At 71.7% G+C, this 110,585-nt stretch carries 111 protein-coding genes, 2 tRNA genes and 2 pseudogenes (2 of these 115 running past the window's edge); 49 read left to right on the forward strand and 66 right to left on the reverse strand.

What is annotated here, in order from left to right:
• The 4 genes from GA0070612_RS02375 to GA0070612_RS02390 all read right to left on the reverse strand — a co-directional run.
• Positions 1-513: the 5' portion of a YihY/virulence factor BrkB family protein gene (locus GA0070612_RS02375; protein WP_088986420.1), read on the reverse strand. 414 nt of this gene lie to the left of the window's left edge; 513 of the gene's 927 nt are visible here — the first part of the coding sequence; its start codon is at positions 511-513; the stop codon falls past the left edge of the window.
• A gap of 82 nt (positions 514-595) precedes the next feature.
• A complete protein-coding gene (locus GA0070612_RS02380) occupies positions 596-1,165 on the reverse strand; it encodes a 2'-5' RNA ligase family protein (RefSeq protein WP_088991218.1) in 570 nt (189 codons plus the stop codon).
• Positions 1,166-1,189: 24 nt separating this feature from the next.
• On the reverse strand, positions 1,190-2,215 hold the full coding sequence (trpS, locus tag GA0070612_RS02385; RefSeq protein WP_088986421.1) for a tryptophan--tRNA ligase: 1,026 nt from the start codon (positions 2,213-2,215) through the stop codon (positions 1,190-1,192).
• A gap of 33 nt (positions 2,216-2,248) precedes the next feature.
• Positions 2,249-3,430, reverse strand: a complete 1,182-nt coding sequence (locus GA0070612_RS02390) for a hemolysin family protein (RefSeq protein ID WP_088986422.1) — start codon at positions 3,428-3,430, stop codon at positions 2,249-2,251.
• 250 nt (positions 3,431-3,680) lie between these two features.
• Between GA0070612_RS02390 and galE the strand changes: the two genes are divergently transcribed.
• Entirely contained in the window at positions 3,681-4,610 is a 930-nt protein-coding gene (gene galE, locus GA0070612_RS02395; RefSeq protein ID WP_231924584.1) for a UDP-glucose 4-epimerase GalE, read from the forward strand.
• On the forward strand, positions 4,607-5,776 hold the full coding sequence (galK, locus tag GA0070612_RS02400) for a galactokinase (protein WP_088986424.1): 1,170 nt from the start codon (positions 4,607-4,609) through the stop codon (positions 5,774-5,776). The genes galE and galK overlap by 4 nt, the downstream gene beginning before the upstream one ends.
• A 154-nt stretch (positions 5,777-5,930) precedes the next feature.
• Here the strand turns inward: galK and GA0070612_RS02405 are convergent, their stop codons facing one another.
• The 8 genes from GA0070612_RS02405 to GA0070612_RS02440 all read right to left on the reverse strand — a co-directional run bounded on the left by GA0070612_RS02405 (position 5,931) and on the right by GA0070612_RS02440 (position 13,748).
• Positions 5,931-7,253, reverse strand: a complete 1,323-nt coding sequence (locus GA0070612_RS02405) for a sulfate adenylyltransferase subunit 1 (protein WP_408630528.1) — start codon at positions 7,251-7,253, stop codon at positions 5,931-5,933.
• Positions 7,253-8,164 carry a sulfate adenylyltransferase subunit CysD gene (gene cysD / locus GA0070612_RS02410; RefSeq protein WP_088986425.1) on the reverse strand — a complete coding sequence of 304 codons (912 nt, stop codon included), beginning with the start codon at positions 8,162-8,164 and terminating at the stop codon, positions 7,253-7,255. The genes GA0070612_RS02405 and cysD overlap by 1 nt, the downstream gene beginning before the upstream one ends.
• A 75-nt stretch (positions 8,165-8,239) precedes the next feature.
• On the reverse strand, positions 8,240-9,070 hold the full coding sequence (locus GA0070612_RS02415; RefSeq protein ID WP_088986426.1) for an inositol monophosphatase family protein: 831 nt from the start codon (positions 9,068-9,070) through the stop codon (positions 8,240-8,242).
• A 180-nt stretch (positions 9,071-9,250) separates the two neighbouring features.
• Positions 9,251-9,841, reverse strand: a complete 591-nt coding sequence (gene pth / locus GA0070612_RS02420; protein WP_088986427.1) for an aminoacyl-tRNA hydrolase — start codon at positions 9,839-9,841, stop codon at positions 9,251-9,253.
• Between the two features lie 93 nt (positions 9,842-9,934).
• Positions 9,935-10,633 (reverse strand): 50S ribosomal protein L25/general stress protein Ctc, encoded by a 699-nt coding sequence (locus tag GA0070612_RS02425; protein WP_088986428.1) that lies wholly within the window; start codon positions 10,631-10,633, stop codon positions 9,935-9,937.
• 334 nt (positions 10,634-10,967) lie between these two features.
• Positions 10,968-11,948 (reverse strand): ribose-phosphate diphosphokinase, encoded by a 981-nt coding sequence (locus GA0070612_RS02430; RefSeq protein ID WP_088986429.1) that lies wholly within the window; start codon positions 11,946-11,948, stop codon positions 10,968-10,970.
• 58 nt (positions 11,949-12,006) lie between these two features.
• A complete protein-coding gene (gene glmU, locus GA0070612_RS02435; RefSeq protein WP_231924585.1) occupies positions 12,007-13,509 on the reverse strand; it encodes a bifunctional UDP-N-acetylglucosamine diphosphorylase/glucosamine-1-phosphate N-acetyltransferase GlmU in 1,503 nt (500 codons plus the stop codon).
• A gap of 167 nt (positions 13,510-13,676) precedes the next feature.
• Positions 13,677-13,748: transfer RNA gene (locus GA0070612_RS02440), tRNA-Gln, on the reverse strand.
• 319 nt (positions 13,749-14,067) lie between these two features.
• Here GA0070612_RS02440 and GA0070612_RS02445 point away from each other — a divergent pair.
• Both GA0070612_RS02445 and GA0070612_RS02450 read left to right on the forward strand, forming a co-directional pair.
• The gene (locus tag GA0070612_RS02445) at positions 14,068-15,033 is read left to right on the forward strand and encodes an acyl-CoA desaturase (protein ID WP_088986431.1); all 966 of its coding nucleotides are present in this window, start codon (positions 14,068-14,070) and stop codon (positions 15,031-15,033) included.
• Positions 15,034-15,254: 221 nt separating this feature from the next.
• Positions 15,255-15,956 carry a TetR/AcrR family transcriptional regulator gene (locus GA0070612_RS02450; RefSeq protein WP_088991220.1) on the forward strand — a complete coding sequence of 234 codons (702 nt, stop codon included), beginning with the start codon at positions 15,255-15,257 and terminating at the stop codon, positions 15,954-15,956.
• Positions 15,957-16,014: 58 nt separating this feature from the next.
• Here the strand turns inward: GA0070612_RS02450 and GA0070612_RS02455 are convergent, their stop codons facing one another.
• The 6 genes from GA0070612_RS02455 to GA0070612_RS02480 form a co-directional block, all read right to left on the reverse strand.
• The gene (locus GA0070612_RS02455; RefSeq protein ID WP_088986432.1) at positions 16,015-16,491 is read right to left on the reverse strand and encodes a DUF4383 domain-containing protein; all 477 of its coding nucleotides are present in this window, start codon (positions 16,489-16,491) and stop codon (positions 16,015-16,017) included.
• A gap of 168 nt (positions 16,492-16,659) precedes the next feature.
• Positions 16,660-17,115, reverse strand: coding sequence for a DUF4383 domain-containing protein (locus GA0070612_RS02460; RefSeq protein WP_088986433.1), 456 nt, complete (start codon positions 17,113-17,115; stop codon positions 16,660-16,662).
• 341 nt (positions 17,116-17,456) lie between these two features.
• Positions 17,457-19,262, reverse strand: coding sequence for an ABC-F family ATP-binding cassette domain-containing protein (locus GA0070612_RS02465; protein ID WP_088986434.1), 1,806 nt, complete (start codon positions 19,260-19,262; stop codon positions 17,457-17,459).
• Positions 19,263-19,382: 120 nt separating this feature from the next.
• Entirely contained in the window at positions 19,383-20,333 is a 951-nt protein-coding gene (locus tag GA0070612_RS02470; RefSeq protein WP_088986435.1) for a 4-(cytidine 5'-diphospho)-2-C-methyl-D-erythritol kinase, read from the reverse strand.
• An 88-nt stretch (positions 20,334-20,421) separates the two neighbouring features.
• Positions 20,422-21,291: a 16S rRNA (adenine(1518)-N(6)/adenine(1519)-N(6))-dimethyltransferase RsmA gene (gene rsmA, locus GA0070612_RS02475; protein WP_088986436.1), complete on the reverse strand. Its 870-nt coding sequence runs from the start codon at positions 21,289-21,291 to the stop codon at positions 20,422-20,424.
• Positions 21,292-21,337: 46 nt separating this feature from the next.
• Positions 21,338-22,237, reverse strand: coding sequence for a TatD family hydrolase (locus GA0070612_RS02480; protein WP_088986437.1), 900 nt, complete (start codon positions 22,235-22,237; stop codon positions 21,338-21,340).
• Positions 22,238-22,368: 131 nt separating this feature from the next.
• Here GA0070612_RS02480 and GA0070612_RS02485 point away from each other — a divergent pair, with 131 nt between their 5' ends.
• A complete protein-coding gene (locus GA0070612_RS02485; RefSeq protein ID WP_088986438.1) occupies positions 22,369-23,616 on the forward strand; it encodes a hypothetical protein in 1,248 nt (415 codons plus the stop codon).
• A gap of 42 nt (positions 23,617-23,658) precedes the next feature.
• Here GA0070612_RS02485 and metG read toward each other — a convergent pair whose 3' ends face one another.
• The gene (metG, locus tag GA0070612_RS02490) at positions 23,659-25,461 is read right to left on the reverse strand and encodes a methionine--tRNA ligase (RefSeq protein ID WP_088991221.1); all 1,803 of its coding nucleotides are present in this window, start codon (positions 25,459-25,461) and stop codon (positions 23,659-23,661) included.
• 158 nt (positions 25,462-25,619) lie between these two features.
• Between metG and GA0070612_RS32780 the strand changes: the two genes are divergently transcribed.
• Positions 25,620-26,732 carry a hypothetical protein gene (locus GA0070612_RS32780; RefSeq protein ID WP_269458278.1) on the forward strand — a complete coding sequence of 371 codons (1,113 nt, stop codon included), beginning with the start codon at positions 25,620-25,622 and terminating at the stop codon, positions 26,730-26,732.
• Positions 26,733-26,801: 69 nt separating this feature from the next.
• Here the strand turns inward: GA0070612_RS32780 and rsmI are convergent, their stop codons facing one another.
• Positions 26,802-27,641: a 16S rRNA (cytidine(1402)-2'-O)-methyltransferase gene (gene rsmI / locus GA0070612_RS02500; RefSeq protein ID WP_408630529.1), complete on the reverse strand. Its 840-nt coding sequence runs from the start codon at positions 27,639-27,641 to the stop codon at positions 26,802-26,804.
• A 141-nt stretch (positions 27,642-27,782) separates the two neighbouring features.
• Between rsmI and GA0070612_RS02505 the strand changes: the two genes are divergently transcribed.
• The 3 genes from GA0070612_RS02505 (at position 27,783) to GA0070612_RS02515 (ending at position 31,876) form a co-directional block, all read left to right on the forward strand.
• Positions 27,783-29,450 (forward strand): dolichyl-phosphate-mannose--protein mannosyltransferase, encoded by a 1,668-nt coding sequence (locus tag GA0070612_RS02505; protein ID WP_197699395.1) that lies wholly within the window; start codon positions 27,783-27,785, stop codon positions 29,448-29,450.
• A 363-nt stretch (positions 29,451-29,813) separates the two neighbouring features.
• Complete coding sequence (locus GA0070612_RS02510; protein ID WP_088986441.1) at positions 29,814-31,097, forward strand: VWA domain-containing protein; 1,284 nt, start codon at positions 29,814-29,816, stop codon at positions 31,095-31,097.
• A complete protein-coding gene (locus tag GA0070612_RS02515; RefSeq protein ID WP_088991223.1) occupies positions 31,097-31,876 on the forward strand; it encodes a peptidase in 780 nt (259 codons plus the stop codon). Before GA0070612_RS02510 ends, GA0070612_RS02515 begins: the two co-directional genes overlap by 1 nt.
• A 49-nt stretch (positions 31,877-31,925) precedes the next feature.
• Here GA0070612_RS02515 and GA0070612_RS02520 read toward each other — a convergent pair whose 3' ends face one another.
• Positions 31,926-32,195: a hypothetical protein gene (locus tag GA0070612_RS02520; protein WP_088986442.1), complete on the reverse strand. Its 270-nt coding sequence runs from the start codon at positions 32,193-32,195 to the stop codon at positions 31,926-31,928.
• Between the two features lie 202 nt (positions 32,196-32,397).
• Between GA0070612_RS02520 and GA0070612_RS02525 the strand changes: the two genes are divergently transcribed.
• Both GA0070612_RS02525 and GA0070612_RS02530 read left to right on the forward strand, forming a co-directional pair.
• A complete protein-coding gene (locus tag GA0070612_RS02525; RefSeq protein WP_088986443.1) occupies positions 32,398-33,054 on the forward strand; it encodes a 4'-phosphopantetheinyl transferase family protein in 657 nt (218 codons plus the stop codon).
• Between the two features lie 171 nt (positions 33,055-33,225).
• On the forward strand, positions 33,226-34,110 hold the full coding sequence (locus GA0070612_RS02530) for a hypothetical protein (protein WP_088986444.1): 885 nt from the start codon (positions 33,226-33,228) through the stop codon (positions 34,108-34,110).
• A 65-nt stretch (positions 34,111-34,175) separates the two neighbouring features.
• Here GA0070612_RS02530 and GA0070612_RS02535 read toward each other — a convergent pair whose 3' ends face one another.
• A complete protein-coding gene (locus GA0070612_RS02535; protein WP_157742403.1) occupies positions 34,176-35,198 on the reverse strand; it encodes a hypothetical protein in 1,023 nt (340 codons plus the stop codon).
• Between the two features lie 107 nt (positions 35,199-35,305).
• Positions 35,306-36,391: a Gfo/Idh/MocA family protein gene (locus GA0070612_RS02540; protein ID WP_088986446.1), complete on the reverse strand. Its 1,086-nt coding sequence runs from the start codon at positions 36,389-36,391 to the stop codon at positions 35,306-35,308.
• Between the two features lie 91 nt (positions 36,392-36,482).
• Here GA0070612_RS02540 and GA0070612_RS31275 point away from each other — a divergent pair, with 91 nt between their 5' ends.
• The 6 genes from GA0070612_RS31275 to GA0070612_RS02565 all read left to right on the forward strand — a co-directional run bounded on the left by GA0070612_RS31275 (position 36,483) and on the right by GA0070612_RS02565 (position 43,567).
• Entirely contained in the window at positions 36,483-36,812 is a 330-nt protein-coding gene (locus tag GA0070612_RS31275; protein ID WP_157742404.1) for a hypothetical protein, read from the forward strand.
• 60 nt (positions 36,813-36,872) lie between these two features.
• Positions 36,873-37,724 (forward strand): LLM class flavin-dependent oxidoreductase, encoded by an 852-nt coding sequence (locus GA0070612_RS02545; RefSeq protein WP_088986447.1) that lies wholly within the window; start codon positions 36,873-36,875, stop codon positions 37,722-37,724.
• Complete coding sequence (locus tag GA0070612_RS02550) at positions 37,721-38,146, forward strand: nucleoside deaminase (protein ID WP_088986448.1); 426 nt, start codon at positions 37,721-37,723, stop codon at positions 38,144-38,146. The genes GA0070612_RS02545 and GA0070612_RS02550 overlap by 4 nt, the downstream gene beginning before the upstream one ends.
• A gap of 136 nt (positions 38,147-38,282) precedes the next feature.
• On the forward strand, positions 38,283-39,170 hold the full coding sequence (locus GA0070612_RS02555) for a hypothetical protein (protein WP_088986449.1): 888 nt from the start codon (positions 38,283-38,285) through the stop codon (positions 39,168-39,170).
• Between the two features lie 279 nt (positions 39,171-39,449).
• The gene (locus GA0070612_RS02560; protein ID WP_088986450.1) at positions 39,450-42,689 is read left to right on the forward strand and encodes an AfsR/SARP family transcriptional regulator; all 3,240 of its coding nucleotides are present in this window, start codon (positions 39,450-39,452) and stop codon (positions 42,687-42,689) included.
• Between the two features lie 122 nt (positions 42,690-42,811).
• Positions 42,812-43,567 carry an AfsR/SARP family transcriptional regulator gene (locus tag GA0070612_RS02565; protein WP_197699293.1) on the forward strand — a complete coding sequence of 252 codons (756 nt, stop codon included), beginning with the start codon at positions 42,812-42,814 and terminating at the stop codon, positions 43,565-43,567.
• 116 nt (positions 43,568-43,683) lie between these two features.
• Here GA0070612_RS02565 and GA0070612_RS02570 read toward each other — a convergent pair whose 3' ends face one another.
• A complete protein-coding gene (locus tag GA0070612_RS02570) occupies positions 43,684-44,991 on the reverse strand; it encodes a YcaO-like family protein (RefSeq protein WP_197699294.1) in 1,308 nt (435 codons plus the stop codon).
• Between the two features lie 163 nt (positions 44,992-45,154).
• On the opposite strand from GA0070612_RS02570, the gene GA0070612_RS31280 reads away from it, so the two are divergent.
• The 8 genes from GA0070612_RS31280 (at position 45,155) to GA0070612_RS02605 (ending at position 53,190) form a co-directional block, all read left to right on the forward strand.
• Positions 45,155-45,292: a hypothetical protein gene (locus GA0070612_RS31280; RefSeq protein WP_157742405.1), complete on the forward strand. Its 138-nt coding sequence runs from the start codon at positions 45,155-45,157 to the stop codon at positions 45,290-45,292.
• 82 nt (positions 45,293-45,374) lie between these two features.
• The gene (locus GA0070612_RS02575; protein WP_197699295.1) at positions 45,375-46,658 is read left to right on the forward strand and encodes a YcaO-like family protein; all 1,284 of its coding nucleotides are present in this window, start codon (positions 45,375-45,377) and stop codon (positions 46,656-46,658) included.
• Positions 46,637-47,296 carry a TOMM precursor leader peptide-binding protein gene (locus GA0070612_RS02580; RefSeq protein WP_088986453.1) on the forward strand — a complete coding sequence of 220 codons (660 nt, stop codon included), beginning with the start codon at positions 46,637-46,639 and terminating at the stop codon, positions 47,294-47,296. Before GA0070612_RS02575 ends, GA0070612_RS02580 begins: the two co-directional genes overlap by 22 nt.
• Positions 47,286-48,959 (forward strand): TOMM precursor leader peptide-binding protein, encoded by a 1,674-nt coding sequence (locus GA0070612_RS02585; protein ID WP_088986454.1) that lies wholly within the window; start codon positions 47,286-47,288, stop codon positions 48,957-48,959. Before GA0070612_RS02580 ends, GA0070612_RS02585 begins: the two co-directional genes overlap by 11 nt.
• Positions 48,950-49,612, forward strand: a complete 663-nt coding sequence (locus GA0070612_RS02590) for a nitroreductase family protein (protein WP_088986455.1) — start codon at positions 48,950-48,952, stop codon at positions 49,610-49,612. The genes GA0070612_RS02585 and GA0070612_RS02590 overlap by 10 nt, the downstream gene beginning before the upstream one ends.
• A gap of 4 nt (positions 49,613-49,616) precedes the next feature.
• On the forward strand, positions 49,617-51,497 hold the full coding sequence (locus tag GA0070612_RS02595) for an ABC transporter ATP-binding protein (RefSeq protein ID WP_088986456.1): 1,881 nt from the start codon (positions 49,617-49,619) through the stop codon (positions 51,495-51,497).
• Between the two features lie 29 nt (positions 51,498-51,526).
• The gene (locus tag GA0070612_RS02600; RefSeq protein ID WP_088986457.1) at positions 51,527-52,381 is read left to right on the forward strand and encodes a DUF692 domain-containing protein; all 855 of its coding nucleotides are present in this window, start codon (positions 51,527-51,529) and stop codon (positions 52,379-52,381) included.
• Complete coding sequence (locus tag GA0070612_RS02605; protein ID WP_088986458.1) at positions 52,378-53,190, forward strand: hypothetical protein; 813 nt, start codon at positions 52,378-52,380, stop codon at positions 53,188-53,190. The genes GA0070612_RS02600 and GA0070612_RS02605 overlap by 4 nt, the downstream gene beginning before the upstream one ends.
• Before the next feature lie 206 nt (positions 53,191-53,396).
• Here GA0070612_RS02605 and GA0070612_RS02610 read toward each other — a convergent pair.
• The 6 genes from GA0070612_RS02610 to GA0070612_RS02635 all read right to left on the reverse strand — a co-directional run bounded on the left by GA0070612_RS02610 (position 53,397) and on the right by GA0070612_RS02635 (position 60,231).
• Positions 53,397-53,470 (reverse strand) — tRNA-Ala (locus tag GA0070612_RS02610).
• A 365-nt stretch (positions 53,471-53,835) separates the two neighbouring features.
• Positions 53,836-54,618 (reverse strand): divisome protein SepX/GlpR, encoded by a 783-nt coding sequence (gene sepX, locus GA0070612_RS02615; RefSeq protein WP_197699296.1) that lies wholly within the window; start codon positions 54,616-54,618, stop codon positions 53,836-53,838.
• 177 nt (positions 54,619-54,795) lie between these two features.
• The gene (locus tag GA0070612_RS02620) at positions 54,796-55,446 is read right to left on the reverse strand and encodes a GNAT family N-acetyltransferase (protein WP_088991225.1); all 651 of its coding nucleotides are present in this window, start codon (positions 55,444-55,446) and stop codon (positions 54,796-54,798) included.
• A 127-nt stretch (positions 55,447-55,573) separates the two neighbouring features.
• The gene (locus GA0070612_RS02625; protein WP_088986460.1) at positions 55,574-56,887 is read right to left on the reverse strand and encodes a molybdopterin molybdotransferase MoeA; all 1,314 of its coding nucleotides are present in this window, start codon (positions 56,885-56,887) and stop codon (positions 55,574-55,576) included.
• A complete protein-coding gene (locus GA0070612_RS02630; protein ID WP_088986461.1) occupies positions 56,884-57,846 on the reverse strand; it encodes a UTP--glucose-1-phosphate uridylyltransferase in 963 nt (320 codons plus the stop codon). Before GA0070612_RS02630 ends, GA0070612_RS02625 begins: the two co-directional genes overlap by 4 nt.
• A gap of 9 nt (positions 57,847-57,855) precedes the next feature.
• On the reverse strand, positions 57,856-60,231 hold the full coding sequence (locus GA0070612_RS02635) for a GGDEF domain-containing protein (RefSeq protein WP_088986462.1): 2,376 nt from the start codon (positions 60,229-60,231) through the stop codon (positions 57,856-57,858).
• A gap of 85 nt (positions 60,232-60,316) precedes the next feature.
• On the opposite strand from GA0070612_RS02635, the gene GA0070612_RS02640 reads away from it, so the two are divergent.
• Complete coding sequence (locus tag GA0070612_RS02640; RefSeq protein ID WP_088986463.1) at positions 60,317-60,994, forward strand: 5-formyltetrahydrofolate cyclo-ligase; 678 nt, start codon at positions 60,317-60,319, stop codon at positions 60,992-60,994.
• A pseudogene (locus GA0070612_RS32355) lies at positions 60,991-61,149 on the forward strand (FmdB family zinc ribbon protein); the annotation flags it as partial. The gene GA0070612_RS02640 and the pseudogene GA0070612_RS32355, both read left to right, overlap by 4 nt.
• 62 nt (positions 61,150-61,211) lie before the next feature.
• Here GA0070612_RS32355 and GA0070612_RS32360 read toward each other — a convergent pair.
• Positions 61,212-61,586 carry a hypothetical protein gene (locus GA0070612_RS32360; RefSeq protein ID WP_231924745.1) on the reverse strand — a complete coding sequence of 125 codons (375 nt, stop codon included), beginning with the start codon at positions 61,584-61,586 and terminating at the stop codon, positions 61,212-61,214.
• Between the two features lie 245 nt (positions 61,587-61,831).
• On the opposite strand from GA0070612_RS32360, the gene GA0070612_RS32050 reads away from it, so the two are divergent.
• A complete protein-coding gene (locus GA0070612_RS32050) occupies positions 61,832-62,482 on the forward strand; it encodes a flagellar biosynthesis protein FlgA (RefSeq protein ID WP_197699297.1) in 651 nt (216 codons plus the stop codon).
• A 25-nt stretch (positions 62,483-62,507) separates the two neighbouring features.
• On the opposite strand, the gene GA0070612_RS02655 is transcribed toward GA0070612_RS32050, so the two are convergent.
• Positions 62,508-62,690 (reverse strand): hypothetical protein, encoded by a 183-nt coding sequence (locus GA0070612_RS02655; RefSeq protein WP_088986465.1) that lies wholly within the window; start codon positions 62,688-62,690, stop codon positions 62,508-62,510.
• Positions 62,691-62,844: 154 nt separating this feature from the next.
• Between GA0070612_RS02655 and GA0070612_RS02660 the strand changes: the two genes are divergently transcribed.
• Entirely contained in the window at positions 62,845-63,168 is a 324-nt protein-coding gene (locus tag GA0070612_RS02660; RefSeq protein ID WP_088986466.1) for a hypothetical protein, read from the forward strand.
• Between the two features lie 17 nt (positions 63,169-63,185).
• Here GA0070612_RS02660 and GA0070612_RS02665 read toward each other — a convergent pair whose 3' ends face one another.
• Positions 63,186-63,668: a DUF2231 domain-containing protein gene (locus tag GA0070612_RS02665; protein WP_088991226.1), complete on the reverse strand. Its 483-nt coding sequence runs from the start codon at positions 63,666-63,668 to the stop codon at positions 63,186-63,188.
• Between the two features lie 203 nt (positions 63,669-63,871).
• Here GA0070612_RS02665 and GA0070612_RS02670 point away from each other — a divergent pair, with 203 nt between their 5' ends.
• Together GA0070612_RS02670 and GA0070612_RS02675 are read left to right on the forward strand one after the other, a co-directional pair.
• A complete protein-coding gene (locus GA0070612_RS02670; protein WP_088986467.1) occupies positions 63,872-64,300 on the forward strand; it encodes a Fur family transcriptional regulator in 429 nt (142 codons plus the stop codon).
• Between the two features lie 59 nt (positions 64,301-64,359).
• The gene (locus GA0070612_RS02675) at positions 64,360-65,223 is read left to right on the forward strand and encodes an oxygenase MpaB family protein (RefSeq protein ID WP_088986468.1); all 864 of its coding nucleotides are present in this window, start codon (positions 64,360-64,362) and stop codon (positions 65,221-65,223) included.
• A 21-nt stretch (positions 65,224-65,244) separates the two neighbouring features.
• On the opposite strand, the gene GA0070612_RS02680 is transcribed toward GA0070612_RS02675, so the two are convergent.
• The 11 genes from GA0070612_RS02680 to GA0070612_RS02725 form a co-directional block, all read right to left on the reverse strand.
• Positions 65,245-66,072: a RecB family exonuclease gene (locus tag GA0070612_RS02680; protein WP_197699396.1), complete on the reverse strand. Its 828-nt coding sequence runs from the start codon at positions 66,070-66,072 to the stop codon at positions 65,245-65,247.
• Positions 66,073-66,208: 136 nt separating this feature from the next.
• Positions 66,209-66,823: a MarC family protein gene (locus GA0070612_RS02685; protein WP_088986470.1), complete on the reverse strand. Its 615-nt coding sequence runs from the start codon at positions 66,821-66,823 to the stop codon at positions 66,209-66,211.
• A 40-nt stretch (positions 66,824-66,863) separates the two neighbouring features.
• Entirely contained in the window at positions 66,864-67,733 is an 870-nt protein-coding gene (locus tag GA0070612_RS02690; protein ID WP_088986471.1) for a PHP domain-containing protein, read from the reverse strand.
• Positions 67,734-67,795: 62 nt separating this feature from the next.
• Entirely contained in the window at positions 67,796-69,058 is a 1,263-nt protein-coding gene (locus tag GA0070612_RS02695) for a hypothetical protein (protein WP_157742406.1), read from the reverse strand.
• Positions 69,055-69,798: a SigE family RNA polymerase sigma factor gene (locus GA0070612_RS02700; protein WP_088986473.1), complete on the reverse strand. Its 744-nt coding sequence runs from the start codon at positions 69,796-69,798 to the stop codon at positions 69,055-69,057. Before GA0070612_RS02700 ends, GA0070612_RS02695 begins: the two co-directional genes overlap by 4 nt.
• A 103-nt stretch (positions 69,799-69,901) precedes the next feature.
• Positions 69,902-70,777, reverse strand: a complete 876-nt coding sequence (locus tag GA0070612_RS02705; RefSeq protein WP_088986474.1) for a PH domain-containing protein — start codon at positions 70,775-70,777, stop codon at positions 69,902-69,904.
• Between the two features lie 6 nt (positions 70,778-70,783).
• Positions 70,784-70,942, reverse strand: a complete 159-nt coding sequence (locus tag GA0070612_RS31765) for a hypothetical protein (RefSeq protein ID WP_007455302.1) — start codon at positions 70,940-70,942, stop codon at positions 70,784-70,786.
• 116 nt (positions 70,943-71,058) lie between these two features.
• Positions 71,059-71,691, reverse strand: a complete 633-nt coding sequence (locus GA0070612_RS02710) for a DUF6758 family protein (RefSeq protein ID WP_088986475.1) — start codon at positions 71,689-71,691, stop codon at positions 71,059-71,061.
• A gap of 125 nt (positions 71,692-71,816) precedes the next feature.
• On the reverse strand, positions 71,817-72,440 hold the full coding sequence (locus GA0070612_RS02715) for a TrmH family RNA methyltransferase (protein WP_088991227.1): 624 nt from the start codon (positions 72,438-72,440) through the stop codon (positions 71,817-71,819).
• Between the two features lie 52 nt (positions 72,441-72,492).
• Positions 72,493-73,008, reverse strand: a complete 516-nt coding sequence (locus GA0070612_RS02720) for a hypothetical protein (protein ID WP_088986476.1) — start codon at positions 73,006-73,008, stop codon at positions 72,493-72,495.
• 104 nt (positions 73,009-73,112) lie between these two features.
• Complete coding sequence (locus tag GA0070612_RS02725) at positions 73,113-73,628, reverse strand: MaoC family dehydratase (protein ID WP_088986477.1); 516 nt, start codon at positions 73,626-73,628, stop codon at positions 73,113-73,115.
• Positions 73,629-74,176: 548 nt separating this feature from the next.
• Here GA0070612_RS02725 and trxA point away from each other — a divergent pair.
• The 3 genes from trxA to GA0070612_RS02740 all read left to right on the forward strand — a co-directional run bounded on the left by trxA (position 74,177) and on the right by GA0070612_RS02740 (position 76,057).
• On the forward strand, positions 74,177-74,539 hold the full coding sequence (trxA, locus tag GA0070612_RS02730) for a thioredoxin (RefSeq protein ID WP_030329190.1): 363 nt from the start codon (positions 74,177-74,179) through the stop codon (positions 74,537-74,539).
• A 151-nt stretch (positions 74,540-74,690) separates the two neighbouring features.
• Positions 74,691-75,131 (forward strand): hypothetical protein, encoded by a 441-nt coding sequence (locus GA0070612_RS02735; RefSeq protein WP_088986478.1) that lies wholly within the window; start codon positions 74,691-74,693, stop codon positions 75,129-75,131.
• The gene (locus GA0070612_RS02740; protein ID WP_088986479.1) at positions 75,128-76,057 is read left to right on the forward strand and encodes an HTTM domain-containing protein; all 930 of its coding nucleotides are present in this window, start codon (positions 75,128-75,130) and stop codon (positions 76,055-76,057) included. The genes GA0070612_RS02735 and GA0070612_RS02740 overlap by 4 nt, the downstream gene beginning before the upstream one ends.
• On the opposite strand, the gene GA0070612_RS02745 is transcribed toward GA0070612_RS02740, so the two are convergent.
• On the reverse strand, positions 76,021-76,440 hold the full coding sequence (locus GA0070612_RS02745; protein ID WP_088986480.1) for a thiol-disulfide oxidoreductase DCC family protein: 420 nt from the start codon (positions 76,438-76,440) through the stop codon (positions 76,021-76,023). The two genes, GA0070612_RS02740 and GA0070612_RS02745, sit on opposite strands and share 37 nt — an antisense overlap.
• A gap of 92 nt (positions 76,441-76,532) precedes the next feature.
• On the opposite strand from GA0070612_RS02745, the gene GA0070612_RS02750 reads away from it, so the two are divergent.
• Positions 76,533-77,579 (forward strand): Rv2578c family radical SAM protein, encoded by a 1,047-nt coding sequence (locus GA0070612_RS02750; protein WP_088986481.1) that lies wholly within the window; start codon positions 76,533-76,535, stop codon positions 77,577-77,579.
• Between the two features lie 261 nt (positions 77,580-77,840).
• Here GA0070612_RS02750 and GA0070612_RS02755 read toward each other — a convergent pair whose 3' ends face one another.
• The 5 genes and pseudogenes from GA0070612_RS02755 to GA0070612_RS32370 form a co-directional block, all read right to left on the reverse strand.
• Positions 77,841-78,110: a hypothetical protein gene (locus tag GA0070612_RS02755; protein ID WP_231924440.1), complete on the reverse strand. Its 270-nt coding sequence runs from the start codon at positions 78,108-78,110 to the stop codon at positions 77,841-77,843.
• A 21-nt stretch (positions 78,111-78,131) separates the two neighbouring features.
• Positions 78,132-82,307 carry a polymorphic toxin-type HINT domain-containing protein gene (locus tag GA0070612_RS02760; RefSeq protein WP_088986482.1) on the reverse strand — a complete coding sequence of 1,392 codons (4,176 nt, stop codon included), beginning with the start codon at positions 82,305-82,307 and terminating at the stop codon, positions 78,132-78,134.
• A gap of 346 nt (positions 82,308-82,653) precedes the next feature.
• Positions 82,654-83,181, reverse strand: a complete 528-nt coding sequence (locus tag GA0070612_RS02765; RefSeq protein ID WP_231924441.1) for a hypothetical protein — start codon at positions 83,179-83,181, stop codon at positions 82,654-82,656.
• A gap of 313 nt (positions 83,182-83,494) precedes the next feature.
• Positions 83,495-83,897 (reverse strand): annotated as a pseudogene (locus tag GA0070612_RS32985) (transposase); the annotation flags it as partial.
• Positions 83,898-83,928: 31 nt separating this feature from the next.
• On the reverse strand, positions 83,929-84,246 hold the full coding sequence (locus GA0070612_RS32370) for a hypothetical protein (RefSeq protein ID WP_231924443.1): 318 nt from the start codon (positions 84,244-84,246) through the stop codon (positions 83,929-83,931).
• Positions 84,247-84,314: 68 nt separating this feature from the next.
• Here GA0070612_RS32370 and GA0070612_RS02775 point away from each other — a divergent pair, with 68 nt between their 5' ends.
• Positions 84,315-84,722: a CoA-binding protein gene (locus GA0070612_RS02775; RefSeq protein WP_088986484.1), complete on the forward strand. Its 408-nt coding sequence runs from the start codon at positions 84,315-84,317 to the stop codon at positions 84,720-84,722.
• 117 nt (positions 84,723-84,839) lie between these two features.
• Here GA0070612_RS02775 and GA0070612_RS02780 read toward each other — a convergent pair whose 3' ends face one another.
• Positions 84,840-86,036 (reverse strand): acyl-CoA dehydrogenase family protein, encoded by a 1,197-nt coding sequence (locus GA0070612_RS02780; RefSeq protein WP_088986485.1) that lies wholly within the window; start codon positions 86,034-86,036, stop codon positions 84,840-84,842.
• Between the two features lie 497 nt (positions 86,037-86,533).
• On the opposite strand from GA0070612_RS02780, the gene GA0070612_RS02785 reads away from it, so the two are divergent.
• On the forward strand, positions 86,534-86,740 hold the full coding sequence (locus GA0070612_RS02785) for a DUF4190 domain-containing protein (RefSeq protein WP_231924444.1): 207 nt from the start codon (positions 86,534-86,536) through the stop codon (positions 86,738-86,740).
• Between the two features lie 16 nt (positions 86,741-86,756).
• On the opposite strand, the gene GA0070612_RS02790 is transcribed toward GA0070612_RS02785, so the two are convergent.
• Positions 86,757-87,662, reverse strand: coding sequence for an SDR family NAD(P)-dependent oxidoreductase (locus GA0070612_RS02790; protein ID WP_088986487.1), 906 nt, complete (start codon positions 87,660-87,662; stop codon positions 86,757-86,759).
• Between the two features lie 116 nt (positions 87,663-87,778).
• Between GA0070612_RS02790 and GA0070612_RS02795 the strand changes: the two genes are divergently transcribed.
• Positions 87,779-88,297, forward strand: coding sequence for a DUF4190 domain-containing protein (locus GA0070612_RS02795; protein WP_088986488.1), 519 nt, complete (start codon positions 87,779-87,781; stop codon positions 88,295-88,297).
• Between the two features lie 73 nt (positions 88,298-88,370).
• Here GA0070612_RS02795 and GA0070612_RS02800 read toward each other — a convergent pair whose 3' ends face one another.
• The gene (locus GA0070612_RS02800) at positions 88,371-89,327 is read right to left on the reverse strand and encodes an HpcH/HpaI aldolase/citrate lyase family protein (RefSeq protein WP_088986489.1); all 957 of its coding nucleotides are present in this window, start codon (positions 89,325-89,327) and stop codon (positions 88,371-88,373) included.
• Between the two features lie 128 nt (positions 89,328-89,455).
• Between GA0070612_RS02800 and GA0070612_RS02805 the strand changes: the two genes are divergently transcribed.
• Together GA0070612_RS02805 and GA0070612_RS02810 are read left to right on the forward strand one after the other, a co-directional pair.
• Positions 89,456-90,280, forward strand: coding sequence for an SDR family NAD(P)-dependent oxidoreductase (locus tag GA0070612_RS02805; protein ID WP_088986490.1), 825 nt, complete (start codon positions 89,456-89,458; stop codon positions 90,278-90,280).
• The gene (locus GA0070612_RS02810; RefSeq protein WP_088986491.1) at positions 90,273-90,605 is read left to right on the forward strand and encodes a DUF1330 domain-containing protein; all 333 of its coding nucleotides are present in this window, start codon (positions 90,273-90,275) and stop codon (positions 90,603-90,605) included. Before GA0070612_RS02805 ends, GA0070612_RS02810 begins: the two co-directional genes overlap by 8 nt.
• Here the strand turns inward: GA0070612_RS02810 and GA0070612_RS02815 are convergent.
• The 3 genes from GA0070612_RS02815 to GA0070612_RS02825 form a co-directional block, all read right to left on the reverse strand.
• The gene (locus tag GA0070612_RS02815) at positions 90,541-91,923 is read right to left on the reverse strand and encodes a WD40 repeat domain-containing protein (RefSeq protein WP_088986492.1); all 1,383 of its coding nucleotides are present in this window, start codon (positions 91,921-91,923) and stop codon (positions 90,541-90,543) included. The genes GA0070612_RS02810 and GA0070612_RS02815 overlap by 65 nt on opposite strands.
• Positions 91,920-92,444, reverse strand: coding sequence for a SigE family RNA polymerase sigma factor (locus tag GA0070612_RS02820; protein WP_088991229.1), 525 nt, complete (start codon positions 92,442-92,444; stop codon positions 91,920-91,922). Before GA0070612_RS02820 ends, GA0070612_RS02815 begins: the two co-directional genes overlap by 4 nt.
• An 82-nt stretch (positions 92,445-92,526) precedes the next feature.
• Positions 92,527-93,471 carry a DMT family transporter gene (locus tag GA0070612_RS02825; protein WP_088986493.1) on the reverse strand — a complete coding sequence of 315 codons (945 nt, stop codon included), beginning with the start codon at positions 93,469-93,471 and terminating at the stop codon, positions 92,527-92,529.
• A gap of 106 nt (positions 93,472-93,577) precedes the next feature.
• Here GA0070612_RS02825 and GA0070612_RS02830 point away from each other — a divergent pair, with 106 nt between their 5' ends.
• Positions 93,578-94,297, forward strand: a complete 720-nt coding sequence (locus GA0070612_RS02830; RefSeq protein ID WP_088986494.1) for an HAD family hydrolase — start codon at positions 93,578-93,580, stop codon at positions 94,295-94,297.
• An 8-nt stretch (positions 94,298-94,305) separates the two neighbouring features.
• Here GA0070612_RS02830 and GA0070612_RS02835 read toward each other — a convergent pair whose 3' ends face one another.
• The gene (locus GA0070612_RS02835; RefSeq protein ID WP_197699299.1) at positions 94,306-94,833 is read right to left on the reverse strand and encodes a hypothetical protein; all 528 of its coding nucleotides are present in this window, start codon (positions 94,831-94,833) and stop codon (positions 94,306-94,308) included.
• A gap of 12 nt (positions 94,834-94,845) precedes the next feature.
• Positions 94,846-95,715 (reverse strand): PhzF family phenazine biosynthesis protein, encoded by an 870-nt coding sequence (locus tag GA0070612_RS02840; protein WP_088986496.1) that lies wholly within the window; start codon positions 95,713-95,715, stop codon positions 94,846-94,848.
• Between the two features lie 33 nt (positions 95,716-95,748).
• On the opposite strand from GA0070612_RS02840, the gene GA0070612_RS02845 reads away from it, so the two are divergent.
• The 3 genes from GA0070612_RS02845 to GA0070612_RS02855 all read left to right on the forward strand — a co-directional run bounded on the left by GA0070612_RS02845 (position 95,749) and on the right by GA0070612_RS02855 (position 98,888).
• Positions 95,749-97,038, forward strand: coding sequence for a magnesium transporter MgtE N-terminal domain-containing protein (locus GA0070612_RS02845; RefSeq protein WP_088986497.1), 1,290 nt, complete (start codon positions 95,749-95,751; stop codon positions 97,036-97,038).
• A complete protein-coding gene (locus GA0070612_RS02850; protein WP_088991230.1) occupies positions 97,031-97,663 on the forward strand; it encodes a DUF1003 domain-containing protein in 633 nt (210 codons plus the stop codon). Before GA0070612_RS02845 ends, GA0070612_RS02850 begins: the two co-directional genes overlap by 8 nt.
• Before the next feature lie 76 nt (positions 97,664-97,739).
• A complete protein-coding gene (locus GA0070612_RS02855) occupies positions 97,740-98,888 on the forward strand; it encodes an Mrp/NBP35 family ATP-binding protein (RefSeq protein ID WP_088986498.1) in 1,149 nt (382 codons plus the stop codon).
• 708 nt (positions 98,889-99,596) lie between these two features.
• Here GA0070612_RS02855 and GA0070612_RS02860 read toward each other — a convergent pair.
• Positions 99,597-100,019 (reverse strand): Sec-independent protein translocase family protein, encoded by a 423-nt coding sequence (locus GA0070612_RS02860; protein WP_088986499.1) that lies wholly within the window; start codon positions 100,017-100,019, stop codon positions 99,597-99,599.
• Positions 100,020-100,095: 76 nt separating this feature from the next.
• The gene (locus GA0070612_RS02865) at positions 100,096-101,421 is read right to left on the reverse strand and encodes a S1C family serine protease (protein WP_088991231.1); all 1,326 of its coding nucleotides are present in this window, start codon (positions 101,419-101,421) and stop codon (positions 100,096-100,098) included.
• A gap of 518 nt (positions 101,422-101,939) precedes the next feature.
• On the opposite strand from GA0070612_RS02865, the gene GA0070612_RS02870 reads away from it, so the two are divergent.
• Entirely contained in the window at positions 101,940-102,509 is a 570-nt protein-coding gene (locus GA0070612_RS02870) for an O-methyltransferase (RefSeq protein ID WP_088991232.1), read from the forward strand.
• 12 nt (positions 102,510-102,521) lie between these two features.
• Here GA0070612_RS02870 and GA0070612_RS02875 read toward each other — a convergent pair whose 3' ends face one another.
• Positions 102,522-103,976, reverse strand: a complete 1,455-nt coding sequence (locus GA0070612_RS02875; RefSeq protein WP_088986500.1) for a leucyl aminopeptidase family protein — start codon at positions 103,974-103,976, stop codon at positions 102,522-102,524.
• A 148-nt stretch (positions 103,977-104,124) separates the two neighbouring features.
• The gene (locus GA0070612_RS02880; protein ID WP_007455245.1) at positions 104,125-104,292 is read right to left on the reverse strand and encodes a DUF3117 domain-containing protein; all 168 of its coding nucleotides are present in this window, start codon (positions 104,290-104,292) and stop codon (positions 104,125-104,127) included.
• Between the two features lie 190 nt (positions 104,293-104,482).
• Between GA0070612_RS02880 and GA0070612_RS02885 the strand changes: the two genes are divergently transcribed.
• Genes GA0070612_RS02885 through GA0070612_RS02900 form a run of 4 tightly spaced genes read left to right on the forward strand, consistent with a single transcriptional unit; the run spans position 104,483 to position 108,711 of the window.
• Positions 104,483-105,301 carry a PaaX family transcriptional regulator gene (locus GA0070612_RS02885; protein ID WP_088986501.1) on the forward strand — a complete coding sequence of 273 codons (819 nt, stop codon included), beginning with the start codon at positions 104,483-104,485 and terminating at the stop codon, positions 105,299-105,301.
• A gap of 4 nt (positions 105,302-105,305) precedes the next feature.
• Positions 105,306-106,097, forward strand: a complete 792-nt coding sequence (locus tag GA0070612_RS02890) for an enoyl-CoA hydratase-related protein (RefSeq protein WP_088986502.1) — start codon at positions 105,306-105,308, stop codon at positions 106,095-106,097.
• 59 nt (positions 106,098-106,156) lie between these two features.
• A complete protein-coding gene (locus GA0070612_RS02895) occupies positions 106,157-107,455 on the forward strand; it encodes a DUF1800 domain-containing protein (protein WP_088986503.1) in 1,299 nt (432 codons plus the stop codon).
• Positions 107,456-107,469: 14 nt separating this feature from the next.
• On the forward strand, positions 107,470-108,711 hold the full coding sequence (locus tag GA0070612_RS02900; protein ID WP_088986504.1) for a DUF1501 domain-containing protein: 1,242 nt from the start codon (positions 107,470-107,472) through the stop codon (positions 108,709-108,711).
• On the opposite strand, the gene GA0070612_RS02905 is transcribed toward GA0070612_RS02900, so the two are convergent.
• The 4 genes from GA0070612_RS02905 to GA0070612_RS02920 all read right to left on the reverse strand — a co-directional run.
• Entirely contained in the window at positions 108,708-109,331 is a 624-nt protein-coding gene (locus GA0070612_RS02905; protein WP_088986505.1) for a hypothetical protein, read from the reverse strand. The two genes, GA0070612_RS02900 and GA0070612_RS02905, sit on opposite strands and share 4 nt — an antisense overlap.
• 13 nt (positions 109,332-109,344) lie before the next feature.
• The gene (locus tag GA0070612_RS02910) at positions 109,345-109,926 is read right to left on the reverse strand and encodes a DNA-3-methyladenine glycosylase I (protein ID WP_088991233.1); all 582 of its coding nucleotides are present in this window, start codon (positions 109,924-109,926) and stop codon (positions 109,345-109,347) included.
• A 75-nt stretch (positions 109,927-110,001) separates the two neighbouring features.
• Positions 110,002-110,499: an SRPBCC family protein gene (locus tag GA0070612_RS02915; RefSeq protein WP_088986506.1), complete on the reverse strand. Its 498-nt coding sequence runs from the start codon at positions 110,497-110,499 to the stop codon at positions 110,002-110,004.
• Positions 110,496-110,585: the 3' portion of a DivIVA domain-containing protein gene (locus GA0070612_RS02920; RefSeq protein WP_088986507.1), read on the reverse strand. The gene runs 531 nt beyond the window's last position; only the last 90 of its 621 coding nucleotides appear in the window; its start codon lies off the right edge, out of view — the gene reads right to left on this strand; it ends in the stop codon at positions 110,496-110,498. Before GA0070612_RS02920 ends, GA0070612_RS02915 begins: the two co-directional genes overlap by 4 nt.

Here is a 110,585-nt window from a genome sequence, read left to right on the forward strand (position 1 = left end):
CAGCAGCGACTCCAACGCGTCCACCGCCGCGACCGATACGCCGAGCAGCACGAAGACGCCGATCATCACACCCAGGTCGACCAGCCGTCGGATCACCAGGTTGCCCGGCTGCTGGTTGAGCTGGTACATCAACCGCTGCGAGGACCGGATCGCCTCCACCCACCCGATGCCGGTGAAGACCAGGATGACCAGACCGACCACGCCGACGGTGTTGCTGGAGTTGGCGATCTGCTGGGCGTCCAGGAACGGCAGGTTGTCCTTGAGGAAATCGGCGGCCGCCGCGCTGACCTCGTCGTTGTCCTCCAGGATCGCGCCGAAGACGGAGTACGCGACCAGGGCGAGAGCGAACACCGCGAAGAACCCGTAGTAGGCGATCGCGGCGGCCAGCCTCCCGGCCAGCACCTCGGCGTACAGCGCGCCGGCCCGCCACACGTGGTCGAAGAGCCCCGACCGGTGGCGCGCGGCGCTCACCCAGCGGTCGATGCCCGCCTCGATCCGGCCGATCACGTTCACGCGATCATCCTCGCCGATCTCCCACTGCTGTGGTGGCAGGGCGGCTCCTGATGCTCGCCGACCGGCGCGTCGCCGACGGGCGTCAGTCGCCGAGGCGGTAGTCCCGACGCGGCTGCCACCGGGCCTGCCCGCTGTGCGAGAACAGGGTGAACGCGTCGACCTCGAACATCGCGGAGAAGTCGGCCAGATCCTCGTACACCTTGTCCAGAGCCTCCGGCGCCACGTCCTGTGCCACTGTGACGTGCGGATGGTACGGGAAGCGCGCCTGGCGATGCAGGCCCGGCGCCGCGGCGATGGCGGCGGCCAGCAACTCGCACTCACTGATGCCGGCGGCCACCGCGACGAACACCACCTGGGTGACCGGGCGGAACGTGCCGGTGCCCCGCAGGTGCAGTGTGAACGGCAGGTGCGCGGCGGCGACGGCGGCCAGGTGCTGCTCGACGGCGGGCAGGTTGGCTGTCTGGATCTCGGTGGGCCCCAGCAACGTCACGTGCGCGGGAACCACGAGCGGGTCGCCGGCCTCGACCCGCCGACGGGTGAGCTGGCCACCCCACGGCTCGGGAATGTCCACCGCGATGCCGATCTGGGTGGTGTCACCGGTCGGCGAGACCCCGCCACTGCGATCCACGCTTCGCGCCGCCCCTCCGGCCACCAACCCGCCCACCTGTACGTGGAGCTACTCGCCGCGGACGGGCGCGAAGAACCCGACCCGCTCGTACGCCGACCGCAGGGTCGTCGCGGCCACCGCGCGGGCCTTCTCCGCACCGCCGGCGAGCAGCTTGTCCAACTGCGCCGGGTCGTCGAGGTAGGTGCGGGTGCGCTCCTGGATCGGTCGGACGAAGTCCGTGACGACCTCGGCCAACTCCTTCTTCAGGTCGCCGTAACCGCGGCCGGCGAACGCGGCCACCAGCTCGTCGATGCCGCGCCCGCTGAGCGCCGAGTGGATGGTGAGCAGGTTGGACACACCGGGCTTGGTCTCGGTGTCGAAGACGATCTCCCGACCGGTGTCGGTGACCGCCGACCGGATCTTCTTCGCGGAGCGGGCCGGGTCGTCCAGGAGGTCGATGATGCCGGCCGGTGAGGACGACGACTTGGACATCTTCGCCGTCGGGTCCTGAAGATCGGTGATCTTCGCAGTGTCCTTGACGATGTGCGGCGCGGGCACCGTGAACGTCGGGCCGAACGTCGCGTTGAACCGCTGGGCCAGGTCCCGGGAGAGTTCGAGGTGCTGGCGCTGGTCCTCGCCGACCGGCACCGCGTTGGCCTGGTAGAGCAGGATGTCGGCGGCCTGCAGGATCGGGTAGGTGAACAGCCCGACACTCGACCGCTCGTTGCCGTGCTTCTGCGACTTGTCCTTGAACTGGGTCATCCGACTGGCCTCGCCGAAGCCGGTGATGCAGCCGAGCACCCAGGCCAGCTGCGGGTGCTCGGGCACCTGCGACTGCACGAACAGGGTGCTGCGTTCCGGGTCGAGCCCGACCGCGAAGAGCTGGGCGGCGGCCACCCGGCTGCGCTGACGCAGCAGCGCCGGGTCGTGCCCCGCGGTGATGGCGTGCAGGTCCACGACGCAGTAGAAAGCGTCGTGGGTCTCCTGGAGAGCCACCCAGTGCCGGACCGCGCCCAGGTAGTTGCCGAGGTGGAACGAGTCGGCCGTCGGCTGGATGCCGGAGAAGACGCGGGGGCGGGCGGGAACGTCGGACATGGCGACAATTCTGTCAGCAAGCGACCGGGTCCGTCATGACGGGCCGGCGGGTCGGCTGCGCCCCGCCGGTGTCGGGCTGCTGACCTCGGGTGCCTCGCCCGCGTCGACGCGCCGCGTCGGTCCGACCACGGACCGGCGCTGTTGCCCCGCCATCGTCTCCCGCACCTGTCCGGGGCCGATTCCCCGAACCGACTCGCGGCGCTGCCCGGCGTCGTCCTCACGGCGCTGCCCGGCGTCGTCCTCACGGCGCTGCTCGGACGACCGGACAGCGGACACCGCGAGCCGGGCCACCCGGCGGCCGTCCAGTGCGAGCACCCGAAGCAGCCAGCCGCCCGGCGGTCCGGCCGGGTCGGACTCGGCGACCTCGTCCGGTTCAGCGGGCACCGGCACCTCGTCGCCGACCACCGGCAACCGGCCCAGCGCGGCCATCACGAACCCCCCGACCGTCTCGTACGGGCCGGCGGGCAGCGCCACCCCGGTCCGTTCGGCGAAGTCGGCGAGGTTGAGGCGGCCGTCCACCACGGCGGGCAGACCGGCGCGTACGGGGTCCGGAGCGGCGTCGTACTCGTCGTGAATCTCGCCGATCAACTCCTCGATGAGGTCCTCAAGGGTGACGATCCCGGCGGTGCCTCCGTACTCGTCCACCACCACGGCGAGGTGCTGGCCCTCCCGACGCATCTCGGTCAGCGCGGGGAGCACCCGCTTGCTGCCGGGTAGCCGCTTCACCTCGCGGGCCAGCTCACCGACGGTGACGCGGTTGTCGGCGTCCGGCCGCAGCAGCACGTCACGGAGGTGCACGAAGCCGACCACGTCGTCGTGGGTGCCGTCGGTGACCGGGTAACGGGTGTGCGTCTCGGCGCGGACCAGCCGGGCGGCCTCGGCGATGGTCAGCCGCGCCGGAAGGAAGACCACCTCGGTGCGCGGCATCATCACCTCGCGGATCAGGCTGGCGCCGGCCACGAGGACCTCGTCGATGATGCGCCGTTCGTCCGGGTCGAGCACGGTGTTCGCCGCGACCAGGTCCCGCAGGTCTGCCTCGGAGATGCGCTCGCGGCCCGCCGCCGGGCCCGCCCCGAGCAGATCGGTGACGAGTCGGGTGGCACCATCGGCGGCGCGGACCAGCACGCGGGCGACGGCTCGGGCGAGCGGACCGGGATCGCGGCGGGGCCGCACCCGCACGCGTCGCCGAAGCCCGGTACGGGCCGCCTCCCGCATGACAGAGATGGTAGACACCGTTCGCCCATCGCACCGGACATCGCACGGGCAGGGCCACGAATGTTCGGCTCTGTTTAATTGTGAAAGATTATGATGAGATGGGGATGGTGGCGGTGTCGGCGACGATGTCGACCACCGCCTTAGGGTGATCACCGAAGGGCCACGTCCCGGGCGGGCCAGGCAGGGAGGCAACGACGTGAAACTGCTCGTCACCGGGGGCGCCGGCTTCATCGGCAGCGTGGTGACCCGGATGCTGCTCGACGCGGGCCACCAGGTGGTCGTCCTGGACGACCTCCGCACGGGGCACCGCGAGGCGCTCGCCCCGGACGCGACCCACGTCGAGGCGCCCATCCACGAGGCCGCCCGCATCGTCACCGCCGACGCCGGCTTCGACGGGGTGCTGCACTTCGCCGCCCTGATCGCCGCCGGCGAGTCGATGGTCAGGCCGGAGCTGTACTGGCAGAACAACACCGTCGGCACGCTCGCCCTGATCGACGCGGTCCGCGCCGCCGGGGTGCCCCGGATGGTCTTCTCCTCCACCGCCGCCGTCTACGGCAACCCGACCGAGCTGCCCATCACCGAAACCGCCGTCAAGGCACCCACCAACACGTACGGCGCCACCAAACTCGCCGCCGACATGGCGCTCACCTCCGAGGCCGTCGCACACGGGCTCGCCGCGGTCTCGCTGCGCTACTTCAACGTCGCCGGCGCCCACCTCGACGGTGACGTCTCGTTGGGCGAACGACACGACCCGGAGACGCACCTGATCCCGATCGCGCTGGAGGTCGCCGCCGGCCGGCGGGAGAAGCTCCAACTGTTCGGCGACGACTACCCGACCGTCGACGGCACCTGCGTCCGCGACTACATCCACGTCGCCGATCTCGCCCGGGCGCACCTGCTGGCGTTGGACGCCGCCACCGCCGGCCAACACCGCATCTACAACCTCGGCAACGGCAACGGCTTCAGCAACCGCCAGGTCGTCGACGTGGTCCGCGAGGTCACCGGGCGACCCGTGCCGGTCGAGGTGGCACCGCGCCGCGAGGGCGACCCGGCCGAGCTGGTCGCCTCCTCCGCCCTGGCCCAGGACGAGCTGGGCTGGACGCCCCGGAAGCCGACCCTGCACGACATGATCGGCGACGCCTGGGCCTTCTACGGCAAGCACATCCTGGGGCAGTCATGACCACCCCGAACGGCGACGTCGTCGCACGGGCCGCCGAGGGTTTCACCAATCGGTACGGCGGCGAAGCGGCCGGCCGCTGGGCGGCTCCGGGCCGGGTCAACCTGATCGGCGAGCACACCGACTACAACGAGGGGTTCGTGCTGCCCTTCGCCCTGCCGCTGCGGACGGTGGTCGCCGCCGACCGGCAGGACGGCGAGCAGTGGACGGTCTGGTCCGAGCTCTCCGACGAGACCATCACCTTCGGCGCTGACGACGTCGCCGATCCAGGTCGGGTGACCGGCTGGGGCGCGTACGTCGCCGGGGTGGTCTGGGCGCTCCGCGAGGCAGGCCACCCGGTGCCGGGCGCCCGGCTGGCCATCGCCTCCGACGTACCACTGGGGTCCGGGCTCTCCTCGTCCGCCGCACTGGAGTCGGCGGTGTTGGCCGCCCTGCTCGACCTCGGTGGGCTGGAGCTGCCTCCGGAGCGGCAGCCCCGGCTGGCACAGCGGGCGGAGAACGTCTACGTCGGTGCGCCGACCGGCATCATGGACCAGTCCGCGGCGATCCGCTGCCGCGCCGGGCACGCCCTGTTCCTGGACTGCCGGGACGAGTCGGTCGAGCACATCCCGTTCGACCTGGACGCCGCCGGGCTGGCGGTCCTGGTCATCGACAGCCGAGCGCCGCACCGGCACGCCGACGGTGAGTACGCTGCCCGTCGCCGCTCCTGCGAGGCCGGGGCGAGCGCCCTCGGTGTCGCCGCGCTACGGGACGTCGGCGTCGACCAGCTCGACGCCGCGCTGGCCCAGCTCGACGACGAGGAGACCCGGCGACGGGTTCGGCACGTGGTCACCGAGGACCAGCGCGTACTGGACACTGTGGCGCTGCTCCGGGCCGCCCGGGTCCGTGACATCGGCCCGCTGCTCACGGCCTCGCACGTCTCGATGCGTGACGACTTCGAGATCACCGTGCCGGAGATCGACACCGCGGTCGAGGCGGCGTTGTCGGCCGGCGCGTTGGGTGCCCGGATGACCGGCGGCGGTTTCGGAGGCTGTGTCCTCGCCCTGGTCGAGGCCGACCACGCCGACAAGGTCGCCGCCGCCGTCACGGCCGCGTACGCCGAACGGGGCTTCACCGCCCCCGGCACCGTGACGGTCCTCCCCTCCCCCGGCGCCACCCGCCTCCCCTGACCCTGACCTGCCGCAGGCGATCAAGAGGTTTGCGTCAGTCCGGGCTCGGATTCTGACGCAAACCTCTTGATCACCGGGGCGGAGCGGGGGCCGGGGGCCGGGTCGGGGGGTTGGGGGGTTGGGGTTGGGTTGGGGTTGGGGTTGGGCTGGGGTTTTAGCCGGCTTCGACGATCATGGCGGCGCCTACCGTGCGGTTGGTGGTCTCGTCGATGATGACGAAGCCTCCGGTGGTGCGGTTGCGCCGGTACTCGTCGGCCAGCAGCGGCACCGTCGTCCGCAGCCGCACCCGACCGATCTCGTTGAGCCGCAGCTCGTCGGCCGACTCGTCGCGGTGGAGCGAGTTGATGTCCAACCGGTAGTGCAGCCCGCGCACGATCGCCCGCGCCGAGCGGGTGGTGTGCTTGATCGCGTACCGGCCACCGACCCGCAGCGGGGTCGTCTCGTCCATCCAGCAGACCATCGCCTCGATGTCCTGGGCGACCGCCGGCGCGTTGTTCGGCCGGCAGATCAGGTCGCCGCGGGAGATGTCGATCTCGTCGGCCAGTCGTACCGTCACGGACATCGGCGGGAACGCCTCCGCGACCGGACCGTCGGCGGTCTCCACGGCGGCGATCCGGCTGGTGAAGCCGGACGGCAGCACCATCACCTCGTCACCCGGCTTGAGCACTCCGGAGGCGACCTGGCCGGCGTAGCCGCGGTAGTCGGTCACCGTCGTCGACTGCGGACGGATCACGTACTGCACCGGGAACCGGACGTCGACCAGGTTGCGGTCGCTGGCGATGTGCACCCGCTCCAGGTGGTGCAGCAGCGACGGGCCCTCGTACCACGGCATGTTCTCCGACCGGGCGACGATGTTGTCACCGCGCAGCGCGGAGATCGGCACCACGGTCAGGTCCGGTACGTCGAGCTTCGCCGCGAACGCGGTGAACTCGTCGGCGATCTGCTCGTAGATCTCCTGCGACCAGTCCACCAGGTCCATCTTGTTGACACAGAGGACCAGGTGCGGCACCCGCAGCAGGGAGCACAGGAACGCGTGCCGGCGGGACTGCTCGACCAGGCCCTTGCGCGCGTCCACCAGGATCAGCGCCAGGTCGGCGGTGGACGCCCCGGTGACCATGTTGCGGGTGTACTGGATGTGCCCCGGGGTGTCGGCGATGATGAACTTCCGCCGTGGGGTGGCGAAGTAGCGGTACGCCACGTCGATGGTGATGCCCTGCTCCCGCTCGGCACGCAGGCCGTCGGTGAGCAGCGCCAGGTTGGTGTATTCGTCACCGCGGGCGGCGCTGACCGCCTCCACGGCGGCCAACTGGTCGGTGAACAGCGACTTGGTGTCGTAGAGCAGCCGGCCGATCAGAGTCGACTTGCCGTCGTCCACGCTGCCGGCGGTGGCGAACCGCAGCAGGTCCATCGCCCGGGCCTCCGGAGCGGCCCCGGTGACGGCCCGGTCCTCCGCATTCGCCATGGTCTCGGTGGTCATCAGAAATAGCCCTCCCGCTTGCGGTCCTCCATGGCGGCCTCGCTGACCCGGTCGTCACCACGGGTCGCGCCGCGCTCGGTGATCCGGGTGGCCGCCACCTCCTCGATGACCTTCTCCACGGTGTCCGCGTCGGAACGGACGGCGGCGGTGCAGGAGGCGTCGCCGACGGTGCGGTAGCGCACCTGCTCCTTGAACCGTTCCTCGCCCGCCCGGGGGCGGAAGAACTCGTTGACCGCGTACAGCATGCCGTCCCGCTCGATCACCTCACGCTCGTGCGCGTAGTAGATCGAGGGCAGCGGGATGTGTTCCCTGGCGATGTAGTGCCAGACGTCCAACTCGGTCCAGTTGGACAGCGGGAAGACCCGGATCGACTCGCCGGGGTGGTGCCGGCCGTTGTACAGCGACCACAGCTCCGGCCGCTGGTTCTTCGGGTCCCACTGGCCGAACTCGTCACGGAAGCTGAAGACCCGCTCCTTCGCGCGGGCCTTCTCCTCGTCTCGGCGAGCCCCACCGAAGAGCGCGTCGAAGCGGTGCCTCTCCACGGCGTCCAACAGCACCGGCGTCTGGATCCGGTTGCGCATGCCGTCGCCGGACTCCCGGACCATCCCGCTCGCCAGGGCTTCCGGCACGCTCGCGATCACGAGCTGCAACCCCAGCTCGGCGACCCGCTGGTCGCGGTATTCCAGGACCTCGGGGAAGTTGTGCCCGGTGTCGACATGCATGACGGGGAAGGGGATGTTGGCCGGGGCGAACGCCTTCTGCGCCAGTCGCAGCATGACGATCGAGTCCTTGCCGCCGGAGAAGAGCAGCACCGGGCGTTCCATTTCGGCGACCACCTCGCGCATCACGAAGATGCTCTCCGCCTCCAGGGCGTCCAGGTGGGAGACCCGGTACGCCGCCGGGGTGGTCATGACACCGACTCGATTCGCTCGATCATCCGATTTCCAGACCTTTCCGGTCGGACATGTCAAGAAAGTGCGCTCAGGTTACCCGGAATGTCTCTGCAACGCTGCAAGCAACCGGGTGGCGAGATCCTTGCGGCAGACCAGAAGGTCCGGCAGACGCGGATCCGCCTCGTTGTATCTCAGCGCAGATCCGTCGATCCGGGAAGCGTGTAGTCCGGTGGCCGTCGCCACAGCGACCGGGGCAGCCGAATCCCACTCGTACTGCCCGCCGGCGTGGATGTACGCGTCGACCTCGCCGGTGACCACGGCGGCGATCTTCGCTCCGGCCGAACCCATCGGCACCAGGTGCGCCCCGACGTCCTCGGCCAGGTCGGTGAGGAAGACCGGCGGCCGGCTCCGGCTCGCCGCCAGGCGGATCTTCCGCTCGCCGGCCGTCGCCGCCTCCACAGTCATCGGCGGGTACGCCGGCGGGTAGTCGGTGCCCAGCACCCGGTGCTGCGCCGGCAGGCCGACCGCCCCGGCGACCAGCCCGTGCGGGCTCGGCGCGTTACGCGCCCAGAGCGCCACGTGCACCGCCCAGTCCGAGCGGCCCTCCTCGGAGAACTCCCGGGTGCCGTCCAACGGGTCGATGATCCACACCCGGTCGGCGGTCAACCGCGACACCGCCCCGGTGTTCACCTCTGCCGCCCAGGCCAACCGCGAGCCCTCGTCCTCCTCGGAGAGCACCGCGTCGCCCGGTCGCCACTTCGCCAACTCCGTGCGGATCAGGTCGTGCGACACCTTGTCCCCGGCCGACTTCAGCGCGCCGGAGTCCGCGAAACCCATCTCCGTACGCAGGTCGAGCAACGCCTGCCCGGCCCGGGACGCCAGCCATCGGGCGAACGCGCCATCGATCATCGGAGGACTGCTCATCTGCCCGCTCCCGTCGCCTCGCCGCGACCCGTGCCCCGCACAGGCCGATTCGCCGCGACCCGCGTCGCCGGTCGCGGCACGCCGAAAGGCGCAGACTACCGGCCCATAGTTTCCGATCCGGTACGCCTCGCCCGGCCAGAACCGGTCAAGAGGTCGCGATTCGGGCCTCTCGCCCCAGCCTCAAATGCCGTGGTAGAGGTTCTGCGTCGGCTCCACGCCCTTGACGATCACCGACTCCACCACGTCGGCGGCCCGGTCCACCAGGAAATCCAGCTCCTTACGCTCCGTCGCGCCAAAATCCGACAGCACGTAATCCGCCGGATCCTGCCGCCCCGGCGGTCGGCCGACGCCGAACCGCACCCGCGCGTAGTCCTTCGTGCCCAACGACTTCGACATCGACCGCAGGCCGTTGTGCCCACCCTCGCCGCCGCCGAACTTCACCCGCACCTGGCCGTAGGAGATGTCCAGTTCGTCGTGCACCGCGATCACCTGCGCCGCCGGCACCTTGTAGAACTGCGCCAGGGCCGCCACCGGGCCACCGGACAGGTTCATGTACGTCAGTGGCTTCACCAGCACCAGCTTCGGCCCACCGAACCCCAGCCGCCCCTCGGCCACCTCGGCCACCGCCCGCTTGTGCCGCCCGAACCGGGCCCCGACCCGGCCGGCCAGCAGGTCGGCCACCATGAAGCCGACGTTGTGCCGGTTCCCGGCGTACTCCCGACCGGGGTTGCCCAGGCCGACCACCAGCCACGGCCCCGCCTCGTCCGTCACGACCTGTCCCTCCCGACGCCCATCCACCGACTCCCGATACGCCGACAGGCGCCCCCGACCATCCGGGGACGCCTGTCGCAGAGTACGAACCGATCAGGCCTCGGTGCGCGCCTCGGAGCTCTCGTCGCCCTCGGCGGCCGGAGCGGCGTCCGCGCCCTCGGAGCCCTCGGTGGCCTCGCCGACCTCGGCCTCGGCCTCGTCGGTGGCAACCTCGACCTCGGGCAGCGTCGCCTCGAGCTGCTCGGCGGTGGGGGCGGCGGTCACCGACGCGACCGTCAGGTCCGAGTCGGCGGCCAGCTCGACGCCGGTCGGCAGCTCGACGTCACCGGCGGTCACCTGGGTGCCCGCCTCCAGGCCCTCGATCGAGGCCTCGAGGTGGTCCGGCACCTTGGTGGCGTCGGCGGTCACCGAGAGGGTGTCGTGGTCGTGCACGATCAGGGTGTCCCGCGCGGCCTCGCCGGTCAGCTGGACCGGAACCTCGACGGTGACCTTCTCGCCCCGACGCACCAGGAGCAGGTCGACGTGCTCGAAGGTGTCGCGGATCGGGTCACGCTGGATCGCCTTCGGCAGGGCCAGCACCTGGGTGCCGTCGGTGATGTCGATCGCGAAGAGCTGGTTGGCACCACCCTTGCGGATCGCGGCGGCGAACTCCCGCGACGGCAGCGCGATGTGCTTGGGCTTCTCGCCGTGGCCGTACAGCACGGCAGGCACCTTGCCGGCCCGGCGGGTACGACGGGCACCACCCTTGCCGAACTCGGTGCGGGGCTCGGCGCTGATCTTTACCTCGGACACGGGGAAACTCCTGATGCTTTTCGCTGCGGCGGCTTGTCGTCTGGCGGTGCTGGGGCGAGGGGCTCGCTGGGGCTCATGCGTCTTGAACGACTGCCCGGAGCACCGCGTCGATGACGGTGCCTCCGTGCGGCGCTTTTCAGCGGCCCGCCGGGCACCCTCGCCGTGGCAACCGCACCAGTCTACCCGAGCTGTTTCCAGGGTTTGCGGCAGTCCCCGTTCACGGCTCCAGACCGGCGCGTGGGTGGTGCTCCCACCAGCGCGCCGGCCCCGTTTCCACCAGTGTGACAGCCCCGCCCCCGTCGGCATGCCGACTGGCGGAAACGGGGCGGGACGGTCAGCTCAGGCCGCCGAAGAGGGTGGTCACCGAACCGTCGTCGAAGACCTCCCGGATCGCCCGCGCGAGCAGCGGCGCGATCGACAGCACAGTCAGCTTGTCCAGCTGCTTCTCCGGCGGGAGCGGCAACGTGTTGGTCACCACGATCTCGCTGATCGAGCTGTTCTTCAGCCGTTCGGTGGCCGGGTCGGACAGCAGCGCGTGGGTGGACGCGACCACGATCTCCGCCGCGCCCTGCTCCTTGAGGATGTCGGCGGCCTTGGCGATCGTGCCACCGGTGTCGATCATGTCGTCGACGATCAGGCAGACCCGACCCTCCACCTCGCCGACCACGCGGTTCGCCACGACCTGATTGGGCTTCAACGGGTCCCGGGTCTTGTGGATGAACGCCAGTGGGCAACCGCCCAGCCGGTCGGTCCACCGCTCGGCCACCCGCACCCGGCCCGAGTCGGGCGCCACCACTGTCATCGGCCGGCCGGCGTACTTGTGTTCCACATACTCGGCCAGGATGTCCATGGCGAAGAGGTGGTCCACCGGACCGTCGAAGAAGCCCTGGATCTGCGCGGTGTGCAGGTCGACGGTGAGGATGCGGTTCGCGCCCGCGGTCTTCAACAGGTCCGCCACCAGGCGGGCCGAGATCGGCTCCCGACCCCGGTGCTTCTTGTCCTGACGCGCGTACGGGTAGAACGGCAGCACCACGGTGATCCGCTTGGCGGACCCCCGCTTCAGCGCGTCCACCATGATCAGGGTCTCCATGACCCAGGTGTTCACCCCGTGCGTGACGGACTGCACCACGAAGGCGTCCGAACCACGTACCGAGTCCTTGAAGCGTACGAAGATCTCGCCGTTGGCGAACTCGTACGCGTCGGCCGGGGTCGGCGCGACGCCGAGCACCTCGCCGATCTCCTTGGCCAACTCCGGAAAGCCACGTCCGGAAAAGAGCATCAGGCTTTTGCGGTTTTCGGCGACGATGCTGCCCATGGGCCCGTCTGCTCCCGTTATGTCGGCGGTACCCAACCCGGTGGTGGTGGGTCAGGGACTATTCGGTTGCAGTATCTCCCGGGCCGGACGCGCCGCCCACCGTCTCGGTCACCCCGTGGATTGCCTCACTGTCGCTTGCGGTGCCGGGTGCCACCGGCGCACCCTTCGCGTCGCCGACTCGATGCGCACCCTTCGCATCGACGGCCCGCTGCGCCGCCTCGGCCGCTGCCGTGCCGGCGCGGCGCTTCACCACCCAGCCCTCGATGTTGCGCTGGCGGGCCCGGGCGACACCCATCGCACCCGCCGGCACGTCGTCGACGATGACCGAGCCGGCCGCCGTGTACGCGCCGTCGCCGACCTCGACCGGCGCCACAAACATGTTGTCCGCCCCGGTGCGGGCGTGGCTGCCGATGACGGTGTGGTGCTTGTTCACCCCGTCGTAGTTCACGAAGACCGACGCCGCGCCGATGTTGGTGTGCTCACCGATCGTCGCGTCACCCACGTACGTCAGGTGCGGCACCTTGGAGCCCGCGCCGATCTGCGTGTTCTTCACCTCGACGAACGTGCCGACCTTCGCCTTCTCGGCGAGCCGTGCGGCCGGCCGCAGGTACGCGTAGGGCCCGACGGTGGCGCCGGCGCCCACCTCGGCGCCGACGGCGTGGCTTCTGACCACCGACGCGGCGGGGCCGACGACCGTGTCGACGAGCGTGACGTCCGGCCCGATCAGCGCGCCCGCGCCGACCACCGTTGCTCCGCGCAGCTGGGTGTTCTGGTCGACCACGGCGTCGCGGTCCAGGGCGACCGTCACGTCGATCCAGGTGGTCGCCGGGTCGAGCAGGCTCACCCCGGTGCGCATCCAGGCCTCGTTGACCCGGTCGCGCAGCAGCCGGCGCAGCGTCGCCAACTCCACCCGGTCGTTGCAGCCCAACGTCTCGACGTGGTCGACGGCCACGTGCACCGCGACCGGCTCGCCGGCCGCGCGGAGCAGGCCGAAGACGTCGGTCAGGTACTCCTCGCCCTGGTCGTTGTCGGTGGAGAGCTTGCCCAGCGCCTCGCGCAGCCGCACCGCGTCGAACGCGTAGATGCCGGCGTTGATCTCCCGGATCGCCCGTTGCGTCGCGTCGGCGTCGCGCTCCTCGACGATCTGCTCCAGGCGGCCGTCCGCGTCCCGGACGATCCGGCCGAGCCCCGTCGGGTCGGGCACCTCGGCGGCGAGCACGGTCGCCGCCGCGGCGGCCTCCTCGTGTGCGGTCACCAGCGCGCCGACCGTCTCGGGTCGCAGCAGCGGCACGTCCCCGTTGATCACCACGACGGTGCCGGCTCCGTCCGGGACGGCGTCCAGCGCGATCCGTACGGCGTGGCCGGTGCCGAGCTGCTCGGCCTGGAGCACGGGCGTGGCGTCCGGTGCGACAGTGGAGAGGTGCGCCCGGACCTGGTCGGCGCCGTGCCCAACGACGACGACGGTGCGGTCCGCGGCGAGCGGCGCGGCGGCGCTCAGCACGTGACCGAGCAGTGTCCGACCGAGCAGCGGGTGCAGCACCTTGGGCAGTGTCGACTTCATCCGCTTGCCCTCACCGGCGGCGAGCACGACGACGGTACGGAGGTGGGGCTGGGGCACGACGTGGCTCCCGTCGGGACGGCGGACACTCTCGCGGCCATGCTAGCTGCGGGGCCTGTCGCGTCTTCCTCTTACCCCCACCGGACCCTAAAACGGGCGCAGATGGACAGCTCGGCCGCCAGGGTTCGAACCTGAAATACGGGTACCAAAGACCCGGGTGTTGCCAGTTACACCACGGCCGATCAACGATGCGAGCGCGTCGCATCCGGGGCGACGAGCACCCCGCCGGCTACACCTTAGCGTCCCGAGCGTCGGACGCCATCGCTCATTCCACCCCGCCCCGCCCAACCCCCGCCCCGGACAGTCACCGGCACCCCCGGTCCGGTACTCCCGACGCCGTGCGACGGCACCACGACCCACCACCGCCCAAACGGCCTTGACCTGCTGGTTCGCCCGAGTATCCGAGGGTCGCTCGAAACTTCCCCGTGCGATCTACGGTGCCGTAAGTTACGGTGACGTAGGCGTAACTTCGTGATCGTCACCATCCCCCTGCGAGGTCCCATGTCCACTGCCCTGCTCGATCCCAACACCGCCGCGCCCGGCCCCAAACCCCTCACCGACGGCAGCCAGTCCCCCGCCATCCTGGCCGCGCTGTGGGCCTTCGTGGTGATCCCCTTCGTCGCCCTGCTGGTCGCCGTGCCCGTCGCCTGGGGCGGCTGGCTCGGCTGGACCGACGTGATCATCGGCCTGGTCTGGTACGTCGTCTCCGGGCTCGGCATCACCGTCGGCTTCCACCGCTACTTCACGCACGGGTCGTTCAAGGCCAAGCGGTGGCTGCGGGTGACGCTGGCGGTCGCGGGCTCGTTGGCGGTGCAGGGCGAAATCATCCAGTGGGTCGCCGACCACCGCCGGCACCACGCCTTCTCCGACCTGGAGGGCGACCCGCACTCGCCGTGGCGCTTCGGCACCAGCTTCTGGGCGTTGACCCGCGGCCTGTTCCACGCGCACGTGGGCTGGCTGTTCCGCCGTGAGCTGTCCAACCGCGAGCGTTTCGCCCCGGACCTCATCGCCGACCGCGACATCAGCCGGGTCGACCGTCTCTTCCCCGCGCTGGTGGCCGTCTCACTGCTCGGCCCGGCGCTGATCGGCGGCCTGGTGACCTGGTCCTGGCAGGGCGCCCTGACCGCGTTCTTCTGGGCCGGGCTGGTCCGGATCGGCCTGCTGCACCACGTGACCTGGGCGATCAACTCGGTCTGCCACGTCTACGGTGAGCGACCCTTCGCGATGCGCCAGGGCGACCGTGCGTCGAACTTCTGGCCACTGGCGATCCTGTCGTTCGGCGAGAGCTGGCACAACCTGCACCACGCCGACCCGACCAGCGCCCGGCACGGCGTCCTGCGCGGCCAGGTGGACATCTCCGCCCGGGTGATCTGGATGTTCGAGAAGGTCGGCGCGGCGACGCAGGTGCGCTGGCCGAAGCCGGAACGCCTCGCCGCGAAGCTGGTGAAGCCGGTCGCACCCCGGTAAAACCGGGCGGTGCGCCGGGAGGCCGCCTGGCAGGATGGCCGGATGACCGAGCCACGCGGGGGGACCGGACGGCTCGACCGACGGGGAGCCGGGCTCGATCCGGATACGGTCGGACGGCGCGGCGGAGTCGGGCCGCCCGACAGTGAGGCGACGACGTGAACGGGCACAGCGGAGGCACCATCCCACGGCAGGGCGTCACCGAGCGCCAGCGAGGCGGCGACATGCCCGAGGTCAGTGACGGTGACAGTGTCGGCGGCCGGCGGGCGGTCCCGCCGGCCCCGGTCGCCCCGCCCAAGGCCAAACCCACCTCCCGGGTGCGCATGTCGGCGGCCCAGCGACGGGAGCAGTTGATCGCGACCGGCCGGCAGCTGTTCGCCGAGCGTGGCTTCGACGCCACCTCGATCGAGGAGGTCGCCGCCCGCGCCAAGGTCTCCAAGCCGGTGGTGTACGAGCACTTCGGCGGCAAGGAAGGGCTGTACGCGGTGGTGGTGGACCGGGAGGTCCGCGCCCTCCTGGACCGGATCACCACGGCGTTGACCGCCGGGCATCCCCGGGAGCTGTTGGAACAGGCCGCGCTCGCCCTGCTGGGCTACATCGAGGAGGAGGCCAGCGGCTTCCGGGTCCTGGTCCGCGAGTCGCCGCTGATGTCCGGCACGGCCAACTTCAGCAGCGTGATGAACGACGTGGCGCACCAGGTCGAGCACATCCTGGGCGCCGAGTTCAAGAGCCGCGGGTACGACCCGAAGCTCGCCGAGTTGTACTCGCAGGCGCTGGTCGGCATGGTGGCGCTGACCGGCCGCTGGTGGTTGGAGGTGCGCAAGCCGCGCAAGGAGACGGTGGCGGCGCACCTCGTCAACCTGGCCTGGAACGGGCTGTCGCACCTGGAGGCGAAGCCGACCCTGATCACTGCGCGCCGACACTGAGCCGGCTGACCGCGAGCCGCGGCCGAGCCGGCTGAGCGTGCACCGCCGCTGAGCCCGCTCAGCGGCGGTGCACGTCGGCGACCGGGTGTTTGCGGCGCTCCAGCTCCGCCTCCGCGTGCTCGGCGGGGCCGACCTTGTCGTACAGGCCGGTGCCGAACAGGATCAGGCCGAACAGCATCGACACGATCACCGTCGACATCGAGAAGTTGAGGAAGTTCGCGTCGGTCTGCAGCACCGACATCATCAGGATGCTGGTCACCAGGAACACGACACCCGCGGTGAGGTTCATGTAGTGACCGAGGTTGCTGCGCCGCGACGCCCCGATGATCAGGACGATTCCGAAGACCACCGAGGCGAGTGAGAAGGCCAGGTTGGTCCGCAGTCCGAGGGCCCAGGTGCTGCTCCGCGCGAAAAGCGGGTCACCGATCGTCTCGGCGACGCCCCAGACGCCGAAGACCAGGATGTAGACGCCGACCAGACCCGAGAGGACCCGGTACAGCGGCCGTGCCGGATGGTTGACCGGAAAGTGCGGCATACCCGAGACCCCCTGATGTGACCGTTTCAGGGGAATTGTCGCCCAAGGAACCGGGCACGTCAGGCAAAACACCGATGGTCGCGCGTCCGCCGAAGGCTGGACCGAGTCAGGTTTTCGCCGGAGCCACCGAGGCTCCGGCGAAACCCCAACAACGACCGAAGAAAACCCTCAGAGCACGAGGCGAGCCTTCTGGAACGCCTCCGCCTCCTCGTCCGTGCCGACCTTGCCGTACATGCCGACCATGAGCAGCACCAGGGACGCCGTCAGCACCACGACCACGGTGGTGACGCTGAAGTTGAAGATGTTGGCGTCGGTGCGGATGAAGGCGAGGCCACCCAGGCCGATCACCATCAGGGCGTACGCCAGCCACTGGTTGATCGCCACGTCGATGTTGCGGCCGAGCGCGGTGCCCACCAGCACGACGATCCCGAGCAGCACGCTGAGCAGCGAGAAGCCGAGGTTGGTGCCCTGACCGAGGACCCGAGTGTCGTCCTGGGCGAGGATCTCGTTGCCGGTGCTGGCGATGATGCCGAGCACACCGAAGACGACCAGGTACAGACCGGTCAGCCCGCCGATCGCCCGGTAGATCGGCCGCGCGGGGTGGTTGACGGGGGTGTGTGCCATGTCTGTGTCTCCAACGCCGTGGGGTAGGTGTCGCCGAGGATTGTCTCGCATGTGGCGATGTGACGCCGCACACGGGGCCCGCGCGGGCGTGGCGGGTGCGCGGGGGGCCGGGGGCCGGGGGTGTGGCACTGCGGTTCGGTCCTTTGGAGCTGAATCGTTTACGACATCGCGCCTGATGCGTTCACGGCACGTGCCCGATTCGTTTGCGGCATCAGCTCCAAAGGGGAGGCAGGCGGCATGAGGCCGGCAGACGGCAAGAGGCCAGCAGACGGCAAGAGGCCAGCAGACGGCAAGAGGCCGGCAGGCGGTGTGGTGCGGGCGGGCCGGCGCGCCCGGACCGTTCAGCTCTCCGGCAGGTCCTCGGCGAGGGTCATCCAGCTCTCCTCGATCCGCTCCCGTTCGGCGCGCAGATCCTTGAGCTGGGCGTCCAACTCGGCGACCCGGGCGTAGTCGGTGGCGTCCGCCGCCAGCTGATCGAGCAGCGCGCTCTCGCGTTGGTCGAGCTTGCCCAGCTGCCGCTCCAGTCGGGTCAGCTCCTTGCGGGCCTGGCGGACCTCGGCGGCGGACATGCCGGCCCCGGACGAGGCGGTGGGCGCGGAGGCCGAGGAGACGCCCGCCCGAGGAGCGCCGGCCCGCTCGGCGGTCCGCGCGAGGTACTCGTCCACACCGCCCGGCAGGTGCACCAGCCGGCCGTCACCGAACATGCCGTACGCCGTGTCGGTGACCCGCTCGATCAGGTAGCGGTCGTGGCTGGCCACGATGATCGTGCCGGGCCACGAGTCGAGCAGGTCCTCCAACGCGGCGAGGGTGTCGGTGTCCAGGTCGTTGGTGGGCTCGTCGAAGAGCAGGACGTTGGGCTCGCCGGCCAGCAGCCGCAGCATCTGCAACCGGCGGCGTTCCCCACCGGAGAGGTCGCTGACCGGGGTCCAGAGGCGGCGGTCGTCGAAGCCGAACACCTCGGCGAGCTGGGACGCGGAGACCTCCCGGTCGCCGAGCTGGACCCGGCGGGCGACCTCCTCGACGGCTTCGAGCACACGCAGGTGCCCGGGCAGCTCGGTGAGCTCCTGGGACAGGAACGCGGGTCGCACCGTCGAGCCGGTGCCGAGACGGCCACCGTCGGGGCGGGTGACGCCGGCGAGCATCCGCAGCAGGGTGGTCTTGCCCGCGCCGTTGGCGCCGAGGATGGCGATCCGGTCGCCGGGGCCGACCAGCCAGCTGACGTCGCGCAGGATCTCCTTGGGGCCGGCGTGCAGCTCGACGTTCTCCAGCTCGTACACCTGCTTGCCGAGCCGGGAGACGGCCATGCGTTGCAGCGACATGGTGTCCCGCGCCGGCGGCACGTCGGCGATCAACGCGTTCGCGGCGTCGATGCGGAACTGGGGCTTGGAGGTCCGGGCCGGCGGACCACGGCGCAGCCAGGCGATCTCCTTACGGAGCAGGTTCTGCCGGCGGGCCTCGGTGGCGGCGGCGACGCGCTCGCGCTCGGCGCGGGCCAGGGTCCAGGCGGCGAAGCCGCCCTCGTAGGAACGAACGGTCTGGTCCGCCACCTCCCAGGTGGTGGTGCAGACCGCGTCGAGGAACCACCGGTCGTGGGTGACCACCACGAGCGCGCCCTTGCGGCCGACCAGGTGCCGGGCCAGCCAGTCGACACCGCCGACGTCGAGGTGGTTGGTGGGCTCGTCGAGGATGAGCAGGTCGGAGTCGCGGACCAGCAGCGCGGCGAGCGCCACCCGGCGTCGTTCGCCTCCGGACATCGGGCCGACCGGCTGGTCGAGGCCCAGGTGCGGCATGCCGAGACCGTCGAGGATGGCACGCACGCCCGCGTCACCGGCCCACTCGTGCTCGGCGCCCATGCCCTCGTCGAGCCAGGCGGTGCCGAGCACCACGTCCCGGACGGTGGCGTCGGCGGCCAGCGTGAGCTGCTGCGGCAGCCACAGCACGCGCAGGTCGCGACGGTGGGTCACCCGGCCGTCGTCAGGGCCCTCCTGCTTGGTGAGCAGGCGCAGCAGGGTGGACTTGCCGGCGCCGTTGAGGCCGACCACGCCGATCCGGTCGGCGTCGTCCAGGCCGAGCGAGACGTCCGTGAGCAGCCGCCCAGCCGCGCCGTACCCCTTGGACACCCGGTCCAGATTGACGATGTTCGCCACGATCCACCCTTCATGATCAAGGCGTCCCGGTGCCGAGGGGCACCTGGACGCCTGCCGCAAGGGTACGCGGACGCCCCGGGCGACCGCGCCGCCCGCCCGCGGGACCGGCGGGACGTACCGTCAGCCGATGCGGGCGCCGGCGACCGGACCGTGGGCGACCCGCGCCTCCCGGCACACGTCCGCGGCGTTCAGCTCGGTGGCGATCCGCTCCGCGTCGGCGGCGTCGGCGGCGAGGAACACGCAGGTCGGGCCGGAGCCGGAGACGATGCCGGTGAGCGCGCCGGCCTCCTCGCCGGCCTTGAGGGTGTCGGCCAGCGCCGGGAGCATGGCCAGCGCGGCGTCCTGGAGGTCGTTGCCGAGCGTCCGGGCGAGCACCCGGGGGTCGCGTTGACGCAGCGCACCCAGCAGGGCGTCGGTGGGGCCCAGCGGGGCACCGGCGGCACCGGAGTCGCGCAGCCGGTCCAGCTCGCGGTACGCGGCGGGAGTGGAGAGGCCCACGTCGGCGATCGCCACCACCCAGTGCCAGGTGGTCGGACGGGCCAGCACCGGGCTGATCGCCTCACCCCGGCCGGTGCCCAGCGCGGTGCCCCCGTAGATCAGGAACGGCACGTCGGAGCCGAGGTCGGCGGCGATCCCGGCCAGCTCGTCGCGGGACAACCCAGTGCCCCACAGCGCGTCGCAGGCCACCAACGCGGCGGCCGCGTCGGCGCTGCCACCGGCCAGCCCGCCGGCGAGCGGAATCTGCTTACGCAGGTGCAGCCGGGCGTGCGGCAGCACCCCCGCGTACCCGGCGAGGGCGTGCGCCGCGCGGATCACCAGGTTGGAGTCGTCCAGGGCCAGCTCGCCGGTGCCCTCGCCCTCCATCGTCAGGGCGAGGGTGTCGCCCCGACGGGCCGTCAGCTCGTCGTAGATCGAGATGGCGTGGTAGACGGTGTTCAGCTCGTGGTAGCCGTCCCGGCGCAGCGGGCCCACCCCGAGGTGCAGATTGACCTTGGCGGGCACCCGGACCTTCACCGGCCCGACGGCCCCGCGTCGCTCGTCCTCGTCGTCCGGACGCCAGGCCTCGGTCACGGGGTGACATCCCGCAAGCGCAGGCGGATGTCGAACGGCTTGGCCACGATCAGCTCCTCGGCGTCCTCGGCGGGCAACGGGCGTCAGCCTACTTCGCGGCCGGCGTACCGACCGGAGCCGACGCGGCGATGGCGGCGAACTGCTCGACGGTCAGGGACTCCCCCCGGGCGCCGGGGTCGACGCCGGCCGCGGTGAGCGCGGCGGCGGCCCGGTCCGCGCTGCCGGCCCAACCGGCCAACGCGGCGCGCAGCGTCTTGCGCCGCTGCGCGAACGCCGCGTCGACGACGGCGAACACCCGTTCCCGGGGTACGTCGGACCGGGGCGGTTCGTGGCAGGTGAAGGCGACCAGGCCGGAGTCGACGTTCGGCACCGGCCAGAACACGTTCGGGGGCACCCGTCCGGCGCTCTTGGCCTGGGCGTACCAGGCGAGTTTGACCGACGGGATTCCGTACACCTTGGAGCCGGGACCGGCGACCAGCCGGTCGGCGACCTCCTTCTGCACCATCACCAGACCGTGCCGCAGGGTGGGCAGGACGGCGAGCAGGTGCAGCACCACCGGCACCGCCACGTTGTAGGGCAGGTTCGCCACCAGCGCGGTCGGCGGCGGGTCGGCCAGCTCGGCGGCGGCGACGCGCAGGGCGTCCGCGCGGTGCACGGTGAGCCGGTCGGCGTGCACCGGGGCGTACCGCGCGGCGGTCTCCGGCAGCGCCCCGGCCAGCACGGGATCGATCTCCACGGCGTGCACGTGCCCGGCGATCGGCAGCAGCCCCAGGGTCAGCGAACCGAGCCCCGGGCCGACCTCCAGGGCCACGTCGTCCGGGGTCAGACCGGCGGCGGTGACGATCCGGCGCACGGTGTTCGGGTCGTGCACGAAGTTCTGGCCCAGCTTCTTGGTGGGCGCGACGCCCAGCCGGGCGGCGAGTTCCCGGATCTCCGCCGGGCCGAGGAGACCGGTCATGCCGGGAAGCGTAGCGACGGGGTCGGGGTCGACCGTCGGGCCGGGCTCACCACGGGCCGAAGACCCGGTCGCCGGTGGCCGAGATGGCCGCGCACAACTCGTCCAGGTCGGTGCCGGTGGTCTGGGCGAGCGCCCGGACGGTGAGCGGGATCAGGTACGAGGCGTTCGGCCGGCCACGGTGCGGCGTCGGGGTGAGGTACGGGGCGTCGGTCTCCACCAGGATCTGGTCGACGGGGGTGAGCGCGGCGGCCTCCCGCAGCGCCGTGGCGCTGCCGAACGTGACGGTGCCGGCGAAGCTGAGCAGGTAACCGCGGCGGACACACTCGCTGGCGAAGTCGGCGTCACCGGAGAAGCAGTGCAGCACCACCCGGTCCGGCGCGCCCTCGTCGTCGAGGATCCGCAGCACGTCCGCGTGGGCGTCCCGGTCGTGGATGACCAACGCCTTGCCGTACCGCTTGGCGATCGCGATGTGTGCCCGGAAGCTCTCCTCCTGCGCGGCGCGCCCCTCGTCGCCGGTCCGGAAGAAGTCCATCCCGGTCTCGCCGATCCCCCGGACCCGCTCGCGGGCGGCCAGCGACTCGATCTGCCGCAGCGCCTCGTCGAGGTCGGTCAGCCGGGGCGCCTCGTTGGGGTGCAGGGCGACGGTGGCCAGCACCGCGGGATACCGCTCGGCGGTGTCCGCGCCCCACTGGGACGAGGCGACGTCGACGCCCACCTGGACCAGCCGGTCCACCCCGACCTCGGTGGCCAGCTCGATGGCCACCGCGACCGGATCGTCGGCCGGTCCGCCGCCGGGCACACCGGCTTCGCTGACCGTGATGTCCAGGTGGGTGTGGCTGTCCAGTACCGCCCGGGGCAGCGGCTCGGGGGCGGGCGGAAATTCTCCGGCCCGCCGGGCGGCGCGCTCTCGGCGCGATTCAGTGGGCTCGCTCATCAGCGACAGCATCACACACCGGGCCTGTCCATCTGCCCGCCACCCGACGTTCACCCCGACTACGCCGCGCGACTCTACCGTCGCCGGGGAGCGAGCGGACCGGGTCGACAGGGCATCTCGTCGAGGGAGAGGGAGACGGCGGCATGAGCGTCATCCCCCAGGCCTGCGGGAGCGCCGGCGAACGTACCGGGCTGCAGGTGGCGTTCGGCGGCGGCGTGTACCCGGCCGAGGAGATCGCCCGGGGCGCCGCGTACGAGCTGTTCAGCGCCGACGAGGTGGCCGGCTTCGAGTGGGCACCCCGGCCGGGCAGCGCGCTGCCGTGGCACCGGTTCGTGCACGTCAGCGAGGTGACCGCGGTGCACGGAGGCACCGAGCCTGCCGACGAGCCGGAGCTGCCGCTGATGATGCCCGCGCACCGCGAGCGGGGTTGGGCGTACCTGCACCAGCTCAGCCAACAACCGTCCGCGGCCGGTGACCCGGTGCTGGCGTCGGCGCGCGCGTCGGCGGTGGTCCGGCGGGGCACCCGGATGGTGAAGGTGCTCTCCGCCCAGCAGCTCGCCGGCTACGTGCGGGGCTGGCTGCCGCACGGCTTCTGCTACCGCGAGTACGACGTGGCACACCTGCGTACGCCGGCGACGACGACGGTGCTGCGCAGCGACGGTGACGTCGGCCGGGAGGGGCCGGAGGTGACGTACGCGCTGCGGTGGCGGGCGTCCGACCCGGGCGACTACGACGTTCCGGTGGGCGAGGCGCACCGCGGCCTGACCGCGCTGGCATCCCGGGACCGGCTCGGCGCCCCGGTGCTGGGCACGGGCTTCGTGCCGAGCAACGGTCAGCTCATCCCGGAGTTCGTCACCCGGGACTTCGCCGACCTGCCGATGCCGGCGAACGCCGCCCTGATCGCGTACCCGCCGGAGGGGGTGGAGGTGGTGCTCTACACCTACCAGGCCGAGCAGCGCGGATGGCTGCGGATGGTGGGCCCGCAGTGGCGACACCTGCTCGCGGGGGTGCCGGGCCTCTCCCCGGACCAGGAGTACGTGCCGAACGGGGACGCGCCGCGCTCCACCCAGCTGGTCGGTCTGCACGGCGACACCGAGTACGAGGCGGTGGCCGACCTGCCCGGCGGGTTCCGGGTGCTGGCGATGACCCGGGCGGCCCGGTACCCGGTGGAGGCGGTGGCCCGCCGACTCCGGTTCGCCCAGTGGCGGGGTGTGCCCTGCCTGGTGCTGCGGGAGGAGGCCGGTTGGTTGCGGGTGCGCCTGCGCTTCCCGAACCCGGAGGCGGTGGCGGCGACCGGTGCGCAGTGCCAGGAACGGGGCGTCTACGAGGCGTGGGCACTGGGCACCGAGGTGACCGACGACCAGGTGATGGACACCCGCTACGCGATATGACGGCGCGCGGCGGCAGAACAGCCGCCGCCGCGCGTCACACCGTCATCCGGCCAGTCGGGCCAGTTCCTCGTCGACGATCGACGGGTCGAGCTTGCGGAACACCGGCTTCGGCGCCGCCAACGGCCGACCCGCCTCGATCGCCACCGACTCCCAGCGCGCGCCGACGGTGTAGTCACCGGTGAGCACCGGGTACGCCGGGCCGCCGTCCAGGTCGTCGACCTGCTCGATGACGGGCATCGGCGCGTGCACGCCGGTGCCGCCGAGCAGTTCGTGCACCTGCTGCGCGGAGTGCGGCAGGAACGGGGTGAGCAGCGTGTTGGCGTCGCTGATCACCTGGAGGGCGACGTGCAGGATGGTGCCCATCCGGGGCTTGTCCGCCTCGTCCTTGAGCTTCCACGGGGCCTGCTCGGACAGGTACCTGTTGGCTTCGGCGACGACCTTCATGGCCTCGCCGATGGCCTGCTTCTGCCGGTGCCGGCCGATCAGGTCGCCGACCGTGTCGAACCCGGCCCGCGCCACCGCCAGCAGCGCCTCGTCGGCCTCGGTGAGCCCGGCCGGGTCGACCGGTGGGATCGCGCCGAAGTTCTTCGCCGCCATCGAGACACACCGGTTGACCAGGTTGCCCCAGCCGGCCACCAGCTCGTCGTTGTTGCGGCGGAGGAACTCGGCCCAGGTGAAGTCGGTGTCGTTGCTCTCCGGGCCGGCGGCGGCGATGAAGTACCGCAACGCGTCCGCGTCGTAGCGCTCCAGGAAGTCACGGACGTAGATGACCACCTTGCGGGACGAGGAGAACTTGCGTCCCTCCATGGTCAGGTATTCGCTGGAGACCACCTCGGTGGGCAGGTTGAGCCGGCCCAGCTCGCCCGGTTCGCCGTCGCGGGAGCCCTCGCCGGAGTAGCCGGACAGCAGCGCCGGCCAGATCACCGAGTGGAAGACGATGTTGTCCTTGCCCATGAAGTAGTAGGACCGGGCGTCCTTACCCTCATCGTCGGCGGACCAGTACTTCCGCCACGCCTCCGGGTCGCCGGAGCGGCGGGCCCACTCGATCGACGCGGACAGGTAGCCGATCACCGCGTCGAACCAGACGTAGATCCGCTTGTCCGATCGGTCCCGCCAGCCGTCCAACGGGATCGGCACGCCCCATTCCAGGTCGCGGGTGATCGCCCGGGGCTGGAGGTCGTCGAGCAGGTTGCGGGAGAACCGCAGCACGTTGGGCCGCCACCCCTCGCGGGTGTCCAGCCACTGCCGCAACACCTCGGCCAGGGCGGGCAGGTCGAGGAAGAAGTGCTCGGTCTCGACGAACTTCGGGGCTTCCCCGTTGATCCGCGACTTCGGGTCGATCAGGTCGATCGGGTCGAGCTGGTTGCCGCAGTTGTCGCACTGGTCGCCGCGCGCGCTGTCGTAGCCGCAGATCGGGCAGGTGCCCTCGATGTAACGGTCGGGCAGGGTGCGCCCGGTGGACGGGGAGATGGCGCCCATGGTGGTCTTCGGCACGATGTAGCCGTTGCGGTACATCCCCTCGAACAGCTCCTGCACCACCGCGTAGTGGTTGCGGGTGGTGGTGCGGGTGAACAGGTCGTAGGAGAGGCCGAGACCGTGCAGGTCCTCGACGATCACCCTGTTGTACCGGTCGGCCAGTTCGCGCGGGGTGACCCCGTCGGCGTCGGCCTGCACCTGGATCGGGGTGCCGTGCTCGTCGGTGCCGGAGACCATGAGCACGTCGTGGCCGGCCATCCGCATGTACCGGGCGAAGACGTCGGAGGGAACGCCGAAACCGGAGACGTGGCCGATGTGGCGGGGGCCGTTGGCGTACGGCCAGGCCACTGCCGCGAGAACGTGACTCATGAGCAGCAAGCCTAGTGACCCGTCCGGGGCGTCCGCGAACCAATGGGGGGTGCCGCGCCAGCGGACCGGGCCGACCACCTCCACCATTGGTCCGATTTGTCGCCGACACGCGGTCGAGCTGCGCGTTCCGCCCCCCGCAGCGGTGTGCAATGAACGTCGTGACTGGCAGACGAGCGGCACGGGACCACGAGGACCCGCCCACCGGGCCGGCGGTCGACGACGACCCCGTTCCCGATCCGGCTCCGCCCCGCAGCGCCGGCGTCGCTCCCCAGCCCCGGCTGGTACCCGGCACCGGCGCCGGGACGCGACAGGGCCCCAGCCCGCGACCGAGTCCGACCACCCGGGCCGGGGCCGACCCGCCGGCGGAGCAGCAGACCAGGCCCGCGGAGTTTGCCGCCACGCCGGCGCGCCCCACGCCGGCCGCGCCGACACCCACCCCGGCCCGGCCGACCCCCGCCGCGCCCGCGCCGAGCCCGGCCCGGCCGAGCCCTCCGGGCCCGACCGCCGGCTCGACGGTCGCCGCCGCGGAGACCGTCGAGGTGGAGCCGACCACCGGCGCTCCGGTGGACGCGGTACCCCGTCGGGTGCCCGTCCGGCAGCAGAGCCGCCGGCACCGGGACCGACGGGCCGACGGCGACGCCCCGGACGGTGACGACGCCTTCTGGGCACCGATCGAGGAGGTGCACTGGGACGGCACCCCGGTCCGGGAGGATCCGACGCCGGACCGGGGCCTGGACTTCCGCCCGACCCGGCGCCGGCCGCCGAGCCGGACGGCACCGCCGCCCGATCCACTGCCCGGCCTCGCCGCGTTGGTGACGCTGAGCCTCGTCGCGGCCTTCTTCGCCTGGGTCAGCGCCGGCCCGTTCTGGATCGCGGTCGGGCACGCCCGGGTGGGCACCGTGGTGCTTGACGGCTGCACGGGCGACGGGCTGACCCAACGGTGCCGGGGCACGTTCACGGCACAGGACGGACGGTTCATCGCGCACGGTGTACGGGTGACCGGCGTGCCCGCCGTCGCGAACGCGAGCGGCACCCGACTGTCGGCGCGGATGACCGGCCCGGACGCCACCACCGCGTACGCGGACACCGGCGTGGGCCGGCACCTGCGCTGGCTGCCCGGTCTGCTGGTGGTGCTGGGCTGCGCCGCCGGCATCGTCCGGTGGACCGGGTCGGCCCGGTTGCCAGGCCGGCGGAGCCGCCGTTGGGCGGTGACCTCCGCCGTCGCGGGCCCCGTGCTGATCACCGTCGGCTTCCTGGTCGCCGCCTGGTAGGTGGGCAGCCGTGGTCCGGGCTCGACGACCGGCTGCGCGAGGCGGTGGTCGCCGCCGGCGCGCAGAGGCTCAGCTGTGCACGATCGTGTAGACGTCCCGGCGGCGCAGCGCGTACTCGGTGGCGACGTCGGTGATGGCGTCCCGGCGGGACCGGCCGGCGGCCTCCCGCTCGGCGACCGCCGCGCGCAGGGTGTCGTCGTCCGGGCGTTCCGGGGCGGTCGTCGGCGCTCCGGCCACCACCAGTGTGATCTCTCCGCGCGGGTTCGCCTCGGCGGCCCACCGGGCCAGCTCGCCGAGCGGGCGGCGGAGCACCTCCTCGTAGGTCTTGGTCAGCTCCCGGCAGAGCGCGGCGGGCCGGTCCGCGCCGAACGTGTCGGCGAGGTCGGTGAGAGCCGCGCCGATCCGGTGCGGGGCCTCGAAGAAGACGAGGGTGCGTTCCTCGGCGGCGAGCGCGTGCAGTCGGGACCGGCGGGCGCCGGGGGTGCGGGGCAGGAAGCCCTCGAAGCAGAACCGGTCGCAGGGCAGCCCGGAGACGGCCAACGCGGTGGTGACCGCGCTCGGCCCCGGGGCGACGGTGACCGGCGCCCCGACGTCCAACGCGGCGCGGACCAGCCGGTAGCCGGGGTCGGAGACGCTCGGCATCCCCCCGTCGGTGACCAGCGCCACCACGTACCCGCCGAGGATGACCTCGACCAGCTCGGGGGTGCGTCGTTCCTCGTTGCCCTCGAAGTACGAGACGATGCGACCGCCGACGGTGATGTCGAGGTCGCGGGCCAGCCGGGTGAGCCGGCGGGTGTCCTCGGCGGCGACCACGTCGGCGCTGGTCAGCACCTCCCGGAAGCGGGTCGAGGCGTCGGCGGGGTTGCCGAGGGGGGCACCGAGCAGGACCAGGCGCCCAGTCTCGGACATTTCACCCACAGATTCGTCTCCTTCATCGACAGTGAATACCGGTATCAGGGACGACGGGCGCCACCGGACACCTTGGCAGCCTACGATCGCCGGGTGACGAGTGCGTCGACAGCGCAGAGCCCGAGCGCCGAGCCTGCCAAGATGGTCGAGGTGACGGGCGAGCCCAGCCGTAACCAGGAGCCGACGGCACCAGATGCCACCGGCGGTGGCGTGTCCGCCGTGGTCAGGCGGAGGTTCGCCACCGTCGACACCAAACTGGACCGGTTCTCCTGGCTGGCCACAGCGGTGGTGGTGGCCATCGCGGCGATCCTGCGGTTCGTCGGGCTGTCCAGCCCAAAGGGCAAGATCTTCGACGAGACGTACTACGCCAAGGACGGCTACGGGTTGATCACCCGCGCCGTCGAGTGGAACTACAAGGACAACGTCCCGTCGTACGTGGTGCACCCGCCGCTGGGCAAGTGGTTGATCGGCCTCGGCGAGTGGGCCTTCGGCTACCAGGACGCCGAGTCGAAGGTCTCCGTGCCCGGCCACCTCATCACCACCGCGCCGGAGTTCGGCTGGCGGTTCTCGGCGGCCGTGATCGGCACGTTGTCGGTGCTGCTGCTGGTCCGCATCGGTCGGCGGATGTTCCACTCGACGGTGCTCGGCTGCGCGGCGGGCCTGCTGCTCGCCCTGGACGGCTTCCACCTGGTGCTGTCCCGCGCGGCGCTGCTCGACATCTTCCTGCTCTTCTTCGTGCTGGCGGCCTTCGGCGCGTTGGTGCTCGACCGGGACGCCCGCCGTCGCCGTTGGGCGCGGGCCCTGGACGACGGGCTCGACCCGAGCCAGCCGGGCCGTGCCGGCCGACCGGCGACCGGTTGGCGCACCTGGCCGTGGTGGCGACTGGCCGCCGGGGTGCTGCTCGGCTGCGCCTGCGCGGTGAAGTGGAGCGCTCTGTACTTCGTCCCGGCGTTCGCGCTGCTGGTGATCCTCTGGGAGGTCGGCGTCCGCCGTTCGGCGGGGGTCCGCCGGCCCTGGCGGGACACAGTGCTCGACGAGCTGCCCTGGGTGGTGCTCGCCGGCGTGCTGATGGTGGGCACCTACCTCGTCACCTGGACGGGCTGGCTGGTCACCGACGACGGCTACTACCGGCTGGCGTCGTCGACGCAGTACGCGACCGACAAGCTGAGCGACCGCCCGGTGATCGGCCCGCTGATCAACCTGTACGAGTACCATCGCGCGGCCTACGGGTTCCACGCCCAACTCGACGACGCGCACAAATACCAGTCCTGGCCCTGGCAGTGGCTGCTGCTCGGCCGTCCGGTGGCGTTCCACTACGCCAGCGACGGCACCTGCGGCGCGCCGACGTGCGCCTCCGAGATCCTGCTGCTCGGCACCCCGCTGCTCTGGTGGTCGTTCCTGCCGGCCCTGGTGGCGCTGGCCTGGCTGGGCCTGGCCCGTCGGGACTGGCGGGCCGGCGCGATCCTGCTGACCGTGGCGGCCGGGCTGCTGCCGTGGTTCTGGCTCGCCCTCGACGGCCGGACGATGTTCTCGTTCTACGCCGCGCCGGTGGTGCCGTTCCTGGTGCTCGCCGTGGTGTACGTGATGGGCGCGCTGATCGCTCCCGCCGGAGGTGACGTGGGCGAGGTGGCGCCACTGCTGCCCGGCGACCCGAGCTACGAACGTCGACTGGTGGGCAGCATCGCGGCCGGGGCGTACGTGTTGCTGGTCGGGCTGTGCTTCGCGTACTTCTATCCGATCTTCGTCGGCACGGTGATTCCGTACTCGGACTGGCTGTCCCGGATGTGGCTCGACGGTCGGTGGATATAAGCGCCGACAGGCGACGCGCCGCACAGCGCGACGAGAAGGGCCCGCACGCCGAAGCGTGCGGGCCCTTCTGACAAAGACGCGCGCCCCGATCGCCTGCCACGGGGGAAGCGGGCGATTGGGGCGCGCATGAAGAGCTTAACCACCGCGCACCACCGGCACAACGGGTCGACTTGGGTCAGATTTCCGACGGATGTCAACCGGATCGACAACGACCCTTCCTCAGTTGACCGAGGGTGACCTGACGTGGACCCAGAGCGCGGAAACGGCCGCTCAGGGGCGGTCGCCGATCCGGCCGGCGGTGGCGGATCCCGATCGCCAGCACCCGAACGATCATCCAAAGTGGATCTCACTACACTGCGGGCCGTGATCAACTTCAGACGATCGACGGCTGTCCTTCTCGGACTGCTGGCGACCACCGCGCTGACCGGGCCCGCCCCGGCGTGGGCCGACGAGGAGCCGGCGCCCGAGCCACCCCGGGTCGAACTGGTGCTGGACGTCAGCGGCTCGATGCGCGCCGCCGACATCGACGGACGCAGCCGGATCTCGGTCGCCCAGCAGGCCTTCAACGAGGTGGTGGACGCGCTGCCGGAGGAGACCCAGCTCGGCATCCGGGTGCTCGGCGCGACCTACCGCGGCAAGGACAAGAAGGTCGGCTGTCAGGACACCCAGCAGATCGTTCCGGTCGGCCCGGTGGACCGCACCGCGGCCAAGGCGGCGGTGGCGACGCTACGGCCGACGGGATTCACACCCGTCGGCCTCGCACTGCGCTCCGCCGCACAGGACCTGGGCAGCGGGGCCACCACCCGCCGGATCGTGCTGATCACCGACGGCGAGGACACCTGCGCCCCGCCGGACCCGTGCGAGGTGGCCCGGGAGCTGGCCGCCCAGGGCACCAGCCTGGTCGTCGACACCCTCGGCCTGGCCCCCGACGAGAAGGTCCGTCGGCAGCTGCTCTGCATCGCCAGCGCGACCGGCGGCACCTACACCGCCGCGCAGAGCGCCGAGGAACTGACCGGCCGGATCAAACAGCTCGTCGAGCGGGCCGGCGACACGCACACCCGCGCCCCGACGGTGGTCGGTGGCACGAACGCCTGCGACAACGCGCCGTTGCTCGCCCCCGGCGTCTACGCCGACCGGGAGGCGTTCTCCGAGCACCGCTACTACCGGGTGCCGGTACGCCCCGGGCAGGAGCTGCGGGCGTCGGTGAGCATCGCGCTGGACCGACCCGTGAACCGGGACTACGGGGTGTTGCTGCGGGCCACCGCCGCCGACGGACGGGAACTGGTCCGGGGCGCGGACGCCGGCAGTGGACGTGCCGACGTGCTCTCCGCCGGGCTGCGCTGGTCGGCCACCGCCGACGACGAGGACGCCGCGGAGACCGCGGAGAGTTCCGCGCCGGTCGTCGAACCCACCACCGTCTGCCTGGTGGTGAGCAACTCGTTCGCCCCCCGCCCCGGCACCGCGGCCACCCCGGGCATGCCGGTGGAGTTGACCATCGACGTGGTCGCCGCCGCGCCCGCCCCGGACGGACCGGACCTCGGTCGGGGCTGGGTGCTGCTCGCCCTGCTCACCGTCGCCGGGCTGATCACCGGCCTGCTCGCCGGACTGCTCACCCGCTGGTGGGTCGCCACCTGGAGGGAGAACTGATGCGTAACGCACTGTTCCGGTCACTGGCGGCGCTGGTCGCCGTCGGTGGGGCCGCCCTGGTCCCCGCCGCCGCCGTCGCCGCCCCGACCCCCTCCCCGGGAGCCACGCCGGTGAACCGGGCCGGCACGTCGTTCCTCACCGCCACCCCGATCTCCGCCGGGCAGCCGGTGCGGGTGGACGCCTCGATCGGCGACCACCTCTACTGGGCGTTCTCGGCGAAGGCCGGTCAGGTGCACGAGATCACCGCGACCGTCACCTTCCCGAAGGGGCGCAGCGGCGCCTCCACCTGGACGGTCGACGTCTTCGACGGGCTGCGCCGCCGTCAGGCGTGCACCGCCGGGGCGCAGACCCCGACCGTGGACGCGAAGGCGTCCAGCGTGACGCTGGGCTGCACGTTGCGCGAGGTGCGGGCGTGGGCGGAGCCCTGGTCGGCCGACCCGCTGCCCGGCTCGTACGTCGTCCGGCTCTCCGTGACCGACCTCCCGGAGCCGGATCTGGGCGCACCTGTCGACGTGGACCTGCTGGTCGGCGAAGTCGCCGACCGGGGCGCGTCGGCCGACGACGGCGAGTTGGCCGCGCCGCTGGTGCCGAACACCAAGGCGGGCACGGTGCTCAACGCCGTACCCGTGGCGGAGCCGGAGGCCGACGACGCCGACTCGCTCACGGACTGGTTGCCGGACCTCGGGTCGCGCTGGGTCTGGACCGGCGTCGGCGGCGTGCTCGCTGCGGTGGCCGGCGTGTTCGGCTTCGCGGTGACCCGGCGGCCCCGACGTCGCTGAACCCGCCGGCCCCGCTGGTGGCCCCGCCCGCAGCGGGGCCACCAGCGGTTCAGGCGCGTCGGGAACCGCGTGGCAGCCAGCCGATGAACCGGTCCTGGAGCGACATCACCGGCGCCGCTCGCAGATCCTCCGTGGCAGCGGCGAGACAGGAGCCCAGGTAGACGCTGAGCATCGCCCGGTCACCCCGGTACTCCGCCAGCAGCCGGCTGCGCTTCGTCGCGCACGGCCACTCGTCACCGCAGGAGACGCAGCTCCAGCAGGGGGTCTTCGGAGCATGATCGTCGACCCGCACCCCCGACCGTTCCGCACCATCGGTCATCGCACGTCCTTCCAGATGTCCACGGGGCTGGGCGACTACCGTGCCCGGCACGTTGTTGATGGTGGTCCCCCCCGGAGCCATAAGAGAGGGCGTTGCACGTCCCTCCGGTGTTACATCTTTGCGGTACCTTCTCCGGTCGTGGGAGTCGGAAATTTGACGCTTGACCGCATGCTCCACCACTACCAATCAGTAGGCCGACACCGTGCGTGACATTTTTCCCTCGACCGTCGCGGTCGCCGTCGCCGGGCCGGACGACTGGCTCGGCGAGCTCCTCCCCGCCGAGCAGGCATGCCTCGGCCAGCGGGCCGTGGAGACCCGTCGGCGGGACTTCGCCGCCGGCCGGTCCTGCGCCCGCCGGGCCATGACCGATCTCGGCCTGCCACCGGCCGCCGTGCCGGCCGCCGCCGACCGCTCGCCCGTCTGGCCCGCCGGGGTGGTCGGCACCATCACCCACACCACCGGCTACTGCGCCGCGGCGACGGCGCTCACCACCGACGTCCGGTCCGTCGGAATGGACGCCGAGCAACACCAGGACATCAATCCGGGGGTACGCAGGATCGTGCTGCTGCCCGAGGAGGAGGCCACCTGCGCGGGGCTGCCCGGCGGCACGTCCTGGCCGGTCGTCATGTTCAGCGCGAAGGAGACCGTCTACAAGGTCTGGTATCCGGTCGTCGGATCGTGGTTGGGCTTCCTCGACGCCCAGCTCGACATCGACCCGGACGCCGGCACGTTCACGGCCCGGATCGCCCCGGCCCGGCTGAACCAGGCGACGGTCGAGGATCCACCGGCCACCATCGCCGGCCGGTTCGTCGTCGCCGACGGGCTGGTCCGCACCGCGGCGGTGCTGCCGCTGCGCTGATCTTCCCCGTCCATCGTGGCCGAAAACGATCGGCTGGCGGCCGTCCAGATTGTCCGGACCGACCGGAAACAGGCCGTGGGACGGGCTCGGCGCGACGGCCGGGCGGTCCACCACGCACGGTAGCGTCGGCGGGTTCCCCGAACCACACGTACCGAGGCGTCAAGGAGCACGGTGACCCACCCCCAGCCCTCCGCCGGGCAGCAGGACTCCCACCAGCCGGACCAGGAACCGCCGACGCAGCCGTCCTCCATCACACCGCCGCAGCCAGCCGGGGACCCGGCGCTCCCACCGACACCGCTCCCACAGACACCGCTGCCGCCGAGCCCGTGGTCGGCCGCGGGGAGCGCGTCGCAGCCGCCGTTCTCGGGTGCCGCGTACCCGGCGACCGGCGAAGGCCACCCGGTCGCCGGTGGGCCCGGCCATCCCCTCGCCACATCCCCGCCGATGCCGGCGCAGGGGTCGAAGAAGACGGTCGTGGCCGTCGCGGTCAGCGCGGCGGTACTCACCCTGCTCGCCTGCGCCGGCGGCATCGTGGCCGTCGTCATGGGCACCAAACGGGCCGCGACCGGCGTGACCGAGGCGGGCCCCACGCCCGGGGTCAGCCGAGAGGTGGTCCAGCCGCCGGCGCGGGTGCCCGCGTCGGCGCCTCCGGCCGGCGACACCCGCAACATGTCGCCCGGCGACACCCTGGTCATCGACGGCGACGAGGGCACCATCGAGATCACCGTGACGAAGTTCAGCACCGCCACCAAGCCCTGCAAGGCCTACGGTCTCAAGCCCGACGAGGGCATGTACGTGATCGCCGACGTGCAGCTCACCGTCACCAAGGGCACCGCCTCCGCGAACCCCCTCTTCTTCAACTGGGTCGCCGCCGACGGCAGCCAGGCCAACGCGGTCGCCGGGGCCTTCTCCGGCTGCGGCAAGCCGATGCCGTCCGCCGACGAGCTGACCGCCGGCACCAGGCGCACCGGCAGCGTCGTGTTCGACGTCCACGACGCGTCGGGAGTGCTGGAGTACCAGCCCATGTTCGAGACCGCGGGCTCCTGGAAGCCGTGATCCGTTGACGCGGTGTGGGGCCGACCCCGACGGGGCGGCCCCACACCGTTGCGCGAGCCGGAGTGTCAGCAGCCCGTCCAGCGCACCGGGGTCACCCGGTCGGCGAGGACGTTGCGGAATCCGACGATGGTCCCCGTGTCGGAGATGGACCGGGCACCGACGGCCACCCCTTCGGCGCCACCGGGCAGGACCCGCGAGGTGGACCCCCTGCCGACGCGGTCACCACCGACCACGACCCCCTTGGCATTGACGTCCGTCAGTGCGGGAATCTCCTGATCGAGCAGGGTGTGCGAGCCGTTGCGGAGGTCCCACCGAACCTTCGACGCACCGGTGTCGTCGAGCCCGACCAGGCCGATCGCCCAGCGGCCCGCCGCCGCGCTGGCCGTGCTCCAGTCGGCGCCGGGGAACGTGAGCGCGTCGATCCGGCCGTTCGGCCGGCGGACCCAGCTGTTCCAGTCCCCGAAGGGCCCGGCGCTACCGACGATGGTCCCGTTGTCGGTGATCCCGCTCGCCTCAGCGTTGGCCGGGGCCTTGAGCACCTCGACAGTTCCCGGACGGGCGGCTGGCCAGCGCAGGGCGGAGTATTCTCCGGGGACGATGTCCGAGCCGTAGCCGACGATGTCGCCCGCGTCGTTGATGGCGCTGACGAAGATGCCGGTGGACGGCAGCACCGGCAACTGCTTGATCGTGCCGTCGCGGTAGACCCACGGTTGACCGATGCCGGTGCCCAGTGCCGAACCGTTGCCGATCACGACGCCGTCGGCGTTGACGTCGACCGGGTCGGCCATGCCCGGCACCTCGACCTCGGTGACCTGCTGCCCGTCCCAGAACAGCAGCAGGTACTGGTTGTCGACCTCGCCGACCCGCAGAGCCGTGCCGGCGATGTAACGACCCGTCGGGTCGATGACGTTCGCGTCGGCGCGGTAGGTGTCGGTCGGGTACGGCAGCGTACTGATCGTGCAGGTACGCGCTGCCGCACCGGCGGGCGCGGCGCTCGCCGGCCCGGAGACGGCCACCCCGAGAGAGGTGACCAGCAGGGCGGTGGTGGCGGCGCCGGCGATCATCCTGCGTCGAGTGCTTCGCTTCATCCTTGCTCCCCGTGTCGGCCCGGGTGCTCCGGGCGTCGGTCGATACGGGAATCACCCGCGAGCCGACCTCACGGTTGCGGTGTGTCGGGGAGGGGACAGCAGCCGGGCTACCCCGCCCAGGCCTCGGCGGTGGTGGTGACCGCCCGGCCGGTGCGGACGGACTCTCCGATGGCGAGGCTGATCAGGTGGTCCTGGCAGGCCTCGGCGAGCGGGTACGGTGCCGGGCCCTCCTCCCGAGCCCACGCACCGGTCCGGACGAGGAGGTCGGCCACCGCGATGTCGTCGTCGGACAGTCCGCTGCCGACGAACGGGTTGCGATAGACCACGTCGCCGTCGAAGCTGACGTGCTTCAGGTCGAGCCCTTCCAGGTTGAGGTCGAGGCCGGTCTGCCGACGCACCAGCGACGACTCGACGGGCGTGGTCGGGTCGACCAGCCGGACGACCCGGTCGTCCACCAGCTCACCGCGCGACCCCCGCACCACCAACCGGCGTCCGCGCAGCGGATTCCACCACTGGTTGTCGGTGAAGTCGTACAGACCCATCCGCCCACCGAAGTCGATGGTCGCCAAGGTGGTGGAGAGCTGCCGTGGGGTGTCGTCACCACTCCAGCCGGCCGGTGACAACGGGTCGGCCAGCGGCGCGGCGAAGGCACGCGCGCTGACCTCGGCGGCGTCGAACCCGACCCCGAGCAGGCCACGGATCAGCGAGACCGCATGGTAGAGGTGCGTCGAGGAGATCTGCACCGAGGTCGGCTCGCCGAGCACCCCGGCGCGGACCAGCGTCAGTCGGGCCGCGTGCCCGGGCATCAGCAGATACTGCTCGGCGACCTGCACCAGACCACTGCCACCGACATCGGCCCAGAGCGCGCGCAACCCCGCCAGGTCCGCGGCGGGCGGCGTCTCCGCGAGCACGGGTACGCCGGCCGCGACCAGTTCCCGGGTCACGTCGGGGGTCACCGGCCAGGGCACCGACACGATGACGACGTCCGGTCGCTCGTGGGCGAGCAGTTCGGCCGTCGTGCGGAAGGTCGGCACGTCCCACGCGGCAGTCACCGCGGCACCACGTGCTGCGGTCCGCGTCACCACGCCGGTCGCTCGCAGCCGCTCCGGCAGGAGTCGTGCCAGACGAAGGAAGAACTCACCCCGCCAGCCACTGCCGACGAGGCCGAACCGGGTCTGCGCGGTGGGATCCATGGGCGCTCCTCACGTCGAGACCCGGATGCTAGCCGCTCCGGGGGCGACGCTCCTCGCTACGGTTGCGACGCTGCTCGCCACGGTTGCGGCCGTGACCGGCGATCCGCTGCGCGGGCTGCCCGTCGAGGTGGCCGCACGGCGTCCGCCTCTGGACTACTACCTGGTCCTGCCCCGGCCGGGCCGCACCGAGTCGACAGGCGTGGTCGCGGAGGGGATCGTCGTGGAGGAGTTCACCCGCCACCACGACTTCTCCACAGCGGGACTGGCTTCGCCGAGCGACGCGTCTACCGTGTCCTGTTCGCCAAGGACCTCCGGGACGACCAGGTGGCAGATCTCCGGACGACCTGTGGACAGCCGACCTCGACACCGCTCCGCGTGCGTCGGGTTCGGTCGCAGCCGGTCACCTGGAGCGGGGCGGTGACCACTTCACCGCCGGCCGCGCCCGTTCCCAAGATGATCGACACTGACTAGCCTCGATCGCGTGCAGATTGGCGTGAACGTACCCAACTTCGCCCCCGGCACCGATCCCCGGGTGCTGCGACAGTGGGCCCAGACAGTTGAAGGTCTCGGCTTCGACCTGCTGATGGTCTCCGACCACATCGTGGTGACCCCGGACGTGGCCGAGCAGTATCCAGCGCCGTTCTACGAGCCGTTCACCACGCTGTCCTGGCTGGCCGGGGTGACCCACCGGGTCCGGCTCGGCACGACGGTGCTCATCGTCCCCTACCGGCATCCGCTGCTCACCGCCCGGATGGCGGCGAACCTCAACCGCCTCAGCGGGGGCCGGCTCGTCCTCGGCGTCGGCGTCGGCTGGGCCCGGCAGGAATTCGAGGCGCTCGGGGTGCCGTACCAGCGGCGGGGCGCCCTCACCGACGAACACCTCCAGGCCATGCGCGACGCCTGGCGCGACACCGACGACTACGACACCGAACCCATCCCCCTCTGGGTCGGCGGCAACAGCGACGCCGGCATGCGTCGCGCCGTACGGCTCGGGGACGCCTGGCACCCGCTCCGACTCACGCCCGACAAGCTCACGGACGCGGCCGGACGCCTCGACGTCATCGCCGACGACCTGGGCCTCCCCAGGCCCGCGTTGGTGCCGCGCATCGCCCTGCAGGAAACCCGCGAACCGGTCACCGACCCGGGCCGGCTCGCCGGCGTCGGCACCATCGAGCAGATCACCGCAGACCTCGACCGGATCCGCCGGCTCGGCGCGGAGACGGTGGTCCTCGACCCGTTCAACGACGACCTGACCGAGATCCGCCAGCCCGAACGTGCCTGGCGAACCCTCGCGGCCGTGGCCGCGTACGCCAAGACCCAGGAGGACCGATGACGCCCGACGACGAACGACTTCTCCGCCGTGCCGTGCAGATCGCCGCCGAGGCCGGCGCATCCGGCGAACGGCCGTTCGGCTCGTTGCTCGCCGCCGCCGACGGCACCGTCCTGATCGAGGACCACAACACTGTGGTCTCCGACTCGGACATCACCGCCCACCCGGAACTGAAGCTGGCCCGGTGGGCCGCCCGGGAACTCGCCCCGGACGTGGCCGCCGGCACGACCATGTACACCAGCTGCCAGCCCTGCCCGATGTGCGCGACCGCGATCGACCGCTCCGGCCTCGGTCGGGTGGTGTACGCCCTGTCCTCCGAGCAGTTCGAGGAGGTCAAGCCGGCCACCCCACCCCTGCCCCCGGTGCGCTACGAGGGGCCGGCTCTCTTCGACGAGGCACGCCGCCCCATCGACGACCACTACTGACCGATCGAGGCCGCAGACTCCACTTTGTACGAACTGTCGCTCCGGCCACTCAAGCGCATCCATACGTGCGCTAATTGACCGACAGCAATCATCGGGCGCCTGCCCGGGCTGTCTCGTCTCCCAGAGAGGAACGGGGATGCAAGGATCCTTGCGGAAGGCTGCGCTCGCAGCCGCTTTGTCCATCGTCGGTGTGGCGGGTGGGTTGACCCTGGCGGCACCCGCGCAGGCGCAGGTCGTGGAGTCCGGATCGGTCTCCTTCAGCGGTGACCCCGGCGACTACATCACCGGCGGTGACTCCTACTCGTACTCCACCGACGGCGGCGACCAACTCACGACAAGCAGCTCGGTCGACAACAGCAGCTTGTTGGTCAGCATCAACGGCTACAACGGCGACTGGTGGTCCGTGGACTTCGACGCGCCCGGCAGCGCGCCACTGACGCCGGGCACCTACGCGGCGGCGACCCGATACCCGTTCAACGGGGCCGGTCCCGGCCTCGACCTGTCCGGCAACGGGCGGGGCTGCAACGAGCTCACCGGCACCTTCACCGTCATCAACGCGGTGTTCGGCCCCAACGGCTACGTGCAGACCTTCGACGCCACCTTCGAGCAGCACTGCGAGGGCGGAGCGCCGGCTGCCCGCGGCGAGGTGCACATCGCCAACCCACCGCCGCCCGCGCAGCTGGAGCTCGAACTCTCCGTGGCGACCGACGGCATCGCCCACCGGGTGAACGGCAACGCGGTCCTGCACGGCACGGTGACCTGCAACGTGCCGGCCTCCGTGACGATGGAAGGCATGGTCACCCAGGTCGTCAAGAAGGTGATCATTCGCGGCAGCTTCTCCACCCACGTCACCTGCACCCCGGGCAGCCCGACCCCCTGGACGGCCGCAGCCGTCCCGGGCGGCACCACCCCGTTCGCCAAGGGTCTAGCCGAGGCCGTCACCCAGGCCCGCGGCTACGACACCGAATACAACGAGTACGTCACCGTGAACAACACCACGACGGTGAAGCTCACCCGGTCCTGACCCGTCAACGCCTGGCGGCCGGCAGGAGTCGGCCGCCAGGCGCCACGGTCACCGGATACCGCGGCGGCGGCCCTCTGAGTCCCCCGCATCGATGGAGCGGTGGTTACCTGCTGCCGGCTGGTGCAGGGGCGGCGAAACACAGTGGTCACGCGCAGCGGACTGAACTGGACGCTGGTTGGACGCGCCCGGCCGGTGCGGCTCCGTCGGCCGGCCCAGACCTCGAGCCGGTCATCCGGTCCGTTCGCGCGATGGGCGGTTTCTGATCTACGGTCCACTTCCATGGTGGTGAGCGGTACGCAGGTCAGTCTGCTGGGCCCGGTCGGACTGACCGTGGCAGGACGGCGGGTCGAGTTGACCGGCAGGCAGCAGGCATTGCTCGGCGCACTGGTGCTGGAGGCCAATCACGTCGTGTCCGCACAACGGATCACCGACCGGATCTGGGGAGATGATCCGCCCATCTCCGCCGCCGCCAGGGTACGAGCCCTGGTGGCGGAGCTCCGTCGGGCCTGCGGGCCGCAGGGTGCGACGTTGATCGAGACCAGAAGCCCGGGTTACCTGCTGCGGGTAGGTGACGGCCAGGTGGACGCGGCGTTGTTCGTCGAACGGGTGGAGTCGGCCCGCCGCGCGGCGTTCGAAGGTCGTCCGGTGGAGGCCATCGCGGACTACGATGCGGCGTTGACCCTGTGGCGGGGTGCGCCGCTGGCCGGACTGCGAGGGCCGCACGTCGAGGCCGAAGCGGTACGGCTCACGGAACACCGGACGGCGGCCCTGGAGGGACGCGCCGAGGCCATGCTGGCACTGGGTCGGCTGCACGAGGCGGTGGCCGAGCTGACCCGGCTAGTCGCGGAGGACCCGCTCCGGGAGAGATCCCAACGGCTGCTGATGCTCGCGTTGCATTCGGGAGGCCGGGCGGCCGAGGCGTTGAAGGTGTACCGCGACTTCCGTACCCGCCTGATCGCGGAGCTCGGGTTGGAGCCCACCGAGGAGCTGCGGAGTCTGCACCAACGCGTGCTGGCGGGCACGCTGGAACCGGCCGGTCCGCTCCCGCCGGAATCGGCGAGGATTCCTCGGCAGTTGCCCGCCGACATCGGACGGTTCGTCGGCCGGGAGGCGGAGCTGAAGCAGCTCGACTGGTTGGCCGCGGGGGCGGAGCGGATCGTGCTGGTGGTCGGTCCCGCCGGCGTAGGGAAGACCGCCCTGGCGGTGCGCTGGGCTCACCGGGCCGCCGACGACTTCCCCGACGGCCAACTGTTCCTCGGCATGCGCGGCTTCGACCCGGGGCAACGGATGTCCCCCAACGAGGCACTGCCACTGCTGCTCCAGGCCCTCGGGCAGGCCCCCCGGGACATCCCGGCGGACCTTCAGGCCCAGGTGGCGCTCTACCGGTCACTGCTCGCGGACCGACGCGTCCTGTTGGTGCTCGACAACGTCGCGACCGCGGAGCAGATCCGGCCGATCCTGCCCGGTGGTGCCGGCTGCCTGGTCGTGGTGACCAGCCGGGACCGCCTCGGCGGCCTGGTGGCGCGAGAGGGAGCGAGCCGGCTCGGCGTGGCGGCGCTCGAGCCGCAGGAGGCGCAGGCACTGCTCGCACACGGGGCCGGCACCGACCGACTGCGGGCGGAGCCGGAGGCCGCGGCGCGGCTGGCAGCACAGTGCGGTCACATGCCGTTGGCCCTATCGATCGCCGGGGCGCGGCTGGCCGAGCAGCGTCACCACACGGTCGGCGACTACGTCGCGGAGCTGGCCGACCGGGGCAGGCTGGCCCGGCTCCGGGTCGACGGCGACGAACACACAGCGGTCCGGTCCACACTGGATCTGTCCTACCGGGCCCTGCCCGCGCCGGCCCGCCGGATGTTCCGGCTGATGTCGCTGGCTCCGAGCGGCGGCCTGTCCAGCGCCTCGGCGGCGGCGCTGGCCGGGGTGGACCGAGGCGAGGCGGAGGAGTTGTTGGACAGCGTCGCCCGGGTGCACCTGGTGACCGAGGTCGGCGTCAACCGGTTCGCCGCCCACGACCTGCTGCTCGAGTACGCCGCGGAGCGGGTCGCCGAGGAGGACTCCCCGACCGAGCGGCGACACGCCGTACGGCGACTGATGGCGTACTACCTCTACTCGGCTGTGGAAACGGCACGAGCGGGCGGCTTCTATCTGATCTCGTCCCCGCCGGACACGATCCCGCCCCACGTCACGCCGGAGTCCTTTCGGGACAGGTCCCATGCGCTGGCCTGGCTCGACGAGACGTGGGAGGAGATCACTGCCGCGGTACACCTCTCGGCCGACCTCGACTCCAGGCCGGTGGCCTGCCTGCTGGTGATCGCGCTTCAGGACTACCTCCACCACTTCCGGCCCCTGGCCGAGTCGGTGCGGATGGCGACCATCGGGTTGGCGGCGGCCCGACGCGCCGGCGACCTGGGCGGCCAGGCCGCGATGAGACTGTCGCTCGGCCACGCCAACTGGCGGATGACCAGGCTGGTCGCGGGCCGGGCGGAGTACGAACGGGCCCTGGCGCTCGCCCGCCGGGCCAACTGGCGGCGAGGCGAGGCCGACGCGCTGCGCGGCATCGGCGTCACCCTGAAGCAGCTGGGCAGGCCACGGCAGGCTCTGGCCCGGTACCGCAGGTCGATCCGGATCGACAATGCGTTGGACAACGCACGAGGTGAGTCGTCGGGGCTGAACAACCTCGCCTCGGCCTATCTCGCCCTCGGCCGACTCGGCCCGGCCCAGCGATGCCTCACCGCCTCCCTTCCGTTGGCCGAACGGATCGGAGACCTGAACATGCAGTCGATCGTCCTGGTGAACCTCGGGCTGGTCCGGCAGGAACGGGGACACCTCGCGGCGGCGTTGCACTGGCTGGAGCGCTCCCTGGCTGTCGCCCGGGGCGCCGGTCTGCCCTACGGCGAGGCGATCAGCTTCGAGGCTGTCGGTCGGGTGCACAACGACGCGGGCCGCTGGTCGCTGGCGGCCGACGCACACGGCGCGGCGCTACGCGGCGCCTGCCAGGCGGAGAACCTCAACTGCCAGGTCGATGCGCTGATCGGACTCGCAGAGTCGGCGACGGGAGAGGGTCGGATCGAGGCCGCGCTGGGGCGGCTGGCGGCCGCCGTCACCATCACCGACCGCACCGGCCACCACGCCGGTCGGGTCGAGTCGCTGCTCGGGCTGGCCCGGGTGACTCTGGCCGGCGGTCAGCCGGGCCAGGCGCGCGAACACGCGACCGAGGCGCTCGGCCTCGCCGCTCAGGGCAGCCCGCTGGTGTTGGGCAAGGCGTACGCGACCCTGGGTGCTGCTCTCGTGGCACTGGGCGAGGGGCCCGCGGCCGTCGCCGCGTGCCGACACGCCCTGCGGGTCTTCCGACGGACCGGGCAGTCGCTCGGGTACGCCAACGCGCTGGTCCCGCTCGGGCGGGCGTACCACCTCACCGGTGCCGAGCGGGCCGCCCGCTCGGCGTGGGGCCGGGCGCACCGACACTTCGTCGAACTCGACATTCCACGTCAGGCGGAGACCGCCGCGCTGCTCGGCTGACACGAGAATCGGGCGTCCTGTCGAGGACTGCTGACAGCGCCATGCGCGATCGGAGCGGAGATCATGCGGCCGGGTGCGACGTTGTGCCCTGGCACGTTCGCATCTCGTCGCGAGGAGCAGAGGTGGATTTCCAGCTGTTGGGCGCGGTCTCAGTTGTCAGCGGGGGCAGGCAGGTCCGTCCGTCCTCCGGTCGGGTCCGGAGCCTGCTCGCCTCCGTGGCCTGGCAGCCGCGCGAGTTCGTGCCCGACGAGCGGCTGATCTCGCGGATCTGGGGCGAGGACATGCCCGTCGACCCGAGAGACGCGCTCTACACCTGCGCCAAGCGGTTGCGGCGTACCCTCGCGGAGGCCGGTGGGGCCGGGCGCGAAGTGGTGCGGTTGCGGGGCGGCTATCTGCTGGACGTGGATCCCGAGCGGATCGACCTGCACCGGTTCCGACAACTGGTCCGGCAGGCGCGGCTGGCCGTCGACGACAACGCCGCCGCCTGCCTCTACGACCGCGCCCTGCGGTTGCCCGCCGGGGCTCCCCTGGCCGACGTGGACTCCCCGTGGGCGGACGGGGCCCGCGCGGCACTGTGTCGGGAGCAGTTGTCGGCCCGGACGGCCGCAGCTGCCGCCTGGCTGGCGGCGGGGCGGCACGCGGAGCTGGTGCCGGACCTGGTACATCTGGCCGAGGAGCATCCGCTGGACGAGGCGATCACGGGATTGCTGATGGAGGCGCTGCACCGGTGCGGTCACCAGGCCGAGGCGCTGGAACGCTATGCCGGCATCCGCGCCCGACTGGTGGAGCAGCTCGGCGACGAGCCGGGACCGGCCCTGCGGCAGACGCACCAGCGACTGCTCCGGCGCAACCCGGGGTTGTCCCGAGCCGTGCCCTGACCCGTTGCTTCGCACCACTTCGTCGCGGTATCCGAGGGAGCCGTCGTTCGGAGATCGTCCGGTCGGGGCACCGGCTGCGGCCGGGCGGACTGAGCCATCGGTTGCGGCCCGGCCAGCTAGGCCATCGGTTGCGGCCACGGGTTCAGTTTCGCCGGGGGCAGGACACGATAGCCCATCCGAGCCGGTGCCTCGTACAGCCTCGGATGTGCGGTGAACCGGATCAGGTGCTCGACGCTCATCGGCTGGAGGTCCGGGACGACGACGTTCACCGCGGTGAGCCCGACGTCGGCCAGTTCCCGGGTGGTGCGGTCGACGACGACCGGCCGCATCCCGGCCCCGGCGAGCCGGCCGACGACGTCGGCCAGCGCCTCGGACGGGTCTGCGGGCAGGGACGGCCGAGCCGTGGACGTGCGGCGATCCGCACCCTCCAGGAGGAAGTCGAACGCGTGCGCGTGTTCCGTACGGCCCATGTAACGGGTGGTGTCTCCCACGGCCCGCAGCCGCGCCAGCGTCACCGGCTCCGCCGTCGGATCCACGAAGTGGATGAACTGCGGGACACCCAGCGCCTCCAGGAGTGCCTTGTGCGCGGCCCCGGTCAGATCCCGGGCGGAGCTGGCGCCGACCACCCGGTGCGCCCGCGGGTCGTACTCGGCGGCGACGACGCAGTAGACCGTCGGCACGCCCAGGTCGGAGGTGGCGTCGAAGAGGTGGACCTCCTTGAACCGGTCACGGCACCAGCCGACCAGTCGGCGCAGCCGTTCGTCAAGGCAGCCGGGGTCCACCGGCGGCAGAGCGAGCCGCTGGAGCCAGACGACAGCGTTGGCGTCCCGCTCGACGACCTCGAACAGCCCCCGGACGACGGCTTCCACCGGGTCGGTGTGAACCGCGAAGCCCGTGGACATCCGGCAGCTGAAGTGCTCCGCCGTCACGGTCTCGGTGAGTCCGTAACAGGCCAGCACAGCCGGTACCCAGACCGGCTCGCCGGTGACCAGGTCGAGCCCGGACGTCCAACGGATCGCCGCTCGGGGATCGAAGGGGACGATCGGGCAGTCCGGATGCGCGTACTCGGCTTCCGTGCACCGCGGGTACCGCTCCGGTTCCAGGCACTCGTCGCCCAGTTCCTCGGCAGTCGCCCAGATCCGTTCCTCGGCGAGGACGTCGCGACCCGCGTACCGTTCGGCGACCTCGGCGACGGCGACGAACCGCGCGAGACCCGGGTCGTCCCACGCCTGGCCGGAGCCGACGAGATTCTCCTGGTGACCGAGCCGGCGGACCGGACCGGGTGCACCCGCCTCCGACTTCCAGTAGCAGAAGTCGGCGGGCAGGCCCGGGGTGGCCAGCGCCCCGACTCGGGAGACCAGCCCATAGGGCGAGACCAGGCCGTCGAGCGATGTCAGGTCCCTCGGTCGATCCCGGTGACGCACGTCCAGTCCCCTCTCCGGCCCCGCCCGCTCACGTTCGTCGGGCCCACAGCCTGGCAGTGCCTCCGGTCCGCGCCCGGTCACCGGACGACCGGTCGCCGACCGCCCGGCGACGGACGGTGCCGACAGGGTGGTCCACGCCCATTTCCACCGGAAGGAGAACGAGATGGCGGCTGAAGACAGCACCACGGACCTCGACCTCGACGTCGAGGACTACGAGGAGTACGGCACGTTCGGCGAGGTGCCGATGTGCGGCGTGACGCAGAGCTCGAACGTCCAGTGCAACTACCCGATGTGCGCCTGAGCCACCGGCGCGGGTAGTTCGACGAAGTACGACCGCCCGCCCGTCGTGCCGCGAGCACGGCGGGCGGGCCCGGGGAGGCATGGTGAATCCGGAGTCTCTCGACGAACTGGTGTCCCCCTACGGCGTGGTGTCGGCCGTCTCCGACGCACGGCCGTCACGGATCTGCGACCGGCTCTACTCGTGCGGGGCCGAGGTGGGCACGCCGGGTCCGGCGAACACCCGTCGCCGTACCGGCCGGCTGGGCGGTGGTGGGCGGAGCTGGGCCGACCCGCGACTGGCCCGGTTCGTCGCCATCGCCGAGGGTGCCGAGCGATACGCGATGGCGCTGGCCCCGCACCGCCGGGAGATTCTGCGGGCGACCGCCGACGAGCTGGCCGGCGAGTGTCTCGAACCCTTCCGCTATCCGCGCTGCTCGGCACGGGAACTGGCCACCCCCGGCTGCCCGGTCCGCCCGTTCGACCCGGCCGCGCCGATCAGGTGGGTCACCGGACTCGACCTGTACAGTGCCGCGCCGGTCCGGGTACCGGCGGTGATGGCCTGCCGGGACCTGGCCCCGATCGACGACGCGGAACGCTTCGTACACCGACTCTCCACCGGCCACGCGGTGCACACCGATCCGGTGGAGGCGGTCGTCCGCGGCGCTCTGGAGGTGATCGAACGGGACGCCGTCGCCATCCTCTGGTTGCAACGGCTGTCCCTGCCCACAATTGCTCCGGGCGAGTTGGCCGAGTCGACGCTCCACCTTGTCGACTGCTGCCGACGCCGTTTCATCGACGTACGCCTGCTCGACGCGACGACCGACCTCGGCGTTCCGACCGTCTACTGCCTGTTGAGCGCCGTGCACGACCCGCGACTGCGGAACTGGACGGCGGCGAGCACCGGTCGGACCCTGTCGGGTGCGGCGGCCAAGGCTGTGGAGGAGGCGGTCGCCCTTACCGGACTGCTGAACGAGGGCGCCAGCCCGCCGGGCGGTCCCGTGGGATCCGTGGCGGTGCACGACGGTGCCCGGTTCATGGGGGCACCGGAGCGGGCGGACGCATTCGACTTCCTGCTGACCGATGCCGTCGCGCCGCCGTCCCCCCGACGCCCGGAACTGCCGGCCGATCCGGACCTGGCCCTCGCGGCGCTGGTCGAGCGGCTGGCCGCCGCCGGAGCCCGGCCCGTCGTGGTCGACCGGACCACGCGGGAACTGGCTGACGTGGGGCTGACCGCGGTGCACGTCGTCATCCCCGACCTCCAGCCGCTGAGCCTCCACCCGCTGGCCCAGTTCACCGCACATCCACGGCTGTCCGAGGCACCTGCCCGGATGGGTTACCGGGTGCTGCCCGAAGAGGAGCTGAATCCATGGCCACAGCCGTTCGCCTAACCACCCCGGCCGCGATCGTCCCGGCTCAGACGGCCCTGCTCGGCATCGGTCCGTTCGGCCGCCGGGTCACCGGGCTACTGGCCCGGATGACGGACGGTACGGAGGTTCCGCCCGACGACGCCCCGGAGACCGTGTTCGCCGGTACGCCGAGCGCGCTGGTGGTGGCCCTGTGGCGCCCGTCGCCCGCGTTGTGCGACCGGATCGACGAACGCGCCCACGCGACCGGTGTCCCCTGGCTGCCGGTCGTGCTGGAGCCCTCGCACCTGCGGATCGGACCGCTGGTGGTGCCGGGAGCCGGGCCGTGTCACGGCTGTTTCGAGGAACGCCGGGCCCAACACGATCCGCACTGGCCGGCGTCCGCGGCCTTGTACGCGGCCTACGACCGGAACCCGGCCTGCGGGCCGGCCGGGTTCCTACCGCAGCACGCGCGGACCGCGGCCGGGTTGGCTCTCCGCGTCCTGGCCCGCCCCGACGCGACGGCCGGTCGGGTGATCTCCGTATCGCTGCGCGGGGTCTCCGTTCGGCAGGACCCGGTGCTCGCCTGCCACGGCTGCTCCCGCTGCGGGCGGCCGTTGCCCGAACGCGATCTACGTACCCTGCTGCGCCTGAAGAAGAGGGAGGACGCCGGTGTCCGATGACGTCCGAGTACGGCTGTGCCGTGGTCTCGCGGTGGTGCCGACCGAGGAGTCCCTCGTCGTGCAGGGCTCGGGGCCGCGCCACGTGTTCCGGGGTCGGGCCGCCGGCACGCTGCTGCCGCGACTTCTTCCCCTTCTCGACGGCTTCCGGGACCGGCAGGAGATCGCCGCCGAGCTGGGCCTGCCGCCGGAGCGCCTGGACCGGCCACTGGCCCTGCTCGACCAACGTGGACTGCTGGAATCCGCCGCGCCACCCCGCCGGGGTGGGGCCCCCGAGCACGTCGTCGACTACCACTCACGCAGCCTCGACGGCAACGGCGGCCATCCGGGCACCGGTGCCCTGCTCGACGCGCTCGCGGTGGTCGCCGTGCACGTCGTCGGGCCGGCCGAGGTGGCCAGGGCGGTCGCCGCGGACCTGCGTGAGTGCGGCGTGGGCGAGGTTTCCTGCGGGCCACTCACCGAAACCGGTGTCGAGGCCCTCTCCGGAGCCGAGCGGTCCCTGGTGGTGGTGGTCGAGGAGAGCCGGGACCCGTCGGCGGTCGAGCGGGTGGCCGGACTGTGTGCGCCACACGCCGTGCCCGTACTCCGGGTTGCCGCCGATCGCACCCATCTCGAGATCGGGCCGTGCTTCGTCCCCGGTCTCACCGCCTGCCCCGGATGCCTGCGCCGTGGCCGGGTCGAGGCGGGCTGGCCGGGTGCGGAGACCTCCGAGGCCACAGCCGGGAAGGCGGCCGGTATCGCTGATGCCACGGCCGGGGAGACGCTCGCCGGGCTGGCCGCGACCGAGGTGCTGGGCATCGTCTCCGGGGCGTCCCTGCGGGCTCCGACAACGGTGACGAGGATCGACCTCGACGCCTGGGACACCGGCCAGCACGTCGTCGTGCCGTACCCGGACTGCCCGTGCGACGACGCCGGCGGCGACGGGCCGCAGCCGGATCTGGTGGACATCGGCCTCTGGATGACCGAGCGGGTGTTACCCGCCGCCCTGCGGGCCGGCCCCCCGTCGCGGGCCGTCCGGCGGAAGTGGCGGGAGCTGGCGGACGAACGTCCGGTCCACCACGCCCACCCCCGGCGCGGGCTGGCGACAGAACGGTTGCCGCTGCCGGGGACGTTCGGCGACGGCGTGCGCCGGACCGCACCCGGAAGCCTGCACCAGCCACTGGTCGCCGACCTGCTCGCCCGGGTGGCGGGCCGACGGCGGGGCGAGGCCGACGGCCCGTCGCAGCGCTGGGTGCCGTCCGGCGGGCAGCTCGGGTCGGTGGAACTCCACCTCGTCACCGAGACCGGCGTCGCCGACCTACCCGGAACGATCTTCCGCTACGACGATGTGAACCACGCGCTGATCGCTCTGCGCGCCGACGCCGTGCCGCTGGCCGACGCGCTGGCCGGCACCGACCTTCCCGCCGACCGTCTCGACGCCGCGCTGGTGTTCACCGCCGCGCACGACCGGGTGGCGGGAAAGTACCAGGACTTCGCGTACCGGCTCACCCACCTGGACGCGGGCTGCGCCGTCACCCAGCTCGCCGCCGTCGCCAGCGCGCACGGGCTCCGCACGGAGTTCGCGACCCGCTGGGACGAGAGCCTGGCCGAGCTGCTCGACCTGCAACCGACCGGCCGGTACGTGACCGTGGTAGCCGGCCTACACCGAGGTGAGACATGCCACTGATCCCCGTGGACGTACCAGCCGAGGCGCTGGCGGACCTGGTACGCCGTCGTGCCCCGTTCCCCCGCGTCATCGAAGGGTACGCGCCGGACGACGGGGCGGCCGAGCCCGTGACCGACGGCGTACCACTTGCGGCGGTCCTCGAAGGCCGTAGGTCGGTGCGGGAGTTCACGGAGACGCCGGTGGCCGAGGCGACGCTGCGCGCGGTGCTGCACCGGGCGACCCGGGCTCAGCGTGACCAGTGGCCGGTCGACCGGCACCCGGACCCGGGCCTGCGGTTGCTGCTGGCGGTCCGTCGCGCCGACGGTCCGGGTCGGGGCCTGTTCACCCCGACTCCCGCCGGCGACCTTCTCCCGCTCGGCGTTCCGGACTGGCTCGACGATCTGGCGGACGTCTACGCCGACGCGCCGGTGTTCGCGCTCGTCTGCGGCGACCCGGCGGGGGTGGGGCGGGAGGCCGCCGGAGGCCTGCTGGTCCGGATCGGCGCGCTCGGCTACGCCATCTGGCTGGCCGCGCGCACCCACGGTCTGGAGTGCGCGGTGTTCGGCGCCGGCCACTACCTGGTGCGGCGGGAGGCGGCCAGGCTCCGCCCGGGGGCGCGGCATCTGTTCACCGTCGCGCTCGGACACCCAGCCCCGTCGACCGCGGTCGGCTGACGAGATGGCAGCGTCGACCGCACACCGGTCCACCGCCGCTCCGTCCGACGGTCGGTCCCCCGAGGAGGCCGGGCTGTCCGGGCGGGCGCCGGTGGAGGTCACGACCTGGCTCGTGCTGCGCCGCGTGGCCATGCGCTACCGGCCCTACCGCTGGCACACCGTCGGCTCGGGGCTGCTGGTCCTGATCACGGTCGGGATGAGCACCGCGGCGCCGCTGCTGCTCCAGCGGATCATCGACGACGCCCTGCCCCGGCACGACACCACACTGCTCGCGGTGCTGTGCGGCCTGATGATGGCCCTCGGTCTGGTCGGCAGCCTCCTCGGCGTAGCCGAGACCGCGCTTACCAACTGGACCGGCCAGCGCGTGGCGGCGCGGCTGCGCGTCGACGTCTACGACCGCGCCAGAGCACAGCCGCTGCGGTTCTACAGCGAGCAGGGCCAGGCACAGATCCAGGCCCGCCTGGTCAGCGACATCGACGGCATCGACCGCTTCCTCACCAGCACGGTCCACCAGGCGCTGTCTGCGCTCACCGCACTGGTCGCGGTCGGGATCGCAATGATCATCCTGAGTTGGCCGCTGGCCCTCGTCTCACTGGCCCTTACCGCGCTGCTCAGCCTCTTCAACAACCGCTTCGCCCGGCGGCGGCGCCTGCTGTTCCGGCAGCGACAGCGGCTGCTGACCACAGTTCTGCGGTACGTCTCGGAGGACCTGTCCCTTTCCGGGGTGCTACTCGGCCGCACCCTGCGTCGCACCCGGACCCAACGCGACCGCTTCGTGGAGGTCGCCGAGGACATCCGGGACGTGACGTTCCGGCAGCGCATCGCGGGCATGTCGGCGTACACGGTCATCGGGGTCTCGTTCGCCTGTGTGCCGCCGCTGATCTTCTGGGCCTACGGCACGTTCACCCCAACGGTGTCGGTCGGCGCCGTGGTGGTGCTGGTCATGCTTCAGACCAGACTGTCCCAGCCGATCCAGAGCCTGTTGCGGCTCAGCGGGGGTGTCCAGGCGTCCGTCGTGATGTTCGAGCGGGTCTTGGAGTACCTCGACATGGATGCCCCGGAGCGGGATGTCGCGCCGGTCCGGCGCACACCGGCCGGGCCGGCGGAGGTGCGGCTGCGCGGTGTCTCCTGCCGCTACCCGGGGTCACCGGCCCCCGCCCTCGCCGGAGTGGATCTGGACTTCCCCGCCGGGTCGGTGACCGTCGTCACCGGCCACACCGGTTCGGGCAAGAGCACCCTGGGACTCGTCCTGGCCGGCCTGCTCTCCCCGGACACCGGTACCGTCCGCGTCGACGGTGGCTCCGCCCTCCCTCGTGCGGCGGCCACCCTGATCCCGCAGCACACCGCGCTGTTGCACGGCACGATCCGGGACAACCTGCTGTTCGCCCGGGACGGCGTCTCCCAGGCAGAGCTGGACCGGGTACTCGACACGGTCCGGTTGGGTTCGCTGATCACCGCGTCGCGGCACGGCTGGGACACCTCGATCGGCGAGAACGGGCTACAACTCTCCGGCGGGGAGCGGCAGCGCCTGGGCATCGCACGGGCCCTGCTGGCCGACTGCCGGCTGCTCGTCGTCGACGAGGCGACCAGCGCCCTCGACCAGCACACCGCCGACCGCGTCACCGAGGCGCTGCGGGAGCACTGCCGGGACAAGACCCTGGTCCTCATCGCCCACCGCCTGCCCCGGCTGGAACCACAGGACCGGGTGATCGTGCTGGACCGGGGACGGGTCGCCGAGCATGGCACGCACGGGCTGCTCAGCCGGGCCGGCGGCGCCTACGCCAGCCTGCTCGCGGCACAACCGGTGGCCCGGCCGGCCCGCCGTGAACCACCCCACCCCGAACCGCCCCGTCGTGCACCGGAACTGCCGTTGCGGACGACCTGAGCGACCCGTACCGAACGCGAGGAGACGCCATGTCCAGTACCACCATCTCCGCCCCGCCCGACCTGGGCGTCGGGCTCGGCTATCGCGAGGAGCTGCACGACGGGATCCTCGCCCACCCGGCCGCGATCGACTGGCTGGAAATCGTCACGGACCGCTATCTGGTGGATCCGGCGCAGAACAAGCTGCTGCGCGCTCTCCGGGACCGTTTCGTCGTGGTCGCCCACGGCCTGGAGATGTCGATCGGCTCGGACACCCCGGTGGATCCGGACTACCTGGATGCCGTCGCGGCGGTGGCGGACGCCGTCGACGCACCCTGGGTCAGCGACCACCTCTGCTTCACCCGGGAGGACGGCGTCGAGCTGCACAACCTGACGCCGGTGCTCCGCACGGAAGAGAAGGTCAGGACGATAGCCGCGAACGCGCAGCGGGTGCAGGACCGGCTGGGGCGGCCGTTCCTGCTGGAGAACATCAGCTACTACCTCGACCTGCCGGGCGGCATGACGGAGGCCGAGTTCATCACCGCCGTCCTCGACCGCTGCGACTGCGGCCTGCTGCTCGACCTGAACAACGTCGTGGTCAACGCGACCAACCACGGGTTCGACCCCTACGACTTCCTCGACGCGCTGCCGCTCGACCGTGTCGTCCAGGTGCACCTGGCGGGCAACCTGGGCCAGGGTGGCGTACCACTCGTCGACGGCCACGACGCCCCGGTGGGAGAGGACGTGTTCGCACTGCTCGAACACCTGGAGAGCCGCCAGCACATCCGGGCCACCATGATCGAACGGGACGGTCACTTCCCCGACGACTTCACCGAACTGATCGACGAGCTGGACCGGGTCCGTGCCACCCTCACGGCGGGCAGCGTCTCCCGCGGTGCCCGATGAGCACGGAGTACGCCTTTCCCGCTGGCGGGCAGGCGCTGCTGGCCAGGCTCCTGATCGACGGGTCGCTCGCCGAGGAGTTGCACGCCGACCCCGACAGGTTCGCCCGACGACACGGCACCGACCCCGAGCTGGCCCGGCGACTGGCCGCCGTGCCACTGCCCGGCCTTCGGCTCACCGCCTCGATCACCAGCCGCAAACGCAAGGCGAGGTTCACCGCCGCCTTTCCCGGCAGCGCCGCCCTGCTCCGCGACACCGCCGCGGAGGAGACCGTGCTGCGCCCCGTACTGGGACGTCGGTCGTTGAGCCGGCCCGAGGACAGCCTGGCGGTCGGGAGCGAGCTCGCCGCCGCCGTTGCCACGCTGCCCAGCACCGCCCGGATCCGGCTGCTCCGCGAGATGGTGGCGTTCGAAACCCTCTGGTACGAGGCACGGGTCGGCACCGGTGGGGTGGAACCGCCACCCGGCCCGCCCGCGCTGCGGCCGGGCGTCCTGCTCGCAACGTTCGATCGCCCGATCGCAGAGATCCAACGGAGCGTCGTCGCCGGACGGGCGGCCGACAGCCTGCCGAGCGGCACCACCCACTACCTGCTGCACGCCACGAGCCGTTCCGGCCTGGTGCGGACGTACCGGCTGCCGTCGAGGCTGGCGGACCTGCTCGCCGCCTGCGACGGCGTTCGGACGACCCGTGCGGTCGCGCACCGGGCCGGACTGGACATCGAAACCGCCGAACGCGGCCTACACGGCATGGTCGCCAAGGGTTTCCTGGGCGGACTGGACGTCCGTGGCACCGGAAATGGGCTGGCTGGATAAGACGAAGTTGCCGGGGTTTCCCCGGGCACCTTTGCTGACAACGGGTGACGACCGAGCGATCCCGGCTCAGGGCAACATCCCTCGTCTACCCGGCCCGGAAGACCGCGATCGCGGAGAGCTGCCGCGCCCAGGCGTTTTCGGGGGATGAACTCATCGACAAAATTAAGGCCCTGACCGACACTCTCCCTGGTCAGGGCCTTGCGAAGTGGAGCTGAGGGGATTTGAACCCCTGACCCCCTCGATGCGAACGAGGTGCGCTACCAGTCTGCGCCACAGCCCCCCACCGGCGAACCGGCTTCGGTCCCACCCGGCTTACACCGGGCGGGCCGGCGCCAAGGCTAACAGGTCGCCCGCCCCCACCGCGAATCCGCCCCCGGTGCGGCGTCGCACCCCGCCCGGAGATCCACTCGGGTTGCCGAAAATCGGGGCATCCGGGACGCCCCGACACCCCGACTTCCCGAAACCCGAGTCGATCAACCCCCCGACGGGCCGCGAGCGGCCCCCGACACCCGCGAGCGCCCCCGACGGGCCGCGAGCGGCCCCCGACACCCGCGAGCGCCCCCGACGGGCCGCGAGCGCCCCCGACGGGCCGCGAGCGCCCCCGACGGGCCGCGAGCGCCGCCGACAGGCCGCCGACGCCGTCTGTCAGGCGCCCCGGCCGGCCTCGTAGGGGCGGCCGCGCAGCCCACCCGACCGGCGGTACGAGACCGACCCGCCGTTGACCGCCGCCGGCAGGTCGCCGGGTCGGTCGAGGCCCATCGCGGCGCGGCGTACCCCCTCGCGTTGGGCGGCGAGGCGGCGCTGCGCCTCACGGCGGGCCGCTGCCCGGCGGGCCTGCTCCCGGCGCACCTCGGCCTGCCGGTCGGCGAGCCAGGCGGCTTCCCGGGCCCGGGCGCGGCGACGGCGGCGGCCGGCCAGGGCCCGGCGGCGGAGGTGGACGACGTACACGGCCAGGAGCAGGAAGGTGACCGCGAAGCTGACCCAGAAGCCGGGGCTGACGAACACCACGCCGATCAGCTCGACGACGTTGAGGAGCAGCAGGGCGGCGAGCACCCGACGCCGCCGGTACACGGCGGGGGTGTGCTGCCGTTGGGGCGGCGGGCGGCGGCGCGACTTCTTCGGCGCGGGCGGTACGGCGCGTAGCCGGCCGGAGCGGCGGGCGACCGGCGGCGCGGAGACCGGCGCGGCCAGCGTTCCCGTAGCCGCGTCCTCACTGAGAGTGACCACCAGTGAGCGCGGGGGGTGGACGGGTCGCCGTCCCGGCACAGTGCGACGCCGCCGGCGGCGCTGGAGCACCCGCGCCGTCGACTGCGCCCGCTCCGCCACCAACCGCTCGGTGGCGTCGTACCGGCGAACCAGCGCCGGGGCCAGGGCGAGCAGGCCGGCGGCGGCGAGGACGGCGAGGAGCACCGAGGTCGGCACCCTCACCCCTCCCGTCACCGAATTCGAAGCAACCGCTCTCCGACCGCAGGATCTTCCACAGATCCCGCCCGCGTACGTGGATCGTCCGGCCGGTGAGCGCTTGCCGCAGCTTGCAGTTACTTGAGGTTACGGCGAGTCGACCGGGTTGCCACCGCGCCGCGCCGATCCCGTCCGTGGGACGGCTCACCGCGCGTCGGCGCGTACCCGATGCCAGCGGGCCAGCAGGCCACCCTCGGCGGCGATCTCCTCGCTCGTCATCGCGTATCCGATGTGGTCCCGCCAAGCGCCGTCGATGTGCATGTAGCGCACGTGGTACGACTCCTCGCGGAAGCCGAGTTTCTCCACCACCCGCCGCGACGGCCGGTTCTCCGGCCGGATGTTGACCTCCACGCGGTGCAGCCCGCCCGGACCGAACGCGTGGTCCACGGCGAGCGCGAGCGCCGTGGGGATCACGCCTCGCCCGGCGACCCGAGCGTCCACCCAGTACCCGACGTAACCGGAGCAGAGGGCCCGCCGCACGATGCTGCCCACGTTGATGTGACCGACCAACCGGTCCCGGTCGGCCTCACGTAGGCAGACAGCGAACGGCATGCTCTCGCCCTCGCGGGCCGAACGCCGCTGGTCACGGTGCACCCAACGGAACGCGGCCGGCGAGTTCATGTCGTCCCAGGCGCCGGGCAACGACGACTCCCAGGGTGCCAGCCAGGCCCGGTTGGCCCGCCGGATCTCCGACCACGCCGCGGCGTCGGTGCGCCGGTACGGCCGCAGCAACACCGGCCCGTCCGCCAACTCCACCGGCCAGCCCGGTGCCCGCGGGGGTCCGAAGAGACTCACCCGCACAGTCTCCCGTGCGGGACCGTGTCGCGCGCAAGTGGACCCACCGCGGCGACCCGACCCACCGCGGCGACCCGACGGCCGCGTGACTCCCCGGCGGATCCCCTGCGGCCCGACCGGGAGATCGTCACCGGCGACGGTCCAGTAGTAGAACGTCCACGGTGGATCCGGCGGCGGCCGTGGTGACCCGCTCGCCGAGCACGAGCAGCCCGTTCGCCTCGGCCAGCCCGGAGAGGGTGAACGGCCCACCACGCAGCGGCTGGACCGTGTACCCGCCGCCCCGGCGTTCGGCGACGTGCGCCGGCCGGAACTCACGCAGCCCGGCCGGCGACGACACTGTCTCCAGCAGGTGCGCCCGCACACTGGGTCGGAACACCGGCTCGGCGCCGGCGAGCAGTTGGATGGCGGGGCGGGCCAACACCTCGAAGCCGATCAACGCGGCGCCGGGGTCGCCGGGCAGGCACACCACCGGCACCTCCTCGGCGCCGACAGTGCCGAACCCGAGCGCGGTGCCGGGATAGAGCGCCACGTCGGTGAACGTGACCGGCCCGGCCCGGCCGCCCTCGCGGCGCGACAGGATCCGGCGCACCATGTCGCCGGGGCCGGTGCCGGTGCCACCGGTGGTGATGATCAGGTCGGCGCGCAGGGTCTGGTCCTCCAGCAGCCCGCGCAGCCCTTCCGGGTCGTCGTCGCAGATCCCCACCCGGTACGCCAGGGCGCCCACCTCGGCGGCGGCGGCGGTCAACGCGTGCGAGTTGGCGTCCACCACCTGCCCCGGCTGACTCCCCCGGCCCACGTCGACGAGTTCGTCGCCGGTGGCCACGATGACCACCCGGGGGCTGGGTCGGACGACCACGTGCCCGATGCCGGTGGCGGCGAACACCGCGACCAGCGCCGGGGAGACGTACGTGCCGGCGCGGGCGAGCAGGGTGCCGGCGGGCAGTTCCTCACCGGCGCGGCGTACCCCGTACCCCCGCTTGGGGGTGCGGAAGATCTCCACGGCGGCCATGCCCTGGTCGGTCCACTCCACCGGAACGACCACGTCCGCGGCGACCGGCAGCGGCGCCCCGGCGGCCACCGAGAAGCACGAACCCGGGGTGAGCCGGACCGGCCGCCAGCTCGCGGCGCCCAGATCGCCCACCACGTTGAGCCGGATCGACCGCCCACCGCGGATGCCGGAGGGGGCCGGGACGTAGCTCGGGCCCCGACCCCCTCCGGAGATGTCCTCCCAGCGGGCCGCGTAACCGTCCACGGCCGCCTGGTCGAAGGCCGGGAAGGCGTGCGGCGCGACGACGTCCTCGGCGAGGACGTTGCCGTGCGCCTGGGTGAGGTCGAGGTCGAGTGGCGGCAGCGCGCGTAACCTGCGCAGCACGCTGCCCAGGTAGTCGGCGAGCGGCGTCAACTCGTTCGCGGCCGCCTCGGCGTCGGCCGTCGCGGTCATGTACCAGATCCGCCTGCCGCGTCGGCCTTGACGAAGTCGGCCAGCCAGGATCGGAACTCGCCACCCAGGTCGTCGCGCTCGGCGGCGATCTGCACCACCGTCTGGAGGTAGCCCAGCGGCATGCCGGTGTCGTAGCGGGTGCCCCGGTAGACGATCGCGTGCACCGGGGTGCCCTCGGTACGCAGCAACTCCATCGCGTCGGTCAACTGGATCTCGCCGCCGCTGCCCGGCTTGGTCCGCCGGATCGCCTCGAAGATCTTGCCGGGCAGCACGTAGCGGCCGAGCACCGCGAGGTTGCTCGGCGCGTCCTCCGGCTGCGGCTTCTCCACCATCCCGGTCACCTTGACGACCTCGCCGATGTCGGTCAGCTCGGACTCGACGGGTTCGACGGAGGCGATCCCGTACCGCTTCGTCTCGGCCGGGTCGACCTCGAAGAAGGCGAGCACCACACCGCCGGTGCGGGCCTGCAGCTCCAGCATCGCCGGCAGCAGAGGCTCCGACGGTTTGACGAACTCGTCACCGAGCAGCACCGCGAAGGGCTGGTCACCGACGTGCGACTCGGCGTACCCGACGGCGTGGCCGAGCCCGAGCTGCTCGGGCTGCCGCACCGTGTAGATCTCGGCCAGCTCGCTGGGCCCCCGCACGGCGGCCAGCCGCTCGGCGTCGCCCTTCTCCTCCAGCCTGGTCTCCAGGTCGGGGCGACGGTCGAAGTGGTCCACCATCGACGTCTTACCCCGACCGGTGATCAGCAACACGTCGCCGATGCCGGCCTGGGTGGCCTCCTCGACGATGTACTGCAGAACCGGCCGATCCACCACCGGCAGCAGTTCCTTGGGCACCGCCTTCGTGGCCGGCAGGAACCGGGTGGCCAGTCCGGCGGCCGGGATGACGGCCTTGACCGCCAGGGGACGGCCGGTTGCGGCGGCCGCCGATGAGGGGTTCGCTGAGTGCTCCGACATGCCGCGAGACTATCGGCCACGGCTCTGCCGCGGCGGGTGTGGCCCAGAAGACGCGCCGCCACCCGACCCCGGCCGCGCGGCGTCCGGGCCGGCTCCCGCGCTGTCCGGTGGGTCGTCGGCCGGGTCCGGCCCGGCGTGCGTCGCACCGGCCGGCGACGATTCGGGTACGCACACCGCCGACTCCGACCGGGCGGAGCCGCCCGGCTCCCGGCTGACCTGCACGTGCTGGCCGGCACGCGGCAGCCCGTCGCTCGGTGTCGCCGCCCCGGCGAGCACCGGTAGCTCCCGGGTCACCACGTCCGGGCGTACCTCGGCCACCCGGTAGGTGTCGCGGCCGGCCGCCTTTGCGGCGTAGAGCGCGTCGTCGGCGGCCTCCAGCACCTCGCGTCCGGTGCTGCCGTTGTCCGGATAGACGGCGATGCCCACCGACACGGTCACCACGACCGGTCCGGCGTCCGCCTCGACGGCGATCGGGGTCTCGCGCACCACGGCGCCGAGTCGCTCGGCCACGATCGCCGCGCCCCGCGCGTCGGTCTCCGGCAGCAGCAGGACGAACTCCTCGCCACCCTGCCGGAACGCCAGATCGACCTCGCGGATCTCACCGCGTACCCGCCTGGCGAACTCGGCCAGCACGGTGTCCCCCGCCGCGTGCCCGTACGTGTCGTTGACGTCCTTGAACCGGTCGAGGTCGAGCGCGAGGATGCTCAGCATCCGCCCGAACCGGCTGGCCCGTTCCACCTCCCGGCGGATCGACTCGCGCAGGTAGCGGTAGTTCCACAGCCCGGTGAGCGGGTCGGTGAGCGAGAGCCGTTGCGCCTCCTCGTGCACCCGGACGTTGTCCACGGCCACCGCCGCGTGACCGGCGAAGGTGCGCAGGGTGACCAGGTCGTCGTCGTCGAACTCGTCGGCGCCCAGCCGGTCGTAGAGGGCCAGCACCCCGAGTGCCGCCGCCGCGTTGGTGTCGTCGGTCGGCGTCGAGGGCGCGGCGGGAGTCGCTGCGGCACCGCCCGGGGCGGCGAACGGGACTGCGACATAGGTACGGCAGCGCGGCTCACCCGACGGGGCCTCAGCCGGCTCCATCCGCCCCCGCTGTGGTTCGCCGGTGGCGGCGACAGCCCCGACCACGCCGACGCCCACCGGCACCCGAAGCGTCGACGGCCCGTCCGGGTCGTCCTCGGGCCACCGCCCGTCCAACCCCTCGGTGCACTGTGCGACGAGCACCCCGCCCGTCTCCACCAGCAACACGGCGCCGGCGCGGGCGCCGGTGGCTCCGATGGCACTGTGCAGGATCACCCGCAGGATGCGTTGCAGGTCGTGCGTGCTGGCCAGGGTGTCACCGAGCACCCCGAGGTGCCCGCGGAGCTGGTCCCGGTTGCTGGTCAACGCCGCGACGTAGGAGCCGGTCTCCCTGGTCATCCGGTTGAACGCGGCGGCCAGCCGGCCCAGCTCGTCGCGGCTGCGGACCGGCACCCGGGCGGTCAGGTCGCCCTGGGCCACCCGGTCGACCGCGCCGGCCAACTCGACCAGCGGCCGGGTGGTGACCCGGGCCAACCGCCAGGCGCTCAGGACGGCGAGGAGCGCGGCCAGGACGACCACACCCGCGAGCGTGGCGTGCAGCCCGGGCGGCAGTTCGCTGGGCACGGAGAGCACCAGGGGCAGCGGCTGCGCGTCGGACGGCCCGATCCTCCGCACGTACCGACCGTCGGTGGTTTCGGTGACCCGCTCACCGTCGACGGTGCTGGCGGCGGCCAGGACCGCGTCACGTACCTCGCGGGACTCGGTCGTGTGGGTGACCCGCGCGGCGCTCGCGCCGCTGTCGAGCAGGGTGACCGCCACTCCGGTCACCGCCGCCAGTCGGGCCACGAAGGCCGGGTCGACCAGGTGCGCGGCGGTCACCGTGCCCAGCAATGTTCCGGAGCGGTCGCGGAGGTCGACCTGGGCGGCCAGCGCACGGACCGGGCGGACCGGGCCGGCGGTCTCGCCGTTGGTCGGGCCCGTCGTTCCGCCCTCGGCCGGGCCGGCGGTCTCGCCGTTGGTCGGGCCGGAGCAGTCCCGCCAGGGGGCCGTCGGCGCGCCGGGCGACACGTAGCTGACATTGCCGGTCACGTCGGTGATCAGTACAGCGGCGGCCAGGCCACGGCCGACCAGCTGGGCCGCCGCGACGGCCGGATCGGCGGTGAGGGCCACCGCGTCGGCGGTGGCCCGCAACTGCTGGCAGAGCGCGTCGACGGAGGTACGCACGGCGGACGCCGCCACCGCCAGCCGTTCGGTGGAGCGGCTACGGTCCACGGCCGCGACCGTCGAGGCGACGAAGAGCGTGCCGAGCAGGACCGGCCCGAGCACCACCACGAGGAAGGCTGCCGTCAACCGCCCGCGTAGCGTCACTCGGTCCCCCCGGAAGTTCCGCCTCCGTTGCTTGCGATGCTGACACAGAGCAACCGTGGGAGAGGCGTTGCGTCAGGAGTGTTGCGTGCCGGAATTTTCTGATGAAGCGGAAGTGACGCGTGCGGCGAAGCGGGACACCCGCGTGGAACTGCTCGCCCGCCGCCGCTCGCTGCCCGAACCCACCCGGGCCGCCGCCGCCGGGCGCGTGCAGGCTGAACTGGTCACACTGGTACGCCGACTGCGCCCGCGCAGGATGACGGCGTACGTGCCGATCGGCTCCGAACCGGGCGGCGCAGACCTGCCGGAGGTGCTGCGGGCGGCGTTGCCGGCCGACGCCGAGTTGCTGCTGCCGGTGCTCCTCGCCGACCTCGACCTGGACTGGTCGGCGTATACCGGGCCGGCGGACGTGATCGTCGCCGGTCGGGGTATCCGTGAGCCGACGGGTGTCCGCCTCGGGGTGGACGCCGTCGCGGACGCGGAGCTGGTGGTCGTACCGGCCCTCGCGGTCGATCAGCACGGTCGGCGGCTCGGGCGGGGCGGCGGCTCCTACGACCGGGCCCTCGCCCGGGTGCCCGAGGCGACACTGACAGTGGTGCCTCTGCACGACGGCGAGCTGGTCGACGCCCTTCCGGCGGAGCCGCACGACCGGCTCGTCCGCGCGGTCGTCACCCCCGCCGACGGGGTGCGTACGCTTGACGGCGGCCCGGGTGCGGCGCACGGTGTCGCGCCCCACACGTCCGCTGGACGAACCCGGGGCGAATGACGCACCATTGGCACTCGAATACGTCGAGTGCCAACTGGCCGAGCCCAGATCCGGAGGAGAACGTGCCCACGTACCAGTACGCCTGCACCACGTGCGGTCACCAGCTCGAGGCGGTGCAGTCCTTCTCTGACGAGCCGCTGACCGAGTGCCCGGCGTGTCAGGGGCGGCTGCGCAAGGTCTTCAACTCGGTCGGCATCGTCTTCAAGGGGTCGGGCTTCTACCGCACCGACTCGCGGGCGTCCGGCTCCGAGACGACGGCCGGCGGCACGGCCGGCAAGCCGGCGAAGTCCGAGTCGTCGTCCGGCGACAAGTCCGGGTCTTCCTCGTCCTCGTCGTCCGGTTCCTCGTCCGGGTCGTCCTCGTCCTCGGGGTCGTCGGCGGGCGGATCGTCCTCCAGCGGGTCGTCCTCGGGTGGGTCGTCCTCGGGTGGGTCCAGCGGCGGCAAGGCCCCGGCGGCCAGCTCCGCCTCCTGACGCCCGCACGGCACCGGGGGGATCGATCCCCGGCGGCCGTCGGTCCCCGGCCTGATCACCGCCGACCCGTAGCCGACCCCTCGCCGACCCGGCTTGATCCGGACGGATTCCTCGCCCACCCGGCTTGATCGACTCGGGTTCGCGGAAGCCGGCCTGTCCTGGCCACCCGGACAGCCCGACGTCCGTGACGTCGAGTCGATCACGGCTGCGGCCGTAGCACATCCGGCCGACCGGCAGGCGTTGTCCACAGGCCCGCCGGTTATCCACAGGTGGCTGCCGACGGTCGGCGAACCACGGCTGGAACGGCCTAGCCTGCCGCCGAGGGTGTCGCTGCGACGTCCTCGGACGGGAGGCGGCAGAGGCGATGGGTGACCCAGACTCCGTGCGGGCGCTGCGTCCCCTGCCTCGGCTCACGATGCCCGGCGGGCGCAGCCTGCTCCGGGCCGTGCTGGTCGCCGCGCTGCTCGGCCTCGCCGCCGCCGTCCTGCACGCCCCGCCCGGTTGCCCGCCGAGCGCCTCGTCCTCACCTGGTGCGGCAGGGCCAGCCGGCACCACCGGCCAGCTCGACGAAGGCGGCTCACCTGGCACCACCGGCCAGCTCGACGGAGGCGGCTCACCCGGTCCCGACGCCCGCGAGACCGGCGGGCCACCATCAGCCGACCCTACCGCGGGAGGCAGCACAGCCGCCGGCCCTACCGGGGCAGGCAGCGGCGACGGCTCAATCAGACCGGTGCCGCTGCCCAGCGGCGCTGTCGGGGTGCCGATCCGGCTGGCCGAACCGGCCGCGCTGGCGGTGGCCCGTCCCGGCACCCGGGTCGATCTGCTCGCCGCGACACCCGACCGGGCCGGCACCGAGGCTGCGCTGCTCGCACAGGCAGCTCTCGTCCTGGACGTCCTGGGTGCCGACGCGACCGACGGGTCCACCGCGCTCTACCTGGCCCTTCGCCCGGACCAGGCACAACGTGCCGTCGGGCTCCCCGAAGGCACCCGGTTCGCCGTCGTCGTCCGCGGCTGAGCAGCCACCGCCTCGCGGTCGGGGGTCAGTCCCAGTGTGGGGGGCGTTCGGCGAGCAGCCAGTCGTCGTTGCCGCCGGACCGCTCGCCCCAACCACGGTCGGTGTCGTCGGAGGTCTGCTCGGGCAGCACCACGAAGTCGTCGCTCAGGTCGACGGTCCGGTCATCGTCGCCGCGTACGCCCTGCTCGGCGGGTTCCTCGGTGCTCACGACCGGCAAGACTAGCGCAACCGGGCACCTCAACCGCGCCACCGCGGGTCGGTCCCCGGGTCGCGTTTCGGCACGGTCGCGGGAGACTCCGCCGACGGTGCCGCGTCGGCAAGAGGCGACCGGGCAGTCGCCCGCGTTGGTAGCGTCGGACGGCGTGACGACCCCCAGCGGCGGCAGCGTTCCGGACGACTACTGGCGACGGCCCGACGCGGCGGCGGCGAGTGGGCCTCCCGCCGCCCCCACGGCCACACCCGCGAGCGGGTACGCCGGCCCGCCCCCGAGCGTGCCGCCGCCGACGGGTTGGCGTCCCCCCGTACACCTGCAGCCGGCACCACCTCGGCAGTTGCCGCCGCAGGACATGGCCGGCCTGGACGCGGCCGAGCAGCGCTCGCAGCGGGTCACCTACGGTTTCGGCGCGGCGGCGGGAGTGGTGCTGGTGTTCCTGCTCTGTCTGCTCTGTTCGCGGATCGTCTTCTGACGTTAGGGCCGAGCAGGTCAGAGGGTGGTGCCCCAGACCGCCTCGGCACCGGTGTGACCGGTCAGGTAGACGTAGACCAGTGCGGCGATGGACAGCGCCACCGTCGCCACCGCCAGCACCGGGGTCACCAGCCCCGGCAACTGCGGCACCCGGGGGTGCCCACTGGTCACCACGAGCAGCAGGATGGCCACGATCCCGAGCGGCACCACGATGCGGAACAGGATGTCGCCGTAGCGGGAGTGCTCGAAGATCTGGTCGAGGATCGGTCCCTGGAAGCCCCGGGCGACCAGCGCGTCGGTGAACACCTCACCCGACTTGACGGCCACGAAGGCGGTCACCGGCGCGACCACGGCGAGGAGACCCACGGCCCAGTCCAGCCGGTGTCGCCACCGGGGCAGACCCACGTACGCGATGGCCAGCGCCGCCAGCAGCGGTACGAACACGACGACCGCGTGAACCACCAGGACGTGCACCGGTAGGCCCAGGATCTCCTCGAACATCGAACCCTCCAGGTGGATCACGGTCAGGGGGTGGTCAGCGTACGGTCCGCCGGTCGTCCCCAGGCTTCCGACCGGACACACGCGTAACCCAACGATCGGGTTCACCCACTCGGGCGCCATCCCGATCTTCCCGGGGCTGTGTCGGTGGCCACCCCGACCCGGCGACGGTTGTCGATGCTGGTCGCGCGTGCTGTCATTGGCCAATGTCCGGTGCCGAGGAGCTGCTGCGATCGAAGGGTCTGCGGGTCACGCGGCCCCGCCTCGCGGTGCTCGACGTGCTCGGCGGTGGCGGCCACCTGGAGGTCGACGAGATCGCCCGGCAGGTACGTGAACGCCTCGACTCGGTCTCCACGCAGGCGGTCTACGACGTGCTGGGCGCGCTGTCCCGGGCCGGACTGTCCCGCCGGATCGAACCGGCCGGAGGTCCCGCCCGCTACGAGGCGCGGGTCGGCGACAACCACCACCACGTGGTCTGCCGGGGCTGCGGCGAGATCGCCGACATCGACTGCGCGGTGGGCAGTGCGCCGTGCCTGGAGCCGAACGTGACGCACGGCTTCGAGGTGGACGAGGCGGAGGTGACCTTCTGGGGTCTCTGCCCGGACTGCCGGGCCCGCCGCTCCACCGACGTCTGATCCGACGGCAGCCCCGGACGCGTCCGGCGAGGCCGGGCGGACCGTGGCACTCTTGGGCGGTGGACTCCGATGACCTCGGCCTCTTCGGTCCGGGTTCGGTCACGTGGAAGGTGCACGAGGAGCCGATCCTGATCGTCGCCGGCCTGCGCTCGCTCTACCTGCAGGCGTTGCATCCCCGCGCGATGGCCGGGGTCGCGCAGAACAGCAACTACCGCACGGACGCCTGGGGCCGTCTGGTCCGCACCGCCACCTACGTGGCGACCACCGTCTACGGGACCACCGCGGAGGCGGAGGCGGCCGGCGCGCGGCTGCGCCGACTGCACGACCGGCTGCGGGCCACCGACCCGGCGACCGGAGAGTCGTTCCGGATCGACGAACCGGACCTGCTGCGCTGGGTGCACGTCACCGAGGTCGAGTCGTTCCTCGACACGGCCCGCCGGGCCGGGCTGCCGCTGACCGACGACGAGGTGGACGGCTACTACACGGAGCAACGCCGGTCCGCCGCTCTGGTCGGCCTGGACCCGGCCACCGTGCCCGGCACCGCGAACGAGGTCGCGGAGTACTACCGCGCCGTACGGCCGGAGCTGCGGATGACCCGTGCGGCTGCCGAGACGGCGGTCTTCCTGACCGCTCCGCCGGTGCCGTGGAAGCTCAGCCTGCCGGCCCGGTTGGGCCTCACCCTCGGCCCGCCGCGCTGGGCGTACCTGGGGATCGCCGGCACCGCCTTCGGACTGCTGCCGGCGTGGGCGCGCCGGATGTACGGCGGACTCGGTCTGCCCACCACGTCACTGTCGGCGGATCTGACGGTGCGGGCCCTGCGGCTGGGGTTCGCCGCCGTGCCCCGTCGTTACCTGGAGGGGCCGTTGATACAGGCCGCCAAGGAGCGGGCCGCGCGCCACGCCGCGACCTCGCTGGCCGGCTGACCCGACTGCCCGCGCGGCAGGTCAGCCGTCGGCGTGCCGCTCCACGGCTGCCCACGGTTCCTTGCCCGGCACCTGCGCCCCCGTCGGGCAGTGTCTGCGAAAGTCGCACCAGCCACAGCGCGGGCTGGGCGCCACCGGGAAGGCCTCGTCCGCGTCGGCCCCGTCGGCGACCGCCCGTTCGGCGGCCATGATGTCGCGGGCCGTCTCCTCCGCACGGGTCAACTGTCGGGCCAGCGACTCGACGGTGTGGTCGTGGCCGGCGACCGTGCCGGTGGGCAGGTGGTGCAGCTCCACTCGGCGGCACGGTCGGCGGAACACCCGCTCGGCCGCGTACGCGTAGAGCGCCAACGCCTGCGAACCTCGCGCGTCGTCAGCGTCCAATTCGCTGCGACCGGTCTTGTAGTCGACGATGACCAGCTCCGGCCCCTCCGGACCGGGCCGCGAGTCGATCCGGTCGGCCCGGCCGTTGAACGCCAGCACGGCGGTCTTGACCGCCACCACCCGCTCCACGCCGAGCGGGTCGGCGTCGGCCTCCAGCGTCTCGACGTACGCCTCGAGCCAGCCCAACGCCCGCCGGTAGGCGGATCGCTCCTGCTCGTCGTCGCGGTAGCCCTCGCGGACCCAGGTGCCCTTGAGGAGGGTGGCCAACGCCTCGGGGCGACGCCGGTCGGCGGGCAGCGCGTACCAGTTCTTCAGGGCGGTGTGCACGCTGGCGCCGAGCGAGTTGTGCGCCCACGGCGGACCCTTGGGCGGCGCCGGCCGGTCGACGTACGAGTAACGGTAGCGGCGCGGGCAGTCGGCGAACGTGCCGAGTTTGCTCGGTGTGCAGACGAACAGGCGCTCCGGCATGCCCTCGAAGCCGAGTTGCTCGGCACCGCCGTCGCGTTGTCGGGGGGCCCGGCCACCGGCCGCCGGCCGTCCCGCTGATGAGGATCTCCGCACCCTGCGATCCTGCCATCCACCTCCGACAGCGTGGGTGTGCCGGTCAGGTCATGTTCACGTAGTGCGTGACGAAGGCGAACACGGCGTCGGCGATGAGCTGCACGGCGATCGCGGCCAGCAGCAGACCGGCGATCCTGGTCAGCACCTCGATGCCGCCGGGCCGCAGGATCTTCACGATGCCGCCGGAGAAGCGCAGGACGATCCAGACGGCGACCATCACGGCGAGGATCGCCACGGCGATGGCGGTGTAGTCGCCCAGGCCGTCGGCCTGCTGGACGAAGAGCATGGTGGCCACGATGGCCCCCGGGCCGGCCAGCAGCGGGGTGCCCAGCGGCACCAGGGCGATGTTCGAGGTGGCGTCCGCGCTGGGGCCGTCGGTCTTGCCGGTGAGCAACTCCAGGGCGACGAGTACGAGCAGCAGCCCACCGGCCGCCTGCAACGCCGGCAGGTCCACGTGCAGGTAGTCCAGCAGGGTCTGACCCGCCACCGCGAAGATCACGATCACGCCCAACGCCAACGCGACGGCCTGCCAGGCCGCCCGGTTGCGGTCCCGCGCGGGGAGCGGACCGGTCAACGCCAGGAAGATCGGCATCATGCCCGGGGGGTCAGTGATCACCAGCAGGGTCACGAAAACCTCGCCGAACAGCTTCAGATCCACGTGATCAACCTAGCCGCGCCGAATTCCGCCGAAACGCGGATCAGCCGGAAGCGACCTCGATCACCCCTTCGGCGACGATCCGCTCGTACGCCTCGACGTCCGTGGTGAACGCACCGAGCTGCACGGTCTTGTGCGTGCCGTGGAAATCCGAGGAGCCCGTGACGAGCAGGCCCAGGTCGGCGGCGAGCGCCCGGACGTGCGCACGCTCGGCGGGGCTGTGGTCCTCGTGGTCGGCCTCGAGCCCGGCCAGTCCGGCGGCGGCCAGCTCGGTGATCAACTCGTCGGGCACCACGCGGCCACGGCGGGTGGCCCGGGGATGGGCGAAGACCGGCACACCGCCGGCCGCTCGCACCAGCCGGACCGCCTGGAACACGTCGATGTCGTCCTTGGGTAGCCGGTACCGTTCGCCCAGCCAGTCCGCGCCGAACGCCTCCCGGGTGCTGCCGACCAGGCCGGCCCGGATCAGCGCCTGTGCGATGTGCGGCCGGCCCACGGTCCCTCCGTCCGCACCGGTCAGGATCTCCGGCCAGCTCACGTCGATGCCGTCGGCGCGCAACAGCGCGACGATCCGTTCACCGCGATCCAGCCGGGCGGCCCGCACCCGGGCCAGCTCGGCCACCAGTTCGGGGTGGTCCGGGTCGAACAGGTACGCCAGCAGGTGCAGCGGCACCGCGGGTTCGGTGCCGGACCAGCGACAGGAGAGTTCCGCACCGCGGATCAGGCGCAGCCCCGGCGGCAACGCGTCGACGGCCGCCGCCCAGCCGGCGGTGGTGTCATGGTCGGTGATCGCCACCACGTCCAGCCCTGCCGTGTCGGCGGCCCGGACCAGCTCGACCGGTGTCAACGTGCCGTCGCTGGCCGTCGAGTGGGTGTGCAGGTCGATCCGCGGGGCACCGGTACGCGAGGTCACCTCATGACGCTATCGAGCAAGCACCGAGCCCGACTCACGGAGGCCGTTTCGACCGGGGTGGATCAGAAGCTGCTGACCAGGACGGGCCGGTCCCCGGCTGGCACGTCGGGCACCGGCTCGGGCACCGCCGGTTTCCCGGCCCGCACCCGGCCGACGTCGACCCGGACCAGGTCACCACCGCCGTCGAGGTAAACGGCCTGGGTGTCGTTGCTCCAGACGATCGTGCCGGACATCGGCGGCCCGGCCGGAACGGCGGTCGGCGCGGGCCCGAGTCGTCGCAGGTCGACCAGGAGCGCCTGGCTGGTCTTGCCCACCCGTCCGTTCACCAGCAGCCACCGCCCGTCGGTGGAGACCCCGCCCACGCCGTCCTGGGTCAGGTCCGCACCACAGCTGGACTCGACGGGCTGCAGGTGGCGCTTCGGGTCGAGGACGGCCAGGCAGGTGCCGCCGGGGTCGGTCGCGACGGTCTGGCCGACCAGCCGCCCGTCGGGCAGTTCTCCGTAGACGTCGAGGGTCTGCCGGTCGACGGCTGCGGGCATCTGCCCGCCGCCCGGCCGCCAGAGGGTGTGACCGGCACTCGTGGGGTCGAGCCGGACCAGCACGCTGTCACCGACGAACCGGGTGGGCTCCGCGGCTGCCGGCACCGGGGTGCGTGCCGCGCCGATGAGCTGGGTGCCGACCACCCCCGCCACGAGCAGGTCGCCCCCGTCGCGCCAGGCGACCTGGCGGCTGTCCGGTGCCAGGACGATCGAGCCTGCCCCGGCGAGCAGCACCTGCACCAGCCCGTCGTCCTGCACCACCCAGAGGGTGCGGCCGGCGGTGGTCGGCGTGCTGACCACCAACCAACCGCCTCCGCCGGGCAGGAGTTGGGCACTTTCGGCCGGCCCGATGTCGCGCAGCACCAGCCGCTGCCCGTCGGGGTTGACCAGCGTCTCGCTCACGAGCAGGGAGGTCGACGTCCCGGCCGAGGGTTCGCCACCTGGAACGCTGGCCGTGGGGACCGGCCGGTTGGACCGGTCCGGGTCCCCGATCACCACGATGGGCGTAGCGTCCCGCCCGGTTCCCGCACCGAGTTGGACCATGCCGGCGCCCAGCAGCACGGTGACGGCTGTCGCGAGTGCGAGCCCGACCCCGGTGCGCCGCCGCCGGATCCGGTTCGCACGTCGAATCGCCTGGCCGGCGGGGTCGGCGCGCAGCGGGCGGGCAAGGGTCACATGGTGCGAGAGGCTCTCCCGCACCGCACCTTCCAGCTCGTCAGGCCGCACCTCGTATGAACGCTTCGACCCGGCCGTCAGGTTGTCGGGTCGGCCTGGCAATCCGCTCACTGCTGCTCCCCGGAGCCCGTGCCGACGGGCACGGCCGCCGGGGCGGTGGGCAACACGACCTGCGGGACGACCGGACGCGGTGTGGCCGGGCGGGGCGCGGCCCTACCGGCTGTCTGCCGGGGTCGCGGCGGTGCGGCGGCGCCGGTGGCCGGGAGTTGCCCGTTCGGGGCGCCCGAGGCGGTCGGGCGGACGACACCGGGCGCGGCCGGCCGACCGGCCGTACCGGGCGCGGCGGGAAGCTCCGCCGCGTCGGCTCCCATCCGCCGGCGCAGCGTGGCGAGGGCTCGGGACGTCTGACTCTTCACCGTGCCCGGTGAGATGTCCAGCATCGCGGCGGTCTGCGCCTCCGACATGTCCTCGTAGTAGCGCAGCACCAGCACCGCCCGTTGCCGGTTGGGCAACTGCCTCAGGTACCGCCAGAGCAGGTCACGATCGAGCTGCTGCTCGATCTCGTCGACTCCGGCCCGTTCCGGCAGCACCTCGGTCGGGCGTTCACCGTGCCAGCGCCGCCGCCACCAGCTCGTGGATGTGTTGACCATCACACGGCGGGCGTACGGTTCGACGGCCTCGATCCCGCCGAGCCGCTTCCACGCCAGGTAGGTCTTCGTCAGCGCTGTCTGGAGCAGATCCTCGGCCGTGGCCCAGTCGCCGGTGAGCAGATAAGCGGTGCGCAGGAGCGCGGCGGAGCGTGCCGCGACGAACTCGCGGAACTGCTCCTCCAACGAGTCCCTGCTCGTCACCGCACACCTCCAGACCACAGCCGTCCTGGAAGAGTGCCACGTCAGAGGCGTTCCGGTCCATGACGGAAGGTGCGCACTTACTCCGATGTTCGGTCGAAAAGCTTCACGCCCCGTCGTCGGCCTTGGCTTCGTCGGCCTCCTTGCCGAGCCGCGCCTCGACTGCCTGCGGCTCGTACATCTCCTCGACGACGCGCAGGTAGAGCTCGTTCGGGTTGGGCAGGTTCTTGATCTCCCGGAGGGCCTGCTCCTGGCCGGCGGACTCCAGCACGAAGGTCCCGTAGTTGAGCGCCCGCCCGGTCGGGGTCTGTTCGTACTTCATGTCGGTGACCCGGACCAGCGGCATCATGGCCACCTTGCGGGTGACGATGCCGTTGACCACCATGACCCGCTTGTTGGTCAGGATGAAACGGTCATACCACCAGTCCGCGACCTTCCACGCCACCCAGCCCATCACGGCGAACCAGAGCAGCACGGCGATGGTGGTCAACGCGCCGACGTCCTGCCCGGCGAGGAAGCCGGAGAGGTAGCCGAGCACGAAGGTCGCCGCGATGCCGATCAACAGCGGGTTGGTGAGGTGGATCCAGTGCCGCTTCCACTCACCCCGGTAGCGCTCGGTGGGGAAGAGGTAGCGAGCCACCAGCGAGCTGGGCTCGTCCTCCAGAGGCAGCACCCGACGAGGTGTCGAGCCGGTCGCGTCGGCGCGCAACCCGGCCAGCTCGTCCTCGGAGATCTGAGGCGGCTGGTAGCTCGCCTCCGGATCACGGATCCACCCTCGACCGGAGCGACCCTGGCCGGCATAGCCGGGCCCGTCGCCGTAGCCGACGTCGTCCGAAAGGGACGGACCGTCGGAGAGACCGGGACCGGCCCCGTAGCCCGGGCCGTCATCAGGCCCGATCCGCGGGATCGGCTCGGTGTCGCGCTCGCGGCGCTCCCGGTCGGGGTCGTCCGGGTCGAAGGGTGGACCGGAGGGGCTGCCCATCGGCGGCTAGGCGACGAGACTGGTGAAGAAGTCGCCGAACCCCTGCGCAATATCCATGATCCCGCCGCCGAGCGACTTGAACACGTCAGCCGCCGAGTTTGGCCGGTAGGCGACGAAGAAGATCAAGAATGCGATTCCGGCCCAGGTGAGGACCTTCTTGACCATGGCGGGCCATCCTCTCGCGCGGCGCCGGGTCCCATTACCGCAGCGGCACCCAGAGTATCAGTGTGGTGTCGTACAGTGAATATCTGCGTCCGTTCTCCGTCAAACCGGGAGACTTGTCAAGGTCTCCCGGGTAAGTACGGGGACGGTGCGCCGTACACGAGCTCGGGCGGAGTCCACTCGGTCAGGTCGTGCAGCACGACGTCTTCCGCGAGCAGGTGACCCGCACTCGCCGGCCAGGCTATCGCATGGAGCCACATTCCCCGAGCTTCGCCCGCGTACGCGCTTCGATCCGTCGGAGAATTCACCAACCACAGTGGAGTGGGATGCCCGGCGACCCTGATCTTCGCCTGCCCGACGTGGTCGGGATGACCCGGCCCCGGGTCGGTCAACGCGTCGACCAGCTCCGGACCCGGGTCCGGTCCGGCCAGTCCGGCGAGGCGGGTGCCCAGGCCGACGCCCGGCTCCTCGGCCACGAAGACCAGGTCCGCCGGACCACCACCGAGGGGCGCCGGGCCCGCGCAGGCCACCGCTGTCGCGCGCACTCCCGTCCGGTCGTCCCCGGCGTACGCCACGCCGGTGAGCGTCCAGCCGGTCGGCAGCGGCCACGGGCACCAGAGCGGCGTGACCGGCGGATCCGCGGTCGCGGTGATCCGCTCCACCACGCTCGCCACGATGTCCGCTCCGATGTGCTCGGGCACGTGCAGCGGCGGCACCGGGCCGCAGCGCACGCATCTCGAGTCGGTGTGCATCAGATCCGGCGCCCGTACCGGGCCCCCGCATCTCGGACAACTCACCGCGACACTCACATCCCCACCGTCACCCCGTACCGCCGGCACGTCAAGCGGGAACGTCCAATTCGGCGTCCGGGCGCGGATCAGTCCGGCGGCGGGCCGGCGTGGGCGCGGATCCAGGCGTGCATCGCGATACCGCTGGCCACACCCGCGTTGATAGACCTCGTCGAGCCGTACTGGGCGATGGAGTAGAGCTGGGCGCACGCCGCTCGGGCCGGCGCGGAGAGCCCGGGGCCCTCCTGACCGAACAGCAGCACGCAGTCCCGGGGAAGGGTGCCGGTCTCCAGCGGACGCGAACCGGGCAGGTTGTCGATGCCGAACACCGGCAGCCGGCGCTCGTCCGCCCAGGCCACGAACTCCTCGATCGTCTCGTGGTGGCGCACGTGCTGGTACCGATCGGTGACCATCGCGCCACGCCGGTTCCACCGACGCCGGCCGACGATGTGCACCTCGGCGGCGTTGAACGCGTTGGCGTTGCGGACCACGGTGCCGATGTTGAAGTCGTGCTGCCAGTTCTCGATGGCGACGTGGAAACCGTGCCGGTGCCGGTCCAGGTCCGCGACGATCGCCTCGTGCCGCCAGTAGCGGTAGCGGTCGACGACGTTGCGCCGGTCCCCCTCGGCCAGCAACTGCCTGTCGTAACGCGGGTCGTCCGGCAGGTCCCCCGGCCAGGGGCCCACACCCACCTCAAGCTGGTCTTCGGTCACGGTCATCAGAGGGTACGGACCACGGCGGCACCCGCTGCGGCGGCCCGCCGGGTCACCGCAGCCCAAGGGCGGCGCCGAGCCGGTCCAGGAAGCGCCGGTCCGCCGGGGTCGCCAGGTGGTCCACCCGACGTTCGCCGGGGCTGGGCACCGCGCGGCACACCCGGGCCGCGACCGACTGCACCCACTGGCGGTACGCGGCCGAGTCGGCGGGGTCGGCGTGCCGACCCAGCACCCGGTGCGCCGCCCGGCAGGCGGCCAACAGGTCCACCAGGTCGGTGAGCTGCTCGGTGGCCTGCGGGGTGCCGTCGTGCCGGGCGTAGATCGCGGCGACCACCGCGCGAACGAGATCACTGTCGAAGGCACGGCCGGCGGCCACGGCGTCCAGGCCGGCGAGACCGGCCATGACCCCTCGCTCGACGCGGCCGGGGCCGGAGGCGGCAGCCGCCACGAGGACCCGGCCGGGCAGGCTGGTGAGCAGGTCCCACTCGGCGGCGGAGTAGGCAGCAGTGGTCGACGGTGCGGCTCGACGGCCGGCAGAGGGCGGCTCTCCGGCGACGGAGTGGCTCATCGGAACCTCCGGGCGTCAGCATATGCCCCGCGTACGGGAGCGGGGCCTCTTCCAGCGCAAACGCGCTGCGGCGGGAAGGGGCCCGCGGTCCGTCGGCGGTCAGGTCACAGCGGCTCGGGGAAGCTGGGCCGCTCGGGGTCCACCCCGTCGGGGACGGCGGCGGCCGCGTACTCCCGTTTGGGGACCATGACCTTGCGCCGGAAGACGCAGACCATGGTGCCGTCCTGGTTGTAGCCGCGGGTCTCCACCGACACCACGCCCCGGTCGGGCTTGGAGCCGGACTCACGCTTGTCGAGCACGGTGGTCTCGCCGTAGATGGTGTCGCCGTGGAAGGTCGGCGCGACGTGCCGCAGCGACTCGACCTCCAGGTTGGCGATGGCCTTCCCGCTCACGTCGGGCACCGACATGCCGAGCAGCAGGGAGTAGATGTAGTTGCCGACCACGACGTTGCGCTTGAACTGACTGGCCGTCTCGGCGTAGTGCGCGTCCATGTGCAGCGGGTGGTGGTTCATGGTGAGCAGGCAGAAGAGGTGGTCGTCGTACTCGGTGACGGTCTTGCCCGGCCAGTGCCGGTAGACCGCGCCGACCTCGAACTCCTCGTAGTAGCGGCCGAACTGCATCCTGGTCCCCTTCGACGGGCGGCGATGGAGTTCGGCACAGCATGCCTTACCGAAGGTTAAGGCGACTGGCGGGGCGCGTCGGCGGTGGAAAAGTCACACCGGTCACTGGCACCCGGGGGGAGACGCAATGAGCGGCGGGGCCCTCCCCGGCACCCGCCGCCCACGCTCTGATGCCGAGAAGTCTGCCCTACGGCGGCGTAGGTTCAACAGAGATCGGCGTCACATTTATCTTTTTGTAACACTACTCTCGGTGACGATGCGGAGGTTGATCAGCGATCTCCGCAGGCCGGATACCTCCTTGTCACGGCCCAAGTTACCGATTCGTAGAGCTCAATCGGGTGGATCTCCCTGGAAACGCTCCCATTACCGCAGGTCACGCAAGTGCGTCATGCATTTGCGTTCCGCAGGACGGGGATAAACAGACGCGGATCGATGGTCCCCGACCCCCGGCCGGGCCTGGCACGTTTCGTGACCCACACCCCGGGAATTCGATACGGTCAGCCCGGGTTCTACGGGTCGTAGACAAACCGCGGTGATCGGAGAGTGCAATGGCAACCGTTGAGCTGACCTCGGCGAACTTCGACGAGGTGACCGGCAACGACGGCATCGTCCTGGTCGACTTCTGGGCCGACTGGTGTGGTCCGTGCAAGCGGTTCGCCCCGGTCTACGAGCGCTCCTCGGAGAAGCACCAGAACATCGTGTTCGGCAAGGTCGACACCGAGGCCCAGCAGGAGTTGGGCGCCAAGTTCGACATCCGGTCGATCCCCACGATCATGGCCATCCGCGACGGCGTCATCGTCTTCGCCCAGCCGGGTGCCCTCCCCGAGTCGGCGCTGGAGAACCTGATCGAGCAGGTCGAGGCCCTCGACATGGACGACGTCCGCAAGCAGTTGGCCGAGCACAACCACTGAGTCGTCCGAACGACACGAAAGGCCGGGCCCGGTGCGGGCCCGGCCTTCGTCGTACTCCCAAAGGCATTTGCATGATCACCTACCCGGCCAGGCCGGACTGACCGTCGGTGGGACCCGGCACGGCCGGTACATCCCGTATCGTCACGACCCGATGGAGACCCTGACCACCCGCGGGCGCGTGACCCGGCTCGGCGCGACCGCACTCGGCCTCGCCCTGCTCCTGGGCGGCACCTTCTGGGGCAGCGACGACGACTTCCCGTTCGGCCCGTTCCGGATGTACTCCACCTCGAACCCGCCGAACGCGCCCGCCCCCGACACCCGCGTCGAGGGGGTGAACAGCGCCGGGACGGTGATCGACCTCGACCAGGACGCGACCGGCATCCGTCGCGCCGAGATCGAGGGTCAGCAATCCCGGTACGCCGCCGACCCGACGCTGCTCACCGAGGTCGCCGACGCGTACGCCGAACGCCACCCGGACGTTCCCGCGCTGGTCGAGGTCCGCATCGTCATCCGCTGGCACGGTATCCGCGCCGGCCGACCGACCGGGCAGTACACCGACCAGACCGTCGTCAGCTGGCAGGCGACCCGATGACCCGCTGGCTGACCGAGGCCGTCCCCCGGGGTCGGGTGGCCGCGTTCCGGACCCTGATCTACCTCTTCGTCGCCGCCGACCTGGTGATCTTCACCCCCTGGGTACGCACCCGGGTCAGCGTGCCCGGCGACCTCTACCAGCCGCTGCTGATCGGTCGCCTGCTCCCCCTGCCGACGCCGACCGAGACGCTGGTGACGGTGATCTTCTGGGCGTTGCTGGCGCTGGCCCTCCTCGCCGCGACCGGACGAGCCCCCCGCCTGCTCGGCTGGGCGGTCTGCGCGCTCTACCTGGAGTGGATGATCATCGCGATGAGCTACGGAAAGGTCGACCACGACCGGTTCGGGCTGCTCGTCGCGCTGGCCGTGCTCCCCACCGCGGGTCGGGCCCGGCACGGCGACACCACCCGCACCGAGGCCGGTGGCTGGGCTCTGCGAGTCACCCAGATCGCGGTGATCTGCACGTACTTCCTGGCCGCCTTCGCCAAGCTGCGCTTCGGCGGCCTGGACTGGCTCACCGGCTCGGTGCTGGCCCGCGCGATCATCCGGCGCGGCACCGACCTGGCCGACCTCATCGCCCAGGTGCCGTACCTGCTCATCGCCGCCCAGTTCGGCATCGTGGCGTTCGAGCTGCTCAGCCCGGTGGTCTTCTTCCTGCCACCCCGTTGGCGACACGCCATGGTCGGCTTCTTCTACTCGTTCCACGTGGTCACGATCGCGACCATCACGATCTCGTTCGCGCCGCACCTGGCCGCGATGACGAGCTTCCTGCCGCTGGAACGGGTCCGCCCGCTGGTCTGGACCCGCCGGCTCCTGGGTCGCGGCCCCGCCGCGACCCCGCCACCGGATCAGACCCGGGTGGGCGCGAACGCGGAGTCGCCACCGCTCGGCGATCAGGCCTCGGTGGTCGGGCGGCCCGCCGGGCCGTAGAGCCGCTCGCGGGCTTCCTGTGGCAGGGAACAGGCCGCCGTGCCACCGGGCAGGCGGTGCCGGTTGCGTGCCACCCAGCGGTACACCGGCCAGGCCGCGACGCGCACCGGCGGGAACCGCAGACCCGCACCGGCCATCCGCCAGATCGGCCCGCTGCCGGCCAGCAGCTTCGCGATGGCATCCGGGCCGGCGGCGCGGACGCCGTCCGCACCGACCCACTGCACGGCCTCCTCGCACTCGGCCACGGTGAGGCCGAGCGCGTCCAGGTCGGCGAACTGCCAGGGCACCACCCGCGCGCCGGTCGGGATGCGGCGGGCAATGAAATCCGCGCACTGCGTGCAGAACGCGCAGTCCCCGTCGTAGACGAAGGTCGACGTCTCCATGGGTCCATCCTCCCCTCACCGACCACCCGAACACCCACCGGTGTACGGCGGGTCACTTGCGCCCTGCTCGTACACGTGTTCGAATAGTGCCCATGCGCTGGGACAACCTCACCGCTCCCCCGGTCGAGGGAGACCCCGAGCGGGCAGCGCCAGCGACGCCACCCCTGCCGCTGGCGCTGCCCGGCGCCGTCGCCCGCACCTTCGACACCCCCGAGTTCGCCGGGATGACCTTCTACGAGGTGCAGGCCAAGTCCATCCTCAACCGGGTGCCCGGGCAGTCCCGCGTGCCCTTCGAGTGGACGATCAACCCGTACCGGGGATGCAGTCATGCTTGTGTTTACTGTTTCGCGAGAAATACTCACACTTACCTCGACCTCGATGCCGGTGCGGACTTCGACCGGAAGGTGATCGTCAAGGTCAACGCCGGTGAGCTGGTGCGGCGGGAGCTTGCCGCGCCGAAGTGGCGGGGCGCGCACGTGGCGATGGGCACCAATGTCGACTGCTACCAGCGGGCCGAGGGCCGTTACCGGCTGATGCCGCAGATCATCAGCGCGCTCCGGGACTTCGCCAACCCGTTCTCGATCCTGACCAAGGGCACGCTGATCCTGCGCGACCTACCGCTGCTGCGTCAGGCCGCCGAGGTCACCAGCGTGGGCATCTCGTTCTCGGTCGGGTTCGTCGACGAACAGCTCTGGCGGTCCGTCGAGCCGGGCACACCGCACCCGCGCCGCCGACTGGACGCGGTGCGGGCACTCACCGACGCCGGCTTCTCCGTCGGAGTGCTGATGGCCCCGATCCTGCCCGGCCTCAGCGACGACGACGCGTCGATCGACGCCACCGTGTCGGCGATCGCGGCGGCCGGGGCGACCAGCGTGACAGCGCTGCCCCTGCACCTGCGCCCCGGCGCACGGGAGTGGTACGCGCCCTGGCTCGCCCGGGAGCATCCACACCTGGTCCCCCGCTACCGCGAGCTGTACCGGGCCGGTGCGTACGCGCCGCAGGCGTACCAGCGGGAGGTGACCGCACGGGTCCGGATCGCCGCCCGGCGGCACGGGATGCACCGCGGCGAACGCGGCGACAACCGCAACCTGCCCGAACCACCGCCACCGTCGGCAGCCGAGCAACTGACCCTGCTGTAGTCGGACTCAAACTGCCGCCAGTGGCCAGGTTTGCTGGGCGCCACATCCTCGCTCCATCGTCGCTGCGCGGGCGAACGTGATCGAGGATGGAGTCGCCGATCACTGGAGCGGCTAGCTCCGCCAAGGATGGCAATCTGAACGGGCCGTTCAGTCACGGATCAGCGAGCATGGACGGTCCCACCATAGTCGACGCGAGAAGCTTGGCCGTCCATGCACACACCAAGGGCGGAGGCCTAGCCTCCGCCCTTGGTGTGTCAACATTCATTCGTCCAACTGTCGCCCATTCTCGTCCACGTTTAATTGGATGAGTAGGCGCTTTCGGGCAGCAGCCACTCTCTCTTCGTAGTCAGGATGAAAGATTTCCACCAGTGCGCCTTCGATACTTCCGCCAATTCTGTAGAGCGGCATCCAGAGTGCGGGATCTTCGAGCTTTGCTTTGCTCCGCTGCAGCCGCCAAATCCAGTCAGACATGACCAACGCTTCATCGGTGGTCATCCGAATCTCGATCGTCGGTTCGCCTGGGTCGGTCACTGCCCACTCCTTGCCGTGTTGTCACAAGACACCGTCTCGCATCAGATAAAGGAACTGGTCCGAGTCAATTGGCGACTTCCAGCCCGCAAGATACATTCCCCTTTCAGCGCCCTGCGTCCCCATTGATACATGCAGACCAGTTGAGGGATCCACATAGTGGATGCACGGCTTGCCGCGGAACGTGCCGGGGAAGGATATGGTACCCGGGGCCTTGACGAATTCCTTGATAACCGACAAGAAACGCTGGCCGTTCAGGTTGTTGAAGTTCGCGTCGATGCCGAAGTCGAACGCGTGCATCTTGCCGGTCTGCGGGTTGCGAGACATGTAGTGGTGACGCAGGTCATTAAGGTCCATCCAGAATCGAGGGCAGGCACCCGAGTTGTGCACCAGGACCGGCGTCGACCCGGCGAGGACGTAGAAGGTCTGCTGGACAGCGACGGTCAGGTTGTAAACCCTGGTTTCTTCGGCACGCCGGCTGACACCGACGATTCCTACCCGGGAACCATCGTTCGAGAGCAGTCGCTTGTCAGATCCAAGGCCACCGGCGTTCGCCCAGAAACTCGAGTCGGGCAAATAGAACGGGTGGTTGTCCGTCGCGGAAATTTCTGCAGCGGCACCGCCTCGAGCCCCGTCCGTGTCGACCTTGACATCGACGAGTTGCTTGAGCCCACTGCCGACAATCACACCGGTGACCGGGTAGTCGCCCGTGAGGCCGGTCGCCGGATTGGTTGCGACCACTCGCTCACCGACCGCCACGTCCTTGATGGCCTTGCTCCGACCACCCGGGAGGAGCACCTTCGTGGACCCGATGAAGCTGTTACTGTCCGTGACGCAACCGTTGAGCCGCTCGGCGATCCGGCTGAGAGCCGACTGCTCGGATCTCTGCTGGACCAGACTTTTTTCCAACTGCGACAGCGCCCTCAGGCGCTTCACGGTATCGAACGGAGTCTTGAGGAACTGGTCAATCCATTCAGCCGGGCTGCCTGGCGCGCCCATGTAGTAACTCTCGATCCCCAACGCGAAGATGCCGCAGATGCCGCTGCACGCGAACTGCAGGCCCACGTTCGCCGTACCAAGCACTGCGGTGAACAAATCCACCCACGGCTTGGCGAACTGCCACGCTACACCGAGCTCGAAGTCGCCGTCGAGCACGGTGCTTAGACATGTGCGATACGCGTCGCTGGTGGTGCTTCTGAAGACAAATTTGCACTGGTCAGCGTTCCAGTAGAGCTTTTTTACCAGTTCCTCTTCGGTTGCGAGCACGTTACGGGAGCAGGTCATCCACTCGTCGGTGAGCCCAAGGTTGCGGTAGCCCTCGCATTCGAACAGCTTCCGAGCATTTTCCCGGCTCTGGCTCTCCTGGCTCTTTTTGATCTGATCCTCGGCAGCCTTGCGCATCTGCTCAATGCGTTCATTGAAGGCAGTCGCGGCCCGCTTGGCCGCGTCGAGGGCAGTTTCCCCGTCCTGACGCGCCTCTAGCGCCTGCTCGTACGCGTAACGAGCCGACCGGTAGGCATCGCTCGCGTACTTGTTGGCGGCCCGGAAGGACGACTGGGCCGAGGCGGCAGCACGCGTAGCCCGGTCGGCCGAGTTGCGCGCGCTGGCGGCAGCATCTCTGGCCGTCTTTGCCGAGGTAGCCGCTTTCCTGGCGCTGGTTTCCGCGGCCTGAGCTGAGGCAGCAGCCTGCCCCGCGTGCACCGCCGCAGCGTTCGCCGCGGCGTTCGCCTGCTGGGCGTACTCTTCTGCCTCAGCGGCATGCCCCCAGGCACGAGCCGCCTCCTCCTGTGCCTTGAGCGCCTGTTCGGTGGCCTTCTTGGCCGCCGCCTGGGCGTGCTCGAGGAGAGCAAGGACCTCGTTCTCGTGCACGGCCGCGTCGAAGTCCCGCTCAGCCGCGGTGTACTGGTCCGAGTTGAGGAATTCCTTTAGGAACGCTGGAGGACCCTCGAGTGCGATCTCGGCGGCGGCCCGCACCTCTGGGCCGCTTTCCGGGCTAGCCAAGACCTGATTGACCTTGAGGCGCTCGTCGATCGCCGCAGCCGTGTGTTGGCCCACATCAAGAAAGCCTCGCAGTGCCTGCGGATCGGCGGAGTCCAACGCCGCCTCCGCCGCCTTGATCAGCTGCGTACTGTTGCTTTGCTTGGCGGCGGCCAGGATCTGGTTGACCGCCAGGCGGTCCTCAAGTTCTCGACCGGGATAGTTGCGAGTCTGAAGCAATTGCGACACTGCGGCGTCCGAGCTGGCGAGCGCGGCCTCGGCCGCTTGGACCAACGCTGGGGTGCCCACCGCCATCATGTCGGAGAGCGTTTCCCGGTTGTCCTGAGCCGCAGCGGCCGGAATACCTGTACGGACGAACTCGATCACCTCGGTGTCGGTACCCCCCAGCGCCTCCTGCGCGGCGGCGCTGGTCCAGGCGCTGTCTGCCTGTCCCAGCCGGAGAGCAACTTTCCGGGCGGCGGCAGCCGCCACCACCGGATCAGTCGTAGGCGAGGCAGCGAGGGCGATCAGCTGGTTTGTCTCGGCCCCACGTTTCTCGGCTTGTTCATCGTTCCACTCGGCCTGACGATCGAATTCCTCTTGCGCGACAAGTGCAGCCCGGGCAACATCTTTACCCTGGTCGGTCGCCACTGCGATCCGCTCGACGTCGACGGCACGAGCAGCGTCGTAAACCTCCTTGGCCTTGACGGCGGCGTCGACCGCAGTCTGCGCGGCGGCGCTGGCCGCGTTTGCATGCAAGGTGGCGAGACGAGCGGCCTCCGCACCCTCGCGAGCGTGGTCCGCGGCATCGTTCGCGGCCCTCGCGGCGGCCTCGGCGTCCTCAGCAGCACGATTTGCGGCGTCTCGGGCTGCATAGGCCGCTCTGGCGGCTGTCGCGGCGTACGCGGTAGCAGCACGGGCTGCGCGCCCAGCGCGATCGGCGTTGGCGCGCGCCGTCGCTGCTGCCTTGCTGGCAGCTGACGCGTCGGCGCCGGCGGCACTGGCATGGCCGGCTGCGGCCTTCGCAGCGTCAGCTGCCAGGGCGGCGTTGTTTCCCGCCGACAGAGCAGCCTTGACGGCGTCTCCGGCACGTAGTGCCGCGTCTGCGGCCTTAGCAGCTGCGACCGCAATGTCCTTTGCCGCAATCGAAGCGTTACTGGCCGCCAGTGCCGCAGCCTTTGCTTCCCCGGCCTTCGTGCGATCGCGGGCGGCGGCAGAAGCCGATCGATATGCCCGCGCTGAGGACTGCTGCGCCAATGTTGCGGCGGAGGCCGCGCGAGCTGCAGCCGACGAAGCCTTCCGAGCCGCCGAACTGGCGGCTGCGGAGGCACCGATTGCCTCGCGGGCGGACTTCGCAGCATTCGTCGCGGCGGTTGCTGCCTGTTTGGCGGCTGCCGCGGCGGCAGCGGCGTTACCCGCAGCCCGCTGACCAGCCTCCCTTGCTGCCTCGGCGTCCCTGCGCGCCGCGTCCGCCGCCCGTGCAGCTCGATCCGCCTGCTCTGTGGCAGCCTCGGTCTCCCGGGTCGCCTCCTCGCTGGCAGCGACTGCGGCTTTGGTGAGGTCAGTAATCGCGGTCAGCTCCTGGTCACGAGCTGCTGCAGTCGCCCAGCCCGAGCTCAAAAACTGGATGAGCGCCTCAGTGGTGTCGGCGTCGAGCGCACGCGTCGCGGCCTCACGGACCCGAGGTCCTCCGGCGTTCATGATCTGGTTCACCTTGAGACGCAGATCAGATTCATACGGTGCCTGCCAACCGGAGGCGAGAAATGCGTCAATCGCTGTAGAGCTGTCGGCGTCCAGAGCGGCCTGAGCCGCTTGGCGAAGCTTCGTGCCGCCGCCAGCCATCATCTGATTAACCCGAACGCGTTGGTCGGTGTCTGCGGCCTGCTGCCAGCCTGACGAGAGGAAAGTCGAGATGGCTCCCGGAGCCTCCGAGTCCAGAGCGGCCGTCGCAACGGTGCGCAGGGCGGAGCCGCCGGCTGCCATCATCTGATTGACGGCAAGTCGGTCGTCCACCGTCTGACGGTCTTGCCACTCCGCCGCGAGGAAGGCGCGTACCTGCTCGTCTGTACCGAGCAGTGCCTGCTCGGCGGCGGCACGCACCTGCTCACCGCCCGTTAGCCAGGCGGTGACCACCTGCCCGCGCTCCACCGTTGCCGGGACCGGCTCTTCGGCCTCCGCTGGCGACGAGCCCGCGAAGATCGGCAGTATGATCACAGCGAGCATGGTCGGCAACGCTCGTTTTACCCCGTGTGGTCTGCCCAACGAGAACCTCAAGATCCAACCTCCCCGTTAAAAAGCTGAACATCGGCCTTGCTATCAACGGACCGCAGATTCAGGTGCTGCTGCGGCCCGGCTGTACGGAGTGAGCGTCTTTCGCCCGATCAAGGTGTACGTAGTCGGCTATCCAATTCATAGGCAGCACTGGAAGAGGTACCTGATCGCTGAACGTCAGGTACCTCTTTCAGTGCGTAACCGGGTGTCGCCGTTCCATCGCCGCAGCGGCGTCGCGAAGGACCCCACGGGGGCGGACCCGAGACACATCATCGGAGGTCTCGGGAAAGCGCTTTCGTCAGCCGGTGACTTTAAGCTCCAGCAGCGTCGTCGGATCGTTCTCCGGATTGATGCCTTCGCCAACCTGGGTGAAGCCGTCTGGATCGCACTGCACCGGCGGAAGTACGCCCTCCGAGGTTGCCACGGTCGCGGTCACCTCGTGACCCGCGCCGCTAGTCAACCCGTCGCCGCGGATCTCGTACACCGTCGGCAGCTCCAGCTTGAGGTACCCAGTATTGGCGAGAATCTTGAAGCAGAACACGCGGGAGCTGGCCGGACCGATGGGATCTGTCGTACGGACCCTCAGCAGTCCGATGTCACCAGTTGGCGGCGTTGAACAAGCGACAAGAATGATGTGACCATCGCCGGAGATCAGAGTGATCCCTTGCTCGGCTTTGATTGCAGCCGCGCCGGGGTAGGCGAAGTCCTCGACGATCGATCCGCCGTTCGTGTCAGTCGGCACATCTTCGGCTGCCGCCCCCGCGACAGCAGCCGCTGTCCCGACAAGACCAACGGCCACGACTGCCGAGGCGCTGACGAGACTCATAACGGTAGCTCTGGACTTTTTACGCAACGTGAACCTCATCTTCGTTCTCGCGGTCGCGACAAGAAGCCATAGGCAACAGTCGACACTGAGCTTGAGGTCACCAGTCAGCAAGCTATGACCTCGCAGTTCTGGACGCCCGCTGCCCAGGCGTCAGCCCCGGACCGAAACTGGAGGGCTAGACATCGACCACTATAGGCCTGTGACCGAGGCCTGTGGGGCCCGCCTGAGCACCATCTGGCGCGCTGGAACCCAATCCCTTCCAGACAGCCCTCACCCGCATCGCGGGCATGACCTTTTGTGAGGGTCTGTCAAACTAACGGTGTAACTCAGGTTGTTGACGGCGACTTGCGGCGTGCGCACAGGCGACCTTCGAAGGCGATTCGAAGGCGTTCAAGGCTGGTTTCCAGCACATGGTCCACTGCCGGCGGCCCTGCCCGGTCGGGCCGAGCTCGTCACGGCGAGATAGACGCACTTGAGCGCGGGGCCCTCGCCGGGGAAGTGGCCGCCGGTGGCGTCGGGTAGGCCCTTGAGCCCGTCGCAGACCACCATCCACGCGTCCTGAACTCCGCGGTTCTTGAGCTCGGTGAGGACCTGCAGCCAGAACTTCGCGCCCTCGCCGCCGTCGGCGGCCCACAAGCCGAGGATGCCCCGGGCGCCCTCGACCGTGACGGCCAGGGCCAGGCCAATGGGGCCGGGTTGGCGACCTTCCCGTCGCGCGGATCTTCACGTGCACCGTGTCCAGGAGGATCACCGGACAGCCCGCACGCCATCGCGGGAGTGCCCGCCGTTCCTGCCCGCCGGATCGCCCTTGTCATAACCCAGATGATCAGTGATATCACCCTCCAGGGCTGACTCCAGGACTCGCTTCGTGAGCTCCCGCAGCCGCCCACCATCGCCGGTCAGTTGCAGACCCGCTGCACGGGCCTGCTCCACCAGTCGGGCGACCAGCTCAGCGTCCACACCCTCCGCCGGTTGTCCCGGCGCCTCCTTAGCCACTGCGGCAGTATCCACGGCAACCATCGATCCATCAGACATCAGACACGGCTCCTTGATCAGGGGTTTCACCGTTCGTCTTACAGTCCCGAATTGCAGGTGAGGATGTTCCGCGAGAGCACAGACGCTAAGGTTCGCGGGTGCGTACCGCTCAGCAGATCCTCGCCGACTCCGCCGTGATCGCCGTCGTGGGTGCCTCCCGCGACCCGTTGAAGGCCGCGCACTCAGTGCCGTTGCAGATGCAGCGGTACGGCTGGCGCATCATCCCGGTCAACCCCACTGTCGACGAGCTGTTCGGGGAACGGGCGTACCCGACGCTGGCCGACATCCCGCACCCGGTCGACCTGGTGGACGTGTTCCGGCCGGCAGCCGACGCCGTGCAGGTGGTCCGGGACGCAGCGGCGATCGGCGCACCGGCGGTCTGGCTGCAACTGGGCATCGTCTCGGCCGAGGCGCGGAGGATCGCCGAGGAGGCCGGCATGGAGTACGTCGAGGACCGCTGCCTCATCGTCGAACGTGCCGCCGGCGACCTGACCCGCTTCGCCTGACCAAGCCCCTGCCCTACCCCGTCGATCATGGAGTTGTGGTGCCGGACTTGCGGTCATAGGCACTTTTGTCACCCACCAGAACTCCTTGATCGACGAGGCAGGGCGACGGGCGGGCGGTCAGAGCTTGTATTCCTTCAGGAGGCCGCGGGAGATGATGGTCTTCTGGATCTCCGAGGTGCCCTCGCCGATGAGCAGGAACGGGGCCTCCCGCATCAGCCGCTCGATCTCGTACTCCTTGGAGTAGCCGTAGCCGCCGTGGATGCGGAACGCTTCCTGGACGACCTCGGCGCAGTATTCCGAGGCGAGCAGCTTGGCCATCCCGGCCTCGACGTCGTTGCGCTGGCCGGCGTCCTTGAGGCGGGCGGCGTTGACCATGAGGGCGTGCGCCGCCTCGATCTTCGTGCCCATCTCGGCGAGCTTGAAGGCGATGGCCTGGTGCTTGGCGAGGGGCTGGCCGAAGGTCTTGCGCTGCTGGGCGTACCCGACCGCCAACTCGAAGGCGCGGATGGAGATGCCGCAGGCGCGGGCGGCCACGTTGACCCGGCCCACCTCGATGCCGTCCATCATCTGGTAGAAGCCCCGGCCCACCTGGTCGGCACCGCCGAGGATCGCGGAGTCGGGCACTGTCACCCCGTCGAGGACCATCTCGGTGGTCTCGACGCCCTTGTAACCCATCTTTTCGATCTTGCCGGGGATGGTGAGGCCGGGGGCGGTCTCGCCGAAGCCCGGCTCCTTCTCCAGCAGGAAGGTGCTCATGTTGCCGTACACCGAGTCGGCACCGGTGTCGGTCTTGACCAGGGTGGCCACCACCGAGGAGTACGCACCGTTGGTCAGCCACATCTTCTGCCCGTTGAGCACGTAGTGCTCGCCGTCGCGGACGGCCCGGGACTTGATGGCGGAGACGTCGGAGCCGGTCTCCGGTTCGGACATCGAGAACGCTCCGCGGACCTCGCCGGTGGCCATCTTCGGCAGGAGGCGGGCCTTCTGCTCGGCGGAGCCGTGCTGGGAGATCAGGTACGCCACGATGAAGTGGGTGTTGACGATGCCGGAGATCGACATCCAGCCCCGGGACAGCTGCTCCACCACCAGCGCGTAGGTGAGCAGCGATTCGCCCAGACCGCCGTACTCCTCGTCGATGGTGAGGCCGAACAACCCCATCTCGCGCATGCCGTCGAGGATGTCGGTGGGGTACTCGTCGGCGTGCTCCAGCCGCTGCGCGTGCGGGATGATCTCCTTGTCGGCGAAGTCCCGAACGGTCTCCAGGATCGACCGTTGCACATCGGTCAGGCCGGGCGTCTGGGCGAGTCGGGCCATCTCAGCCTCCGGGGATCCGCGCACTACTCATGGGTAACTGAACGCTGGGTAAGTATCGACCTCGGGGGCCGACGAGGCCAAGGTGACCAGTACACACAACCGCTGTGAAAAGGTTCACCGCTGCGGGTAGCGTCCGGCAAGAGGGGCTTTTCCGGCACCGGCAGGAGGAGTGCAGCAGTGAGCTACCCGCCGCCGTCGGGACCACCAGGGGATGAGCCGCCACCGTCGCCCTACGAGCCACCACGGGACCAGTCACCGTACGCGCCGCCACCACCCGGCCAGCCACCGTCGGACCAGCCGGCGTTCGAGCTACCGGCGGAACGCTCACCGTACGGGCCACCGGCGGACGACCCGTCGCCGTACGCGCACCAGGGCCCGCAGCAGTCACCGCACTGGAGCCAGCAGCCGCCGTACCCTCCGCAGGGCCCCTACGGTCAGTACGGCCCCCACCCGGCGGGCCGGGCCGGGGCACCAACGTCCTCGCGATCCTGTCGCTGGTGTTCGCGTTCGTGTTCCCGCCGGCCGGCGCCGTCCTCGGGCACATTGCCAGGCGGCAGATCCGCACCAGCGGTGAGGACGGCGACCAGCTCGCCACCTGGGGCCTGATCCTCGGTTACGTCTTCACCGGGCTCACGGTGCTGGCCTGCTGCGGCTGGTTGGCGCTCGTCGCGCTGGGCAACACCGGCGACGGCGGACGCTACTGACCGTGGGCCGCCCGGGTCAGCGGAACCGGGCCTCGCGGACGCTGTTGCCGCCGTCCACCACCAGCATCTGACCCGTGATGTACGAGGCAGCCGGCGAGCAGAGGAAGCTGATTGCCGCGGCGACCTCGTCCGGGGTGCCCGGTCGACCCACCGGAGTGCCCAACCCCTGCTTGATCTCGGCCATGGTGGACGCAGCGGTGTAGATCGTGCCCGGCGCGACCGCGTTCACCGTCACCCCGTCGGCGATCATCTCCATGGCCAACGCCCGGGTCAGCCCGACGACCCCTGCCTTCGCCGCCGCGTACGCGGCCTCGGTGGGCAGGGCGTTGACCGGACCGGCCGTGGCCGCGAGGTTGACGATCCGACCCCAGCCCCGCTCGGCCATGCCCCCGATGAACGCGCGGCTGCACAGGAACGCCGTGGACAAATTGCGGTCGATCTCGCCGCGCCACTCGTCGTAGGTCAACTGGGCGACCGGCCGCAGCACTCCCTGGCTCGCCCGGCTGGCCAGGCCGGCGTTGTTGACCAGCACCTCGACGTCGCCCAACTGCTCGGCGACCGCGTCGGCGAGCGCACCGACCTCGGACTCGTCGGTCAGGTCCGCGACGAAACCGGTCACCCCCAGCTCACCGGCCCGCTCGTGGATGCGTCGGGTGGTGGAGACGATGGCCACGCGGGCGCCCAGGTCGGCGAGACGGCGGGCGGTGGCGTACCCGATGCCGTCCGGGCTGCCCGCCCCGGTCACCAGGGCGACCCGGCCGTCGAGCCGCATGGTCACCGGATCGCCGAGTGCGACCGGCTCGTCGGGGCCGGAACTCCCCGTCGGCGTGGCCACCCGGGCTCGTCGGGCGACGCCGGGGCGGCTGACGTCCCGTCTGGGTCGGCTGCCGGAACGGTCCGCGGCGCGCGCGTCGAATGCCATGCCAGGATCCTGCCCGCTACGACCGGCCCGAGCAACGCGGCACCCGGTAGCGGGGGCGTCAGGTTTGGGCGGTGCTGGCTACCCTGATGCCGCACCCGACCTGACGGAGAGTTCGAATGACCAACCCCCCGCCCGACGGCTGGAGCGACCCCACGTGGTCGGCGCAGCCGTCGAGCCCCGCACCGGACCCGACCCTGGTGGCCGGTCAGCCGGTACCCACCCAGCCCGGCCCCGCCCACCCGTACGCGCCCGTGGATCCGTACACGCCGGGCGACCCGTACGCGGGTGCCAAGGTGCAGCCGGTGGCGGCGTACGGCCCGCCCGGCTACCCGCCGCCGCACCCCGGTTACGGCTACCCGCCGCAGCCGAAGACCAACGGCCTGGCCATCGCCTCGCTGGTGCTGGCCCTGGTCGGCGTCACCACCTGCGGCGTCACCGCGCCGATCGGGGCGATCCTCGGCCACGTGGCACAGAAGCAGATCCGGGCCAGCGGCGAGGGCGGTGAGGGAATGGCGAAGGCCGGCATCATCGTCGGCTGGATCATCACCGCGCTGATGGTGCTGGGCATCGCCTTCTACGTCGCCGCGATCATCTTCGCGGTCACCACGGGCGACAGCGGCAGCAGCAGCTACTGAGGGCGGCGGCCGGGTCGGCGTACCACCCGGGCCGGGTCGACGGCCGGTGGCTGTCGGTCCGGCCCGGCGCGCGTCACTCCGCCGGTGGGGTGAACGACGAGGTACGGCTCATGCCGGCGGCCCGACCCTTCGCGGAGATGACGAGGGCCATCTTGCGGGACGCCTCGTCGATCATCTCGTCGCCGAGCATCACCGCGCCCAGCCTGCCACCGGCCTCGGAGGTGTAGTGCTCGTACGCGTCGAGGATCAACTCGGCGTGGTCGTAGTCGGCCTGCGCCGGCTGGTACACCTCGTTGGCGGCGTCGATCTGGCCCGGGTGCAGCACCCACTTGCCGTCGAAGCCCAGCGCCGCGGAACGCCTGGCCACCTCGCGGAACGCGTCCACGTCCCGGATCTGCAGGAACGGGCCGTCGATGGCCTGCTTGTCGTGCATCCGCGCCGCCATCAGGATCCGCATCAGGATGTAGTGGTACGGGTCGCCCGGGTAGTCCGGGATCAGGCCGCCGACCACCAGCGACCTCATGTTGATCGACGCCATGAAGTCGGCCGGGCCGAAGATGATCGTCTCCACGCGCGGCGAGGCGGCGGCGATCGCGTCCACGTTGACCAGTCCGGCGGCGTTCTCGATCTGCGCCTCGATGCCGATCCGACCGACCTCCAGGCCGATCGTCTTCTCGATCTGGGTGAGCGTCAGGTCCAGCCACTGCACCTGGGCGGCGGTCTGCACCTTCGGCAGCATGACGCAGTCCAGGTTCGCGCCGGCCCCCTCGACCACCTCGATGACGTCCCGGTAGGTCCACGGGGTGGTCAGGTCGTTGACCCGGACCACCCGGGTCTTGCCGGCCCAGTCACCCTCGTTGAGGGCGGCCACGATGTTCTTACGCGCGTCCGGCTTGGCCAGCGGGGCGACGGCGTCCTCCAGGTCGAGGAAGACCTGGTCGGCCGGGAGACCCTGGGCCTTGCCCAGCATCTTGACGCTGGAACCCGGGACGGCGAGGCAGGACCTGCGGGGGCGACCGACGACGGCCATGGATGCGCTCCTTCCAGCGTCCGGCGGGCATGCCGACGCCACCTGACGACAGATCCGAGACCTTAACGATCCCAAAGGGCGTTGTGACGCCACGGTAACCTCGCGCCATGACCGGGGTGAATGGACCTGTGGAAGATCTCACTGGGCGTCGGCTGGTGGTGGTGACCGGGGCCAGCTCCGGCATCGGGCTGGCGGCCGCCGTGGGGCTGGCCTGCCGAGGTGACCAGGTGGTGCTGGTCGGACGGGACCCGGCGCGACTCCAGGCCGCAGCGGAACGGGTACGCGAGAACTCCGGCGAGCGTCCGGAGTTGTTCCGGGCCGACTTCGCGATCCTCGACGACGTACGCCGGCTCGCCGAGCAGCTACGGACGACGTACGACCGGATCGACGTCCTCGCCAACAACGCCGGGGCTATCGCGTTGCAACCGCTGCGCACCGTCGACGGCTTCGAGATGTCCATCCAGGCCAACCACCTGGCTCCGTTCCTGCTGACCAATCTGCTCGCCGACCGGGTGAAGCGGGTCGTGGTGACCGCCTCCGGCGCTCACCGCTTCGGCGCGTTGGACCCGGACGACCTGAACGCGCCACTGCGCGGATACCGGCCGACGGGCGCGTACGGCACCAGCAAACAGGCGAACATCCTGTTCACCGTCGAGGCGGCCCGGCGCTGGCCGGGGATGTCCGTGTACAGCTTCCACCCCGGGGTGGTGCGTACCCGGTTCGGCAACGACAGCAGGTTGGTGGCGATCGGTATGCGGTTCATGCCGTTCCGCAGCCCGGAGAAGGGCGCCGAGACCCTGGTGTGGTTGGCCAACCAGGATCGTTCCCGGCTGGTCGACGGGGGCTACTACGTCGACCGTCGACTGCGTCGGCCGTACCGGAAGGCCGTGAACCCGCACCTCGCGGCCCGGCTCTGGGAGGCCAGCGCCAAGGCGGTGGGCATCGATGACTAGCGCCGTCGGGCTGGCCCTCGTCGCGATCGTGGACTTCGCCGCCAGTGCCGAGACGGCCGGACAGCGTTACGAGGACGCCGTGCTGGCCCTGCTCGAACGACACGGCGGTCACCTCGACCGGCGGTTGCACGGCACCGACGGCCGGGCCGAGGTGCACGTGATCCGCTTCGACTCCCGGGCCGGGTACGAGTCGTTCCTCGCCGACCCGGACCGGGCGGCCCTGCGGAGCGCGCTCGGTGCGGCCGCCCCGACCACCCGGGTCATCGAGGTGCACGAGCCCGTCGCCGGTCACGCCGGCGGCGCAGCCCCGACAGCACAGGCATAGCGACCAGGACCGCCAGGACGAACCCCGCCGCGAGCGCCCAGAACGGCGGCGGCCCGTAGTGGGGGCGGCCGGACTCGCGTACCGCCCCGCTGATCGCGAGGTCGGCGGCGACCGACAGGTCGGTGATGCCCTCCGGGGTCCGGAAGAGCACGTCCGGCGCTGTCGCGCCCCGACGGAGCACCACGAGTTCCACCGCCTCCGTGCCGACCTCGTGATACGGCCCCCACGCGATGTCGTGCTCCTCCGGGAGGTCCTCCGCCTCCGGCCCCGGCACGCCGACCAACGCGACCGCCTCGTCCACCGAGCGCCAACCGAGCAGTTGCACGAACGAGCGGGAGCGCAACGGCGGGAACGCCGCGCCGGCCAAGGAGGCGCCGTCGACAGTGGACCGCGTGGCCAGTGTCCAGGTGCGCCGGTAGGACGGCACCGGGCAGTCGGTGCAGGTGGACCGGTCCAGGACCGCCACCGACCGGCCGTCCGGCAACCAGGAGCCGGCACCGGCGAGCCGCCCGCCGGCCAGCGGCAGCTTCCGGTACGGCGCGGCGAGCCGATCCGCCCCCGCGTCGCCCACCCGGATCAGCCAGACCTCGTCGCGGACCTGGAGGGCCAGGTCACCGCCGTCCGGCGACAGCGCGGCAGTGCGCCCCGGCGGGATCCAGCCGGTGCCGACAGGCACCCGCAGCACGTCCGTCCCAAGATCCCGGTCGTAGACCCCGACGGACGGGGTGGAGTAGGTGTTCGGGGACGTGAACGTGGTGTCGGGGTCGGCGTAGACCAGGCGTTTCCCGTTCGGCGCGAAGGCGAGCGGGTAGCCGTCCGGACGGCCCGGGACCGTCTCGCCGGACGTCAGGTCGATGAGGGAACCGCCCATCCAGGCGTACCGGCCGTCCGGGGAGAGCAACGCCTCGAAACCCGCGACGGCCGGGTCGCCGTCCAGTACCCGGTAGCGGTCGTCGTCCGCCGCCACCACACCCATCCGGGTCTCGAACCAGTTGGTGCGCACCGCGGGACCACCGAAGAGCATCGCCGCCATGCCAGGCGCCGAGTGCCCCACCGAGGCGGTCCGCAGCGGCGGATCGACGAGCTTGGTCGGGAGGCCGGGGGTGTCGTGACGCGGGCCGGCCGGCAGCGACAGGGCCACCGGGTGCAGCGCGTACCCGGCGCCGAGGAGGAGGACCAGGACGGCGAGCGCGCCGGCGACGGCGGCCCGGCGACGACGGTGCCGGGTCCGCGCCGCGTCGAAGAGCCCGTCCGGTACGCGCGCGGGCGGCACGTCGGCGGCGAGGCGGCGCAGAGCCTCGGAGAGTCGGGCGGTCACCGGGTCACCTCCTGCGGGTCACGGCCGACGAGTTCGGACAACTCGGGGGCCAGGACGCGGAGCCGGCCGAGGGCGTGCCGGGTCTGACTCTTCACGGTGCCCACCCGGCAGCCGAGCAGTTCCGCCGTCTCGGTCTCGGTGCGGTCCTCGTAGTAGCGCAACACGAGGACCGCGCGCTGCCGCGCGGTCAGCCGGGCCAACGCCGTCCACAACACCAACCGGACCTCGGCGTCGTCACCCGGGTCGGGGCGTTCCGGCACCACGCCGTCCAGCCGCTCCGGTGGCCGGGCCCGCCGCCGGCGCCACCAACTGGCCGCCTGGGTGCACAGCACCCGACGCAGGTAGGCGCGCGGGTCCGCGACCCGCTCCCACCGCACGGCGACCCGGGCCAGTGCCACCTGGACCAGGTCCTCGGCATGGTGCCGGTCACCGGTCAACAGGTACGCGAGCCGGGTCAGCCCGGCGGTCTCGGCCCGGACGAAGTCGGCGAAGCTGTCCCGGGTGCGGTCCTCAGTCGTCAACGGATCGCCCTCCTCACCGGGATAGACGCGCGGCGGGCCCGTCTCGGAGGGAACCACCACCCGAATTCCTCGTGTCGTGCGATCAGTCGTCGAGCGGGGTCGGGTCGGTCGGCAGCGCGGTGGGTGCGGCGCGACGGCCACCGAGCACCACCACCGCCACACCGGCCAGCAGCAAGGCCATCCCCAGCAGCGCGTACGGGCGGGGAACCTGCCCCAGCCAGGCCCACCCGAGCAGCGCCGCGCCGGGCGCCTCCAGCAGGATCAGCACGCTCACCGTGGTCGCCGGGATCTTCTGCAGGGCATAGTTGAACATCGAGTGCCCGAGCAGTTGGGCGCCGACCACCAGGGCCAGGATGGCCAGCCAGGTGCGCCCGTCGAACCCGGTCAGCCGTACGCCACCGGCCAGGCACATGGCCAGCAGGATCAGCGCGCAGATCCCGTAGCAGATGGTGGTGTACGTGGTGGTGCTGATGCTGGTCCGGGCCCGTTCGCCGAAGGCGGTGTAGACGGCGGCGAACATGGCACCGGCCAGCGCCAGCACGTCGCCGAGGACGGCCCGGCCGGACACCCCCACGTCCACGCCGGTGGCGACCGCCGCCCCGCCGACCGCCACGGCGATGCCGATCCACACGATCCGGGGCAGTCGACGTCCCTGGGCGCGGGCGATCAGCCCCTGCCATACCGGCTGGGTGGCCACCAACGCGGTGGACGTGGCGACGGTGGTGAGCTGGGCGCTCGGCACCCAGGTGGCGAAGTGACCGGCCAGCGCCACCCCGGACAGGACGCAGAACAGCCCCTCCCGCCGGCCCACTCCGGTAGCCAGCCGACGGAACTCGGCACGGCGTCGGGCCAGCGAGAACGGGCCCAGTACGGCGACCGCCAGCAGGTTGCGCCAGAACGCGATGGCCAGCGCGGGCGCGGCGGCGTACGCGATCAGCGGCGCGGACGACGACACCGCGACCACGGCCAGGCCGACCGCGCCGGTGGTCAGCGGATCCAGTGACGGCCGGTGTGAAGGTGGGGGCACGGGACGTAATCCTCACACGTATGACGGACAGCACGGAGGGTCATCGCTCCGTTACGATCACGCGCGTCCGCGCCGGCGATCCGCTACCGCCCGGAGGCGCTCCCCCATGCCCACCTACCAGGCGGTGCTGTTCGACTTCTTCGGCACCCTGACCCACTCGGTGCAGCGCGGTGTCGCGCACGCCAGCACGGCCGAGCTGCTCGGCTGTCACGCCGACACGTTGACCGAGGTGTTGGACCGCACCTACTACGAACGGGCCACCGGCCTGCTCGGCAACGCGGAGGCGACCCTTCGCTGGGTGTGCGCCCAGGCCGGCGTACACCCCACTGACCATGCGGTACGGGCGGCCGTGGCGTCGCGACACCGGGCGGTTCGCGCGGACACCTGGCTCCGGGCCGACGCCGTGCCGGTGCTCGCGGCCCTGCGCCAGCGTGGCCTGCGCACCGGCGTGATCAGCGACTGTACGCACGAACTGCCGGCCTTCCTGCCGCAGCTCGCCGTCGCCCCCCTGCTCGACGTGCGGGTCTTCTCGGTGCAGGTCGGACGGTGCAAACCGGATCCGGCGCTCTACCTGACCGCCTGCCAGCGACTCGGGCTGACGCCCGGCGACTGCCTGTACGTCGGCGACGGTGGCAGCCAGGAGTTGACCGGCGCCGAGCGGGCCGGGATGACGGCCGTCCGCCTCGCCGCCCCGGACCTGTCCACGCACATGGTGTTCAACGCCGACCTGGACTGGCGTGGGCCGACGCTCGCCACCCTGGGCGAGGTGCTGGCCCTCGTCGACAGCGACGCCGAGGTGGTGGGGGTCGGCGGTCGGGCGGGTTGACGAGCCGATCAGCGACGACGGACCCGGTGCAGGCGGAACGGCTTGCGCGTGGCCCGGACCGCCGGGGTGGCCCGGGGTGGCTCGGCCTGCGCGTCGGCCGGCAGCTCCGTGCCGGCCAGCGGCGTTCCCGCCGGGGCGAGTCGGTTCACCGCGCACCCCTCGGCAGCCCAGCGGGCCACCAGGTCGGCGGTCGGCCCGGCCGCGTTGAGGCGCTTCGCCGCCACCAGCGGCGCGATGGTGTCCCACTCCTCGGTGCCCGGCCGCACCTGGCTCACCCTCGCCGGCCACGTGACGATCCGACCACCGTGATCGCCACGCAGGGAGACCTGCGCCTCGGTCGCGTCGGACAGACCCGGCGCCGCCTGCTCGCCCGGCCCGCTGACCACCAGGAGCGCGCCCTCGAGAGGGGCGCACCAGAGCGCGAGAGCCGGCCCGCCCGACACGCTCACCCAGGCCACCGCGGCCTTCTTCATCGCCTCGTCGACCAGCGGCGTCGACCCCTGCGTGTCGTCAGTCACCCTCGCATCCTCCCGCATCGGCGTCCGGGCTCAACCGACGAACGGCGGGACGGCGATCTCACCCCGGGCCACCGGCATGACCTGACCGGCGACCGTCGCGCCGACCGCCACACCGTTCGCCGCGGTGACCGTGCAGGCCAGGGCCGACGGTCGGTTCATCTCCACACCCTGACGGACCGCGTAACGGGACAGCCCATCGCCCGGCAGCAGGCCTGTCGCCACCAGCCACACACCCAGGCCGAGCGCCGCCGAGCCGGTCGCCGGGTCCTCCGGAATGCCGATGCCCGGCACGAAGACCCGGGCGTGCGCGGTTTGCGTCGCGCCGTCCCAGGAGAAGACGCTGACGTGCGAAACCCCGTACCGCTGCGCCGCGGCCGCGTTCACCGTGGCGCGGGCCACCGACTCCGGACGCACCGGCAGGTACGGGAACTCCAACCCACAGCCGGCGACGCGGGGCGCCGGGCCGACGTGGTCGTCCGCGGTCAGCCCGGCGATCTCCAGCAACGGCTCCGGATCCAGCTCCGGCCCGAGGGTCGGTGTGCCACCGGTCAACGTCGCACCGGAGGGGGTCACCTCGATCGGCAGCACCCCGGCGTGGCACTCCTGGGTGACCGACCCCACACCGAACATGCCCCGCCGGCTCGCGGTGACCGCCGCTCCGACACTCGGGTGCCCGGCGAACGGCAACTCCTCCACCGGAGTGAAGATTCGGGCCCGGTAGGTGACGCCGACCTGGGTCGGAGGCAGCACGAACACCGTCTCGGAGAGGTTGAACTCCAACGCGAGTGCCTGCATCTGCTCGGTGGCCAGCCCTTCCGCGCCGAACACCACGGCCAGCGGGTTGCCGGCGAAGGGGCGGTCGGTGAAGACGTCCACGATCTCGTAGGCCAAGGTCGACATGTTGATAAACACTAGGCGCTTAGGCTGGTGCCCGTGAGCACGCCGACCCGGGTCTACATCGCCCGTCTCGCCGGAGTCGCCGTCTTCGATCCGAACGGTGACCAGGTGGGCCGGGTGCGTGACGCCGTGGCGCGGCTCCGGGCGACGAAGCGACCGCCGGAGGTGGTGGGCCTGGTCGCCGAGATGCCGATGCGTCGTCGGATCTTCCTGTCCATCAACCGGATCACCTCCATCGACGCCGACGCCGTCGTGCTCGGCTCCGGCACCCTCAACCTCCGCCGGTTCGAGAAGCGCCCGAGCGAGCTGCTGGTGCTCCAGGAACTGCTGGACCGGCGGGTGCAACTCGACCCCGGCGGCCAGCCCGGCGCGGTCGTGGACGTCGCCATGGAGTGTTCCCGGGGCGGCGAGTGGTCACTGACCCGGGTCGCCGTCCGCGAGCACACCGGTCGACTCAGCCGCCGCGGTCACCTGCACCAGGTCGAGTGGGACCGGGTGCGCGGGCTCAGCGGCATCGCCGACAACCGGGGTACGGCGAACCTGCTCGCCGTCCTGGAGGACATGCGCCCCGCCGACCTGGCCAACGCCTTGCAGGACCTGCCCGACACGCGACGCAACGAGGTAGCGGCGGCGCTGGACGACGAGCGGCTGGCCGACGTGCTCAGCGAGCTACCGGAGCACGACCAGGTGGAGATCCTCGCCGCCCTCGACCGGGAACGGGCCGCCGACGTCCTGGAGGAGATGGACCCGGACGACGCCGCGGACCTGCTGAACGAACTGCCCCCACCGGAACAGGACGTCCTGCTCGACCTGATGGAACCGGACGAGGCCGACCCGGTGCGTCAACTGCTGAAGTACACGCCGGGCACGGCGGGCAGCGTGATGACCTCGGAGCCGGTCATCCTGCCGCCGGACGCCACCGTCGCCGAGGCGCTGGCCCGGATCCGGGAGCCGCAGCTCTCCCCCGCCGTCGCCGCGCAGGTCTTCGTAACCCGGGCACCGCAGAACACACCGACCGGCCGCTACCTGGGCATGGTGCACTTCCAGGCGCTGCTGCGCGAACCACCCGCCGACCTGCTCGGCAAGGTGGTGGTCAACGACATCGATCCGCTGCGCCCCACCACACCACTGCCGGAGATCACCCGTCGGATGGCCACCTACGACCTGGTCGCCATGCCGGTGATCGACCGGAACAACCGGCTGGTCGGCGCCGTGACGGTGGACGACGTGCTGGACCACTCGCTACCCCGGGACTGGCGGGACCGGGACGCCCTGCCCGCCCCGGGGTCCACCACCGACGCCGTGTTGGATGGCGCGGATGGCTGAGCAGCGGCGGACCGAACGGCTGGACCAGCCCCGCGAGCCCCGGGGCATCAAGCTGCCCCGCTTCGACGCCGAAGCGTTCGGCAGGTGGTCGGAGGGCATCGCCCGGGGCATGGGGACCGCGAACTTCATCGTCGTCATGACGGTGGTGATCACGATCTGGTTCCTCTGGAACACGTTGGCCCCGCCGAACCTGCGCTTCGACCCGTACACGTTCACGTTCTTGACCCTGGTGTTGTCGTTGCAGGCCAGCTACGCCGCGCCACTGATCCTGTTGGCCCAGAACCGGCAGGCCGACCGGGACCGGTTGGCAGCGGAGGAGGACCGGCGGCGAGCCACCGCGCAGAAGGCGGACACCGAGTACCTGGCTCGGGAGATCGCCGCGCTGCGCATCGCGTTAGGCGAGGTGGCGACCCGCGACTTCCTCCGCTCCGAGCTGGCCCGGCTGGCAGAGGAACTGGACGAGGTGGGGCAGCGCCGGCAGCGGCTGGAGCGCCGCCAACAGGAGCGGCGTGGGCAGCGGCCGACCGACGGGATCAGCCTGGACGAACCCCGCGACGACCTGGACGGCGACTTCGCCCACGACGCCCGTCCGGACGGCACCGGGCCCCGCCGGTCGGAGGGCTGACCGCCGGGCCATCGATTGGCTCACACCGCACCGGGCAGCGGCGGCAGGGGATGCCCCGCGACGTAGCATTGCGGGCATGTCAGCACCCGTGAGCACCGTCGAGGACGCGATCCAGGCCGCCCTGGCCACCGTCAACGACCCGGAGATCCGCCGGCCCATCACCGAGCTGGGCATGGTCCGCTCCGCCACGATCGCTGCCAGCGGCGTCGTACGCGTCGAGCTGCTGCTCACCGTCGCCGGATGCCCGCTCAAGGACAAGCTGCGCACGGACATCACCGCCGCCGTCGCCGCAGTGCCCGGCGTCACCGGCGTGGAGATCGACTTCGGGGTGATGACCCCGGAGCAGCGGCAGTCGTTGCAGTCCCAGCTGCGTGGCGGCGGCGCCACCGAGGAGCCGGTCATCCCGTTCGCCCAGCCCGGCTCGCGTACCCGGGTGTACGCGGTGGCCAGCGGCAAGGGTGGCGTCGGCAAGTCCAGCGTGACCGTCAACCTGGCAGCGGCGCTCGCCGCGCGCGGGCTCTCCGTCGGCGTGGTCGACGCCGACATCTACGGCCACTCGGTGCCCCGCATGCTCGGCGCGGACGGCCGTCCCACCCGCGTGGAAGACATGATCATGCCGCCGCAGTCGCACGGCGTGAAGGTCATCTCGATCGGCATGTTCACCGCCGGCAACGCCGCAGTGGTGTGGCGTGGTCCGATGCTGCACCGGGCGTTGCAGCAGTTCCTGGCCGACGTCTACTGGGGCGACCTGGACGTGCTCCTGCTGGACCTCCCCCCGGGCACGGGCGACGTGGCGATCTCGCTGGCCCAGTTGCTGCCCAACTCGGAGATCCTGGTGGTCACCACCCCGCAGGCCGCCGCCGCCGAGGTGGCGGAGCGGGCCGGTGCGATCGCCCTGCAGACCCACCAGCGCGTGGTCGGCGTCATCGAGAACATGTCCTGGCTGGAGCTGCCGGACGGCTCCCGGATGGAGATCTTCGGGGCCGGCGGTGGCACGGCCGTCGCCGAGTCGCTGAGCCGGACCATCGGTGCCCAGGTGCCGCTGCTCGGGCAGATCCCGCTGGACACCCGGGTCCGCGAGGCCGGCGACGCGGGCAACCCGATCGTGCTGGCCGAGCCGGAGTCCCCGGCCGCGCAGGCGCTCGGCACGATCGCCGACCGGCTCGCGGTACGCCGTGAGTCGCTGCTCGGCAAGCCGCTCGGCCTCAAGCCCGCCGGCCGCTGACCTCCGGCACCCCGCCAGCCCGTCGGCCACCGGCCGGCGGGCTGAGCCGTCTCTTGTGCGTGGCCCCGGGACCGTCTTTGTACGCGGCCCTCGGACCGTCTTTGTGCGCGGCCACCCTCGGGTCGTCCTTGTGCGCGGCACCTTGGACCGTCGCCAGGCCCTCGCGTCGCCAGGCCACCGGAACGCCAGGCCGCCGAAACGCCAGGCCGCCGAAACGCCAGGCCGCCGGAGTGACTGACTCGACCTTCAGGGTGTCGCGCGGCCCGCCGCTCCGGTTGGCACGCCGACTTGCCGGGCCCGGAGTCAACCCGGAGCAATCTTGGACAGTTTCCGTTCGCCGGTGACGGTAACTGTCCAAGATTGCTTCGTGAAGCCGAGTTGATCACGGTAGGACCGAGGCCGAACGGCACGGCGGGCCGCACCGGGGCCGCGCGGCGAGGCAAGACGGGGCGCGGCGCAGCGCGGCACAACAGAACGGGCGCGGCGCAGCGCGGCACAACAGAACGGGCGCGGCGCAGCGCGGCACGACAGCACGGGCGCGGCGCAGCGCGGCACAACAGAACGGGCGGGGCGCCGCGCGGCAGAACGGGCGCGGCGCGGCGCAGCAAGACGGGGTGCGGGGTGGCTGCCGGGTCTGCGTGGACCTGTCGTGTGCCGTGGCGGGACGGGCGATGCGGCAGGAGGGACGGGGTGGTACGGCGGGGTCGGTCAGGTGGCGTCGTCGTAGCTGGCGCGGGGGGCCGGCGCCGACGGGCTGCTGGTGGCCGTGCTGGACCGGGAACCGCCCGAACGCAGGTCCGCGGCGTTGGCCACGTCCTTCAGGTCGTCGTGCACGGTGCTGACGTCGGCACGGAGGTTGTCGTAGACGCCCTGCAACGGCTTGCGGATCGCCGCCTCGTCCTCCTCGCTGAGGAGGTGCTTGCGGATGAACGCCTTCGGGTGCAGGTCCTCCAACTGGATGTCGGTGCCCAGCTCGCGGCTCAGGTCGCCGGTGGCGTTGCGGGCCATGTTGCGCAGGTTGCGCACCAACCGCAGACCGTCGGTGATGACCGCGGGCAGCCGGTCGCCGAAGATCAGCAGCGCCAGGAGCAGCAGCGCTCCGATCTCCCACCAGTTCAGGTTGTCGAGCATCCCGTTGGCCCCCTCTCGGCGTCAGCAGCAAGACTACGCACGTCGGGCGGCCGTCGGGCAAGGGGTGAGCCGCTGTTCACTTGGCGTCCGCGGCGAGTCTCACCGACGTGTTCTGTCGGGCTGAGCCTCGCCGGAACTCGACGGTCACCACCGAGCCCGGCGCGTACTTGCGTACCAGGGCGGTCAGGTCGGTCGGCTCGGTCATCGGGCGCCCATTGATCTTGAGGATCACGTCGCCGACCTTCAACCCGGCGCCGTCCGCCGGGCCGGAGGGTTCCACCTCCGCCAGGCGTAGGCCGCCCCCGGCAACTCCGGCCGGGCCGTCCACCCGGGCGCCGATCACCGTACGCCGGGCCTTGCCGGTGCCGATGATGTCCTGGGTCACCCGCTTGGCCTGGTTGATTGGAATGGCGAAGGCGAGACCGATGTTGCCCGCCTCCTGCCCCTCGGCCACCAGGGACTTGATGGTGGAGTTCACTCCGACCACCCGCCCGGCACCGTCGACCAACGGGCCACCGGAGTTGCCGTGGTTGACCGCGGCGTCGGTCTGGATGGCCGCGTAGTAGCGCACCGGCCCGCCCGGCTCGCCCGCCTGCATCGTCCGGTCCAGGGCACTGACGATGCCGGCGGTGACCGTGTTGGCCAGCGACAACGGGGAACCCATGGCGAGCACCGGGTCGCCGACGGCCAACGCGTCCGAATCCCCGAACTCCACCGCGCGCAGCCCGGGACGACTCACCTTGATCACGGCGATGTCCGATTCCGGGTCCTGCCCGACGATGGTCGCCGGCGCGCTGCTGCCGTCGTTGAAGACCACCGAGGCCTTGCCGGTGCCGCCGGCCACCACGTGGTCGTTGGTGATCACATGGCCGTCGGCGGTGGCGATGAAGCCGGAGCCCTCGCTGGTCCCGCCGAGACTGCTGACCCGGACGGTGACAACGCTGGGCAGGACACGTTCGGCGACACCGGCCAGGGACTCCGGTTTGCGCTGGGCCAGCGCCGGCGGGTCTACCGGCGCACCGCCCAGGACCGCACCACCAGCACCGCCGCGAACCGCGAACGCGTAGCCCAGCGCGCCACCCAGGGTGCCGGCCAGAAGGGCGGTGATCACGGGAATGAGCAGCAGGTGACGCAGCGTCGGTCGGCCCGGCGCATCCGGATCGGTGACCGCCTCGGGTTCGATGCCGGCCACCACCGCCCCGGGCACCACCACCGCGGTCGGCGCGGCCGGGTCCCTCCACGGGTCGGCGAGCGCGTCCGACCACCAGGGCGACGCCCCGGCCGGGCCGGGCACCCCGCCCGCTGTCGGTGCCGGCCAACCCGACGCCGACCCGGCACTGGGCACGCCGCCCGGCGGATGACCCGGTGCCGGCCAACCCGACGCCGACCCGGCATTGGGCACGCCGCCCGGCGGATGACCCGGTGCCGGCCAACCCGACGACGGCGCACCGACCACCGGCGGGTGCCCCGGCGCCGGCCCGCCCGGCGGCACGGTGGACGCGTTGCCCGCCTCCGGCGTGGTCGGCGGCCCGGCCGGAGAGTTCCCCGCCCCGGGCGGTCGCGCCGGAGTCTCACCGCCCCGGCGCCAGTCCCAGCCGTCGGTCACGTCGGTGCCTCCCAGTCCGTCCCCGGATCCCGCGCCGCGTCGCCCGGCCACGGGCCGGTTCGGTCGCGGCTGACGGGATACCGCCTCCAGGATTGCACGGATGTACGCGGTGGAGTCACCGGTTGCCCCGGCGATCGCGACAGGCGGAGGCGCGGCTGCGCTCCACGACGGTCGCCTCTACGCTCAGAGTGCCAACCCGCCCCCGCACCACGCACCGCCCCCGGAGGTGCCCCATCGCCACGGTCGCCGGTTCCGGCAGTTCGACGGCCCAGGCTCAGCAGTTCGCCGAGTCGTACGTCACGGAGGACCTCGTTCTGCGCACCGCCCGCAGCCTGGCTCGGGAGGTGGGCCTCGATGCGGTCACCCCCGGTGCGGGCGCGGCACTGCGGCTGCTGGCGGCCGCCGGCAACGCGCGCGCCGTGGTCGAGATCGGCACCGGCACGGGGGTGAGCGGGGTCTGGTTGCTGCGCGGCATGCGCGCGGACGGGGTGCTCACCACCATCGACGTGGAGGTGGAGCACCAGCGGATCGCCCGGCGGATCTTCGCCGAGGCGGGCTTCGCCGCGGGCCGCACGCGCATCATCACCGGTCGCGCGCTCGACGTGCTGCCCCGGCTCGCCGACGGTGCGTACGACCTGGTGTTCGTGGACGCGGAGGCGACCGGCTTCCACGCCTGTGTGGAGGCGGCGTTGCGGCTGCTGAGGCCGGGTGGCGTGCTCGCGCTCAACGGTGTGCTCGCCGGCGGCCGGATCGGTGACCCGGCCGCTCGGGACGCGGAGACGGTGACGGTCCGCGAGACCATCAAGGCGGTCCGGGAGTCGGAGCACTGGATTCCCGCGCTGCTTCCGGTCGGGCACGGGCTGCTCGCCGCCGTGAAGTGCTGAGCGCCGGCCTGGTCAGTCGACGCTGGCCAGCCAGCGCAGCAGCCACCGGACGCCCCAGCCGGTCGCGCCTCGGCTGACCTCGGCCTGGTCGCCGTCGGCCCAGGACGGGGCCGACATGTCCAGGTGCAGCCACCGGTCCCGTAGTTCGCCGGTGAACTCGCGCAGGTAGAGCGCTGCCAGCACCGAACCGGCACCCTGCGCCGGGGCGCTGTAGAGGTCGGCGATCTCGCTGCCCAGGTATTCCACGTAGTCGTTGTGCAGGGGCATCCGCCACGCCGACTCACCGGCGGCCTCGGCGGCGGCCAGCACGTCCGCGGCCAGTTGGTCGTTCTCGCTGTACAGCGCGCCGGTGCGCTTGCCCAGGGCCACGGCGTTGGCGCCGGTGAGCGTGGCGAGGTCGAGCAGCAGGTCCGGCTTGAGCTGCTGCACCGCGTACGCCAGCGCGTCGGCGAGGACCAGGCGGCCCTCGGCGTCGGAGTTGGTCGTCTCGCTCGTCGTGCCGCCGTAGTGCCGGATGACGTCGCCGGGCCGGAACGCCGCGCCGCTGACCATGTTCTCGGCGAGCGGGGCCAATGTGGTGACCCGCACCGGCAGCCGCATCTCGGCGGCTCCCAGGGTGGCGGCGACGACTGCGGCCGCGCCCGCCATGTCCTTGCGCATCAGCTTCATCGCCGGCACTGGCTTGATCGAGATGCCGCCGGTGTCGAAGGTGATGCCCTTGCCGACCAACACCACGTGGGTGCGTGCGTTGGCCGGGTGCCAGTCCAGCTCGACGAGCCGGGGGCCGCTGGCCGAGCCTCCACCGACGGCGAGGATGCCACCGAAGCCCTCGGCGGCGAGTTCGGCGGGCCCACGGACCCGCAGTCGCAGGTCCGGAAGGTCGGCTGCGGCGGCGGCCACCTGGTCGGCGAACCACTGCGGGTTCTTGACCGAGGACGGGGTGTTGGTCAGGTCACGGGCGAGATGGGTCATCGCCGCGGTGGTCCGGGCGGTGGCGATGGTGGTCTCGAACGCGGTCGGGTCGGCGAGCAGGAGGTCGACGCCGTCGAGCGTCGGTGCGGTGCCGGCCTCGGTCAAGCGGAACCGGTACGGGGCGAGCAGCAGTCCCTCGGTGAACCCGCGGACTGCGGCCGGAGTCACCTCGACCGGCAGCGCGATGGTGATATGCGTCTCATCCGTGGCGGCGCGGGCCAGTGCGGCGCCGGCCGTCCGCCAGGCCGCCTCGCCACCGTCGCCGACGCCGAGCAGGAGCATCCGGCCGGGGGTACGCCCGGGGCGCACCTGCGTGTGGATCTCGCCGGCCCGGCCGGTCAGTCGGGCCGCCGGCACCAGTGCGGCGGCCTCGTCGGCCGTGCCGTCCGGAGGCGTCACCGCGGTCGGGACGAGTTCGGCCGAATCGGCGGCACGGACGGGCAGGACGAGGACGTCGAGCCGGTCGGGCTCGGCGATCAGACGGATGGCGAGCACGCGGGACCGTACCTCCAGGAGAGTTTCGCGGAGCGGAGCCGAACCCGCCTGCCCGCACCGATGAAGACCCTGAGCCACCGGCGGTACCGGTGGCCCAGGGTCAGAAAGAACGCTCCGGGCGGCCTGCGCCGCCCGGACCACTCCTTACTCAGCCGGCCGCTGCCTTCAGCGCGTCACCAAGCGCGTTGGCCTCGTCGGGAGTCATCTCGACGACGAGCCGGCCACCGCCCTCCAGCGGGACCCGCATGACGATGCCCCGACCCTCCTTGGTGACTTCCAGCGGACCGTCGCCCGTCCGCGGCTTCATCGCCGCCATGTTGTCTCCCCTCAGACCTACACCAGGGTCGGTGGGTTGCCCCACAGCCACTTCGTCACGACCACCCGCAACGGTCACGGGGGCGTCGACCAACGATTTTCCCTGATGAACACCGCCGGACCCAAACCGGAGCAGCATTGATGTAACAGCATCTAGCTTATCTTGAGAAGGCCTGTCACAATGTGCGGTCATGCAGGCACGGTCGGCACTCTTCGACCTGTACGGCGACCACCTCCGTCCGAGGGGTGGCCGGGCACCGGTCGCTGCCCTGGTCAAGCTACTGGCACCGCTGGGAATCGCGCCGCCCGCCGTTCGCACCGCCGTGTCGCGGATGGTGCGTCAGGGCTGGCTCGAGCCCCTCCGGTTGGTCTCCGGACCGGGATATTCGATCACACCGAAAGCAGCCCGACGACTCGACGAGGCGGCGGCTCGGATCTACCGGACCGGCCGGGTCACCTGGGACGGCCGGTTCGATCTGCTGGTGTTGGAGGCCCCCGGCTCCCGACGGGACCGGCAGCGGCTCGCCTCCAATCTGAGCTTCCTCGGCTACGGCACCCTCGACGAGCAGACCTGGGTCGCCACCCGTCCCGCCGAGGACGTGGACCTGCTCCTCGCCGAGGCCGGTATCCGGTTCGAGCGGTTCACCGCCGCGCACCACTCGGGCACCCCCGGCGCGATGGGCGTGGTCAGACGCGCGTGGAACCTGGCCGAGATCGGTCGCGCCTACGAGCAGTTCGTCGCCGACCAGCGCCCACTGCTCGCGGCGGTCACCGTGCGCAGCAGCGACGAGGAGGCGTACGCGACGCGGTTCCGACTCGTGCACGCGTGGCGTACGTTCCTCTTCCGGGACCCGCAACTGCCCCCGGCGCTGCTGCCCGAGCGCTGGCCCGGCACCGCCGCGGCCAGCTTCTTCGACCGGCACGCGGCACGTCTGCGTCCGGCCGCCGACCGGTACGTCGAACAGTGCCTCGACGCCGGCAACCGCCTCGTACGACAGAAGGGTCGTTAGACACGTGACCGAGCCGCTGCTGGTCGACCGGACCGACGCCGTCGTGACCCTCACGCTGAACCGGCCGAACGCCATGAACGCGCTCGACGTGGCGCTCAAGGAGGCGTTGCGCGACACTCTGGCGCAGTTGGAGACCGACCGGTCCTGCCGCGCGGTGGTGCTGGCCGGGGCGGGCGGGTCGTTCAGCGCCGGTCAGGACCTGCGCGAACACGTGGACACCCTGGAAAGTTCCGCGAGCGACCCTCTGGCCACCGTGCGGGCGCACTACAACCCGATCGCCGCCCGGCTGGCCAACCTGCCCAAACCGGTGATCGCCGCGGTCCGTGGGATGGCCGCCGGGGCCGGCGCGTCGCTGGCGTTCCTGGCCGACATCCGCATCGGCGGCCCGACCACCAGTTTCCTGATGGCCTTCGCCAAGGTCGGCCTCGCCGCCGACACCGGCGCCTCGTGGACGCTGCCCCGACTGGTCGGCCACGCCAAGGCGGTGGAGCTGCTGATGCTGGCCGAGCCGGTCCGCGCCGAGGAGGCCTGCCGGCTCGGGCTGCTCAACCGGCTGACGGACGACGACGAGCAGGTGCTGCCGGCAGCTCAGGAGTTGGCCGCCCGCCTCGCCGCCGGCCCCACCGTCGCGTACGGGGCGATCAAGCGGCAGCTCTCCATCGCCGACGCCGGCACCCTCGCCGACGCCCTCGCGGCCGAGGCACAGGCCCAGTCGATCTGCGGTGCCACCGCCGACCACCGGGCGTCCACGCTCGCCTTCGTCAGTAAGCAGAAACCGGTCTTCGAGGGGCGCTGAACCCGATTCGGACGCCGCCCTTACCGTCCTCGAACACGGGCCGCCTAACGTCGGCCGGCATGAGCGATCGTGAAGCGGTGGCGCACCTGCTGCGCCGGGCCACCTTCGGGCCGACCGCAGACGAGGTGGACGCGGCCGAACGGGCGGGGCCGGCGGCGACGCTGGACCGCCTGCTCGACCCTGGGCGAGCCGATCAGGGCGCGGCGGCCACCCCGCCGCCGACGCTGGCCGCCGACCCGTACGCCACGCTGACCAAGGAGTCCACCCGGGAGCAGCGGCAGCAGGCCAACGCCGAGCGCCGTGAGCAGGTCCAGCAGGTCACCGCGTGGTGGTTGGACCGGATGGTGGCCGCCGAGGACGGGCTGACCGAGAAGCTGCTCTTCTTCTGGCACGGGCACTGGGCGACCAGCGCCCAGAAGGTCAAGTCCGCGCGGACGATGCTGGGCCAGCTGGACACCCTTCGTCGCCACGGGCGAGGGCCGCTGGGCCCGCTGGTCGCCGCGATGGTGCGCGACCCCGCCCTGATCATCTGGCTGGACGGGCAGAAGAACACCCGCAAGGCACCGAACGAGAACCTGGCCCGCGAGCTGATGGAGCTGTTCACCCTCGGCATCGGCACCTACACCGAGGCGGACGTGAAGGCCGGCGCGCGGGCCCTGACCGGCTGGGTGGTCGACCGGCGGACCGGCGCGGCCCGCTTCGAGGCGAAGCGACACGACCCCGGCGACAAGACCATCCTCGGGCAGACCGGCCGGTTCGACGCCGCGGCGTACGCCGCTCTGCTGGCCGCCCAACCCGCGGCGGCGACGTTCGTGGCCGGGCGGCTCTGGTTCCGCTATGCCGGCACCGACGTGCCGGCACCGGACGGCCTGGCCGGTGCGGACACCGTGGCGACACTGCGTGCGATCTTCTCCGCGCCGGCCTTCGGGCAGACCCGGGGCACGCTGGTCAAGCAGCCGGTCGAGTGGCTGGTGGGTGCGCTCCGGCAGCTCGGCATCCGCCCGAAGGAGCTGCCCGAGCAGCAGCGCAAGCAACTGATGAGTGGGCTGAACGCGCTGGACCAGGTGCCGTTGCGACCGCCGAGCGTGGGCGGCTGGCCGTCCGGGGCGGCCTGGCTTACCACCTCGTCGTTGCAGGCCCGGTTGCGCACCGCCGGGCTGCTCGCCGCCGCGACGGCGCCGCCGGTGCTGGCCCGGTTGACCGCCGCACCGACCGCCGGTCGCCCGGACGCGCTGGCCCGGCTGCTGGTGGTCGACGGGTGGGGCCCACGCACCCGGGCCGCTCTCACGCCGCTGGCCGGCGAGCCCCGCAAACTGCTGGCCGCCGGTCTGGTCAGCCCCGAATACACAGTCAGCTGAGCGGAGGAGTCGACATGGACACGGTGACCCGACGCAGGTTCCTGCTGACCAGTGGCGTGGTCGGCGCGGGCGCGCTGGCCGCCGGGGCCGGCGCGTACACCCTGCGGGACCTGTTGGACACCAGCGGGGACCGCGATCCGCAGGCCCGCACGCTGGTGCTGGTGACCCTCTACGGCGGCAACGACGGGCTCAACACGGTCATCCCGTACGCCGACCCGGCCTACCGGACGGCCCGCCCCGAGCTGGCGTACCCGGACGGAGAGGTGCGGCGGTTGGACGACGGCTTCGGTCTCAACCCGGCCCTAAAGGGTCTGCACCAGCGCTGGTCGAAGGGTGGGCTGGCGATCGTGCGCGGGGTCGGCTACCCGAAGCCGGACCGCAGCCACTTCCGGTCGATGGACATCTGGCACACCGCGCAGCCGGACCGGCCGGGCAACACCGGGTGGCTGGGCCGGTGGCTGGACCGGGCCGGTGGCGACCCCCGGCTGGCGGTCTCCTTCGAGCCCGTGCTGCCACCGTTGCTGGCCGGGGCGCAGAGCGCCGGTGCCTCCGTGCCGGTGACCGAACGCAAGGCCGCCAAGGGGCTGCCCGCCGAGACGCTGACCGCCCTCGCCGCCGCCGAGGCGGGTGAGTCGGCGGCCCGCAGCCGCGCCGCCGCCTGCTTCGCCGACCTACGGTCGGTCGACGAGATGATCCGTCAGGTCCGCGACGCGTCCGACCCGGACACGGCGGACCCGGACGGCGAGCAGGCCCCGGCTACGGCGACCGGCGGGGCACGGACGCCGTTGGACGCCCAACTGGACCTGGTCGCGCAGTGCGTCGAGGCGGGAGTGTCCACCCGGGCCTTCTCGGTGTCATTGGGTGGCTTCGACACGCACGCCGACGAGAAGCAGTTGCAGGCCGTCCTGCTGGGTCAGCTGGACCGGGCGTTGACCGGCTTCGCCGACCGGATGAGTCGCACCGAGGCCGGGCGGAAGGTGGTGGTGGCTGTCTACTCCGAGTTCGGCCGCCGCGTCCGGGCCAACGCCTCCGACGGCACCGACCACGGGACCGCCTCGGACGTGCTGCTGCTCGGCGCGGGCGTACGCGGCGGCTGGCACGGGGCACCGCCGAACCTCACCGACCTCGACGACGGCGACCTGAAGTTCACCACCGACTTCCGGGACGTCTACGCCACGTTGCTGGAACGCGTGCTGGACGCCGACCCGGGCCCGGTCCTCGCCGACTGGAAGGGCCGACTGGACAAGCTCTTCTAGTCGTCCTCTTCCGGGTCCTGGTTGGCCTCCGCGCCCAGCACGAACGCCTGCATGGCCAGCTCGTCGCCGGCCGGTGACACGAAGGCCGGCAGCTCACGCGGGCCCAGCTCCTGCACGTAGGACCAGAACAGGCGGACCGCCTCGGCCGGCGAGCCGGCCTCGATCGGCAGGTCGAGGCTGACCAGCCAGGTGCGCCGGGCCGGCGGCGGCCCGAGCTGGTCGGCCAGTGCCCGGAAGGCCGCCGGCTCCAGTGGGCTGACCGGCCCGTCGAGGGCCAGCAGGTCGGCCGGCACCGGCTCGTCGAAGGCCCGACGGGTGTACGCCACGACGAGCGCCCCCGGCTCGACGTCGGACTGCGGGTCGTCCGGGTCCTCCCGGTGACGGTGACCCGTGGCGGTGACCCGGCCGAGGGCCACCAGCCGGGGCGGAGCGTCGACCAGCACGGCCACCTGGTCCCCCGGGCCCGGCCCGGAGACGTCGGCCAGGCCGGTCAGCTCCAACGTGTCGTGGTGCACGAGCCGCTCGGCTTCGTACCGCTCGGCGGGCAGGAGCACGGCCCAGGTGCCCACCCCGTCGGCTCGGCCGGAGCCGTCGGCCCGGTGCGCGGTCTCGGTCGTCATGCCTGCCATCCCATCATGTCGCCGGTGGGAGGGTGACGTGACAGCCGACGATGTGATCGTCGACCATGCCGGTCGCCTGCATCAGGGCGTACGCCGTGGTCGGCCCGACGAACCGGAAGCCGCGCTTCTTGAGGGCCTTGGCCATCGCCGTCGACTCGGCGGTGATCGGCGCGAGCTCGGCGAACGAGGCGGGGCGGGTCGGCCGGCGCTCCGGCGCGAAGGACCAGAGCAGCGCGGACAGCCCTTCGGGCAGCTCCAGGGCGGCGCGGGCGTTGGCGATCGCCGCCTCGATCTTGGCCCGGTTGCGGACGATGCCGGCGTCGGCGAGCAGCCGGGTCACGTCGGCGTCGTCGTATTCGGCGACGGTCGGGATGTGGAACTCGTCGAAGGCCAGCCGGAACGCCGGACGTTTCCGCAGGATGGTCAACCAGGACAGCCCGGACTGGAACGCCTCCAGCGTCATCCGCTCGTAGAGCGCGTCGTCGCCGTGCAGCGGCCGGCCCCACTCGGTGTCGTGGTAGACGGCGTAGTCCGGGGTGCTCGACCCCCACGCGCAGCGAGCCAGCCCGTCGACACCGATCACCAGGTCCGTCACCTCGTACACGCTAGGGCACGGCACCGACACCCCACTGCCGCCTGCCGCCCATGGCGCTTGCCGGCGGCCGGTGGGTCAGGGCAGCCGGCCCTGCTCGACGAGACGGGCGAACCTCTTCAGCGCCTGGGTGAGACCGATCTTGGAACCCGGCCAGAGCAGCGGCCAGGCCACCCGACCGGCCCGACCACCGGGCAGGTGGAACCATTCGTGCCAGACCACCTGGGTGCGGGCGCGACCCAGCTGGGTGCAGCGCAGCACCCCGGGGCCGCGCAGCAACTGACCATGGTGCACCACGCCGATCTCGTACGGTTCGTCGACGCGTACCACTCGCATCTCGTCGCGCAGCGTGGCCCGGCCGAGCGCGGTCACCGCCTCGATCCGGCTGCCCTCACGCCCGTTGCCCTCCACCACCCGCACCCGGGTGAACGGAATCCAGTCGGACTGGCGTTCCCAGGCGAGCAACGCGGCGAAGACCTGCTCCGCCGGGGCGTCGACGATCACCGTTGCGGTCACCTCACCGGCGCCGGGTTGGGCCGCCTCCCGAAGATCGTCAACGTCTCCGGGGTCGGTCACGCCGTCTCCGACCGGACCACCGCGTCTCGCTGCCCGGCGCCGTCGGCCGGCGCTGCGTCGGTCTGCCCACGATCGGCCGGGTCACC

Origin of the sequence: Micromonospora chokoriensis (assembly GCF_900091505.1) — a bacterium.
GTDB lineage: Bacteria > Actinomycetota > Actinomycetes > Mycobacteriales > Micromonosporaceae > Micromonospora > Micromonospora chokoriensis.

What these genes read in the sequence shown, in the direction of transcription:
- GA0070612_RS02535 (WP_157742403.1), bottom strand. Translation starts at nt 35,198, where the DNA reads ATGAAGCGAAGCACTCGACGCAGGATGATCGCCGGCGCCGCCACCACC.
- GA0070612_RS02630 (WP_088986461.1), bottom strand. Translation starts at nt 57,846, where the DNA reads ATGTCGGAGCACTCAGCGAACCCCTCATCGGCGGCCGCCGCAACCGGC.
- GA0070612_RS02830 (WP_088986494.1), top strand. Translation starts at nt 93,578, where the DNA reads ATGCCCACCTACCAGGCGGTGCTGTTCGACTTCTTCGGCACCCTGACC.
- GA0070612_RS02550 (WP_088986448.1), top strand. Translation starts at nt 37,721, where the DNA reads ATGACGCCCGACGACGAACGACTTCTCCGCCGTGCCGTGCAGATCGCC.
- GA0070612_RS02595 (WP_088986456.1), top strand. Translation starts at nt 49,617, where the DNA reads ATGGCAGCGTCGACCGCACACCGGTCCACCGCCGCTCCGTCCGACGGT.
- GA0070612_RS02720 (WP_088986476.1), bottom strand. Translation starts at nt 73,008, where the DNA reads ATGAGCCACTCCGTCGCCGGAGAGCCGCCCTCTGCCGGCCGTCGAGCC.
- galE (WP_231924584.1), top strand. Translation starts at nt 3,681, where the DNA reads ATGCTGCTCGACGCGGGCCACCAGGTGGTCGTCCTGGACGACCTCCGC.
- rsmI (WP_408630529.1), bottom strand. Translation starts at nt 27,641, where the DNA reads ATGTCCGAGACTGGGCGCCTGGTCCTGCTCGGTGCCCCCCTCGGCAAC.
- trpS (WP_088986421.1), bottom strand. Translation starts at nt 2,215, where the DNA reads ATGTCCGACGTTCCCGCCCGCCCCCGCGTCTTCTCCGGCATCCAGCCG.
- GA0070612_RS02750 (WP_088986481.1), top strand. Translation starts at nt 76,533, where the DNA reads ATGCGCTGGGACAACCTCACCGCTCCCCCGGTCGAGGGAGACCCCGAG.
- metG (WP_088991221.1), bottom strand. Translation starts at nt 25,461, where the DNA reads ATGAGTCACGTTCTCGCGGCAGTGGCCTGGCCGTACGCCAACGGCCCC.
- GA0070612_RS02680 (WP_197699396.1), bottom strand. Translation starts at nt 66,072, where the DNA reads ATGCCGGAGCGCCTGTTCGTCTGCACACCGAGCAAACTCGGCACGTTC.
- GA0070612_RS02855 (WP_088986498.1), top strand. Translation starts at nt 97,740, where the DNA reads ATGTCAGCACCCGTGAGCACCGTCGAGGACGCGATCCAGGCCGCCCTG.
- GA0070612_RS02760 (WP_088986482.1), bottom strand. Translation starts at nt 82,307, where the DNA reads ATGCTCGCTGTGATCATACTGCCGATCTTCGCGGGCTCGTCGCCAGCG.
- GA0070612_RS02670 (WP_088986467.1), top strand. Translation starts at nt 63,872, where the DNA reads ATGTCCGGTGCCGAGGAGCTGCTGCGATCGAAGGGTCTGCGGGTCACG.
- GA0070612_RS31280 (WP_157742405.1), top strand. Translation starts at nt 45,155, where the DNA reads ATGGCGGCTGAAGACAGCACCACGGACCTCGACCTCGACGTCGAGGAC.
- GA0070612_RS02780 (WP_088986485.1), bottom strand. Translation starts at nt 86,036, where the DNA reads ATGGCCCGACTCGCCCAGACGCCCGGCCTGACCGATGTGCAACGGTCG.
- GA0070612_RS02600 (WP_088986457.1), top strand. Translation starts at nt 51,527, where the DNA reads ATGTCCAGTACCACCATCTCCGCCCCGCCCGACCTGGGCGTCGGGCTC.
- GA0070612_RS02540 (WP_088986446.1), bottom strand. Translation starts at nt 36,391, where the DNA reads ATGGATCCCACCGCGCAGACCCGGTTCGGCCTCGTCGGCAGTGGCTGG.
- GA0070612_RS02515 (WP_088991223.1), top strand. Translation starts at nt 31,097, where the DNA reads ATGCGTAACGCACTGTTCCGGTCACTGGCGGCGCTGGTCGCCGTCGGT.
- GA0070612_RS02850 (WP_088991230.1), top strand. Translation starts at nt 97,031, where the DNA reads ATGGCTGAGCAGCGGCGGACCGAACGGCTGGACCAGCCCCGCGAGCCC.
- GA0070612_RS02795 (WP_088986488.1), top strand. Translation starts at nt 87,779, where the DNA reads ATGACCAACCCCCCGCCCGACGGCTGGAGCGACCCCACGTGGTCGGCG.
- GA0070612_RS02705 (WP_088986474.1), bottom strand. Translation starts at nt 70,777, where the DNA reads ATGGGCAGCCCCTCCGGTCCACCCTTCGACCCGGACGACCCCGACCGG.
- GA0070612_RS02430 (WP_088986429.1), bottom strand. Translation starts at nt 11,948, where the DNA reads ATGGGCAGCATCGTCGCCGAAAACCGCAAAAGCCTGATGCTCTTTTCC.
- GA0070612_RS02665 (WP_088991226.1), bottom strand. Translation starts at nt 63,668, where the DNA reads ATGTTCGAGGAGATCCTGGGCCTACCGGTGCACGTCCTGGTGGTTCAC.
- GA0070612_RS02450 (WP_088991220.1), top strand. Translation starts at nt 15,255, where the DNA reads ATGCCCGAGGTCAGTGACGGTGACAGTGTCGGCGGCCGGCGGGCGGTC.
- GA0070612_RS02405 (WP_408630528.1), bottom strand. Translation starts at nt 7,253, where the DNA reads ATGACCACCGAGACCATGGCGAATGCGGAGGACCGGGCCGTCACCGGG.
- GA0070612_RS02840 (WP_088986496.1), bottom strand. Translation starts at nt 95,715, where the DNA reads ATGTCGACCTTGGCCTACGAGATCGTGGACGTCTTCACCGACCGCCCC.
- GA0070612_RS02800 (WP_088986489.1), bottom strand. Translation starts at nt 89,327, where the DNA reads ATGGCCGTCGTCGGTCGCCCCCGCAGGTCCTGCCTCGCCGTCCCGGGT.
- GA0070612_RS02900 (WP_088986504.1), top strand. Translation starts at nt 107,470, where the DNA reads ATGGACACGGTGACCCGACGCAGGTTCCTGCTGACCAGTGGCGTGGTC.
- GA0070612_RS02605 (WP_088986458.1), top strand. Translation starts at nt 52,378, where the DNA reads ATGAGCACGGAGTACGCCTTTCCCGCTGGCGGGCAGGCGCTGCTGGCC.
- GA0070612_RS02740 (WP_088986479.1), top strand. Translation starts at nt 75,128, where the DNA reads ATGACCCGCTGGCTGACCGAGGCCGTCCCCCGGGGTCGGGTGGCCGCG.
- GA0070612_RS02885 (WP_088986501.1), top strand. Translation starts at nt 104,483, where the DNA reads ATGCAGGCACGGTCGGCACTCTTCGACCTGTACGGCGACCACCTCCGT.
- cysD (WP_088986425.1), bottom strand. Translation starts at nt 8,164, where the DNA reads ATGACCACCCCGGCGGCGTACCGGGTCTCCCACCTGGACGCCCTGGAG.
- GA0070612_RS31765 (WP_007455302.1), bottom strand. Translation starts at nt 70,942, where the DNA reads ATGGTCAAGAAGGTCCTCACCTGGGCCGGAATCGCATTCTTGATCTTC.
- GA0070612_RS02415 (WP_088986426.1), bottom strand. Translation starts at nt 9,070, where the DNA reads ATGAGCAGTCCTCCGATGATCGATGGCGCGTTCGCCCGATGGCTGGCG.
- GA0070612_RS02810 (WP_088986491.1), top strand. Translation starts at nt 90,273, where the DNA reads ATGACTAGCGCCGTCGGGCTGGCCCTCGTCGCGATCGTGGACTTCGCC.
- trxA (WP_030329190.1), top strand. Translation starts at nt 74,177, where the DNA reads ATGGCAACCGTTGAGCTGACCTCGGCGAACTTCGACGAGGTGACCGGC.
- GA0070612_RS02445 (WP_088986431.1), top strand. Translation starts at nt 14,068, where the DNA reads ATGTCCACTGCCCTGCTCGATCCCAACACCGCCGCGCCCGGCCCCAAA.
- GA0070612_RS02555 (WP_088986449.1), top strand. Translation starts at nt 38,283, where the DNA reads ATGCAAGGATCCTTGCGGAAGGCTGCGCTCGCAGCCGCTTTGTCCATC.
- GA0070612_RS32050 (WP_197699297.1), top strand. Translation starts at nt 61,832, where the DNA reads ATGGGTGACCCAGACTCCGTGCGGGCGCTGCGTCCCCTGCCTCGGCTC.
- GA0070612_RS02580 (WP_088986453.1), top strand. Translation starts at nt 46,637, where the DNA reads ATGGCCACAGCCGTTCGCCTAACCACCCCGGCCGCGATCGTCCCGGCT.
- GA0070612_RS02880 (WP_007455245.1), bottom strand. Translation starts at nt 104,292, where the DNA reads ATGGCGGCGATGAAGCCGCGGACGGGCGACGGTCCGCTGGAAGTCACC.
- GA0070612_RS02790 (WP_088986487.1), bottom strand. Translation starts at nt 87,662, where the DNA reads ATGGCATTCGACGCGCGCGCCGCGGACCGTTCCGGCAGCCGACCCAGA.
- GA0070612_RS02725 (WP_088986477.1), bottom strand. Translation starts at nt 73,628, where the DNA reads ATGCAGTTCGGCCGCTACTACGAGGAGTTCGAGGTCGGCGCGGTCTAC.
- GA0070612_RS02710 (WP_088986475.1), bottom strand. Translation starts at nt 71,691, where the DNA reads ATGCACACCGACTCGAGATGCGTGCGCTGCGGCCCGGTGCCGCCGCTG.
- GA0070612_RS02735 (WP_088986478.1), top strand. Translation starts at nt 74,691, where the DNA reads ATGGAGACCCTGACCACCCGCGGGCGCGTGACCCGGCTCGGCGCGACC.
- GA0070612_RS02520 (WP_088986442.1), bottom strand. Translation starts at nt 32,195, where the DNA reads ATGACCGATGGTGCGGAACGGTCGGGGGTGCGGGTCGACGATCATGCT.
- rsmA (WP_088986436.1), bottom strand. Translation starts at nt 21,291, where the DNA reads ATGACCGGTCTCCTCGGCCCGGCGGAGATCCGGGAACTCGCCGCCCGG.
- GA0070612_RS02765 (WP_231924441.1), bottom strand. Translation starts at nt 83,181, where the DNA reads ATGAGTCTCGTCAGCGCCTCGGCAGTCGTGGCCGTTGGTCTTGTCGGG.
- GA0070612_RS02460 (WP_088986433.1), bottom strand. Translation starts at nt 17,115, where the DNA reads ATGGCACACACCCCCGTCAACCACCCCGCGCGGCCGATCTACCGGGCG.
- GA0070612_RS02860 (WP_088986499.1), bottom strand. Translation starts at nt 100,019, where the DNA reads ATGCTCGACAACCTGAACTGGTGGGAGATCGGAGCGCTGCTGCTCCTG.
- GA0070612_RS02390 (WP_088986422.1), bottom strand. Translation starts at nt 3,430, where the DNA reads ATGCGGGAGGCGGCCCGTACCGGGCTTCGGCGACGCGTGCGGGTGCGG.
- GA0070612_RS02480 (WP_088986437.1), bottom strand. Translation starts at nt 22,237, where the DNA reads ATGCTGTCGCTGATGAGCGAGCCCACTGAATCGCGCCGAGAGCGCGCC.
- GA0070612_RS02625 (WP_088986460.1), bottom strand. Translation starts at nt 56,887, where the DNA reads ATGACCGCGACGGCCGACGCCGAGGCGGCCGCGAACGAGTTGACGCCG.
- GA0070612_RS02505 (WP_197699395.1), top strand. Translation starts at nt 27,783, where the DNA reads ATGGTCGAGGTGACGGGCGAGCCCAGCCGTAACCAGGAGCCGACGGCA.
- galK (WP_088986424.1), top strand. Translation starts at nt 4,607, where the DNA reads ATGACCACCCCGAACGGCGACGTCGTCGCACGGGCCGCCGAGGGTTTC.
- GA0070612_RS02895 (WP_088986503.1), top strand. Translation starts at nt 106,157, where the DNA reads ATGAGCGATCGTGAAGCGGTGGCGCACCTGCTGCGCCGGGCCACCTTC.
- GA0070612_RS02455 (WP_088986432.1), bottom strand. Translation starts at nt 16,491, where the DNA reads ATGCCGCACTTTCCGGTCAACCATCCGGCACGGCCGCTGTACCGGGTC.
- GA0070612_RS02560 (WP_088986450.1), top strand. Translation starts at nt 39,450, where the DNA reads ATGGTGGTGAGCGGTACGCAGGTCAGTCTGCTGGGCCCGGTCGGACTG.
- GA0070612_RS02835 (WP_197699299.1), bottom strand. Translation starts at nt 94,833, where the DNA reads ATGCGGGAGGATGCGAGGGTGACTGACGACACGCAGGGGTCGACGCCG.
- GA0070612_RS02590 (WP_088986455.1), top strand. Translation starts at nt 48,950, where the DNA reads ATGCCACTGATCCCCGTGGACGTACCAGCCGAGGCGCTGGCGGACCTG.
- GA0070612_RS02485 (WP_088986438.1), top strand. Translation starts at nt 22,369, where the DNA reads ATGAGCGTCATCCCCCAGGCCTGCGGGAGCGCCGGCGAACGTACCGGG.
- glmU (WP_231924585.1), bottom strand. Translation starts at nt 13,509, where the DNA reads ATGAAGTCGACACTGCCCAAGGTGCTGCACCCGCTGCTCGGTCGGACA.
- GA0070612_RS02905 (WP_088986505.1), bottom strand. Translation starts at nt 109,331, where the DNA reads ATGACGACCGAGACCGCGCACCGGGCCGACGGCTCCGGCCGAGCCGAC.
- GA0070612_RS02745 (WP_088986480.1), bottom strand. Translation starts at nt 76,440, where the DNA reads ATGGAGACGTCGACCTTCGTCTACGACGGGGACTGCGCGTTCTGCACG.